General features: G+C 62.4%; 75 protein-coding genes and 1 pseudogene. 44 read left to right on the forward strand and 32 right to left on the reverse strand.

Annotated features, from left to right (window positions below; translation table 11 throughout):
• The first annotated feature begins 58 nt into the window (after positions 1–58).
• A complete protein-coding gene (locus ACWTU7_RS17045; protein ID WP_455839228.1) occupies positions 59–1147 on the forward strand; it encodes a PLP-dependent cysteine synthase family protein in 1089 nt (362 codons plus the stop codon).
• Positions 1148–1177: 30 nt separating this feature from the next.
• On the forward strand, positions 1178–2665 hold the full coding sequence (locus ACWTU7_RS17050) for a pyridoxal phosphate-dependent decarboxylase family protein (protein ID WP_455839313.1): 1488 nt from the start codon (positions 1178–1180) through the stop codon (positions 2663–2665).
• Positions 2666–2951: 286 nt separating this feature from the next.
• On the opposite strand, the gene ACWTU7_RS17055 is transcribed toward ACWTU7_RS17050, so the two are convergent.
• From ACWTU7_RS17055 to ACWTU7_RS17100, 10 genes are all read right to left on the reverse strand, one after another.
• Positions 2952–4595 carry an ABC transporter substrate-binding protein gene (locus ACWTU7_RS17055; RefSeq protein ID WP_455839227.1) on the reverse strand — a complete coding sequence of 548 codons (1644 nt, stop codon included), beginning with the start codon at positions 4593–4595 and terminating at the stop codon, positions 2952–2954.
• A 415-nt stretch (positions 4596–5010) separates the two neighbouring features.
• Entirely contained in the window at positions 5011–6003 is a 993-nt protein-coding gene (locus ACWTU7_RS17060; RefSeq protein ID WP_455839226.1) for an alpha/beta hydrolase, read from the reverse strand.
• A gap of 27 nt (positions 6004–6030) precedes the next feature.
• Entirely contained in the window at positions 6031–6711 is a 681-nt protein-coding gene (locus tag ACWTU7_RS17065) for an isochorismatase family protein (protein ID WP_287331090.1), read from the reverse strand.
• A 337-nt stretch (positions 6712–7048) separates the two neighbouring features.
• The gene (locus ACWTU7_RS17070) at positions 7049–8353 is read right to left on the reverse strand and encodes a M24 family metallopeptidase (RefSeq protein WP_455839225.1); all 1305 of its coding nucleotides are present in this window, start codon (positions 8351–8353) and stop codon (positions 7049–7051) included.
• 143 nt (positions 8354–8496) lie between these two features.
• A complete protein-coding gene (locus ACWTU7_RS17075; RefSeq protein ID WP_455839224.1) occupies positions 8497–9471 on the reverse strand; it encodes a GlxA family transcriptional regulator in 975 nt (324 codons plus the stop codon).
• Positions 9472–9788: 317 nt separating this feature from the next.
• The gene (locus ACWTU7_RS17080; protein ID WP_455839223.1) at positions 9789–10970 is read right to left on the reverse strand and encodes a cystathionine gamma-synthase; all 1182 of its coding nucleotides are present in this window, start codon (positions 10968–10970) and stop codon (positions 9789–9791) included.
• Positions 10967–12424: a pyridoxal-phosphate dependent enzyme gene (locus ACWTU7_RS17085; protein WP_455839222.1), complete on the reverse strand. Its 1458-nt coding sequence runs from the start codon at positions 12422–12424 to the stop codon at positions 10967–10969. Before ACWTU7_RS17085 ends, ACWTU7_RS17080 begins: the two co-directional genes overlap by 4 nt.
• A gap of 208 nt (positions 12425–12632) precedes the next feature.
• Complete coding sequence (locus ACWTU7_RS17090) at positions 12633–13982, reverse strand: FAD/NAD(P)-binding protein (protein WP_455839221.1); 1350 nt, start codon at positions 13980–13982, stop codon at positions 12633–12635.
• Positions 13983–14019: 37 nt separating this feature from the next.
• On the reverse strand, positions 14020–14472 hold the full coding sequence (locus ACWTU7_RS17095; protein WP_029348052.1) for an RrF2 family transcriptional regulator: 453 nt from the start codon (positions 14470–14472) through the stop codon (positions 14020–14022).
• Between the two features lie 482 nt (positions 14473–14954).
• Positions 14955–15140, reverse strand: coding sequence for a hypothetical protein (locus ACWTU7_RS17100; RefSeq protein ID WP_029348051.1), 186 nt, complete (start codon positions 15138–15140; stop codon positions 14955–14957).
• A 283-nt stretch (positions 15141–15423) separates the two neighbouring features.
• On the opposite strand from ACWTU7_RS17100, the gene ACWTU7_RS17105 reads away from it, so the two are divergent.
• The 3 genes from ACWTU7_RS17105 (at position 15424) to ACWTU7_RS17115 (ending at position 18079) form a co-directional block, all read left to right on the forward strand.
• On the forward strand, positions 15424–15783 hold the full coding sequence (locus tag ACWTU7_RS17105; RefSeq protein WP_455839220.1) for a septal ring lytic transglycosylase RlpA family protein: 360 nt from the start codon (positions 15424–15426) through the stop codon (positions 15781–15783).
• Positions 15784–16014: 231 nt separating this feature from the next.
• Positions 16015–17292, forward strand: coding sequence for a polyhydroxyalkanoate depolymerase (locus tag ACWTU7_RS17110; RefSeq protein WP_455839219.1), 1278 nt, complete (start codon positions 16015–16017; stop codon positions 17290–17292).
• Between the two features lie 172 nt (positions 17293–17464).
• On the forward strand, positions 17465–18079 hold the full coding sequence (locus ACWTU7_RS17115; RefSeq protein ID WP_455839218.1) for a transglutaminase-like cysteine peptidase: 615 nt from the start codon (positions 17465–17467) through the stop codon (positions 18077–18079).
• Positions 18080–18086: 7 nt separating this feature from the next.
• Here ACWTU7_RS17115 and ACWTU7_RS17120 read toward each other — a convergent pair whose 3' ends face one another.
• The 4 genes from ACWTU7_RS17120 to ACWTU7_RS17135 are packed head-to-tail and all read right to left on the reverse strand — an operon-like array spanning position 18087 to position 20857.
• Positions 18087–18455, reverse strand: a complete 369-nt coding sequence (locus ACWTU7_RS17120; protein WP_095520159.1) for a helix-turn-helix domain-containing protein — start codon at positions 18453–18455, stop codon at positions 18087–18089.
• Positions 18456–18483: 28 nt separating this feature from the next.
• A complete protein-coding gene (locus ACWTU7_RS17125; protein ID WP_455839217.1) occupies positions 18484–19014 on the reverse strand; it encodes a Smr/MutS family protein in 531 nt (176 codons plus the stop codon).
• Complete coding sequence (gene mltA / locus ACWTU7_RS17130; protein ID WP_455839216.1) at positions 19011–20132, reverse strand: murein transglycosylase A; 1122 nt, start codon at positions 20130–20132, stop codon at positions 19011–19013. Before mltA ends, ACWTU7_RS17125 begins: the two co-directional genes overlap by 4 nt.
• A 23-nt stretch (positions 20133–20155) precedes the next feature.
• Positions 20156–20857 carry a Tim44/TimA family putative adaptor protein gene (locus ACWTU7_RS17135; RefSeq protein ID WP_065006492.1) on the reverse strand — a complete coding sequence of 234 codons (702 nt, stop codon included), beginning with the start codon at positions 20855–20857 and terminating at the stop codon, positions 20156–20158.
• Positions 20858–21056: 199 nt separating this feature from the next.
• Between ACWTU7_RS17135 and ACWTU7_RS17140 the strand changes: the two genes are divergently transcribed.
• Positions 21057–21557 (forward strand): FxsA family protein, encoded by a 501-nt coding sequence (locus ACWTU7_RS17140; RefSeq protein WP_127208970.1) that lies wholly within the window; start codon positions 21057–21059, stop codon positions 21555–21557.
• A 250-nt stretch (positions 21558–21807) separates the two neighbouring features.
• The gene (gene secB, locus ACWTU7_RS17145) at positions 21808–22308 is read left to right on the forward strand and encodes a protein-export chaperone SecB (protein ID WP_029348040.1); all 501 of its coding nucleotides are present in this window, start codon (positions 21808–21810) and stop codon (positions 22306–22308) included.
• Positions 22309–22507: 199 nt separating this feature from the next.
• Here the strand turns inward: secB and dnaQ are convergent, their stop codons facing one another.
• From dnaQ to ACWTU7_RS17170, 5 genes are all read right to left on the reverse strand, one after another.
• Positions 22508–23227, reverse strand: a complete 720-nt coding sequence (dnaQ, locus tag ACWTU7_RS17150; protein WP_455839215.1) for a DNA polymerase III subunit epsilon — start codon at positions 23225–23227, stop codon at positions 22508–22510.
• 85 nt (positions 23228–23312) lie between these two features.
• Positions 23313–23915 (reverse strand): dephospho-CoA kinase, encoded by a 603-nt coding sequence (gene coaE, locus ACWTU7_RS17155; protein ID WP_455839214.1) that lies wholly within the window; start codon positions 23913–23915, stop codon positions 23313–23315.
• Between the two features lie 11 nt (positions 23916–23926).
• Positions 23927–24775, reverse strand: a complete 849-nt coding sequence (locus ACWTU7_RS17160) for a shikimate dehydrogenase (RefSeq protein WP_455839213.1) — start codon at positions 24773–24775, stop codon at positions 23927–23929.
• A complete protein-coding gene (locus ACWTU7_RS17165) occupies positions 24768–25367 on the reverse strand; it encodes a Maf-like protein (protein ID WP_065006496.1) in 600 nt (199 codons plus the stop codon). The genes ACWTU7_RS17160 and ACWTU7_RS17165 overlap by 8 nt, the downstream gene beginning before the upstream one ends.
• A gap of 170 nt (positions 25368–25537) precedes the next feature.
• Positions 25538–26359, reverse strand: a complete 822-nt coding sequence (locus ACWTU7_RS17170) for a pyruvate, water dikinase regulatory protein (protein ID WP_029348035.1) — start codon at positions 26357–26359, stop codon at positions 25538–25540.
• A gap of 402 nt (positions 26360–26761) precedes the next feature.
• Between ACWTU7_RS17170 and hemE the strand changes: the two genes are divergently transcribed.
• The 3 genes from hemE (at position 26762) to rho (ending at position 29845) form a co-directional block, all read left to right on the forward strand.
• A complete protein-coding gene (gene hemE / locus ACWTU7_RS17175) occupies positions 26762–27790 on the forward strand; it encodes a uroporphyrinogen decarboxylase (RefSeq protein ID WP_455839212.1) in 1029 nt (342 codons plus the stop codon).
• The gene (gene hemJ, locus ACWTU7_RS17180; protein ID WP_455839211.1) at positions 27787–28329 is read left to right on the forward strand and encodes a protoporphyrinogen oxidase HemJ; all 543 of its coding nucleotides are present in this window, start codon (positions 27787–27789) and stop codon (positions 28327–28329) included. The genes hemE and hemJ overlap by 4 nt, the downstream gene beginning before the upstream one ends.
• A gap of 250 nt (positions 28330–28579) precedes the next feature.
• Complete coding sequence (gene rho / locus ACWTU7_RS17185; protein WP_027153631.1) at positions 28580–29845, forward strand: transcription termination factor Rho; 1266 nt, start codon at positions 28580–28582, stop codon at positions 29843–29845.
• A gap of 25 nt (positions 29846–29870) precedes the next feature.
• On the opposite strand, the gene ACWTU7_RS17190 is transcribed toward rho, so the two are convergent.
• Positions 29871–31889 (reverse strand): thioredoxin domain-containing protein, encoded by a 2019-nt coding sequence (locus ACWTU7_RS17190; protein WP_455839210.1) that lies wholly within the window; start codon positions 31887–31889, stop codon positions 29871–29873.
• 63 nt (positions 31890–31952) lie between these two features.
• Between ACWTU7_RS17190 and mnmE the strand changes: the two genes are divergently transcribed.
• The 5 genes from mnmE (at position 31953) to ACWTU7_RS17215 (ending at position 38075) form a co-directional block, all read left to right on the forward strand.
• Positions 31953–33287: a tRNA uridine-5-carboxymethylaminomethyl(34) synthesis GTPase MnmE gene (mnmE, locus tag ACWTU7_RS17195; protein WP_455839209.1), complete on the forward strand. Its 1335-nt coding sequence runs from the start codon at positions 31953–31955 to the stop codon at positions 33285–33287.
• A gap of 524 nt (positions 33288–33811) precedes the next feature.
• Positions 33812–35686 (forward strand): tRNA uridine-5-carboxymethylaminomethyl(34) synthesis enzyme MnmG, encoded by a 1875-nt coding sequence (mnmG, locus tag ACWTU7_RS17200; protein ID WP_455839208.1) that lies wholly within the window; start codon positions 33812–33814, stop codon positions 35684–35686.
• Entirely contained in the window at positions 35683–36318 is a 636-nt protein-coding gene (rsmG, locus tag ACWTU7_RS17205; protein WP_455839207.1) for a 16S rRNA (guanine(527)-N(7))-methyltransferase RsmG, read from the forward strand. The genes mnmG and rsmG overlap by 4 nt, the downstream gene beginning before the upstream one ends.
• Positions 36319–36354: 36 nt before the next feature.
• Positions 36355–37155 carry a ParA family protein gene (locus ACWTU7_RS17210; RefSeq protein WP_084646769.1) on the forward strand — a complete coding sequence of 267 codons (801 nt, stop codon included), beginning with the start codon at positions 36355–36357 and terminating at the stop codon, positions 37153–37155.
• A 35-nt stretch (positions 37156–37190) separates the two neighbouring features.
• Positions 37191–38075 carry a ParB/RepB/Spo0J family partition protein gene (locus tag ACWTU7_RS17215; protein ID WP_455839206.1) on the forward strand — a complete coding sequence of 295 codons (885 nt, stop codon included), beginning with the start codon at positions 37191–37193 and terminating at the stop codon, positions 38073–38075.
• A 292-nt stretch (positions 38076–38367) separates the two neighbouring features.
• Here ACWTU7_RS17215 and holA read toward each other — a convergent pair whose 3' ends face one another.
• Positions 38368–39414 carry a DNA polymerase III subunit delta gene (gene holA / locus ACWTU7_RS17220; protein WP_455839205.1) on the reverse strand — a complete coding sequence of 349 codons (1047 nt, stop codon included), beginning with the start codon at positions 39412–39414 and terminating at the stop codon, positions 38368–38370.
• Between the two features lie 525 nt (positions 39415–39939).
• On the opposite strand from holA, the gene ACWTU7_RS17225 reads away from it, so the two are divergent.
• The 4 genes from ACWTU7_RS17225 to lpdA all read left to right on the forward strand — a co-directional run bounded on the left by ACWTU7_RS17225 (position 39940) and on the right by lpdA (position 45124).
• Positions 39940–41172: a 3-methyl-2-oxobutanoate dehydrogenase (2-methylpropanoyl-transferring) subunit alpha gene (locus tag ACWTU7_RS17225; protein ID WP_127314033.1), complete on the forward strand. Its 1233-nt coding sequence runs from the start codon at positions 39940–39942 to the stop codon at positions 41170–41172.
• Positions 41173–41174: 2 nt separating this feature from the next.
• Positions 41175–42188 carry an alpha-ketoacid dehydrogenase subunit beta gene (locus ACWTU7_RS17230; protein ID WP_455839204.1) on the forward strand — a complete coding sequence of 338 codons (1014 nt, stop codon included), beginning with the start codon at positions 41175–41177 and terminating at the stop codon, positions 42186–42188.
• A gap of 20 nt (positions 42189–42208) precedes the next feature.
• Positions 42209–43597, forward strand: a complete 1389-nt coding sequence (locus ACWTU7_RS17235) for a dihydrolipoamide acetyltransferase family protein (protein WP_455839203.1) — start codon at positions 42209–42211, stop codon at positions 43595–43597.
• Between the two features lie 129 nt (positions 43598–43726).
• Positions 43727–45124: a dihydrolipoyl dehydrogenase gene (lpdA, locus tag ACWTU7_RS17240; RefSeq protein ID WP_455839202.1), complete on the forward strand. Its 1398-nt coding sequence runs from the start codon at positions 43727–43729 to the stop codon at positions 45122–45124.
• Positions 45125–45354: 230 nt separating this feature from the next.
• Here the strand turns inward: lpdA and ACWTU7_RS17245 are convergent, their stop codons facing one another.
• Complete coding sequence (locus tag ACWTU7_RS17245) at positions 45355–46458, reverse strand: saccharopine dehydrogenase C-terminal domain-containing protein (protein WP_455839201.1); 1104 nt, start codon at positions 46456–46458, stop codon at positions 45355–45357.
• Between the two features lie 124 nt (positions 46459–46582).
• On the opposite strand from ACWTU7_RS17245, the gene ACWTU7_RS17250 reads away from it, so the two are divergent.
• Entirely contained in the window at positions 46583–47011 is a 429-nt protein-coding gene (locus ACWTU7_RS17250) for an Lrp/AsnC family transcriptional regulator (protein WP_455839200.1), read from the forward strand.
• A gap of 304 nt (positions 47012–47315) precedes the next feature.
• On the opposite strand, the gene ACWTU7_RS17255 is transcribed toward ACWTU7_RS17250, so the two are convergent.
• Together ACWTU7_RS17255 and ACWTU7_RS17260 are read right to left on the reverse strand one after the other, a co-directional pair.
• On the reverse strand, positions 47316–47801 hold the full coding sequence (locus ACWTU7_RS17255; RefSeq protein WP_455839199.1) for a hypothetical protein: 486 nt from the start codon (positions 47799–47801) through the stop codon (positions 47316–47318).
• 55 nt (positions 47802–47856) lie between these two features.
• Positions 47857–48615 (reverse strand): SDR family NAD(P)-dependent oxidoreductase, encoded by a 759-nt coding sequence (locus ACWTU7_RS17260; protein ID WP_455839198.1) that lies wholly within the window; start codon positions 48613–48615, stop codon positions 47857–47859.
• A gap of 276 nt (positions 48616–48891) precedes the next feature.
• Between ACWTU7_RS17260 and ACWTU7_RS17265 the strand changes: the two genes are divergently transcribed.
• Both ACWTU7_RS17265 and ACWTU7_RS17270 read left to right on the forward strand, forming a co-directional pair.
• Positions 48892–49257 carry a RidA family protein gene (locus ACWTU7_RS17265; RefSeq protein ID WP_455839197.1) on the forward strand — a complete coding sequence of 122 codons (366 nt, stop codon included), beginning with the start codon at positions 48892–48894 and terminating at the stop codon, positions 49255–49257.
• 28 nt (positions 49258–49285) lie between these two features.
• Positions 49286–50515 carry an amidohydrolase/deacetylase family metallohydrolase gene (locus ACWTU7_RS17270; protein WP_455839196.1) on the forward strand — a complete coding sequence of 410 codons (1230 nt, stop codon included), beginning with the start codon at positions 49286–49288 and terminating at the stop codon, positions 50513–50515.
• A gap of 157 nt (positions 50516–50672) precedes the next feature.
• Here the strand turns inward: ACWTU7_RS17270 and ACWTU7_RS17275 are convergent, their stop codons facing one another.
• Together ACWTU7_RS17275 and ACWTU7_RS17280 are read right to left on the reverse strand one after the other, a co-directional pair.
• Entirely contained in the window at positions 50673–52463 is a 1791-nt protein-coding gene (locus ACWTU7_RS17275) for an NAD(P)-binding domain-containing protein (RefSeq protein WP_455839195.1), read from the reverse strand.
• A 177-nt stretch (positions 52464–52640) separates the two neighbouring features.
• Entirely contained in the window at positions 52641–53600 is a 960-nt protein-coding gene (locus ACWTU7_RS17280; protein ID WP_127314044.1) for a MurR/RpiR family transcriptional regulator, read from the reverse strand.
• 273 nt (positions 53601–53873) lie between these two features.
• Here ACWTU7_RS17280 and ACWTU7_RS17285 point away from each other — a divergent pair, with 273 nt between their 5' ends.
• From ACWTU7_RS17285 to ACWTU7_RS17300, 4 genes are all read left to right on the forward strand, one after another.
• On the forward strand, positions 53874–54701 hold the full coding sequence (locus ACWTU7_RS17285) for an ABC transporter ATP-binding protein (protein WP_455839312.1): 828 nt from the start codon (positions 53874–53876) through the stop codon (positions 54699–54701).
• Positions 54698–55558 carry an ABC transporter permease gene (locus ACWTU7_RS17290; RefSeq protein ID WP_065006517.1) on the forward strand — a complete coding sequence of 287 codons (861 nt, stop codon included), beginning with the start codon at positions 54698–54700 and terminating at the stop codon, positions 55556–55558. The genes ACWTU7_RS17285 and ACWTU7_RS17290 overlap by 4 nt, the downstream gene beginning before the upstream one ends.
• A gap of 133 nt (positions 55559–55691) precedes the next feature.
• Positions 55692–56858: an ABC transporter substrate-binding protein gene (locus ACWTU7_RS17295; protein WP_287336201.1), complete on the forward strand. Its 1167-nt coding sequence runs from the start codon at positions 55692–55694 to the stop codon at positions 56856–56858.
• 68 nt (positions 56859–56926) lie between these two features.
• The gene (locus ACWTU7_RS17300) at positions 56927–58018 is read left to right on the forward strand and encodes a Gfo/Idh/MocA family protein (RefSeq protein ID WP_455839194.1); all 1092 of its coding nucleotides are present in this window, start codon (positions 56927–56929) and stop codon (positions 58016–58018) included.
• 440 nt (positions 58019–58458) lie between these two features.
• On the opposite strand, the gene ACWTU7_RS17305 is transcribed toward ACWTU7_RS17300, so the two are convergent.
• Positions 58459–58602, reverse strand: coding sequence for a hypothetical protein (locus ACWTU7_RS17305; protein ID WP_455839193.1), 144 nt, complete (start codon positions 58600–58602; stop codon positions 58459–58461).
• 1367 nt (positions 58603–59969) lie between these two features.
• Between ACWTU7_RS17305 and ACWTU7_RS17310 the strand changes: the two genes are divergently transcribed.
• Genes ACWTU7_RS17310 through ACWTU7_RS17320 form a run of 3 tightly spaced genes read left to right on the forward strand, consistent with a single transcriptional unit; the run spans position 59970 to position 63623 of the window.
• Entirely contained in the window at positions 59970–61184 is a 1215-nt protein-coding gene (locus ACWTU7_RS17310) for a glycosyltransferase family protein (RefSeq protein WP_065006521.1), read from the forward strand.
• Between the two features lies 1 nt (position 61185).
• The gene (locus ACWTU7_RS17315) at positions 61186–62430 is read left to right on the forward strand and encodes a glycosyltransferase (RefSeq protein WP_455839192.1); all 1245 of its coding nucleotides are present in this window, start codon (positions 61186–61188) and stop codon (positions 62428–62430) included.
• The gene (locus ACWTU7_RS17320) at positions 62427–63623 is read left to right on the forward strand and encodes a glycosyltransferase family protein (RefSeq protein ID WP_455839191.1); all 1197 of its coding nucleotides are present in this window, start codon (positions 62427–62429) and stop codon (positions 63621–63623) included. Before ACWTU7_RS17315 ends, ACWTU7_RS17320 begins: the two co-directional genes overlap by 4 nt.
• Positions 63624–63723: 100 nt before the next feature.
• Here the strand turns inward: ACWTU7_RS17320 and ACWTU7_RS17325 are convergent, their stop codons facing one another.
• Positions 63724–64398: a class I SAM-dependent methyltransferase gene (locus tag ACWTU7_RS17325; RefSeq protein WP_455839190.1), complete on the reverse strand. Its 675-nt coding sequence runs from the start codon at positions 64396–64398 to the stop codon at positions 63724–63726.
• A gap of 79 nt (positions 64399–64477) precedes the next feature.
• Between ACWTU7_RS17325 and ACWTU7_RS17330 the strand changes: the two genes are divergently transcribed.
• From ACWTU7_RS17330 to ACWTU7_RS17345, 4 genes are all read left to right on the forward strand, one after another.
• Positions 64478–64843, forward strand: a complete 366-nt coding sequence (locus ACWTU7_RS17330; RefSeq protein WP_455839189.1) for a hypothetical protein — start codon at positions 64478–64480, stop codon at positions 64841–64843.
• Positions 64844–64860: 17 nt separating this feature from the next.
• Positions 64861–67575: an ABC transporter transmembrane domain-containing protein gene (locus tag ACWTU7_RS17335; protein ID WP_455839188.1), complete on the forward strand. Its 2715-nt coding sequence runs from the start codon at positions 64861–64863 to the stop codon at positions 67573–67575.
• 302 nt (positions 67576–67877) lie between these two features.
• Positions 67878–68327 (forward strand): cyclic nucleotide-binding domain-containing protein, encoded by a 450-nt coding sequence (locus tag ACWTU7_RS17340; protein ID WP_029349567.1) that lies wholly within the window; start codon positions 67878–67880, stop codon positions 68325–68327.
• 133 nt (positions 68328–68460) lie between these two features.
• The gene (locus tag ACWTU7_RS17345) at positions 68461–69315 is read left to right on the forward strand and encodes an MBL fold metallo-hydrolase (protein WP_455839187.1); all 855 of its coding nucleotides are present in this window, start codon (positions 68461–68463) and stop codon (positions 69313–69315) included.
• A gap of 1 nt (position 69316) precedes the next feature.
• Here the strand turns inward: ACWTU7_RS17345 and ACWTU7_RS17350 are convergent, their stop codons facing one another.
• Positions 69317–70081 carry a polysaccharide deacetylase family protein gene (locus ACWTU7_RS17350; protein WP_455839186.1) on the reverse strand — a complete coding sequence of 255 codons (765 nt, stop codon included), beginning with the start codon at positions 70079–70081 and terminating at the stop codon, positions 69317–69319.
• A complete protein-coding gene (locus tag ACWTU7_RS17355; protein WP_455839185.1) occupies positions 70078–71166 on the reverse strand; it encodes a glycosyltransferase family 4 protein in 1089 nt (362 codons plus the stop codon). The genes ACWTU7_RS17350 and ACWTU7_RS17355 overlap by 4 nt, the downstream gene beginning before the upstream one ends.
• 92 nt (positions 71167–71258) lie before the next feature.
• Between ACWTU7_RS17355 and ACWTU7_RS17360 the strand changes: the two genes are divergently transcribed.
• The 8 genes from ACWTU7_RS17360 (at position 71259) to ACWTU7_RS17395 (ending at position 82206) form a co-directional block, all read left to right on the forward strand.
• Entirely contained in the window at positions 71259–72419 is a 1161-nt protein-coding gene (locus tag ACWTU7_RS17360) for a DUF3095 domain-containing protein (protein WP_095520167.1), read from the forward strand.
• A 113-nt stretch (positions 72420–72532) separates the two neighbouring features.
• On the forward strand, positions 72533–73876 hold the full coding sequence (locus ACWTU7_RS17365) for a nucleotide sugar dehydrogenase (protein ID WP_455839184.1): 1344 nt from the start codon (positions 72533–72535) through the stop codon (positions 73874–73876).
• Positions 73877–74059: 183 nt separating this feature from the next.
• Positions 74060–75400: an adenylate/guanylate cyclase domain-containing protein gene (locus ACWTU7_RS17370; RefSeq protein ID WP_029349558.1), complete on the forward strand. Its 1341-nt coding sequence runs from the start codon at positions 74060–74062 to the stop codon at positions 75398–75400.
• Positions 75401–75548: 148 nt separating this feature from the next.
• A complete protein-coding gene (locus ACWTU7_RS17375) occupies positions 75549–77444 on the forward strand; it encodes an ABC transporter ATP-binding protein (protein WP_455839311.1) in 1896 nt (631 codons plus the stop codon).
• A 26-nt stretch (positions 77445–77470) separates the two neighbouring features.
• Positions 77471–79339, forward strand: coding sequence for an ABC transporter substrate-binding protein (locus tag ACWTU7_RS17380; protein ID WP_455839183.1), 1869 nt, complete (start codon positions 77471–77473; stop codon positions 79337–79339).
• Between the two features lie 2 nt (positions 79340–79341).
• Positions 79342–80340 (forward strand): ABC transporter permease, encoded by a 999-nt coding sequence (locus ACWTU7_RS17385; protein WP_065006533.1) that lies wholly within the window; start codon positions 79342–79344, stop codon positions 80338–80340.
• A complete protein-coding gene (locus tag ACWTU7_RS17390) occupies positions 80337–81518 on the forward strand; it encodes an ABC transporter permease (RefSeq protein WP_455839182.1) in 1182 nt (393 codons plus the stop codon). Before ACWTU7_RS17385 ends, ACWTU7_RS17390 begins: the two co-directional genes overlap by 4 nt.
• Positions 81519–81726: 208 nt before the next feature.
• Complete coding sequence (locus ACWTU7_RS17395) at positions 81727–82206, forward strand: class I SAM-dependent methyltransferase (RefSeq protein WP_095520012.1); 480 nt, start codon at positions 81727–81729, stop codon at positions 82204–82206.
• A gap of 36 nt (positions 82207–82242) precedes the next feature.
• Here ACWTU7_RS17395 and ACWTU7_RS17400 read toward each other — a convergent pair.
• A pseudogene (locus ACWTU7_RS17400) lies at positions 82243–83643 on the reverse strand (DUF5939 domain-containing protein).
• A 205-nt stretch (positions 83644–83848) separates the two neighbouring features.
• Between ACWTU7_RS17400 and ACWTU7_RS17405 the strand changes: the two are divergent.
• The 3 genes from ACWTU7_RS17405 (at position 83849) to ACWTU7_RS17415 (ending at position 86859) form a co-directional block, all read left to right on the forward strand.
• Positions 83849–84673 (forward strand): hypothetical protein, encoded by an 825-nt coding sequence (locus tag ACWTU7_RS17405; RefSeq protein WP_455839181.1) that lies wholly within the window; start codon positions 83849–83851, stop codon positions 84671–84673.
• 75 nt (positions 84674–84748) lie between these two features.
• The gene (locus ACWTU7_RS17410) at positions 84749–85273 is read left to right on the forward strand and encodes a GNAT family N-acetyltransferase (protein WP_455839180.1); all 525 of its coding nucleotides are present in this window, start codon (positions 84749–84751) and stop codon (positions 85271–85273) included.
• Between the two features lie 200 nt (positions 85274–85473).
• Positions 85474–86859 (forward strand): hypothetical protein, encoded by a 1386-nt coding sequence (locus ACWTU7_RS17415; protein WP_455839179.1) that lies wholly within the window; start codon positions 85474–85476, stop codon positions 86857–86859.
• Between the two features lie 205 nt (positions 86860–87064).
• On the opposite strand, the gene ACWTU7_RS17420 is transcribed toward ACWTU7_RS17415, so the two are convergent.
• Positions 87065–88484: tetratricopeptide repeat protein (locus tag ACWTU7_RS17420; protein WP_455846528.1), on the reverse strand; the 1420-nt coding region annotated here is incomplete at its 5' end.

An 88484-nucleotide genomic window follows, 5' to 3' on the forward strand; every position in this document is an offset into this window, starting at 1 on the left:
CGCCCAAGCCGCCGGTTTGTAACCGGCTCGTGACGACAACAAAAAGAGGAGAGCAGACATGTTGCAGCAACGGAAAATCAGAACCACGGCGGGGCGCGGCCGCCTGTTCGATAGCATTATCGACACGGTCGGCGATACGCCGGTGATCAGGGTCAACAATCTCGGCCCCGATCATGTGACGATCTATGTGAAGGCCGAGTTCTTCAATCCGGCGGCGTCGGTGAAGGACCGGCTGGCGCTCAACATCATCGAGGAGGGCGAGCGCAGCGGCGCCCTGAAGCCGGGCCAGACGGTCGTCGAGGCGACCAGTGGCAACACCGGCATCGGGCTGGCGATGGTCTGTGCGCAAAAAGGCTATCCGCTGGTGGTGACGATGGCCGACAGTTTCTCCATCGAGCGCCGCAAGCTGATGCGCATGCTGGGAGCCAAGGTGGTGCTGACGCCGCGCGCCCAGAAGGGTTTTGGCATGTACAACAAGGCGGTGGAACTCGCCGAGGCCAATGGCTGGTTCCTGGCCCGCCAGTTCGAGACCAAGGCCAATGCCGCCATTCACGAGGCGACGACGGCGCGAGAGATCATCAACGACTTCGCCGGATCGCGGCTCGACTGCTTCGTCACCGGCTACGGAACCGGCGGCACCGTCGTCGGTGTCGGGCGCGTGCTGCGCCGTGAGCGTCCCGAAACCCGGATCGTGCTGGCCGAACCCGCCAACGCCCAGCTCGTCGGCAGCGGCAAGGCGCAGGAGCGCGGCGCCGACGGCGCGCCGGCCGCCAGCCATCCGGCGTTCGAGCCGCACCCGATCCAGGGCTGGACGCCGGACTTCATTCCCAACGTGTTGCAGGAGGCGGTCAATGCCAGCCTCTATGACGAGGTGATGCCTGTTCCCGGGCCCGAGGGCATCAAATGGGCCAAGGCGCTGGCGCAAAAGGAAGGGATTTTCACCGGCATCTCCGGCGGGGCGACTTTTGCAGTGGCGCGCCAGATCGCGGAAAAAGCTGCACCCGGCTCGGTGATCCTGTGCATGCTTCCCGACACCGGCGAACGCTATATGACGACGCCGCTGTTCGACGGCATCGAAGCCGAGATGGACACGGAGGAAACAGCCCTTTCGCGCTCGACGCCGGGATGCCAGTTCCCGGCCGAATGATTGCAATCGGGAGCGACGCGGATGGACGCCATGCTGATGGCCGCCGGCACTGCCGGTATGGTTGCCGAAGAAACGCTCGACCCGGTCGACTGGGCCGATGTGCAGGCGCTATCGCACCGGATCGTCGACGATGCCGTCGACTATCTGCGCGATGTCCGGGAACGCCCGGTGTGGCAGGACATGCCGGCGGAGGTAAGGGAATTCTTCGCGGCACCGCTGCCGCGGTCGCCTCAGCCGCTCGCCCAAGTCTATGGCGAGGTCACCGACAAGGTGATGGTCTATCCGATGGGCAACATCCATCCGCGCTTCTGGTCCTGGTATATGGGATCGAGCAATTTCACCGGGGCGCTCGGTGATTTCCTGGCGGCGATCCAGGGCTCCAACCTTGGCGGCGGCAACCATGCCGCCGCCCTGATGGACAGCCAGGTCGTCGACTGGTGCAAGCAGATGATGGGCTTTCCCCAATCGGCCAGCGGCACGCTGGTCAGCGGCGGCTCGATGGCCAACATCATCGGCCTGACGGTGGCACGTAACACCAGGGCGGGCATCGACGTGCGCGAGCATGGCGTTGCCGCCATCGAGAAGCCGCTGCGTTTCTATGGCTCGGATCAGCTTCACTCCTGCCACCGCAAGGCGGTGGAAGCACTTGGCCTTGGCAACAATGCGCTGCGCCGTATCCCGACCGACGCCGGAATGCGGATCGACATCGAGGCCCTGCGGGCGGCGATCACCGAAGATCGTGCGGCCGGGTTCAAGCCGGCGTGCATCATCGGCAATGCCGGCACGGTGAACACCGGAGCGATCGACAATCTGCAGGCGCTTGCCAAGCTGGCGCATGAGGAAGACGTCTGGTTCCATGTCGACGGCTGCATCGGCGCGTTGATCGCCATCGCGCCAGAGAATGCTCATCGCGTCGCCGGTATCGAATGGGCCGATTCGGTCGCGCTCGATCCGCACAAATGGCTGCATGCGCCGTTCGAGGTGGGCTGCGCGCTGGTGAGGGATGCTTCAGCGCATCGCAAAACCTTCGCGGTCACGCCGGAATATCTGGAATCGACGCCGCGCGGCCTCGCCTCCGGACACTGGCTGCATGATTACGGCCTGCAGACGTCACGTGGCTTTCGCGCGCTGAAAGTGTGGATGGCGCTGAAGGAGCACGGCATCGAGAAGTTCGGCCGCCTGATCGACCAGAACATCGCACAGGGCCACACGCTCGGAACGCTAATCGAGGCCGAGCCGCTGCTGGAACTGGTCGCGCCACCGAACATCAACATCGTCTGTTTTCGCTATCGTGGCGACGGGATTACGGGAGAGCGGCAAAAGGCGATCAACACCGAAATCATGCTGAGGCTGCAGGAAGAAGGCATCGCAGCCCTTTCGGATACGACGGTGCACGGCCAGCATTGCCTGCGGGTGGCGATCAACAACCACCGCACCCGGCGCGACGATTTGGACCTGCTGGTGCGGGAAACAGTGCGGCTTGGGAACGAGATACTGAGGCTTGGGATCGCCGGCTAAGGAACGTCAAACAAAGGCAATCGCTTCAGACAAATCACAGCGCCCAATTCGTGTGGGATGATCGACTGTTGATGTCGGCGCTGCCCCTCACCTGCCTGCCGGCATCCTCTCCCCGTAGAACGGGGAGAGGAGCGCTGTCATTGATCGCTCGCCCATCACGAACGTTGCAGAAAGAGCGCTGAGGTACGGCCAGCGGGCTTCTCCCCGTAAACGGGGAGAAGGTGCAGTCAGGCGGATGAGGGGGAGCGCAAACCTGAAACGACTACCCTGTGCCCCGCAACGAGGCTCACGCGTCGAGCCAGACGTTCTCGAAATGCTGCTCGAGCGACTGGTGCTGCTCGCAGCCATGCACGCCCTTGCGATAGGTCCGGTAGACCGAGCGCCAGTAGGGCTGGATGATGACGCCGGAGTCGCGCAAATTCTGTTCAATCTTGGCCATGATCTCCTTGCGGGCGCCGGCGTCGGGTGTGGCCAGCGCCTTGTCGAGCAGCATGTCGAACTCCGGATTGGCGTAGGCGGTCTCGTTCCACGCGGCGCCGGATCTGTAGGCCAGCGCCAGCACCTGGACGCCCAGCGGCCGGCCGAGCCACTCGGTGCAGGAGAAGGGATATTTGCTCCAGTCGTTCCAGAACGTCGCCGCCGGCAGCACGGTGCGTTTGACCTTCAGCCCAGCGTCGCGCATCTGCGCGGCGATGGCGTCGCCGGTGTTCTTCTGCCAGTCGACATCGACGGAGATGAGCTCGAATTCGTGGTCTGACTTGCCGGCCTCGGCAAGCAACTCCTTGGCTTGATCGACATCGCGGACGGCCGGGCCGATATCGGCGTATTCGGCATGCATCGGCCCGACATGGTGGTTCTCGGCCGGCTTGCCGCGGTCGTCCATGCCGATCTTCAGGATTGCGCTATTGTCGACCGCGAGTTGGGCGGCGCGCCGCACCCTGATGTCGTCATAGGGCGGATTGCCGACGTTGAAACGCGCGACGATGGTCGAGCCGGTGGCAAGTTCCGAATTGCTCAGATCCATGGCGTCCGTTTGCGACACAGTGTCGGCGGCGGTTTCGTGGTTGGTGTCGATCTCGCCCGATTCAAAGGCCGAGAACATGGCATTGGGATCGGAGCCGTAGTCGATCCATTGGATGCCGTCGAGATAGAAGTCGCCTTTCCACCATGACTTGTCCTTGCGGCGAACCTCGGCGCCGACCTCGGCGTCCCATTGCACCAGTTCGCAAGGTCCAGTGGTGATCGCCAGCGCCTTCAGCGGATCGCCTTCGCCATCGTAGCTGCGATGCATGATCAGCGCCGGATAGTCGGTCATGCCGGCAATCAGCGAAATGTCGGGCTTCGGCAGATTGAGCCGGACGGTAAAGTCGTCGACACGTTCGATGCCGCCGTCGACCGGCTTCTTGGTGGCGGCGTCGACCAGCGCCCCCATGCGCTCGGCGACCGAATTGCCGGCAACGCCGGCATCGCACCAGCGCGTGAGATTGTGGACGACATCGTCGGCGTTGAAGGTGTCGCCGTTCGACCAGGAGATGCCCTTGCGGATGTGCAGCGTGAGCACACGCGCGTCGTCGCTGGTCTCCCAGCTCTCGAGCAGCCACGGCTCGAAGGTGAAATCGCGATTCCAGCGCACCAGATGTTCGTTGCACTGGCGGGCGACATTGGACATTTCGACACCGTCGAAGGTGCGCGGATCCTTCCAGCCCTTGACGTTCATGGCGACGCGCAGGACGCCACCGCGCCTCGGCTCTTCGGCCGCCCTGGCAGGCGAGGGCGCAAGCCCGCCGAGCGCCAGCGCGCCGGCGGCGCTGACGCCAAGTGCGGCCATGGTGGCGAGATACTCGCGCCGGTTCATGCTGCCTTTCCTGAAGCCGTCGGCGACGGGCTCAGCCTGCGGATGCAACGCTCTGTCGGTCAACATGAATTTCATCGTCGATCCTCCCTGTCGGCGCCCGGCCGGCCGCTTCGCGGGGGCGGATGCGGTCGGCCGGCGCGCCTTTGGCCATGGGCAATGATAGTGCGGGCTTGAGAGGGGAAGTGTTCGGGTTTCCGCAGTTGTTGTGCGCTGTTCCGCAGGGGCAATGAAACAGAGAGGGTCAATATGAGGCAGTTGAGTCAGATAAAATGGGCATCCGACTCAAATTGGAAATGATCAACTGTCGATCTCGGCGCTGCCCCTCAACCCCCTGCCGGGGCCTTTCCCCGTAAAGGACGGGGAGAAGGGGCTTGGCCGCAACGATGGCGATCCCCTCTCCCCGTTGTTCACGGGGAGAGGTGTAAGGGGGTGAGGGGCAGCGCCAACGCTCTGGTGAGGGCGAAGGGGGCAAATCACACCAGCCTTGTCACTACAACCACTCGCCCTTGCCAAGCGTGGCGATGGCGGCGACGATGCGGGTGAACGCCTCGCTGGCCCGCGGCACGGTTTTGCGGGCGCGCAGGAAACTGTGCACGAGGCGCGGCTCTTCGTACCACCAGGCGCGACCGCCGGCGGCAAGGATGCGGTCGCGATAGGCTTCGCCGTCCGACGACAGCGGGTCGCATTGCGCGGTGACGACGACCGTCGGCGGCAGGCCAGAGAAATCATTGTCGCGCAGCGGCAGGAAGGTCGGGTCGGCTGGCGACTGTTTCTTGCCGGAGCGGACCTGCCTGTAAAATTCGATGTCGCTGAGTGTCAGCAGCGGCGCCTCGGCGTGCTCGACATAGGAGCCGGCGCTCTCTTTGCCGCCTGGCTCAGGACCGCCCAGATCGGGATAGATCAGCACCTGGCCGATTGCGGGGCGAGGATGATGGCGCGTCGCATGCGCCACCCCAGCGGCAAGATTGCCGCCGGCGCTCTCGCCGCACAGCACGATCGGCAGGCCGGCTGTCGCCGCCGCCCATTCGAACACCGCCAGCGCATCGTCGAATGCGGCCGGATGCAGATGTTCGGGTGCCAGCCGGTAGTCGGCGGACAGCACGGCAAAGCCGGTGTCGGCGCAGATCTCGGCGCAGATGTCGTCATGGCTGTCGAGCCCGCCAAGCACGAAGCCGCCGCCGTGATAATAGACGACCATCGCTTGCGGCGCCTTGCCCGCGAGCTGGTAGCGCCGGATCGGGATCGCATGGCTGCCGGCGGCAACCGTGCCGTCGCTGGCTTCGACACCTGCGGGAATGCCTGCGTGGAACGCCCGGCACATCGCGTCATAGACCGACCGCTGCTTGTCGACCGGCAGGTCCATGCCGGGCGGATACCATGCATTGACCCGGTCGATATAGGTCCACAGCGCCGGGTCGAGCAGCGTCGCGTATTTTCCGCGCTTTGCTGTCTCGGGCTTTGCGGCATCGCTGACCATCGCCATCCGGTCCCACCAAATCCGCTGGAAGCGTCAGAGCTCTTCGTAGAGCTGGGCCGCGTTTTCATAGGTAAAGCGCAAAGGCACCGAGCCCACGACCTGCCATGCATCGACCGTCTCGCCTGCCATCAATCGGCAAGCGCCTTCGGTCGTGGTCACGGCGCCGCCATAGAGCCGGTTGGCAAGGTTGAGGATCGCGGTCTGGTGCATCGCCGTGCTGCCGCTGCCGCAGGCATCCTTGACCAAAAGCACGCGAAAGCCTGACGATACCGCATCCCTGACGGTGGCGTCGATGCAGGCCTCGGTCCACACGCCGGCAACGACCAGCCACTCGATCCCTTTAGCCTTGAGCCGGCCGCCGGCAGGGCCCGCACCGAAGGCGCTGGCCTCAGTCTTGACCAGCATCATCTCGCCGGCGACCGGCGCCACTTCCGGACAGATCGCCGTCAGCGGATCGTCCTTGTCGGAGAAAGCCGACCTGCCATTCGCATCGACTGGATGGAACCGCCGGGCCTCCCTGGTGAGATCGACGATATAGGCCGAATGATAAAGCAGCACATCATTGGCCCGCGCGGTCGCCTGCAGGCGCTGGACGTTAGCGAGAATGTCGCCAAAACCCTCGACCAGATAGCGCTTGTCCTGCCGATGCTCCTCCTGGAGATCGACGAAAACCGCGGCCGCCGTGCCGCGTTCGATGGAAATGGGCGTTTTCATGCGACCGCGCCTGGCTTCCCGGCCAACGCTGTTCCTTTCGGTGGGCTACCGCAAGCCGTGGAGATTGGCTGACGCCTAGGGCGAAGCAGGAGCGAAGCTCCGTCGCGGAGACTCTGGGATCCATGCCGTGACGGCTGTCGAGGAGTGCGGCGGAGCAGAATTCCGCACCGCAGCAGCGCTCTGAAGTCACGACATGGATCCTGGGGTCTGCGCCGCGCCGCTGCGCTCCTTGCTCCGCCCCAGGACGACGAAGCGAAGGGTGTTTGGGACAGTCGCCAAGGCCTGCGACCGGTCAAACGCGTCCGGCTATCAAAACTTCTGCGCGAGGGAACGAGCGTCAAACCTGTTTCTCCAGGAAATCGTCTTCATAGGGAAAGCGCGACAGTAGCTCGCTGCCGGTTTCGGTGACCAGGATCTCGTCCTCAAGCTTGACGCCCTCGCGTCCGCCTTTCTCGCCGATATAGCTCTCGACGCTCACCACCATGCCAGGCACGACAAAACCGTCGCGGCCATAGGTCTCGTAGTCCATGGCATGCGCGATGAACGGCGTCTCGCCATGCATGCCGACGCCGTGCATGACAGACGTATAGCGCTGGTCGACGAAGCGGTCCGGGATCTTCCAGGCCTTCTCGGCGATCTCACGAAACGCCATGCCCGGCTTGACGATCGAGATGTTGTGCTGAACCTGGTCGTGGGCCATGCGGTAGAGCGATTTCTGATAATCCGTCGGCTTGCCCGGCCCGCAGCGGAAGGTGCGCGAGAAGTCCGAATAGTAGCCGTAACAGCCGATCGTATCGGTATCCAGCGCCAAAAGCTCGCCCGGCCTGATCTTGCGGCCGCTGGCTTCGTTGAACCACGGGTTGGTGCGCTGGCCGGAGGTCAAGAGGCGGGTTTCGATGAACTCGCCGCCTTGCCGGATCACTTCGTGATACATGATGGCGAACAGATCGTTTTCGGAAACGCCGGGTTTGATCGCCTCACGCACTGCATAGACGGCGGCCTCGGCGCCGGCCATCGACACCTGCAGGCATTTTACTTCCTCCGGCGTCTTCACTGCCCGCACGGCGAGAATTTCACCTTGGCAATCCCTGACCTCGCAGCCGCGCTTTTCCAGCGCCAGCGCCTGCAGATGGCCGCAGCGGTCGAGGCCGAGCTTCATCGAGCCGCCGCCATGCGCCTTGAGCAGTTCGGCGATCTCGTCGGCGAATGGACCTGCGGTTTCGTCGTCGCGGCCCGACACCGAAGACCACACCAGCTTGGACGGCCGCGCCTCGTCGATCGTGTCGAGCACCATCGAGACATGGTAGCTCTGCGGGTACTCGAACAGCACAATCGGCCCCGATGCAGGGATGAAGAAGTAGCGCGTCGAGTTACGCAGGAAATAGCCGAACATGTTGCGCGAGCCGGTGGCGTAGCGCTGGTTGTAGGGATCGAACAGCACGACGGCGCCATAGCCGGCCTCGCGCATCCAGGCGCGCAGCCTGGCCAGCCGCCCCTTGCGCAGCGCGTCCGCATCGATGAAGGACGGCTCGGTGTCGGACAGCCACATGCCGCCGGCCGGGTCGGCGGCCGGCGGGTGGCGCATGCGGTCCTTGAAGTCGACGTCCTCGGTGCTGTCGGGGTCGAAAACGACGATGCTCATCGGGTGCCTCCTGGAGGTGGAGAAGATGAGCCATGCGCCGCGCAGAGGCTGTGCGGGATGCCGCAGATGTTATGCCGGATGCCGCTTGAAGTCGTTCCGTAGCGCTCTACGAAGGCCCCTGTCGCGCCAACGTCTCGCAAGACCTAATGCCTCCGCGCCACCTTCGGCGCGTGCCCATGCTCCTCCCGAAATGCCCGCGCAAAACTCGACATCGAGGCGAAGCCGCAGGCCAGCGCCACGTCACGCACCATCAGCGTCGAATGCGCCAGGAGATCGGCGGCGCGCTTCAGCCGCAGGCGGCGGTAATAGCCGTTGGGCGAGATGCTGAGCTCTGAGCGGAAGTTTCGTTCGAGCTTGTCGGAGGAGACGCCCAGCTTCACAGCCAGCTCCGCCATCCCGAGCCGCTCCTCCACCGCATCCTCCATGATGGCGATGGCCGACAGCACCAGTTCGTTCTGGACGCCGGTGCGTAAGCGCAGCGGCATCAGCTTGCGGTCGACGCTGGAGCGCAGCGGGCTGTGCACGAACCATTCGGCGACGCCGGCGGCAAGTTCGGCGCCATAGTCTGATGTGATGATCTCCAGCATCATGTCGAGGCTGCCGACGCCGCCGGCCGAGGTGAAGCGCTTGCGGTCGATGACGTAGAGATCGCGCCTGAGCTCGATGTCCGGAAAGGCCTCGGTGAAGGCGGCCTGGCTGGTCCAGTGCAAGGTGCAGGCATGGCCGTCGAGCAGGCCCGCGCGGGCAAGGAAGAACGCGGCATCCGCCACCGCGCCGATATGGGCGCCGCCGCGCAGGCTCCTGCGGATCCAGCTCACGACATTGTCGGCGACGAGATGATCGGCATTGCCGCCCGAGCAGACGACGACGCGGTCGACCTTCGGCGCATTTTCGGCGAAGAAGCCGGGCTGGATGACGACGCCGTTCGAGGCCTCGACCGGCCCCTCGGCGGCGCCGACGATGATCCAGCGGTAGCATTCTCGCTTCGCCAGCACATTCGCCGCGCGCAGCGGCTCGATGACCGAACTGAACGCCATCATCGGAAAGCCGGGGAAGACCAGCACGGCGAAGGTCAGGGGGTCGGCAGCCGTCGGTTGGTGGTGCTGTCGGTTGTTCATTGCTTCGGAGTCAGGCGAACTGAGGCATCGTGGCGCTACAATTCCGCCCAGATGCGGCTCAGGTCAATTACCTATTCCGGAGCGTTGGCGCCGCCCCTCATTGCCCTGCCGGGCATTTCTCCCCGTATAGTGACGGGGAGAAAGGGGCAGCTGCGGCCTCGGCGCTTGTTCTGTGGCGTAGATTAGCGAAATCATAAACGAAGTCGTCCCTCTCCCCGTCGCTATACGGGGAGAGGATGCCGGCAGGCAGGTGAGGGGCAGCGCCGCATCGACAATTGTCCGTCTCAGCACAAGTCCTCCGACACGACTGCTTCCGCTCAACTCGCCAGCGCCTGATCCAAATCCGCAATCAGATCATCGCCATCCTCGATCCCCGCCGACAACCGCACCAGCGAATCAGAAATCCCAATCTCGGTGCGTTTTTGCGCCGGGATCGAGCCGTGCGTCATCAGCGCCGGGTGCTCGATCAGGCTTTCGACGCCGCCGAGGCTCTCGGCCAGGGTGAACAGCTGCGTGTGTTCGAGGAAGCGTTTTGTCCCGGCAAGGTCGCGGTCGAGCTCGACTGTGATCATGCCGCCGAAGGCATGCATCTGGCGCCTGGCGATGGCATGCTGCGGGTGGCTGGTGAGACCGGGATAGATGACCCGGCGGATGTCGGGGCGGCTTTCCAGCCAGTGCGCGATCTTCTGGCCGTTTGACGAATGGCGCTCCATCCTCAGCGCCAGCGTCTTGAGGCCGCGCAGCGCCAGAAAACTGTCGAACGGCCCGGAAATGGCGCCGATGGCGTTCTGCAGGAATTTCAGCCGGTCGGCGAGATCCTTGTTGTCGCCGACCACGGCGACGCCGCCGACCATGTCGGAATGGCCATTGAGGTATTTCGTCGTCGAGTGGACTGATATGTCGATGCCGAGCTCCAGCGGCCGCTGCAGATAGGGGCTGCAGAAGGTGTTGTCGGCGACCGAGAGCACACCTTTGCGCCTGGCCAGTGCCGCGACAGCTTCGAGATCGACGACGCGCAGCAGTGGATTGGTCGGCGTCTCGACCCACAGCAGTTTGGTTTCCGGGCGGATCGCCGCTTCGACCGCGTCAAGATCGGTGAAGTCGACGAAGTCGACCTGGAGGTTGGCCGAGCGTTTGCGCACCCGCTCCAGCAGCCGGAAGGTGCCGCCATAGATGTCGTCGGTGGCGACGACATGGGCGCCGGAATCGAGCAGTTCGAAAATGGTGGCGATCGCCGCCAGACCCGAGGCGAAAGCGAAGGCGGCTGCGCCGCTTTCGAGATCGGCCACCGCGCGCTCGAAGGCGAAGCGGGTCGGGTTCTGGCTGCGGGCATATTCAAAACCCTTGTGCACGCCCGGGCTCTGCTGGCCATAGGTCGAGGTCGCATAGATCGGCACCATCACCGCGCCCGTCGTCGGGTCGTGGCTCTGGCCGCCATGGATCGTGCGCGTCGAGAAGGCCAAACGGTTCCTGCCCGATACGGTGGCTTTGATGGTCATCGTGCGCGGCGCCTCAGATGGTTGATCAGGTCGATGCGGGTTATCAGGCCGATGAATTCGTCGCCGTCGAAGACGATCGCGACCTCGTTGCGGTCGAACACCGGCAGCAGCGCGTCCAGCGTCTGGCTGGCCTGCAGCGTGTGCAAATTGGCGGTCATGGCCGTGCGCACCGGGGCCTTGAAGCGGTCCCAGCGGCTGTCATAGGGGCCTTCGACGTGGGCGAGGATATCGCTTTCGTCGACGATGCCGACCAGCTTGCCGTCGTCCAGCACCGGCAATTGCGAGACATCCGAGCGGCGCATGCGGCCATAGGCGTTGAGCAGGCTTTCGTCCGGGCCGACAGACACGATGTCGCCGGTGCGGTGTGTGCGCATCACCAGATCGCGCAGGTCGCCATGCTGCTCGTGCTCGGCGAGGCCCTGCTCGATCAGCCAGAAGTCGTCGAACACTTTCGACAGATATTTGTTGCCGCTGTCGCAGACGAAGGTGACGACCCGCTTCGGCACGGTTTGCTCGCGGCAATAGCGAAGCGCCGTCGAAAGCAGGGTGCCGGACGACGAGCCGGCGAGGATGCCCTCCTTGGACAGCAGGTCGCGCACCGCCAGCATGCTCTGCTTGTCGGTGATCGAGTAGGCCTTTTTGACCAGCGACAGATCGGCATTGGGCGGCACAAAATCCTCGCCGATGCCTTCCACGGTCCAGCTTCCGGCCTCTTGCATCTTGCCGGTCTTGATCAACGGCGCCAGCACCGAGCCGACCGGATCGGCGAGAATCATCTCGGTCTTCGGCGAGACCTTTGCGAAGTAGCGGCCAAGCCCGGTCAGCGTGCCGCCCGAACCGACGCCGACGACCACCGCGTCGACGTCGCCGTCGAGCTGCGAATAAATCTCGGGACCGGTCGTGGTTTCATGGGCGTCCGGATTGGCCGGATTGGCGAACTGGTTGGCATAGAAGGCGCCGGGCAGCTCGGCGGCGATCTTTTCGGCGATGTCCTGATAGTATTCGGCGTGACCCTTGCCGACATCGGAACGGGTCATGCGCACTTCCGCGCCGAGCGCCCGCAAATGCTGGATTTTTTCGCGCGACATCTTGTCGGGCACGACCAGGATGATGCGGTAGCCCTTGGGGATGCCGACCTGGGCGAGGCCGAGACCGGTGTTGCCGGCGGTCGCCTCGACGATGGTGCCGCCGCGCTTCAGCTTGCCCTGTTTTTCGGCGGCGGCAATCATCGACAGCGCGATGCGGTCCTTGATCGAGCCACCGGGATTCTGGCTTTCGAGCTTGATGAACAGTCGGCACTTGCCGACGTCGAATTTGGTTAGCTCGATGACCGGCGTCTGCCCGATCAGGTCGAGAACCGATGCATAGGGCGGACGCAGACGAGACGATGGACTGTCCGAATGGGCACTGCCCGAGGGGGAACTGTCGGGTGCGGCGATCTTATGCTTGCTCATATCAGATGCTCCATGGTCAAGCGACCGCCTTGGGCAGGCTGTCAGCCTATCGTCTTTTCCAGCCGTTTGCAGTCTGAAAGAAGATAGATCGTGCCAATCCGTTGGCCAGACGGGGAATGGGATTCCAGTCTTCAGCTGCTGGTGGTCTCAACCCAAACACCTTCTGCAGCAATCCTTCCCACCCCCTCTGCCATCAACAGATTCTGCCTCACCCCAGCAACCGCTTGCTCAGACGCGCGCACTGGACGCGAATATCGGGAATGGCGTCGATCTCGAAGAAGGTGCCGCGCGTCAGCGGCCCGACCGCGAGGATCTTGGCCGATACGGTGCCGTCGCTGGCGATGACCTCGCAATTGTCTGATACGTCGAGGCCAAGGCGCAGCGGATCCGGCCGGGCCAGCCCGCGGTCGACCAGCGACCGCACCACGCTGTTAGAGGTGGTCGAGATGTCCCTGGCGATGCCGGTGCAATCGTAGATGCGGGCGACGTCGCATGTTTCGAGACGCTGCGTGTGGCGCGACTGGAATTGCACGGTGAATTCGTCGCCCGCCGCGATGCCGACGACACGCCCGGCGACAAGCCGGATGCGGCCCGATTGAACCGCCTCGGTGACGCGGGCGTAGACCTGTGGCGCCATGCGATGGCGGTGGATGTCCCACCATGCCTTGGTGTGCTCGACAAAGCGGCGCTTGGCCGAAGACGGCCAGTTCTGCCAGATCTTCTGGTTGAATGGCCTGAGACCGTCGACGACGTCGCGCCAGTCGATGCCGGCCTTCTGGTTTTCCCGGATCAGGTCGCGAAACCAGCCGACAAAATAAGAAAGCTGGGTGCCGAGCGGAATGTCGGCGACGTCGAGCTTGATCGGATTGCCCTTGCGGTGCGGCGAAGGCAGCAGGCCGCGCCGTGACACCGCAATAATCTCACCGCGATGGCCGCGCTGTTCGAGCGACAGGAACGCATCGACCATGCTCAAGCCGGTGCCCAGCACCAGGACTCGGGCTTCCGGGTCGAGCGTGGTGTCGGCTTCCGATCCCATCCTGATCGCATGGCCCTGGCCGGCGCCCGGCTCCTCGTCGTGCCCGGTCGCCAGCACGGCAAGGTGGGCGACGACGCTGGTGCCGTTGGCCAGCGTCACCTCGGCCCCGGACCCGGTCGGCGAGATCGTCAGGCTTTCTTCGCGGATCAGGCGAAGACGCCCCGTCTCGCGAGCCTCGAGCTCGTCCAGCAGCTCCTTCAGGTAGCGGGCATAGACGCTGCGCGGCGCGTAGACCGGCGCCTGCTCTGGGGTTGCCAGGCCGCATTCAAGCAGCCAGCGCCAGAAATTGCCGGGATCGTCGGCATAGGCGCTCATGCCGGCCGCGCTGACATTCAGCACATGCGCCGACAGCAGCGTGGAATAGGCGATGCCCTGGCCGAAATGCGGGCGCTTTTCGATCAGGGTGACACGAAGATCCGGATTGGGCGATTTCAACAGATGCGCGGCAAGGACGACGCCGCTGGCGCCGCCGCCAACGATAACGATAGAATTCGGGACGGTCGAATTTGCGCGCCCGGTCATGAGCGCACCAATTGTCTCGGGAGCCGTCGGTCCCGGCTCAGGCCTGGATTTTCAACGCAGCCGAAAGGTCTTCGTCGCCGGCGATATCGCGCATCTCGGCGAGGCTGCGCTGATCCAGCACCTCGGCGATTGCTTGCCGGACCTCGAGCATCAGATGTCGGACTTGGCATGTCGCCTCGTTGCAGTCTTCACAGCGCTGATACCGGGTGCGGCTGGCGCAGGGAATGGGGGCAAGCGGCCCGTCGAGCACGCGCACGACGTGGCCGATCTTGATTTCATCCGCCGGCCGCGCCAGGCGATAGCCGCCCTCCTTGCCCTTGCGGCTCTGGACGAAACCGGCGTTGCGCAGCTCAACCAGGATGGCATCGAGAAATTTCTTCGGGATGTTGTTTCCGGTGGCGATATCGCCAACAAAGGCGAGCTGTCCAACCGGCAGCCGCGCAAGATGGACGAGCGCCTTGAGGCCGTACTTGCCCTTTTTCGTGAGCATAGACCGAGCGTTTTCCTGTCGTGCGATGGCGCAGAGGCACCGGTTGCGAAGCGAATAGTGCGCCCCCCGCGTCCAAGCCTGTATGACACATAAATTCTAGTAACATGATATACAAGCGGGCACCGTTGATTTTGCTTCGTTTTCAGCCGTTGAGGCTATTTGCCGGAGGTTCTTCCTCCTGCGAGACACGCCAATTGGACAGCCAGCGCTCGACATGATGCTGCAGGCGATCGCCGCGAAATGGACATCGCTAATCATTCTCTCAATTCCTGCAATGTTGATAAGACTACTATACTAATCCCGAATACAGGGACCGGTTTTCAAATCCTCGACTAATCCCGAATACAGGGACCGGTTTTCAAATCCTCGGCTATTCGCAGCATTGATTTGCCTAAGGTGGGTCCAAAACAGGAAATGCTTTGTGGCGGGCGCACATTCGGCGGTCGACCGAAACGCCGCCAAACCCTGAGGTGGTTCGAGTGTCAGGGGCGCGAACGGTTCGCCCACACCAGGCCGCCCAGGCCGACCAGCGCAGTGATGATACCGATATAGAGCCATTGCGATTGGCCGGTCATGAAGCTGCCGCCGACGAGGCCGCTGCCCTGCAGCGACCACAGCGCGCCGAGGGCGAGCACGACCAACGCCAGCAGATTCTTGATCAATCTCATCGCCGGAATTTCCTTTCCAAGTCGATCGTCAATTCAGCCATGACCGCGATGGCAAAGCGAAAGGAGGCGACCCGATCGTATTCGCTTCTGCTTGTATATCGACGTCGGATATCGAGACGAAGACCATCGGGGATACGCGGCGACGCCGAATAACCTCTGACAAAGTGTTTCCCACCGTCTCCAAACGTGTACTTTAGTCATGGAACCGCCAGATGACTGCCGCATTTCGTACCACATTCGATCCTTAACGGCCGGGTCTGTCAAACGGAGCCACTTGCCACAGATGACGAAACCAAACCGGACCGCGCTTGTCGCGGCGACGATTGCGGCTGGCCTGATGGTCGGCGCATCCACCTCCCCTGCCGCCGCGCAATGCGGCCGCGCCTCCTGGTACGCGCTGTACTCGAAGACCGCTTCCGGCGAGCGGATGAACCCGTCGGCGCTGACCGCCGCGCACCGTACCTTGCCTTTTGGCACAAAGCTGAAGGTGACCAACCGCAAGAACGGCCGCAGCGTCGTCGTGCGCATCAACGACCGCGGCCCGTTCATCAAGGGGCGTGTGATCGATCTGTCGAAGGGCGCCGCCAGCCGGCTCGGCTTCATAAGTTCGGGCCATACTTCCGTGTGCACCGACCGCGTGTGATGCTTGTAGTGTCCGGCCTGAGCCGGACACGCCTTGCCTCGTTTACGCCTTCGCAACCGCACAATAAGCCGGCTGCCGCCGTTCAAGCCGGTTTTCAACACCTTAGACGAAAGTATCAGCATAAATCACGGCACCTGACGTATTGCATCGCAGCAGTTTGTTGTTAACCTCCCGCGAGATTCAAGGCTCGGCACTGCTGTCGTCCCTTCGGTCGCAGCAGCGGGGTTCTCGATGTTCTACCAGTTCTACGAATTGAACCACGCCGCCGTACAACCGGCCCGCCTCTATGCCGATGCGGTGCGTATGTTCTACACCAATCCGCTCAATCCATTCACGCACACGTCCTGGGGCCGCTCGATCGCGGCAACGGCCGAATTGTTCGAGCGCACGACGCGCCGCTACAGCAAGCCGCAATTCGGCCTGACCAAGACGGTGGTCGACTGGAAAAGCGTCGATGTCACCGAAAAGACGGTGTGGTCGCGGCCGTTTTGCAATCTCCTCCGTTTCGAGCGGGCGACCCCCGCCGGCCGCCGCCCTGATCCGAAGCTGCTGATCGTGGCGCCGATGTCCGGCCACTATGCGACGCTGCTGCGCGGCACGGTCGAGGCGATGCTGCCCCATGCCGATGTGCACATCACCGACTGGGTCGATGCCCGCATGGTGCCGCTGGCGGATGGCAGCTTCGACCTCGACGACTACATCGATTACATCATCGACATGCTGCATGCGCTGGGACCCGATACCCATGTCATGGCGGTATGCCAGCCTTCGGTGCCGGTGCTGGCGGCGGTGGCGCTGATGGAAACGCGCGGCGACCCGTTCGTCCCCTCGACGATGACGCTGATGGGCGGGCCGATCGATACCCGCCGCAATCCGACAGCGGTCAACCTTCTGGCCGAGGAAAAGGGCATCGACTGGTTCCGCGACAACGTCATCATGCAGGCGCCGTGGCCGGTGCCCGGCTTCGGCCGTGAGGTCTATCCCGGCTTCCTGCAGCTTTCGGGATTCATGAGCATGAATCTCGACCGCCACATCATCGCCCACAAGGACTTCTTCATGCATCTGGTGAAGCATGATGGCGACAATGCTGAAAAGCACCGCGACTTCTATGACGAATATATGGCGGTGATGGATCTGACGGCGGAGTTCTACCTGCAGACGGTCGACACGGTGTTTGTCCGCCATGCTCTGCCCAAGGGAGAAATGATGCATCGCGGCGTCGCCATCGACCCCTCCGATATCCGCAATGTCGCCCTGTTCACGGTCGAGGGCGAGAACGACGACATTTCCGGTCTCGGCCAGACCCAGGCCGCGCACGACCTCTGCATCAACATCCCCGCGGACAGGCACGCTCACTACATGCAGCCGGCGGTCGGCCATTACGGCGTCTTCAACGGCTCGCGCTTCCGCTCCGAAATCGTGCCGCGCATCGTCGACTTCATCACCAGCTATGGCCGCCAGACCCGCGTTGCGGTGAGGCCGAAGCTGGTTCGCACCGCCAAAAAGTAAAGATGTAGCCTTGTGAGTCCCGGATGGCAGCCCAGTTCAAGTCGACCTGTTGCACAATAGCCGCTGTTTCGGCCGCGCGGGTAACCATGTCGCAAATCTGGCCGTTGGTATAATTGACAGGGACTGTAGATCGCCCTTAACCTTTCATTAACAACAAGGGACGAGGGGGACAATGATTTCCTCACCAATGGCGAGAAGGCTGCGCGCGTGCGCCCTGTTAGGGCTGGCACTTGCGGCAGGCTGGTCTACGGCGGCTTCGGCGGGACCAATGGCAACCGGCGGGCCGACATCGCAGCCGATCGGCCATTACGATTTCTGCAAGACCAGTCCGGCCGAATGCTCGATCCATCCGGGCAATCTCGCCCCGGCCACCATGAGCGGTGCGCTCTGGCGCAAGATGCTCAGCGTCAACGCCAAGGTCAACGCCGCCGTCAAGCCGATAAGCGACATCGACATTTATGGCAAGGACGAGGTCTGGGCCTATCCCGTCAAGGGCGTTGGCGACTGTGAGGACTATGTCCTGGAAAAGCGCCGCGAATTGAACCGCTTGGGCGTTTCCTACGCCAATCTTCTGATGACCGTCGTGCGCAAGCCGGACGGTGAGGGCCACGCCGTGCTGACCGTGCGCACAAGCAAGGGCGACTACGTCCTCGACAATCTGGACGGAAAGGTCCGCTCGTGGGACCGGACCGGCTATCGCTTCCTCAAGCGGCAGGCGATCGACAATACCGGCCGCTGGGTCTCGATCCGTGATGGCCAGCCGGTTCTGGTTGGCGCGGTTCAGTAGCAGGCCGTCACTTTGGCTGCTTCAGCGCGGCGCGGATCGATGCAGTGATGCGGCGAAGCTCCGCTTCGTCGAGTTTTTCGATGTTTTCGGCCAGAACATTGGCAAGCTCGGTGGCAGCGGGGCTGAGGCCCGACGTGTCGAGCTTCACCCGTGGGTGCGAGGTGTCCGCCAGCCGCTCGAGTTCTTCGGCATCGTCCCATATGACATTGAAATAGCCGATGATCTTCTGGATCAGCGTCCAGGTCGGCGCGCCACGGCGGCCATGCTCCAGCGCCGACAAATAGGCGGCGCTGACGCCGATCGCCTCGGCCATGGCCTTCTGACTGACACCGCGTTGGCTTCGCAGGGCGCGAAGCTTTTCGCCGAACGGGGTCACAAGTGCATCCTCATGGGGTGCATCCTCATTAGCGCCGACGCCGCAGGCGGACGTAGAGCGCGCCCGAGCCGCCATGGTTGCGGGCAGCATGGTCGTGACTGGAGACAAGCGGCCTGAAAGGGGGTGTCGACAGCCAGGCGGGCACGGCGCGCCGCAAGATGCCGTCGCCGCCCGACGACGAACCCTTGCCGGTGATGACCAGCACATAACGGATGCCCCCGGCATGCGCCCGGTGCAGGAAGGAAAACAGCAGCGAATAGGCTTCGTCCTGGCTCAGGCCATGTAGGTCGACGCGGCCTTCGATCGGCAATCGGCCCTTCGACAGTTTTTCCAGCGTCGGTTCGTCGATCACATGCGAGACATGCTGCGCCTTTGCTTTCGTGGCCGCAGCAGGAGCCATCGCCTGGACACGCGGCGGTGGCTTCGTGTCATCACCGACGTCCGGGCCGATAGCCGGGATGTCGCTGGCGGACTTGCCCTTCAGCGGCTTGGCCGTGCGCGCCACCAGGTTCCACAGGACCCGATCGTCCTCGCTCAGCCTGTCGATGCGCCGGGTCATCGCCCCGCTCCCGGTACAAGCGGGCGCGGTATCAGCGCGTAGAAATCGGCAGGGTTGCGGACAACGCCGGCGATCTCGCCGGCCGCATGTCCCGTTCCGGCGAACAGGTCGCCGCGGGCCGGCCCGGTAATGGCCGAGCCGGTATCCTGCGCGATCATCAGTCGCCGGAACGGCTTGTCGTCGAAAGCGGTCAGCGACGGCCCATCGATGTAGAACGGCGTGCCGAATGTATGCAGCAGACGGTCGACAGCGACGGAGCGGCCCGGCGTCAGCGGCACTTTTGCGCCAGCGATCGGCCCGAGTTCCGGGTCGTCGACAGCCGCCTCGCGGAAGAAAATATAGGAGCGGTTGCGCCACAGGATCTCGTCGATGCGATCCGGATGCGCCTTGAACCAGGCGCGGACCGACTGCATGGTCACCGCTTCGAGCGGGATTTCGCCTAATTCACTCAGGATCTTGCCGGGTCCGGTAAAGCGCTGGCCGGATTTGGCGGCATAGGTGACGCGGCAAAACCGGCCGTCGGTCATGGTGAGCCTGGCTGCACCTTGCACGTGAATGAAGAAGGCGTCGATCTTGTCGGCTAGCCAGGCGATTTCCAGACCCTTGCCAGCCAAGCGCTTGCCGACGAGCGCGCCGCGCTCGATCTCGCCGCGGTCGAAATACTCGACCGGCCCGTTCGGCGTGGCGCGGCCGAAGGCGAGATAGGGATCCATGCCGGGCGGCCGGTTGACGTCGTCGATGTCGACGAGATCGGCCGGGCGCGACAGCAGCGGCACCGCAAATCGTTCGGTTCGCACCGATGAAGCGTCGACCACCGGTTCATAGAAGCCGGTGACGAGGCCGGTGCCGCCGCTTTCGCCCCCTATGTGCGCCGGGATGAAATGATGCTCGAAGAAGGCGCGGGCTTGCGCCCGGTCGGTTGGCGAAACGGTGCGGGCTGCAGCGTAGGCCTCGGTGAAGGCATTGAAATCGACGCCGAGCCCGCCGGAGCGATAGGGTTTTGTCAGGACATGAAAAGCCGAGCGCCGGAAAGCCGCGAACGCGGCCAGATGGTCGTCCTCGTCCCAACCGGGCAGATCGTCAAAGGATTTTTCGCGGAACGCCTGAGATAGCGACACCGGAGCCTCGCCGTGGTCCGGGCTCAGTCTTCTTCTTCGGTGGCGACGAGCTTCCAGTTCGGGTCGCGCGAGCGCGTATCGCGGGCGAAGGTCCAGACATCCTTGACCTCGGCGACGGTTTCGGGATCGCCGTCGATGACGGCGCCGGCCTTGTCGCGCGTCGCCGAAATTAGCTCGCTGACGATGCGCAGCGTGATATGCGCCTCGCTGCCCTTCATCTCGGCGGAAACGATGTCGGCCTTGTCGATGCCGACGAAGGAGGACTGGATCTTTTCCGATTTCGCCTCGCGGTCGCCGATGGCCGCGACAAAGCCGTCATAGACCTCGCGCGACAACAGGTTCTTCAGCGTCTTGCGGTCGCCATCGGCATAGGCCATCACGATCATTTCATAGGCCATCTTGGCGCCATCGACGAAGGTCTTCGGGTCGAATGCCGGATCATTGTCCTTGATCGCGCGCAGTCCCTTGTTGAGATCGGTGTCAGGCTTGGCGAAGGCGTCGATCGCCGCATAGGCGTCGATTGCCGGCTCTCCCGGCGCTCGCTTGCGCGGCAGCGAGACCACATTCTCCGGCTTCTGGGTGTCGTCGCGCGTCCGGCCCGCCGTATAGGGATCGAAGGGCGGGCGCTCACTGCCGGTGCGGCGGCCGAGCACATTGCGCAGCTGGAAAAAAATCACAACCGCCGCAACCAGAAAGAAAATCGTGCCGAAGTCGAAGAATCCCATATCTTCCGCCAATCAATCCCTACTCCGGCCGGACCGCCCGGCCAGGCAATGGCTGCGGTCGCATAGCGTTCAACATCCAAAGCATATAGAACGCAAGGTGCAATCATTCAAATTAAAGGCAGGCATACCTATCTAAAAGAGCCAGTGCCAGCGGCGATTGCCCGCAGGCCGGCAAAACATGGAAACGATCGGTCAAGATTTGCGCATTTCGCTGCTTCCCCTGTTCATCCTCGCGCTTCCGCTGCTGGAGATCGCTGGTTTCGTCGTTGTCGGCCGCCAGGTCGGCGCCCTGGCGACGGTCGGCCTGGTGCTGGCTTCGAGTATCGCCGGCGCGCTGTTGTTGCGATACCAGGGTTTCGGCGTCATGACCCGGGTCCGGGCCGAGATGGACGCCGGCCGTGATCCAAGCCGCCAGCTCGCGCATGGCGCCATGATCGTGCTGGCCGCGATCCTGCTCATCATTCCCGGCTTCATTACTGACATTTTCGGCATTCTGCTGTTCCTGCCGCCGGTTCGCGACCTTGCCTGGCGCCTGTTGAAAGGCCGCATCGTGCTGGCGACCAATTTCAGCACCGGCGGGTTCAGGGCCCGGCAACGCGACAAGACCATCGACCTTGACGACAGCGACTATTCGCGCGGCGACGACTACAAGCGCGGCCCGGATCACAATTCTCCCTGGCGCCGCCTAAAGGACGAGTAGCTCGCCTTGAGGACGAGTAGGGTCGGCAAACGCCTCTGGGACGAGTAGGTCGGCAAACGCCTCTGGGACGAGTAGGTCGGCAAACGCCTCCGGGACGAGTAGGTCGGCAAACGCCTCTGGGACGAGTAGGTCGGCAAACGCCTCCGGGACGAGTAGGTCGGCAAACCTTGTCTTGTCATGCCGGCCATGGTAGCGAACGCCCGATTTCAATCCGGTCAGCAACGCTGCCCAGGCAAAAGGATAAAGGCTTATGGCCAGCAAAGACGACGCGCCGACCGGCGCGGCCAGTGGCAACGGCGACGCGACGCAGCCCTCACTCAATGTGCTTGCCCAATATGTGAAGGACCTTTCCTTCGAAAGCCCCGGCGCGCCGAACTCGCTGCGCGGCCGCGACAAGGCCCCTGGCATCGCCATCAACGTCAATGTCAACGCCAACCCGCTTTCGGACAAGCAGTTCGACGTCAATCTGACGCTGAACGCCAAGGCGTCCTTCGACAAGGAAGTGCTGTTCAACGTCGAGCTGGTCTATGGCGGCGTTTTCGCCATCAGCGGCTTCCCGCAGGAGCACATGCTGCCGCTGCTGTTCATCGAATGCCCGCGGCTGCTGTTTCCGTTCGCCAGGCAGATCATCGCCGAGGCGACGCGCAATGGCGGCTTCCCGCCCTTGATGCTCGATCCGATCGATTTCGCGCAGATGTTCCAGCAGAAGCTGGCTGAGGACCAGGCCGCCGGCAAGGTCAAGGTGAGCTGAGGCTGGTGTTGCGCAGCCTTTGAAGAACCCGGCCTCGCGCCGGGTTTTTTTGCTTTGAGACGAACTCCTCGATCCTGACAGGTCGGAAGCCGATCGTTCCAGCGGCCAATTTCAGTGGCGGGTCGCAGACCTTGGAGATTACCACGGAACGAAACAATCGACGTTCGCTGCCGATCGCCTTTCCTACCCGTCAAAATCGCTATGCCGCGGAACTTGCTTCCGCGGCGACGCGCAGCCAGAGCGCGTTTTCGCCTAATGTGCCGACCATGCTCGCGTGCGCGCTACGCTCTGCGGCGGTCAGGCGAGACGGCAGTGCAATCGGCCGCGCGCCGATGCTGATATCGATATCGTCGACGTTTCTCCTGCCGCCGGCCGGCGCCGTGGCGCTGTCGAGGATGAGCGCCGCCTGCTTGCCGCCGATGAGCTCGATATAGACTTCGGCCAGCAATTCCGAATCGAGCAAGGCGCCGTGCTTGGTGCGACGGGCATTGTCGATGCCGTAGCGCCGGCAGAGCGCGTCCAGCGAATTGGGTCCCATCGGATGCTTGCGGCGCGCCAGCGCCAGGGTGTCGACGACAAGTCCGGGGTCAACGAGCGGATGGCCAAGCCGGCCGAATTCGACATTGAGAAAAGCGATATCGAAAGTCGCATTGTGGGCGACCAGCTTGGCGCCGTCGATGAAGGCAAGAAAATCATCGGCGATGTCGCTGAAGGTCGGCTTTCCCATGAGATCGGCGGCGCTGATGCCATGAACGGCCTGCGCCTCCGCATGGATCGGTCGTCCTTGCGGATTGATGTAATGGTGGAAGGTGCGGCCGGTCGGGAACCGATTGACCAGCTCGATGCAGCCAAGCTCGATGACGCGGTCATCGCGGAAATCGAGACCGGTGGTTTCCGTGTCGAAGATGATCTCGCGCATCGAATCATTCCGTTGGGTCCGGCGTTATTCCAGCCGAATCATTATGGGAACAAATTGGCAACATATTCCGCCCGATGCAAGCGCGTTAAGCAGGCTTGCCGGCCTTATCCCCCACCAGTTCGGCGACGATCGCATTGACCGCCGCGCGCGCCGCATCGAAGCCCTGTCCAGTGTCGATGATGAAATCGGCGCGCTTGCGCTTTTCGGCGTCGGGAACCTGCCTGGCCAGGATCGACGCCAGCTTCTTTTCGCTCATGCCCGGCCGCGCCAGCACGCGGGCGCGCTGGATTTCGGCCGAGGCGGTGACGACCACGACCTTGTCGACGCGGTCGCGGCCACCGGATTCGAACAGCAGCGGGACGTCGAGAACGACAAGCGGCGCGCTGGCGGCACGGTTCCGGGCCAGGAAGGCGTCGGCGTCGGCGCGGACCAGCGGGTGGATGATCGCTTCCAGCCGTTTCAAGGCTGCGGCATCGCCGAGCACCCGCTCGGCCAGCTTCGTGCGATCGACCGACCCGGATTTTGTGGTTCCGGGAAAAGCCGCCTCCACCAGCGGAGCCGCCTTGCCGGCGTAGAGGCGATGCACAGCCTCGTCCGAATCGTGGACGGGCACGCCGGCTTCGGCAAACATCCTGGCCGTAGTCGACTTGCCCATGCCGATCGATCCGGTGAGGCCGAGCACGATCATGCCTTTCACTCCTAAGTCATTCCTTGGGCACCGAGATCGGCGACGATCATCTGCCGCAATTCGGCAGTGACCTCCGGCCTGATGCCGAACCAGCGCTCGAAGCCGGGCACCGCCTGGTGCAGCAGCATGCCGAGGCCGTCTACGGTCTTCAGGCCCCGCGCTTTGGCTGCGGCCAGCAACGGCGTTTCCAGCGGCACATAGACAATGTCGGTGACGATGGCATGGTCCGGCAGCCTGCGGGGATCGGCGGACAGGCCTCCATGGCCATGCATGCCGAGCGCTGACGTGTTGACCAGCAGGCCGGCATCGGCAAGCAGCTCGCCGGTCGCGTGCGTGCCATGGGCCGAGACGCCGGCGCCGAAGCGGTGGCGCAATTCCTCGGCTCGGGCGAGCGTTCGGTTGACGATGCGGATGTCACTGATGCCGCGTTCCATCAACGCATGGATGACCGCGCGGGCGGCGCCGCCGGCACCGAGCACCACGGCCGGGCTATTTGCGGCCCAGCCCGGCGCATGCTCGTCGAGATTGGCGGCAAAGCCATGGGCGTCGGTGTTGCCGCCGCACAGACTTCCGCCCTCGAACCACAGCGTGTTGACGGCACCGATCTGTTCGGCCGCATCGTCGCGGTGCGTCGCCAGCGCGAAGGCGGCCTCCTTGTGCGGGATGGTGACGTTGCCGCCACGGTAGCCAGTCGCCTCGAGCGTTCTCACGAATTCGGCAAAAGCCTCCGGCGCGACGTCGATGGCCCGGTAGCTGCCGTCGATACCGTATTTCGCCAGCCAATAGGAGTGGATCTTCGGCGACCGGGAATGCGCGACCGGGTGGCCGGTGACGAATGCCTTTTTCGCAGCCTCAGCCATCGATGGCGCCGAGGTCACGCAGCTTGGCCAGAGCGGGCAGAAGCGGCAGGCCGACGATGGTGAAGTAGTCGCCTTCTATTCTTTCGAACAGCTGGATGCCTTCGCCTTCGATCTGGTAGGCGCCGACGCTGGACAGCGCCTTGGCGCCGACCCGCGCCAGATGGCGGCCGATGAACGCCGGATCGAGCTTTCGCATGGTCAGGCTGGCAATGCCGACATGCCGCCACAGAACCGCACTGTTGCGGGCCAGCACCACGGCGCTGTTGAGCTGATGGGTCTTTCCCGACAGCGCCAAGAGATGGCGGCGCGCGCCTTCCATGTCGACCGGCTTGTGGAACAGTTCGTCGCCGAGCGACAGCGTCTGGTCGCAGCCAAGCACCAGGGCGCCGGGCTTTCGCTCGCTGACCTCGGTGGCCTTGGCCTCGGCAAGCACCAAGGCGACGTCTTCAGGCGAGATACCGCTGTCTTTTAGTGGCGCCTCAAGCGCGCGCTCGTCGACTTCCGCCGGAACCGCCTCGACCGGCACGCCGGCATGGACAAGCAGCGCTTTGCGGAACGGACTGCCCGAGGCAAGGATGATTTTTTCGGCCATTTTTACCGCCCGATTCCTGACGCTCACTACGGGTGTGTCGAGATTCAGGTCAGGCCGAGCCGAAAATGGTGGCTTCCGAGATCCGGAGCGGAGCGTACTTTTCGTACGTAAGCACCGGAAGCGCAGGAAGCCGCCGTTTGCAGGCCGGCATCACCTGAATATCACACGCCCTAGCGCGTCTTGCCGCGCAGGGCAACGATCGCCGCCGCCGTCTCCTCGATCGAGCGGCGGCTGACGTCGATCATCGGCCAGCCATGCCGGGTGCAGATCTGGCGGGCATAGGCGAGCTCTTCGGCGATCGCGGCGCGGTCGACATAGTCGGTCGGCTCGTAGGCGCTGGTGTTGCCGAGGATGCGGTTCTGGCGGACCTGAGAGATGCGCTCGGCGGTGGCGATCAGCCCGACGATCAGCGGTTTCGTGGCGTTGACCAAGCTTTCCGGTACCGGCACGCCGAGCACGATCGGGATGTTGGCGGTCTTGATGCCGCGATTGGCGAGATAGATGCTGGTCGGTGTTTTCGAGGTGCGCGAAATGCCAACGAGCACGATGTCGGCGTCGTCCATATTGGCGGGCAGCTGGCCGTCATCATGCTCCATGGTGAAATTGAGCGCGTCGATGCGGCGAAAATATTCGGCGTCGAGAACATGCTGGGCGCCGACGCGGCGGCCGGCCGGCGTGCCGAGATAGGACTGGAACACAGTCAGAACCGGTTCCAGCACGGAGACGCAAGGCAGGCCCATGGCGGCGCAGCGTTCGTCGATACCGCGGGCGAGCTTTTGGTCGACGACCGTATAGAGGATGATGCCCGGCTCCTCCTCGATGTCCTCGAACACTTTCGTCACCTGCTTTTCGGTGCGGATGAGCGGGTAGATATGCTCGATGGCGCGCGCATCCTTATATTGCGCGGAGGCCGCGCGGCCGGCCGCCAGCAGCGTTTCACCGGTGGCATCGGAGATCAGGTGAAGGTGAAAGAAGCTCTGGGGTTTGTTCACAGGGTTCGTTCCAAGCTGTGGGCCGATGTGGATAAGGTCGGTCGGAAAGATCGGCCGGTCGGAGGCGACTGTATCAGATGCCAGTTTGTCCACAATTCGATGCGCTGTCGGCTTCATCGGGCGGCTGGGGACAAGTTAGGGGACGGGCTTTTTTGACTCTGCCTCATCCACAGGCCCGTTTTCTTTGCGCGACCCATAAGGCATTGACTCAAACCCTAAATTTCCAACTGTCCCCAATCCCCTCCTGTCCGGCAGAAGAAGCACGCGACAATATGCTGGCTGGCATTTTCCGGGGCAAAGCGGGACAGGAGACAACCACCGATACCAACAGACTCTTAGAATCATAAGATTCCTAGAAATAGAATATTTAATTATAGAGAAGCCTGGAGAGGCGAGCGCTGAATGCCCGAAAACCGGATCATGCTGGACGTGTTGAAGGGCAAGGCTGCGTTTCCGCCGCCGCTCTGGATGATGCGCCAGGCCGGCCGCTATCTGCCGGAATATCGAGAGACACGCAGGCGGGCCGGATCGTTCCTCGATCTTTGCTACGATCCCGATCTTGCTGTGGAGGTAACGCTGCAGCCGATAGAACGCTTTGGCTTCGATGCATCGATCCTGTTTTCCGACATTCTGGTCGTGCCGCATGCGCTGGGCCGCGACGTGCGTTTCGAGGAGGGACGCGGGCCGCTGTTGACGCCGATCTCGGCGGCGGAGATTGCGGTTCTCGACGGCGAAACGTTTCACGTGAATCTCGAACCGGTCTACGAGACGGTTAGACGGCTGCGGACAAAACTGCCTGATGAGACGACGCTGATCGGCTTCTGCGGCGCGCCGTGGACGGTGGCGACCTATATGATCGCCGGCCACGGCACCTCAGACCAGGCGCCGGCGCGGCTGTTCGCCTATCGCGAGCCGGCGGCTTTCCTGCAGCTGCTGAACGTACTTGTCAATCACTCGGCCGCCTATCTCATCCACCAGATCGAAGCAGGCGCCGATGTGGTGCAGGTTTTTGACTCGTGGTCCGGCGTGCTCGACGAAGTGTCTTTCGAGGCCTTTTGTGTCGGGCCGATGGCGGAGATCGTCAGGCAGGTACGGGCCGTGTATCCCAACGTTCCGATCATCGGGTTTCCCAAGGGCGCCGGCGCCCACTACCGGAGCTATCGCCAGAAGACCGGCGTGACGGGGCTGGGGCTCGACTGGACCGTGCCGTTGACGACGGCAAAGGAACTGCAGCGCGACGGCGCCGTACAGGGCAATCTCGATCCGTTACGGCTGGTGGCCGGCGGCAAGGCTCTAGCCGACGGCGTCGACGCTATCCTGAAAGCACTGGGCGATGGACCGCTGATCTTCAATCTCGGGCACGGCATCACGCCGGAAACGCCGATCGCGCATGTGGAGGCGATGGTGAAACTGGTGCGGAGCGCATCATGACGATGATGGGGAATGGCACCGCGGAAGGTGGTGCTGGCGCAATGCGCCGCGCGGCGATTTCCATCGTTATCTTCCTCGTTCTGGCCGGGCTTTTGTTCCTGTTCGGGCCGGATGATTTCTATCCCTGGGCGAAGGCGATCCATGTCATTGCCGTCATCTCCTGGATGGCGGGCATGCTCTATCTGCCGCGGCTGCTGGTCTATCATGCCGATGCTGAAAAAGGCTCCGTCCAGTCGGAAACCTTCAAGGTGATGGAGCGCCGGCTGCTGCGCGGCATCATCAATCCGGCCATGATCATCACCTGGGTATTCGGGCTCTGGCTGGCCTGGAAAGGCTTTGGTTTTCAGGGCGGATGGCTGCATGCCAAGATCGCCGCGGTGCTCGGGCTCTCGGCCGTTCATGGCTATCTGGCCGGTGCGGTGCGCAAATTCGCCGAGGACCGCAATGAAAAACCGGCGAGGCACTGGCGGATCGTCAACGAGTTCCCCACATTACTGATGATCGTCATCGTCGTGCTGGTCATCGTGAAGCCGTTTTGACGCCACCGTATCGACCCGAAAATCGGGATCGATTTTCGGAAAGGACGATGCGGAACTCACAGCGTCTTTGCGCGTCGAGAGATAGCGCGGCGCTAACAAAAGGCGGCTTGCTCTTTTAGTCGACCGACGATAAAAGACGGGTCTTCCTTCCCGTCATGCGCCGCCCCATTCATTGCTTCGGCCGCGCCCGGCATTTGTCGCATCCCGCCGATATTTTCCCCATGCTTAGTCACTCAGAGTCCGTCTAATGATGCAAGAAATGAAACTCACCGAGTTCAAGAACAAGAAACCGCCAGAGCTGATCGCTTATGCCGAATCGCTCGAGGTCGAGAACGCCAGTGTTATGCGCAAGCAGGAGCTGATGTTCGCAATCCTGAAGCGGCTGGCGACCCAGGATATCGAGATCATCGGCGACGGTGTGGTCGAAGTGCTTCAGGACGGTTTTGGCTTCCTGCGCTCGGCCAATGCCAATTACCTGCCGGGCCCCGACGATATTTATATTTCGCCGTCGCAGATCCGCCGGTTCTCGCTAAAGACCGGCGATACCGTCGAAGGCCCGATCCGCAGCCCGAAGGAAGGCGAGCGCTATTTCGCGCTGCTCAAGGTCAACACGATCAATTTCGACGACCCGGAAAAGATCCGCCACAAGATCCATTTCGACAATCTGACGCCGCTTTATCCGACCTCGCGGCTGAAGATGGAAATGGACGTTCCGACCTCGAAGGACATCTCGGCGCGCGTCATCGACCTGGTGGCGCCGCTCGGCAAAGGCCAGCGTGCCCTGATCGTGGCGCAGCCGCGAACCGGCAAGACGGTGCTGTTGCAGAACATCGCCCATTCGATCACCACCAATCATCCGGAATGCTATTTGATCGTGCTGCTGATCGACGAGCGGCCGGAGGAAGTCACCGATATGCAGCGCTCGGTGAAGGGCGAGGTCGTCTCCTCGACCTTCGACGAGCCGGCGGTGCGCCACGTCCAGGTCGCCGAAATGGTGATCGAGAAGGCGAAGCGCCTGGTCGAGCACGGGCGCGACGTCGTCATCCTGCTGGATTCGATCACCCGCCTCGGCCGTGCCTACAACACCGTGGTGCCGTCATCCGGCAAGGTGCTGACCGGCGGCGTCGACGCCAATGCCTTGCAGCGGCCGAAGCGCTTCTTCGGCGCAGCCCGCAACATCGAGGAAGGCGGCTCGCTGACCATCATCGCCACCGCTCTGATCGACACCGGCAGCCGCATGGACGAGGTCATCTTCGAAGAGTTCAAGGGCACCGGCAATTCGGAAATCGTGCTCGACCGCAAGGTGGCGGACAAGCGCATCTACCCGGCCATGGACATCCTCAAGTCCGGCACCCGCAAGGAAGACCTTCTGGTCGCGCGCCAGGACCTGCAGAAGATCTTCGTGCTGCGCCGCATCCTGGCGCCGATGGGCACAACCGACGCCATCGAGTTCCTGATCGACAAGCTCAAGCAGACCAAGACGAATGCGGATTTCTTCGACTCGATGAACACGTAAGGGGTCAGGCGAGGCAGCCCCTCACCTATCCGCGCCGCAACTGCCGCTCGAGCTCCTCAGCGTCCGTTATCACCGGTAGGCAGACCTGCCCGGTGCACAGCCAGGCGCCGGGCTCGATCGTTGGCGGCAAAACGCCGCCTGGCAGAGTCGCCAGGTTTGTCGCCGAGCCGACCGACACGATAGTGTCGACCCGGCGGGGGTCCGGATTTCGATTCGCAACCGGAACAAGCCCGGGATTCTCTTGGTCGTCCACCAGCACCAGTTTTAACGGCTCGATCGCCAAGGCGCAGGCGTTGACGATACCTGCCTGGCCATAGGCCTGATGCGCCGCACGGCCGGCCGCGTGTTCGGCGACCTTCCAGGTCTTTTCCTGTAATTCAAGATCGCCGGAAAGCGAGGACAATCGGACCATGGCCTCGATGATCTGGCCGGTGGCTGACGGGATAGCCTCGTCGACATCGCCCCTGATACGGATCGGCACGTCGGCACTGTCCGACGCGGTGAGGTAGTAGCCGGTGTTGTTCTCATCGCTATGCCATTGATCGAGCTGCGCGATGAATTGGCCGGCCAGCTCGGTGTAACTCGATGTGCCGGTAGCTTCAAACAAGGAGATCGCGGCGTTGACCATGGCGGCGTAGTCGCTCGACAGCGCCGGGAAAAGCCTCTTTGCGCCAAGCATCGAATGCGGCAAGCGACTGTCTCGACCCGCGCTGGCAATGGCAGCGAAGGCCTGCTCAGCCGCCTCGATCCAGTCGATCCGTTTCAGGGAACGACCGGCTTCGGCGAGAGCCGCGATGACCAGGCCGTTCCAATCGGTCAGGATTTTTCCGTCACGCCCGGGTCTGACGCGCTGCTCCCGGGCTGCTAGCATTTTTTCTTTTAAGGGAATGAGCCCGTCGCGATCGGCCACGCTTTGCGTTTGCTGGGCTTCGGTCTGGTGGATGATCGGCTTGCCCTCCCAGCCATGCGGGGCGACAATTGTAAAGTGTGTGAAAAATAAAGCCGATTCGTCGCCAAGAGCGGTTTCTATCTCATCCTTGCTCCAGGTGTAGAACAGTCCCTCCTCGCCCTCGCTGTCCGCGTCGAGGCTGGCAGCGAATGCACTGCCGTCGACGCGCATCTCGCGCAAGAGCCAGTCAATCGTCTCTTCGATTCGAACCCGGAACAATTCGTTGCCGGTCGCGGCATAGGCCCAATTGCACAGGCGGATGAGCTGGGCGTTGTCGTAAAGCATTTTTTCGAAATGCGGCACCAGCCACTCGGCGTCGGTCGAGTAGCGGCTCAAACCGCCGCCGATATGATCGTAGATGCCGCCCGCCAACATCTTTTCGAGGCTGAGCAGGACGGCGTCGCGATGGGCTGTGTGGCGATCGCGCAGCCAGGACAGCCAGAGCGTCTGCATGAACGGCGCATTGGGGAATTTGGGCGCGCCGCGCAGGCCGCCCAAATCCCTGTCGATCATGCCTTCGATGCCGTTGGCGAGTGTCGCCAGCGTGTCGCGGTCGAGCACGGCCTTGGCATGCGAGCCGGCCAGCCGCGCCTCGACATGCGTGGTCAGCCCGTCAGCGCTTTGGTTAACGCTTTCTTTCTTCTCCCGCCACGCCTTGTCGACCGCCTCCAGCACCTGGACGAATCCCGGGCGGCCGTAGCGTGCCTCGCGCGGAAAATAGGTGCCGCCCCAGAAAGGCTTTCCGTCCGGCGTCAGGAACATGGTCAGCGGCCATCCGCCCTGTTCGCCCATCGAGGACAGCGCCGCCATATAGATCTGGTCGATGTCCGGCCGCTCCTCGCGATCCACCTTGATATTGACGAAGAGACGGTTCATGACTGCGGCAACGTCGTCATTCTCGAAGCTTTCGTGCGCCATGACATGGCACCAGTGGCAGGCGGCGTAACCGACCGAGAGCAGGATCGGCCGATCCAGCGCCCTTGCTTCGGCGAGCGACGCCGGCGACCATGCCCGCCAATGCACAGGGTTGCCGCTATGCTGCTGCAGATAGGGGCTGGCCTCTTCGGCAAGCAGATTTTGCGCGGGCAATGTCACGGTCGATAACTCGGCAATTGTCGATGAATAAGCGAAGCTAGGGCGGTTGTGCTGGGTCGGCAAATGATTTCAGGTGATTCCATTGTTGCCCTGTCGAGCGGTCGCCTGCCCGCCGGCGTTGCTGTGATCCGCATTTCCGGTTCACAAAGTCGATTCGTTATCGAAACAATTGCCGGTTCCATGGTTAAGAACCGTGTTGCGACCTATCGGAAGTTCAGGACGCCCGACGGATCGGTGCTCGACAGCGGCTTGGTCGTTCTCTTTGCCGGCCCCAACAGCTTCACTGGCGAAGATATCGCCGAATTCCATGTCCATGGCGGGCGCGCCGTTGTGGCAAAGATGCTGGAGACGATCGCCGGCTTTGACAGCGTCAGGCATGCCGAGCCGGGTGAATTCACCCGCCGCGCCTTTCTCAACGGCAAGGTCGATCTGGTCGAGACCGAGGCGCTGGCCGATCTCGTCAACGCCGAGACGGAGGCACAGCGGCGCTTTGCCGTTCAGAATGCCGAGGGTGTGCAGAGCGAGCTCTATTTGGGCTGGCGCCGTCGGCTCATCCATGCGCGGGCGATGATCGAAGCCGAGATCGATTTTGCCGATGAAGACGATGTGCCGGGTTCCGTTGCAGAGACGGTCTGGTCGGACGTGTGGGCGATGATCGACGAGATCGAACGTCATGTCCGGGGGTTCCGGGCCGCTGAAATCATCCGCGATGGGTTCGAGGTTGTCATCCTCGGCGCGCCGAATGCCGGCAAGTCGAGCCTGTTCAACGCACTGGCCCGGCGCGAGGCGGCGATCGTCACGGAAGAGCCCGGTACGACCCGCGATCTGCTCGAAGTGGTGCTGGACCTGGAGGGGATGCGCATAAGAGTGACGGATACTGCCGGTCTGCGGGAGAAGCCTGGCAGGATCGAGGCGATTGGCATCGAAAGGGCAAGGAGCAAGGCCGGAACCGCCGATCTGCTGCTCGTGCTGGAGGATATGGCGGAGCCGATTGCAGCGGGCGCACTGCCGGCCGGTGTTCCATCATTGAGGGTCGGGACGAAGGTCGATCTGTTGCAAGGCAAGCCGCGGGCGTCCTTGCTTGGGACACCTTATGATGCGGTTATCTCGACCAGGGACGGGACGGGGCTGGCGGAGTTGCTGGCGGAGATCGGCCATCGCGCCGCGGCGCAAATTGGCCAGGTAGGCGATATCCTGCCGTCGCGGCTGCGGCACGTCGAGCTTCTCAACGAGACGAAACGCTTCCTGCTTGCGGCAGTGACAGGCAATGAGCGCGGGCAGGAGCTGCGGGCCGAGGAACTGCGGCTTGCGGCGGATAGGCTCGGCCGGATTGTCGGCGCCGTCGACGTCGAGGACATGTTCGACGTCATCTTTGCGCAGTTCTGTATCGGCAAATGACTCACGTGAAACATTGCAGACCGGCCGGCTTCGGGTGATTCACGTGAAACGCTGAGCGTTGCGGCAGGAGGAGACCGGTCTCGGCCCCTTACGTCTGTGATCGGCGTAGGCCCTCCATGGCTTCATCATCCTCGGCGGAGCGAACGCGAGGCGGGAGCATAGGCCCTAGGAACATGCCGTAACGCCAGCTGAAGAATGCGGCGGCTTGGAATGTCGGTTGCATTCGCAACGCCGCTGCCGGGCAGTCCGTTCGGGTCCCGGTGCACGGCCGTCAGGTAACGGCATGGATCCCAGGATCTCCGCGACGTCGCTTCGCTCCTGCTCCGCCCTAGGATGACGAAGGGGGGATACCTTGGCCAATCTCCGAAGTTCGCGATACTCCGCGATGGACTGGTCGCCGCCCGCCAAGATCGCAGTGCCAGCGCATCAGTTGCATTGTTTCACGTGAAACGATTCGTCCGGCGTCCTTGACAGCGCAGGCTGTCGGCGACATGTGTCGGTCGACTTGAATTCGGGATTCTGAAATGACCGATCGCTATGATGTGGTTGTGGTGGGCGGCGGCCATGCTGGTTGCGAGGCGGCCAGCGCTGCGGCGCGCGCCGGCGCGAAAACGGCTTTGGTGACGCTGCGCTTCGAGACGATCGGCGTCATGTCCTGCAATCCGGCGATCGGTGGGCTCGGCAAGGGGCATCTGGTTCGCGAGATCGACGCCATGGACGGATTGATGGGGCGCGTCGCCGATGCGGCCGGCATCCAGTTCCGTTTGCTCAACCGCCGCAAGGGACCTGCCGTGCGCGGGCCGCGCACGCAAGCGGACCGGAAGCTGTACCGGCTCGCCATGCAGGCGGCGATTCGCGAGCAGGCCGGTCTCGACGTCGTCGAGGGCGAGGTCCTGGATTTCGAAATCGTCAATGGACGCATTGCGGCCGTGCTGCTGGCCGACGGCCGCCGGCTTACCTGTGGCGGCGTGGTGCTGACGACCGGAACGTTTCTGCGCGGGCTGATCCATATTGGCGAGAAGAAGATCGTTGCCGGCCGGATGAACGAACAAGCCAGCCTTGGTCTGTCGGCGACGATGAGCCGCGCGGGCTTCAAGCTCGGGCGGCTGAAGACCGGCACGCCGCCGCGGCTGGATGGTAGAACCATCGATTGGGCGTCACTGGAGAGCCAGGCGGCGGATGAGCATCCGGTGCCATTCTCGCTGATGACGGACCGCATCGAGAACCCGCAGATCCATTGCGGCATTACGCGCACGACCGCGGCGGCGCATGAGTTGATCCGCGCCAATCTGGGCCGTTCCGCCATGTATTCCGGCTCGATCGAAGGAGTGGGGCCGCGCTACTGCCCGTCCATCGAGGACAAGATCGTCAAGTTCGGCGACCGCGAAGGCCACCAGATTTTTCTGGAGCCGGAAGGGCTGGACGACGATACGGTCTATCCGAATGGCATTTCGACGTCGCTGCCCGAGGATGTGCAGCTTGCCATTTTGAAGACCATTCCAGGCCTTGAACGTGCAACCATGCTGCAGCCCGGCTATGCCATCGAGTATGATCATGTCGATCCGCGCGAGCTCAAGCCGACGCTGGAAACCAAGCGGGTTGGCGGTCTTTTCCTCGCCGGGCAGATCAACGGCACGACCGGCTACGAGGAGGCCGGGGCGCAGGGCCTGCTCGCCGGCCTCAACGCCGCGCGGCAGGCATCGGCAAGCGATCAGATCGTGCTCAGCCGCACCGAGGCCTATATCGGAGTGATGGTCGACGACCTGACCAGCCGCGGCATCGCCGAACCCTACCGGATGTTCACCTCGCGAGCCGAGTTCCGGCTGTCGCTGCGGGCCGACAACGCCGATGTGCGGCTGACGCCGCTGGCCACGGAGCTCGGGATCACCTCGCGGGAACGGATGCAACGGTTTAGCGATGCCGTGCAGGACCTTGAAAAGGCGCGCAAGGTTGCGCTTGGCACGACCATGACCCCCAACGAGGCGGCGCGTCATGGGCTCGAGATCAACAGGGACGGTGTGCGCCGCTCCGCTTATGAGTTGCTGGCCTACCCGGGCGTCGACGTCGCCTGGCTGGCCCGAATTGCTCCGGAGTTTGCGGAAATCAACGCCAAGACGGCCGAACGCCTCGAAACGGAGGCGAAATATTCGGTCTATCTCGACCGGCAGCAGGCCGATGTCACACAGATCAGACATGAGGAGAGCCGATTGATCCCCGCGTCGCTGGACTTTGCCTCTGTTCCGGGCCTGTCCAACGAGCTGAAGCAAAAAATGCTGGCGCGCCAGCCGCGCTCGATCGCCGATGCGCAGCGTATGGAAGGCATGACGCCGGCTGCACTGGCCATCATTGTAGCGCATGTCCGCAACGCCGAGGTTGCTGCGCGAAGGAATGTTGCGTGAGCGCTGCCTCATGGGCGAGCCTTCAAGAGGCTGCCGGTCCGGTTTCACGTGAAACATTCAAACGCCTGGTAGAGTTCGAGACGGTCTTTCAGAAATGGAACCGCCGGATAAACCTGGCGGCGCAGTCGACGTTGGACGATGTCTGGCGCCGCCACATCCTCGACAGCGCGCAGCTGGCGCGAATCAAACCAGACGCGAAGCGCTGGGTCGATCTCGGCTCGGGTGGCGGTTTCCCCGGCCTGGTGCTTGCCTTCCTGCTTGCCGAGCGCGACGGCGCCAGCATCGATCTGGTTGAAAGCAATCGGAAAAAAGCATCGTTCCTGCAAGCGGTCGTCGGCCAATTCAACCTGCCCGCCCGCATTATCGCGCGGCGTATTGACGACGCCTATGCGCTTGTTTCGACACCTCAAATCGTCACGGCCAGGGCGCTGGCGTCGCTTCCGGTCCTGCTCGAGCTGTCGGCGCCGTGGCTGACGGCGGGCGCGTGCGGCCTGTTCCACAAAGGCCGGGATTACCGCACTGAGGTGGCAGAAAGCGCTCAACGATGGTCATTCGATCTGGTAGAACATGCCAGCGCGACCGATGCTCATGGCGTTATCCTCGAACTGTCTGATTTGCGCCAACTGACTTAGATCGGCGACCTCGGAATGAATTTCTGGCATAGACCCATGATGAAGAATGGCCCCCGAATCATCACCGTAGCCAACCAGAAGGGCGGCGTCGGCAAGACGACGACGGCCATCAATCTGGCCACGGCGCTGGCGGCGATCGGCGAGCGGGTGCTGATCGTCGATCTCGATCCGCAAGGCAATGCCAGCACGGGCCTCGGCATTGACCGGCGCGACCGCACCGTTTCCTCCTATGACGTGCTGACCGGCGAGCTCGATCTGGAGGCGGCGGCGATCCCGACGGCGGTGCCGGGCCTGTCGATCGTGCCGTCGACGCTCGACCTGCTCGGCATCGAAATGGAGATCGCGTCGGCGCCGGACCGGGTGCTGCGGCTGCGCAACGCCTTACGCGCCTCGGCCGAGCGCTCGGCCAATTTTGGTTATGTGCTGATCGATTGCCCGCCGTCGCTCAATCTTCTGACGCTGAACTCGATGGCGGCAGCCGATTCCGTGCTGGTGCCGCTGCAATGCGAGTTCTTCGCGCTCGAAGGCTTGAGCCAGCTGCTGGAGACGGTCGAGCAGGTTCGCCGCTCTATCAATCCCGAGCTGACGATCCAGGGCATCGTGCTAACCATGTTCGACGGGCGCAACAACCTCGCCAACCAGGTGGTGCAGGACGTGCGGGCGCATATGGGCGACAAGGTCTATGAAACCGTGATCCCGCGCAATGTGCGTGTCTCCGAGGCGCCGTCCTACGGCAAGCCGGCGATCCTCTACGACCTCAAATGCTCCGGCAGCCAGGCCTATCTGCAGCTTGCCTCTGAGGTGATCCGCCGCGAGCGCAAACTGCGCGCCGCCTAGAAGCTGATTCGATAGCGAAACGATCTGGACAGACGATGAGTGAAGACCTTTCGAGAAAAAGACTGGGGCGGGGACTGGCCGCGCTGATCGGCGAAATCGATCGTCCGGCAGCAGTGGAAAAGCAGAGCATGAATGCCGACGGCAAGGTGCCGATCGAGTTCTTGAGCCCGAATCCTAAAAATCCGCGCCGGCATTTCGGCGACGCCGACCTGACCGATCTTGCCCAGTCGATCCGCGAACATGGCGTGGTGCAGCCGGTGGTGGCGCGGCCGTCGCCGACGCAAGCTGGCCGCTACGAGATCATCGCCGGCGAGCGGCGCTGGCGCGCGGCGCAGCGCGCCGGGCTGGTCGAGATCCCGATCATCGTGCGCGATGTCAACGATCGCACCGCGCTCGAACTGGCGATCATCGAAAACGTCCAGCGCACCGACCTCAACCCGGTCGAGGAGGCGATGGGCTACCAGCAGCTGATCGACGATCACGGCTACACCCAGGCCGATCTCGGCCAGGTGATCGGCAAGAGCCGCAGCCACGTCGCCAACACGCTCAGGCTGCTGAAGCTGCCGGACGTGATTCGCGATATGCTGGTCGATGGCGCGCTGTCGGCCGGCCACGCCCGCACATTGGTGACGGCGCAGGATCCGGCGGGCCTGGCCAAACGGATCGTCGAGGACGGGCTTTCGGTGCGCCAGGCCGAAGCGCTGGCGCAGATGCCGACCGGCGCTCCAACGGTAAAGCGACAGCCTGCAGCACCGGCACAGAAGGATGCCGATACGCTGGCGCTGGAAAAGCTGATGACCGGCACGATCGGCATGATCGTCACGATCGAGCACAAGGAACGCGGCGGCGTGATCAGCGTCGCTTACCGGACGCTGGAGCAACTCGACGAGCTTTGCCGGCGGTTGAAGCAGGAGCGGTAGGTGCTTGAGGTACTCATGTTTTTAGCCGGCAAATAATCTTCTGGCTTAGGATTAAGCACGGCCTAGGCGGACATCCTCGTCCTGGAAACACAACGAAGCCTGGCGATTGCCAGCCCTTCCATTTTCAGCGCTGGTGATTGGCGAAATCGCCGAGGCTGCTGATCTCCCCCTTGAGCGGGGCCGGCAGGGCGCCGGCCTTTCAGCAGCCAAGAAGATGTCGGCGTTCCAAGCGCTGCGACCCCCTCTGTCGCCTTCGGCGACGTCTCCCCTCGAATGACCCTCAAGGGGGAGATCAGCTACGCTGCGCCAGCCGGGCGCTTTCTACGGCAATGCCGAGCAGCGCCTGCCGTGCCAGCGCGACCGAGAGATCCGGCCGCCGGCGGGTCTGCAGGACCGCCGTCTGTAATCGGGTCAAAGCGCGGCCAAGCGCCTCGCTGCTCCAACGTTCGAGGGCCTTCTCCACCAGCTTGCGCCGCGAGAAAAAAACCGGCGGGCGCGCCGCTGCAACGACTGAAGTGGCGTTGCGGCCGCCGGTGTCCATCAGGCCGCGCATCGCCTGGATCGCCTGCAGCTGCCGCATCGCCGAGGAAAGCACCAGAAAAGCTTGGCCGCCGGACTGGCAGTGGCGGGTGAAGGCCATGTCGAAATCGCTGACCTTGCCTTCGAGCAAGGCATCGACGGCGTCGTCGAAGGACAGACCGGAGACGTCGCCCGACGTCGCCTTGACGTCGTCGAAGCCGATTTCGGTCTGGCCGTGGGCGTAGAGCACCAGCTTCTCGATCTCGCCGCGCGAGGCCAGCCGGTCGCCGCCGAGGTTGCGGTGCAGCGTCTGGCGGGCCTCCAGCGTCATCGACATGCCGGCCTTGCGCAATTCGTCGTCGATGACCGTGTCGATGTCCCGGGCCTCGTCGGCATAGCACGGCAGCGCCATGGCAATGTCCGCCGCCTCAACGATGGCGCGCAGCCCGACGCCCTTCTTCAGGTCGCCGGCCTCGATCAGTATGATCGCGTCCCGCGCGGGCTCGGCAGTCAGCGCCTTGACGTCGTCGGCCAGCGCCTTTTGGCCGGAGGCATTGCGCACCCAGAGCAGGCGCCGGTCCGAAAACATCGGCACGGTGCGAGCCTCGTCGAGCAGGCGGCCTTCGTCGCGATCGACTTCCGAACCGTCCAGCCTGACCACCGAGAACGGATCGTCGAGCGGCAGGCCGGTTTTGCCGGCAAAGGCCCGTGCCCGCTCGGCGACGAGCCCACGATCGGGACCATAGAGCAGGACGACCGAGATGCGCGGATCCGGCCGCGCCAACCACGAATCGACCTCATATCCTTTCTTCTGTGCCATGGGTGCTGGTTAGCACGATGTGGGCGCGGGGTGAACGGCGGTCGGCGGTATTGTATCGAGGCTCCGGACGGGGCGAAAAGAAGGCCGGCCCCTCAAGACTTGGGTTCCGCGCCCACCGCGAAGCGGGGGAGACGTGGCCGCGAAGCGGCCGGAGAGGGGGCTTTCGTAAGGCGCGGTTCCTCCTCTCCGTCTCGGCTTCGCCGAGCCACCTCTCTCCCCCACTCCCGTGGGGCGAGGAACCCAAGCCGGAATGATGCCGCGATCCTCCGGCAGGACGGAGGCGGCGCGACGGAACTCGAGGAGCGATCTTTCCAACAGGAGTTCCCGGCTTCTGCGCCAGGTTGGGTCAGACCATTCGACAAATTGCGCATGGCGGCGGAAGATCGACAAGAAATTTCGCTGACATATCTTCATCTTGACGTGTGCTCGCTGGCGCGGTTGTTGGTCCGAAGCCTTGCCCGGCGAATTGGCACTGGTCTGCCGGTGTGCAAGTATCGCGCCGGGCAACATTGGAGGACGAAGGTCATGGCCGATGCAGGACTATTGCGGTTCCATGTGCCGGAACCCGAGGTGCGGCCGGGCGGGACGCCGGATTTCTCTGATGTGACCATTCCTAAGGCCGGCTCGGTGCCGCGTCCCGAGATCGACGTCGATCCGCGCACCATCCGCGACATGGCCTTCTCGATCATCCGCGTGCTCAACCGCGCCGGCGAGGCGGTCGGACCCTGGGCTGGCCTGCTTTCCGACGACGAATTGCTGGAAGGACTGCGCCACATGATGACGCTGCGCAGCTTCGATGCGCGCATGCAGATGGCGCAGCGGCAGGGCAAGACCTCCTTCTACATGCAGCATCTGGGCGAGGAGGCGGTGAGCTGCGCCTTCCGCAAGGCGCTGGCGCCGGGCGACATGAATTTTCCGACCTATCGGCAGGCAGGCCTGCTCATCGCCGACGGCTATCCGATGGTCACGATGATGAACCAGATCTATTCCAACGAGGCCGACCCGCTGAAGGGGCGGCAACTGCCGATCATGTATTCGTCGAAGGAGCACGGCTTCTTCTCGATCTCCGGCAATCTGGCGACGCAATATATCCAGGCGGTCGGCTGGGCGATGGCTTCGGCGATCAGCAATGATTCGAAGATCGCCGCCGCCTGGATCGGCGACGGTTCGACGGCCGAGTCCGACTTCCATTCGGCGCTGGTGTTCGCCTCGACCTACAAGGCGCCGGTCGTGCTCAACGTCGTCAACAACCAGTGGGCGATCTCGACCTTCCAAGGCATCGCCCGGGGCGGCTCCGGCACTTTCGCCGCCCGCGGTCTCGGCTTCGGCATTCCGTCGCTGCGGGTCGATGGCAACGACTATCTCGCCGTCCATGCGGTGGCGAAATGGGCGGCCGAGCGCGCGCGGAAAAATCTCGGCCCGACGCTGGTCGAATATGTCACCTACCGTGTCGGCGCGCATTCGAGCTCCGACGATCCGTCGGCTTATCGGCCGAAGGCCGAGTCCGACGCGTGGCCGCTCGGCGATCCGATCGTCAGGCTGAAGAACCATCTCATCCAGCGCGGCGTCTGGTCGGACGAGCGCCACACCCAGGCCGAAGCAGAAATCCTCGAAACAGTGATCGCGGCGCAAAGGGAGGCCGAGCGCCATGGCACGCTGCATGCCGGCGGCAAGCCTTCGGCGCGCGACATGTTCGAGGGCGTCTATGCCGAGATGCCGCCGCATCTCAGGCGCCAGCGCCAGCAGGCCGGGGTCTGATCATGCCAAGACGGACAATGATCGAGGCGATCCGCGACGCCATGGACGTGTCGATGGCCCGCGACGAACGCGTCATCGTGTTCGGCGAGGATGTCGGCTTTTTCGGCGGCGTCTTCCGCTGCACGCAAGGGCTGCAGGCCAAATACGGCAAGAGCCGCTGCTTCGATGCGCCGATCAGCGAATCCGGCATCGTTGGCTCGGCCATCGGCATGGCCGCTTACGGCCTGAAACCTTGCGTCGAAGTGCAGTTTGCCGACTATGTCTATCCGGCCTATGACCAGATTGTCTCGGAAGCGGCGCGGCTGCGCTACCGGTCGAATGGCGACTTTACCTGTCCGATCGTGGTCAGGATGCCGACAGGCGGCGGCATTTTTGGCGGCCAGACCCACAGCCAGAGTCCGGAGGCGCTGTTCACCCATGTCTCTGGCCTGAAGGTCGTGGTGCCGTCCAATCCGCATGACGCCAAGGGTCTCTTGATTGCGGCGATCGAGGATCCCGACCCGGTGATCTTCCTGGAGCCGAAGCGGCTCTACAACGGTCCCTTCGACGGCCACCACGAGCGCCCGGTGACACCGTGGTCGAAGCATGAACTCGGCGAGGTCGCCGACGGCTACTACACGGTCCCGCTCGGCAAGGCGGTGATCCGCCAGCCGGGTGCCGCTGTCACCGTGCTCGCCTATGGCACCATGGTTTATGTCGCCGAGGCGGCGGCCGAGGAGACCGGCATCGACGCCGAGATCATCGATCTGAGGACGCTGCTGCCGCTCGATCTCGAGACGATCGTCGGCTCGGTGAAAAAGACGGGCCGCTGCGTGATCGTGCACGAGGCGACGCTGACATCCGGGTTCGGCGCCGAGCTGTCGGCCCTGGTGCAGGAGAACTGCTTCTACCATCTGGAAGCGCCGGTGGCGCGGGTCGCCGGCTGGGACACGCCCTATCCGCACGCGCAGGAGTGGGACTATTTTCCCGGTCCCGCTAGGCTCGGCCGCGCGCTCGTTGAAACGATGGAAGCCTAAAGGGGGGAGGCCTGACGACGATGGGCGAATATGTGATCAAGCTGCCCGATGTCGGCGAAGGCGTCGCCGAGGCCGAGCTGGTCGAATGGCAGGTCAAGGTCGGCGATCTCGTGCGCGAGGACGCGGTGTTGGCCGCCGTCATGACCGACAAGGCGACGGTCGAGATTCCCTCCCCCGTTGACGGCGAGATCGTCTGGCTCGGTGCGGAGATCGGCGACACGGTGGCGATCGGCTCTCCCATCGTCAGATTGAAGGTGGCCGGCGAAGGCAATGTGAAGGCCGCTGCAGAATCGTCGGGAGGTGAGGCGAAAGCCACCGAGGCTACCCCCACCCCGGGTCCCTTCCCACAAGGGGGAGGGGGACGAGCCTCGGCCGCCAAAGCCGATGCCAAATCGGTCGCGCGCCCGTCCGCAAAAATTTCCGCGCGTGAGGATGAACCGGCGACGGAATCCGCCTCCCCCTTGTGGGGAGGGGTTGGGGATACTGCGGTCGGTGGGGGTCTCGCGGCCGTCTCCGGCGCGCCACGCCTCGAAGGCGAAAAGCCGCTGGCGTCGCCGGCCATTCGGCTCAGGGCGAAAGAGGCCGGCATCGATCTGCGTCAGGTCACAGGAAGCGGCCCGGCCGGCCGTATCCAGCATGAGGACATCGAGGCGTTTCTGACGCGCGGGCCGCGGCTCGCGAAAATCTCCGGCCTCGCCCGTAACGAGACGATCGAGGACATAAAAATCATCGGGCTCAGGCGAAAAATCGCCGAGAAGATGACGCTGGCCAAGTCGCGCATTCCGCACATCACCTATGTCGAGGAGATCGATGTTACCGCACTCGAGGATTTGCGCGCCGCGCTCAACAAGGAGAAGCGCACCGGCGCGGAAAGGCCGAAGCTGACGCTGCTGCCGTTCCTGATGCGGGCGATGGTCAGGGCGATTGCCGACCAGCCCAACCTCAACGCGCTGTTCGACGACGAAGCCGGCATCATCCACCAGCATGGCGGCATACATATCGGCATTGCCGCGCAGACGCCTTCGGGGCTGGTGGTGCCGGTGGTCAAACACGCCGAGGCGCGCGACATCTGGGACTGCGCCGCCGAGCTCAACAGACTCGCCGAGGCGGCCAAATCAGGCACGGCGACGCGCGACGAGCTCTCGGGTTCGACCGTCACCATAACCTCGCTCGGCGCGATGGGCGGTGTCGCGACGACGCCGGTGATCAATCATCCGGAAGTGGCGATCCTCGGGGTCAACAAAATGATGGTGCGGCCGGTGTGGGACGGCACCCAGTTCATCCCACGCAAGATGATGAACCTATCCTCCAGCTTCGACCACCGGGTGATCGACGGCTGGGACGCCGCGGTGTTTATTCAACGGATCAAGGCGCTACTGGAGACCCCGGCGCTGATTTTTGTGGATTGAGGCTGTGGTGCAAGAAAAGAGAGCGGCAGCGATCCTTCTGTCCTACCGGACTGTCCGACAGGACAGAGGGGGTGCTGTCCCTCCGGCAGGAAAAATTTTGCACCGCTGCGACGCCTTGAGAGGAACCGCATGAAGGAAATCTCCTGCAAGCTGCTCGTTATCGGTGCTGGCCCCGGTGGCTATGTCTGTGCCATCCGCGCCGGCCAGCTTGGCATCGACACGGTTATCGTCGAGTTCGGCAAGCCGGGCGGCACTTGTCTCAATATCGGCTGCATTCCGTCCAAGGCGCTGATCCATGCGGCCGAGGAGTTCGAGAAAATCTCGCACATGGCCGGCGGCAAGAGCCCGCTCGGCATTTCAATCCCAACAGCATCCATTGATCTCGAAACGACCATCGCCTGGAAGGATAGTATTGTTAGCCGGCTTAATAGCGGCGTCGCCGGCCTGCTCAAGAAGGCCGGGGTCAAGACCGTGTACGGCTGGGCGAAATTCCGTGACGGCAAGACCGTCGAAGTCCAGACCGAGACCGGAATGCAGGTGGTCCGCGCCGAGACGGTGGTCATCGCGACCGGCTCGGCGTCGGTCGAGCTGCCGTCGCTGCCGTTCGGTGGACCGGTGATCTCGTCGACCGAAGCGCTGGGGCTGAGCGAAGTGCCGGAAAGGCTTGCCGTCGTCGGCGGCGGCTACATCGGGCTGGAGCTCGGCATCGCCTTCGCCAAGATGGGCGCCAAGGTGACCGTGGTCGAGGCTTTGCCGCGCGTACTGGCGCAATATGATGCCGAACTGACCCGGCCGGTGGTGAAGCGGCTCGCCGAGCGCGGTATCGAGGTGCTTGTGGGCGCCAAGGCCAAGGGGATGTCGACCAAGGGGGATGCGTTGCTGGTCGAGACGAAGGACGGCAAGAATGGCAAGATCGTTGCCGACAGGATTCTGGTCACCGTCGGGCGCAAGCCGGTGGTCGAAGACTGGGGGCTGGAGCAGATCGACCTCGACATGGCGGGGAAATTCATCCGCATCGACGACCAGTGCCGCACCTCGATGCGCGGCATCTTTGCCGTTGGCGACGTCACCGGCGAGCCGATGCTGGCGCACCGGGCGATGGCGCAAGGCGAAATGGTCGCCGAGATCGTCGCCGGCCACAAGCGCGGCTGGGACAAACGCTGCATTCCCGCTATCTGCTTCACCGATCCGGAGCTGGTCACCGCAGGCCTGTCGCCGGAGGAGGCAAAGGGGCTCGGCGGCGAAATCAAGGTCGGATTATTCCCCTTCGCCGCCAATGGCCGGGCGATGACGAAGATGGGTGAGGAGGGCTTTGTCCGGATCGTTGCCCGCGCGGACAACCATCTGGTGATCGGCATCCAGGCGGTTGGCCAGGGCGTGTCGGAACTGTCGACGGCGTTCGGCCTGGCGCTCGAAATGGGCGCGCGGCTGGAGGATATAGCCGGCACCATCCATGCCCACCCGACGCAAGGTGAGGGTCTTCAGGAAGCGGCGCTGAAGGCGCTCGGGCATGCGCTGCATATCTAGATGCAGGTGGCAGGGACGTTGATAAGGGCGGCCCCTATGCTTCGTCATCCCACGGAGTAGCGAACGCAAAGCGGAGCGAAGACCCTGGGATCCATGTCGTGAAGCGGCCGAAGAATGCGACGGAGCAGAATTCTGCACCGTGGATGCGCCCTTACATCATGGCATGGGGTCTGCGCCGCGTCGCTTCGCTCCTTGCTCAGCCCCAGGATGACGAAGGCGTCGCCGGGAACCTAACCCGCGAGCCGGCTAACCATCTCGTGTTGCGCATAGGCGTGGCCGAAGCGGTTGGCTAGGAAGGCGTCGAGCGCGATGTCTTCCTGCTTGATGAAGCCCTTCGCCGGCAAGGTGCCGTTGGCCAGCATGTCAAGTACCGCGCAAATGGCTGACGCGGTGGTGATCTGGATGGCGCTGCGGACCATGTCGCCGACGCGCTTGGCGTAGATCTTGTTGGCGTAGGTTTCCTGCAGCAGGCGGCCGTTCTTGCGGCCGCTGACGGTGACGAAGACGATGACCACGTCCTGCAGCGTCGCCGGCAGGGCGCTCTCGAAAATGTCCTTCAGCACGTCGCGGCGGTGGCGCAGGCCGAGATCGTTGAGCAGCGCCTTCATGATCGCGGCATGGCCGGGGTAGCGGATGGTGCGATAGTTCAGCGTGCGCACCTTGCCCTTCAGCGTTTCGGCCAGCGTGCCGAGCCCGCCCGAGGTGTTGAACGCCTCGTAGGTGACACCGTCGAGCGAGAATTCCTCGCGCTCCTCCAGCGGCGGCACCTCGATCAGTTCGCCTTCGACGATCGCCTCGCAAGGCTCGCAATATTCATTGATGACGCCGTCTGTGCTCCAGGTCAGATTGTAGTTCAGCGCATTCGACGGGTATTGCGGCAGCGCCCCGACCCGCATGCGCACGCTTTCCAGCGTGTCGAAGCGGCTGGCGAGATCGTTGGCGACGATCGAGATGAACCCCGGCGCCAGCCCGCACTGCGGAATGAAGGCGCTGTTGGCCGAGCGCGCCAGTTGCTTGACGCGCCTGGTGCTGACGACGTCCTCGGTCAGGTCGAGATAGTGAACGCTGGCGCTGGCTGCCGCTTCGGCGATGCGCGTGGTCAGGTGGAAGGGGGCGGCGCTGAGCACGGCGAATTTGCCGGCCAAAGCGGCTTCGAGCGTGCCTGATGCTTCGATGTCGAGTTCCAGCGTCTTGACCGTTTCGGGCGTTTCGGCCGCGCCGAGCTGTGCCGCCGAGCGGTCGACGAGGGTGACGTGATAGTCGCCGGTGGACGCCAGCATCTCGGCGATGGTCGAGCCGATTTTGCCGGCGCCGACAACGATGATTTTCTTCATAACAGTTCCCTCGCCTTACCTTTGATAAAGAAGATAGAATCGCAGCTTGCCCGTCGAAAGGAAGCGTGGAATTGTTCGAAACGAAGTGGCTTGCTGATCAATATGCCGATGAGGTTCGTCGAAAGTGCTTAGCAACGCCGAACAGGCCCTGCTCTCCCTGCTGCGGGTGAATGCGCGCGCCTCGACGGCCGAGCTGGCGCGGCGGCTCGGCGTGTCGCGGACAACCGTGCAAAGCCGGATCGAGCGACTGGAACAGCGCGGCATCATCACCGGCTATGGCGTCAGGCTTTCGCCCGACTACGAACAAGGACTGGTGCGGGCGCATGTTCTGCTCACCGTCACGCCCAAGCTTGCCGACAAGGTTGTGCGCAGCCTGCAGGCGCTACCGCCGGTGCGGACGCTTCATTCCGTAAGCGGCAATTTCGACATGATCGTCATCGTCGACGCGCCGTCAATCAGGGATCTCGACACGCTTCTCGACCAGATCGGAGCGATGGACGGGGTCGAGCGGACGTCATCCTCGATCATCCTGTCGACGCGGATCGACCGCTGAGCGGCTTGGCAGAGCATTGCCTCGCCCCGCCAAGGCGGAACAGAACCCTTGATTCCTGTTTCATTCCAAATGCTGCTGCTTGTGCAGAATCCTTCGAGACGTTGGCGGGACAGCGCCCCCCTCTGCCCTGCCGGGCATCTCCCGCTCAAGGGGGGAGATCAGATGTCACGCCGGCCTTCGCTAACTGTCAACGCTGTAAAGGTGAGCGATACGGCGAAACTGCCAATCTCCCCCCACGAGGGGGAGATGTCCGGCAGGACAGAGGGGGGCGCGAAGGATCGCCGGCTTTCGAGTTGGCCGGCCTCTAGCCTCCGAGCGGGTGCGGCATGTAGCCGACGAAGCCCGATATCTTCCAGCTTCCTTCCACTTTGGTGCAGAAATAGAGGGTTTGCCATTTCAGCTTCTCGGCGCTGCCGTCGGGTTTGGCGATCGAGCCGTTGAACTTCTTGTGCAGCACGGCGCGGTCGCCGTCGACGTCGATATCGCGCATGTTGGTGACGCGGAACAGCGCCTCGCGCAACGGCTCGGCGAATTTCGTCGCGGCGGTTTCCCTGGCCTGGCGCAGCCACTCGTCACGATAGCTGCGAAGCGTCGGGAACTGCAGCCGCCATGCATCCGCATCGCTGAGGAAATGGGCGTGCATGCCGAAGAAGCTCGAGGCCACGAAATCATCCTCGACCATCGCCCAGTCCTGGCCGAGGAAGGCGTCGATGTCGCGCCGCACCAGCATCTCCCAAAGCGCATGGCGGTTGGCGTCGCCGGGCGGAAACGGGTTCTTGTCGAAGATCACTTTTGCTCCCCTGTGTCATGATGTTTCGGTCGATTGACGACTCGGCTTGATCCGCTCAACCGCCGATCTGGTCCAGAAACGGCAGATTGCTGGCCATCAGGCCGGCGTCGACATTCAAGGTGGTGCCGGTAATGCCGCTGGCAAAGGGCGACGCCAGGAACGCCGCGGCGCGGGCGACCTCGACGGGCTCGACCAGCCTGCCGAGCGGATAGAGCTTGCCGACGGCTGCGAGGATCTCCGGCTTGTGCGCAAGGCGATGCTCCCAGGCTCCGGTGCGGATCGAGCCGGGAATGACGGCGTTGGCGCGGATGCCGTTGCGGCCTTCCTCGGTGGCGATGGCGCGCATCCAGGCATTGAGTGCTGCCTTGGCGGCGGCGTAGGCGGGATTGCCGAAATGGGCTTGTGCGTTGACCGACGAGATGAACACGAAGGCCGCGCCCTGCGGCTGGTTGCGCATGACGGGGAGCAATGCCTGCGACAGCAGGGCGGCGCTGCGAAAATTCAGATCCATCTCGTAATCGAGGGCGGCCGTCGAGACATCGGCGAGCGTTTCCGCCCGTGTCCAGCCGGCGTTGGAGATGACCGCCATTGGAGGCGCCCCTTCACCGATGCGCCTGGCAAATGCCGCCACGGCGTCGTCATCGAGCAGGTCGAAATGATGCGCCTCTTCTATGCCGGCGCCGGTCAGTTCGGTTCCTTCGCGATCGCAAGCGATCACCCTGGCCCCGCAGGCGGAGAGGACGGCGACCAGCGCGCTACCGACGCCGCCGGCCGCACCTGTCACGATCACGCTGCGACCACCGAAATCGATCATGCGGCTCCTCGCTTGTCCCCCATCCAATCCTCGCCTGCCGAATGTCTTGAGGCAACCACCTCCACGCAGGATGCTGATGCTCTTGTAATAAAGCAACATGAATTCCCAAAAATGTTGCTTTCCAACACGGCCTATATGAGAATCGCTTGGACAGGCGTAGACCTTCCGGCAGGAAACGGGCAAACCGGCGCGGCGAAAGAGCCGGAACCGCGCGGACCTGCGACGATTGCCGGAAGTACAGCTAAGCGCCGACGTTTTTGAACAGGAGACTTTTCCTTGCCCAAGCAGTGTTTTGGAACATCCCATGTGCCGCTGTCACCGGCGGTCCGGGCCGGCGATATGGTCTATGTCTCCGGCCAGGTTCCGGTCGGCAGCGACGGCGTGGTGGTCAAGGGCGGCATCGCCGAGCAGACCGAGCAGGTGCTTTCGAATGTCAAGGCGGCGCTGGCGCTGGCCGGCTGCACCATGGACGACGTGGTCAAGACGACGGTCTGGCTCGAGGACGCGCGCGATTTCGGCGCCTTCAACGCCGTCTATGCCAGGCATTTTCCAACAGATCCGCCGGCGCGCACCACCGTCGAGTCGCGCCTGATGATCGACATCAAGATCGAGGTCGAGGCCGTTGCCTACAGACCGGTTTGACGGGAATACGGAACGGAGCCGGACGCCAATGCAATTTGATCTCCTCCTGAAAGGCGGCCGCCTCATCGATCCGGCGTCCGGCCTCGACGCGCAGCGCGACGTGGCCATCGCCGACGGCCGCATCGCCGCGATCGATGCCGACATCCCCTTCGAGCGTGCCGCGCGCGTCGTCGATGCCACGGGCTCCATCATCGCGCCCGGCCTCATCGATTTGCACAGCCATGTCTATTGGGGCGGCACCTCGCTCGGCGTCGATGCCGACCGCCTCGCCGCAAAAAGCGGCACCACCACGTTCATCGACGCGGGAAGTGCCGGTGCCGGCAACTTCCTCGGCTTTCGCCGCCACGTCATCGAGCGGTCGAAGGTGCGCATCTTGGCCTATGTCAACATTTCCTTTGCCGGCATCTTCGGCTTCTCGCAGACCGTTTCGGTTGGCGAGTGCAGCGACCTCAGGCTCTGCGAACCGCGCGAGACGGTGGCGGCGGTGCGCGAGCATGCAGACGTGGTCGTCGGCGTGAAAGTCCGCTCGGGTCGCCATGCCGGCGGCACCAGCGGCATCGCCCCGGTCGATCTGGCGCTCGAGGCCGCCGACCAGGCCGGCCTGCCGCTGATGGCGCATATCGACGAGCCGCCGCCTGGCCGCTCGGAAGTGCTGCCGCGGCTACGCAAGGGCGACATCCTCACCCACTGCTTCCGGCCGTTTCCCAACGCGCCGGTCTTCGCATCGGGCGCGGTGCGGCCCGACATGCGGCTGGCGCGCGAGCGCGGCGTCATCTTCGATATCGGCCACGGCATGGGATCGTTCGACTTCGCGGTCGCCAAGGCGATGCTCGGCGAAGGGCTGGCACCTGATGTGATCAGCAGCGACGTGCATCTCTATTGCGTCGACGGTCCGGCCTTCGACATTCTGGTCTGCATGTCGAAATTGCTGGCGCTCGGCATGCCGCTGGTCGAGGTGCTGCGCGCCGCGACGCAGCGGCCGGCCGAGGCGATCGCAAGACCCGAGCTCGGCACGCTGGCGGTCGGTGCCATTGGCGACGTCGCAGTGCTGCGGCTGCGTCCGGGGCGCTTCACCTTTGTCGACGCCGTCGGCGCGTCGCTGGTCGCCGAGCAGAGGCTGGTCTCGGACGGCATCGTGATTGGCGGCACCTGGTGGCCGAACGAGGCCGTGGACGATCTGAGCGATATCGAGCGCTTCGAAGCACATGCCGACGACACGCATGTCGATGTCGTGGCCAGGCATTTCGGGCATGGGTGATCTCCCCCCTTGAGGGGGAGATGTCGCCGAAGGCGACAGAGGGGGTCGGTCCGACCGGGCTCGCCTTCCTGCAACGGATAGAGGTTGGCGCTCGACGCGCGGCGACCCCCTCTAGCCTGCCGGCCATCTCCCCCCTCGAGGGGGGAGATTTCCCACTTCACCGCCTAGCGTTACTCGGCGCCCCGTAAACCGGCGTCGCAATGCCTTCCATGCGCGCCTTGATCTGCAGCGCCACATATTTCGAATAGAAACGCGACAGCGCCAAATTGCCGCCGTGGAACCATAGCGCTTCCTGCGCCGTCGGCTTCCACAAGTTGCGCAATTCGCCTTGCCATGGTCCGGGGTCGCCTTTCACGCCCGAGCCAATTCCCCAGCACGGGCCGACCTTGTCGGCGACCTGGCGCGAGACGATCGCCGCCACGGTTTCGTTCATCGACTGATAGCCGGTGCAGGAGATGATGATTTCGGTCGCCAGCTCGGTGCCGTCGTCGAAGAGGATCCCGGTCGGCGTCAGCGACTTGATCTCGACGCCGCTGCGGATGCCGATCTTACCGTCGATGATCAGATCCGAGGCGCCAACGTCAATATAATAGCCCGAGCCGGTGCGGTAGGCCTTCATCAGCAGCCCGGTCTCGTCGTCGCCGAAATCGATGGCGAAGCCGGCGCCGCGCAAGCGGTCGTAAAACGCCGCATCGCGTGCCTTGATGATGTCGTAGAGCGCCCGCTGGCTTTGCGGCAGCAGCGCGAACGGCGTCGAGGCGACGATCATGTCGGCCTTCTCGGTGGTGATGCCGCGGGCCAGCGCCTTCTCCGAAAAGATCTCGAAGCCGACCTCCATCAGCGTATCTGATTTGACCACCGTCGTCGGCGAGCGCTGGATCATGGTCACCTCAGCGCCGCTCTCCCAGAGGTCGACACTGACATCGTGTCCCGAACTCGCCGCGCCGATGACCGCGACGCGTCTGCCGCGGAATTTCTCGCCGCTGGAATACTGGCTGGAGTGCAGGACCTCGCCCTGGAAAACATCGGCACCGGGCAGGTCGATCCGCCTGGGCGGGCCATAGGCGCCCGTTGCAAAGACAATGTGCCTCGGCTTCAGCGTGACGCGCTGGCCGGCGCGATCGACCTCGACCGTCCAGACCTTTTCGGCTTCGTCATAGGACGCGCTGATGCACCTTGTGGAGGTCCAGTAATTGAGCTCCATGACGCGCGTATACATTTCCAGCCAGTCGCCCATCTTGTCCTTGGGCGTGAACACCGGCCAGTTTTCCGGAAACGGGATGTAGGGCAAATGGTCGTACCAGACCGGGTCGTGCAGCACGAGCGAGCGATAGCGGTTGCGCCAGGAATCGCCGGCCCGCGCATTCTTCTCGATGATGATGGCCGGCACGCCGAGCTGCCTGAGCCGTGCCCCCAGCATGATGCCGCCCTGGCCGCCGCCGATGACCAGACAGTAGGGCTGCTCAATGGCGCCGAGATCACGCGCCTCGCGCGCTCTCGCCTCCGACCAAGTCTCGCGGTCCGGGTCGGCCTTGTGGCGTACACCCAAAGGCCGCGCCGGCCCTTTGCGCTCCTCAAAGCCCTTGAGATCGCTCATCGCCGTGAACAGCGTTCGGCATCGGCCGTCCTGCACGCGCATGATGCCTTGGCCCCACGCCGATGATGTCTCGAAGGTGAACCAGGCCTCGACGATGCCTTCGTCCGAGCTCGCCTCGCCATTGAGCTGCCAGGCGGTCGGCCTTGCCGTCGCCAGTGTGGCTTCCAGCATGTCGCGGATCGCCGCGCGACCTTCCATCGTCTTAATGTTCCAGGTGAAGGTCAGCAGATCGCGCCAGTAGCAGTCTTCGACGAACAGATTGACCGCGGCCGCTGCGTCGCCCGTTTCGAGCACTCGGGAGAGGGAGGAAAGCCAGGTGGCCGCCTGTTTCGATGGTGCCATGTCGAGCATTTGTTTTTTCTCTCCTTCAATCGTCCCAATTGTCAAAGTCGGCGCCGCCCCTCATCCGCCTGCCGGCACCTTCTCCCCGTATAGGGACGGGGAGAAGGGGATGGCCGCAACGCTGGCGATCCCCTTTCCCCGTTCTGTGCGGGGAGGGGGTAAGCGCAAACGTCCATACACCAGGCCTCAATCCCCCAGCGGTTCCATCTCCTTGCCCGTCCTATGGATCTGGGCGTTGTATTTGATGCGGCGGACCGTTTCGCGGGCCGAGCCGTCGAGCTTGTAGGCGGCCGCCACGGCCATCAGGTCGATCGCGGCGAGGAAAGCAAAACGCGAGGCGGTCGGCTTCAGCGTGTCGGGATATTCGGGAACCGCAACCGTCAGCCTGACGTCGCAGGCGCGGGCAAGGTCGGTGTCGGGCGCGGTCACGCCGATCGCGTTGGCGCGGTAATGCTTGGCGAGCTCGACGGCCTCGATCACCTCGCGCGTGCGTCCGGTCGCCGAGATGGCGATCACCAGATCGCTGGGCTTCAAGGTCGAGGCGGTCATCCGCATCAGGTACGGATCGCATTGGGCGCTGACGGTGATGCCGTAGCGGAACAGCCGGTACTGGGTTTCCTGCGCCAGAGCCGACGAGCTGCCGCCAAGGCCGAAGACCGTGACCTGGCGCGCCTTAGCGATGAGCTCGGCGGCCTTCACCAGCTGCGCCGGATCAAGCTGCCGTTCGGCCTCCTGCAACGCCCGGCGGGCCTCGCCGAACACCGCATTCCAGAACGGCATGCCATTGTCGCTGCTGGTGGGCGGCGGCTTGCTCAGATAGAGCGCGCCGACGACGAGGCTTTGCGCCAGCTTCAGCTTGAAGTCGCGCACGCCCTCGCAGCCGATGGCGCGGCAGAACCGGGTCACCGTGGGTTCGCTGACCTGGGCGCGCTGGGCGAGCACGGCATTGGAGGCGTCGACCGCGAACCTGACGTCGTCGAGCACGACATCGGCGACGCGCCGCTCAGCCGGGCGCAATTCACCGTAAGAGTCCTTGACCAGCGAAATGATGTCGGGGATGCGCCTGACATGATCGCGCCCATCTGGATCGCGCCCATCCGGGTCGCCGTCCGAGGTCGGCCGCCCCTGGCCGTCAGCTTCGGTCATGAGTCATCCCTGCCGTTCGTGGAAGTCGACCTGTACCATGTTTGCGCACCGCTTGCCTGCTTCGCCTCACGCGGTCGGTGTCCCGAAGTATGTAGGAAAGCAACAAGCTTTTCAAGAAATAGAAAAGGCAATCCAAACAATGATGTAACCGTGGTACAAACGATCTCTCTGACTAGAGCAGCGGTCGCCGCTTGACAGTAAAGTAGGATAGTTACAGACTGATTTTTGCGAACGGATGACCCAATGGATCATCGCGCAACCTGCGAGGGGCGCATGAACGCGGGCAGTGCAAAAACCCCGAAGCTTGGCGTGCAGGCCGCGACCAAGATCTATCATATGGCTTCCGGCGACCTTCTGGCGCTGGATCGCTGCAGCCTCGACGTTCACGCCAATGAGATCGTCTCGATCGTCGGCCCCTCCGGCTGCGGCAAGACCACGCTTTTGTGGTCGATGTCCGGCCTGCATCGCCTGTCCAGCGGGACAATCCGGCTCGACGGCAGAGAGATCACCGGGCCGCATCCGGATATCGGCATCGTCTTCCAGGAGGCAAATCTGCTGCCCTGGCGCAGTCTTGACGCCAACATCCATTTTCCCTTCGAGATCAAGGGCGAGAAGCCGGATCGCGCCTGGATCGCCCATCTCGTCAATCGTGTTGGGCTCGACGGCTTCGGCGGCAAGTTTCCGCGCGAGCTCTCGGGCGGCATGCAGCAGCGAGCGGCGATCGTGCGGGCGCTGGCGCTGAAGCCCTCGGTGCTTTTGATGGACGAGCCGTTCGGTGCACTCGACAGTTTCACCCGCGAGGAGATGAACCGTCTCGTCGAGGAGATCTGGCTCGACACCAAAACCACCATCGTCTTCATCACCCACAGCATCGAGGAGGCGATCTTCCTGTCCGACAGGGTGGTGGTGCTGAGCGCGCGGCCGGGGCGCGTCGCCCAGGAATATCGCGTGCCGTTTGCACGCCCGCGCTCGCTGGAGATCATGGCGACAAAAGAAGTCTTCGACCTCACCAACACGATCAAGATGGACATCGTCGGCGAACGCGTACGACCGAAGGCGCGGGAGCGCGGCACCGCAGAAATTGTGAGGATCAGGCCGTGAGCGGAGGCGACGCCATACCGGAATTCTCCAAAACCAAGGCAGGCGCCAAGGCCGGCGAAGGTCACGACGTCAGCCTGACCAATCTTTCGGCGTTTGCCAGCGGCCCCGGCATCAGGTCGGGCGCCGAGGTCGCTGCCATCATCGCTGTCGCGGTGGTCATCATCGGCGGCATCGAGCTGGCGCTGCGGCTGTTCAATGTGCCGCACTACATCATGCCGGGGCCAAGCGCGATCGCCTACGCGCTGTACGACGAGTTCCCGCTGATCGCGCCGCATCTCGGCTACACGCTGGTCGAGCTGGTCTCCGGCTTCTCGATCGGCGCCATTATCGGCCTGGTGATGGCCGCGGTGATCACTCAATTCCCGTTCGCCGAAAAGATCGTTGCGCCCTACATCCTGATCCTGGTCACCACGCCGATGCTGGCGCTGGTGCCGCTTCTTATCCTGCGCTTCGGCTTCGGTTACACGCCGCGCATCATCGCGGTCGCGCTTGCCGCCGGGCCGATGGTGATGATCAATGCGGCGACGGGCTTTCGCCGCGTCGACAGCGCCAAGATCGCGCTGGCGCGTTCCTATGGCGCCAGCACCTTGCAGATATTCTGGAAGATCCGCGCGCCGATGGCGCTGCCGATGATCCTTGTTGGCCTGATGATCGGCGCGATCTTCGGGCTGCTGACCGCGGTCGGCGCCGAGATGGTCGGCGGCGGCTTCGGCCTCGGCAACCGGCTGACCACCTATTCGTCGATGATCCAGATGCCGCAATTCTTCGCGGTGGTTCTGATCCTCTCGACCCTCGGCATCCTGATCTACGTGCTGTTCTTTCTGATCGGCAAGAAGTGGGCGAGCTGGGAGGCGTAGTGCATGTCGCCCAAAAGTGCGCAGCAATTTTGGAATAAGGACATGCATAAAACGAGGACTTAGCGCGCGGGGCAATGATGGCGCCTGGGAGGCGGGCGAGAGAAACTACCGGCCAACAAAAAGGGGAAATGCCATGACCAAGGAAAGTCACATCGGTTTCAAGGCGGGGATCAGCCGCCGCTATTTTCTGCAAGTCACCGGAGCAGGCGTGGTGACCGCCACCGCGCTCGGCGCCTCGGCGTTCAGGGCACAAGCCGAGCCATACGGCAAGTTCACCTGGATTTCGCCGCGCGGCACGCTCGAAGTGCTCGACGACTATCCCTATTGGGCGGCCAAGAAGGCAGGCTATTTCGGCGACCTCGACACCGACATGCAGCCGGGCCCGTCGGACGGCACCGCGACGGTGAAGTTCGTCGATGTCGGCCAGGCTGACATGGGCTTTCCCTCGCCCGGCGTCTTCTCCTTCGCCATCCAGAACGGCATGAAGCTCAAATCCGTGTTTCACATGGGGGCGCGCGACACGTTCAGCTTCGCCTTCCGCAAGGGCGAGGGAACGAACGACCTGAAGACGCTCGAGGGCAAGACTATCCTGCTCGGCTCCGCCGCATGGCAGTCGATCACCGATCCGCTGCTGGCCTCGCAAGGCGTCGACATCAAGAAAGTTCGATATGTCGAGGCCGGCTGGCCGACCTGGGGCACCGCACTGGCCGGCGGCCAAGGCGATGCGGCGCTGTCGTGGGAAGGTCTGCGGGCCGAATGGATCGCCAAGAACCTCGACTTCGAATACTGGCTCGGCGTGCAGAACTCGAAGCTGCCGGCGAACACTTTCGTCGTGCGGTCGGCCGATCTCGATGATCCCGACCGCAAGGCGTTCCTGGAGAAATACCTGCGCGGCTGGGCGATGGGCCTGGAATTCGGCTACCAGAATCCGCGCGCGGCCGTCGAAGCGGTGTTCGAGCAGTTCCCGACGCTGGCCAAGAATCTCGGGCCTGAGCTGGGCACCACCTCGATCCTGCAGCAGATCAACGTCTTCCGTGGCGACATGGATAAGCGCGAAGGCTGGGGTTCGCACGACATGGCGAGCTGGCAGGGCTTCTTCGACCAGATCCACAAGATCGGCCAGATCACCAACCCGGTGAAGGCCGAGGACGTCTGCACCAACGAACTGATCGGCCCGGCCAATGATTTCGACAAGGCCAAGGTCAAGGCCGATGCCGACGGCACCAAGCTGTCGGAGGGCTTTGCTGCGCTCGACGTCGAGAAGATCAAGGCGCATCTGTTCGACTCAGCGGTCAAGTAGGGCACTTCGTGACGATATGGGCGGCGACTGGGTCGCCGCCCAAACTAAATCAAAAAAGGGAGGTGGCTTTGACCGAGAAGGTGAAAGTGCTGGTGATTGGTCTCGGCAATATGGGCGCGTCGCATGCCAGCGCCTATCACAGGCTCGACGGTTTTGAGATCGTCGGCATCATGAGCCGCACGATCAAGAGCAACACAAAGATCCCGGCGGAATTAGCCGGCTATCCGCTCTACGAGGATTTCGACCATGCGCTGAACGAGACCAGGCCGGATGCCGTTTCCATCAACAGCTGGCCCAACACGCATGCCGAATATGCGCTGAAGGCGATTGCCGCGGGCTGCCACGTGTTCATGGAAAAGCCGCTCGCCACCGATATCGAAGACGCCGAAAAGGTCGTCGCTGCGGCCCGCGCCAAGAACCGCAAACTGGTGCTCGGTTATATCCTGCGCGTCCACCCGTCATGGATCAAGTTCATTGAGGTCGGCAAGACGCTCGGCAAGCCGCTGGTCATGCGCCTCAACCTCAACCAGCAGAGCAGCGGCAGCGCCTGGCACTGGCACAAGAACCTGATCGATTCGCTGATCCCGATTGTCGATTGCGGCGTGCACTATGTCGATGTGATGTGCCAGCTGACCGGCGCCAAACCGGTCCGCGTTCACGGTATCGGCGCGAAATTGTGGGCCGATGCCGCCAAGCAGAATTATGGCCATCTGCACGTCACCTTCGATGACGGTTCGGTCGGCTGGTATGAGGCGGGCTGGGGGCCGATGATGAGCGAGACGGCCTATTTTGTGAAGGACGTGATCGGCCCGAAGGGCGCGGTCTCGATCGTCGCCGGCCAGACGGCAAGCAGTGCAGCTGAACTCTCCGAGGTGTCGAACTCAGCCGATATCGACCGACACACCAAGACCGACGCGCTCAAGATCCACTATGCCGAGGTCGACGGCGACAAGAATTTCAAGAAGCCCGACGAGATCGTCAGCATGGAGGACGAGCCCGGTCACCAGGAGCTTTGCGACCGCGAGCAGGCATTCTTCCTGCGCGCCATCCGCGAGGATCTTGATCTGACCGAGCAAATGGATGCCGCGGTCAACAGCTTGCGCATCGTGCTTGCCGCCGAGCAGAGCATCGCGGAACGGCGGACCGTCGAGTTGGGGTAAGGTGATCCGGCTGCGGGCTCGAAGAAGAGATGCCAGCAAGGGCAGTCGCCTCAGACGAATGAGCGACCCCGTGTTGAGCGTTTAAGGGCCGATCCTGGCGCCGCCCCTCATCGCCCTGCCGGGCACTTCTCCCCGTATAGTGACGGGGAGAAGAACGCCTTCGATAAGGATTTCGCCAATCTCTGGCGTTGCAGAGAGGAAACGGCCACGGTTAGTGGCCAATTGAGCGCCCACGCAAAAAACGCACCACCGGCCCGAAGCCGGTGGTGCTCTCTGGACAGTCTGTAGGGGCAGGACCGTTCCAGGGATCCCTTAGGATCGGACTCAAATGTCGGCTTTTCCTTGACCTATGGCATCGGCCGAACAGATGAAGGAGCCTGCCAACTGGCTAAGAATCTCGACAGTGCGATGCGCCGCCGAGCAGCGCATGATTTGCAATATTATTCGGCCGCGTCAGGAATTTCGCCGGAGGTGTCGTCGGAAGTCTCTGCCGGATCGGCCTTTCTTGCCAGGAACTTGTCCAAGGCTGCCTGCAAGGACAGGGTGGCCTGCGGTGAGGCCGGCGTCGTAGAAACGACAGCCATCGCATGGGCAATTCCCCGAGTGGACTTGTCCTTGGCCGCCGCAGACGTTGCGGCTCCGTGTCCCTGCGATCCAGCTCCAGCCGAATTTCCGCCATTGCCGTTGCTTGCGCCGTTACCCTTCCCGCCGCCATTACCGCCGGGTCCGGCGAGGACTGGAGACGCGACAAGGGCGAGAGCGGCGACCGTTGCGAACAGACTGGTTCGAGTTTTCATAATTCCTCCTTCGAGCCGCCCTCCCGCCGGGAAAGAATATGAGGTCTCTCTAATATGAAAGGTCCACTATCGGCCAGTTTGATTTAAATCCACCTGTCCGCAAGGGACCTTGGTCCGAAATTGAAAGGCAAAGGTCCTAGACTCCACTTGGGACGTATTTGGCGCGGCGAACAAAGCGCCTGCTGGCCACGGGCAGCTGGCGAAGCGACAAGCTCGCTCCGTCTGCTGGGTGATGCCGTGCTGCCGCCAAAAACGAAAAAGCCGCGGCAAACCGCGGCTTTTCGATGCTTGATTCCCTGGAAGGAAACTGGAGCGGGTGAAGCGATTCGAATGCTCGACCCCAACCTTTGATGGAGTATGCTGGAGCTGATCGGCTCGCCGAGCATTCAGATCTTCCGGTCGCTCCAACCTTAAAGTCAAACGCTCCGCTCCCTGGTTGGTGCCGGGCATACTACCCCTTCCGAGCTCCGGCGGCTGGTCGAGAAACTCGTAGACAAGCCAAAAGAGGCTCAGTAGTAGCGACCGCCGCTGCTATCGGCAGCACAAAGCGAGCAGCTGTGCTCTTTTAGGAAAAAGGGCTGCCGGTCCGCATGCTTGTTAGGAAAGAATCGACATTGCACAATTGGATGCGCTGGCTTTAGCTCGCTGGCGCTTCCTTGTGACCCGATTCCAAGGTAGGAGCGAAGCCATTCCTCTCGAGCCGCCCTCCCGCCAGCATGGAATGTGAGGACTCTCCAATATGAAAGGTCCACTATCAGCCAGTTTGGTGCTGCCGCAAAAACCAAAAAGCCGCGCCGAACCGCGGCTATTCGATGTTTGATTCCCCGGAAGGAAACTGGAGCGGGTGAAGTGATTCGAACGCTCGACCCAACCTTGAAAACGTCAATTTCTGCCAACGCCGCCCTATCCGAATTTCCGCTACCAGAATCCGACATGATCAATACCAATGAAATGATGCAGGTTCTTCTGGACCACGTGGCAAGCGGGCAGCTGAGCAGACGCAGCTTCCTGGCTTCAGCATATGGACCCTCTTGGGTAATACGAATTGAAAATTGCGCCCTCATGTTTCAAAACAGGTCGGTAGACCCGCGAGGATGGTTTCGTCCGGGGTCGTCCACGGTCCTCAAGCCGAGAATTCTAAAAGACGTTCAACAATGACCCAGCACGTACAAAACGCTCGAATTCTCATGTACAGCCACGACACGTTCGGGCTCGGCCACTTGCAGCGCTGCCGGACGATCGCGCATTCGCTGGTCGAGGATTTCCGCGGTCTTCAGGTGCTTATCATTTCGGGTGCGACTATCGCTGGCGCCTTCGACTACCGCGCCCGTGTCGACTTCGTGAAGATCCCCAGCGTCATCAAGTTGCGCAACGGCGAATACACTTCGCTGGAAAAGGATATCGATCTGCATGAGACGCTAAGGATGCGCCAGTCGATCATCCGCCATACAGCCGAGACCTTCCGGCCGGATATCTTCATCGTCGACAAGGAACCGCTCGGCCTGCGCGGTGAGATCGAGGACACGCTGTCCTACCTCAAGACGCGGGGCACCACGCTCGTGCTTGGCCTGCGCGAGGTGATGGACGCGCCGCATCTGCTCGAAGCAGAGTGGGCACGCAGGGATGTGATGCGCAAGATAGGCCTGTTCTACGACAAGATCTGGGCCTATGGTCCGCCGGATTTCTACGATCCGTTGACCGGCCTGGAGGTGCCGCCGGCTATCAGGGCAAAGATGAAGTTCGTCGGTTTCCTGCAACGGAGCCTGCAGAAGAACGAGTTGCCCGGCCACCGGCCCGAGGGCGACTATATCCTCGTTACCACCGGTGGCGGCGGTGACGGCGCCGATCTGATCCACAGCGTCATCGATGCCTATCAGCAGGATCCGCAATTGCAGCATAGGGCGTTGATCGTGCTTGGGCCTTACATGCCGGCGCGCAAGCGCAACAAGCTGCTCAAGAAGGGGTCCAAGATCCCCTATATCAGGATCATCGAGTTCGACAACCGCATGGAAGAGCTGATTGCCGGCGCCAAGGCGGTCGTGGCGATGGGCGGTTACAACACCTATTGCGAGATACTGTCGTTCGACAAGCCGGCGCTGATCGTGCCGCGCGTCAAGCCCCGCGAGGAACAACTGATCCGAGCACGGCGCGCAGCCGAACTCGGCCTCATCGAAATGCTTTTGCCGGAAGAAGCCGAGGATTCCCAGCGGTTTGCCAATGCACTGGAGGTGCTGCCGGACCGGCCCGGCCCATCGCAGAGCCATCCGCATCTGACGCTGGAAGGCCTGCCTCACATTTCCGAAATCGTCGCGGAACTGCTCGACCGGCGGGGCGGCCATCACCTTTCGGTCATTGAAGGCATGAACTGAGTTGCAACATCGCAAGATCGTCGTGGTTCTGAAGGGTTATCCGCGGCTGTCGGAAACGTTCATCGCGCAGGAACTGCTCGGTCTGGAGCGTGCGGGGTTCGACCTGATACTGGTCTCGCTCAGGCGGCCGACCGACGCAAAACGCCACCCCGTGCATGACGAGATCAAAGCGCCCGTCCATTATCTGCCGGAATATCTGCATGAAGAGCCGCTACGCGTGGTTCGCTCGCTGTTTGCTTATCTGCTGCGGCCGGGCTTCTGGCGCGCGCTCCGATCGCTGGCTACCGATATCCGCCGCGACTTTACGCGCAATCGCGCGCGCCGCTTCGGGCAAGCGCTCGTGCTGGCGGCCGAATGGCCGGAAGGCGCGGGCTGGCTGCATGCACATTTCGCGCACACACCGGCATCGGTGACGCGCTATGCCAGCCAGCTTCGTGGCCTGCCCTGGAGCTGCTCGGCCCACGCCAAGGACATCTGGACTTCGGCGGACTGGGATCTGGCTGGCAAGCTTTCCTCGGCGCGCTGGACGGTCACTTGCACGAAAACCGGCTTCGACCGTCTGAAAAAACTCGCTAACGGCAGCTCGCCTGTGCATCTGAGCTATCATGGGCTCGACCTTGACCGCTTCGGCAGTTTCGGCGAGGCGCGAAAACAGCATGACGGCTCGGCGCCGGACGAGCCGGTTGTCGTTCTGAGTGTCGGGCGCGCCGTTGAAAAGAAAGGCTACGATACGTTGCTGGAGGCCCTTGCCCTCCTGCCTGGTGATTTGGCGTGGCGTTTCGAGCATATCGGCGGCGGCGAGGAACTGGAACGGTTCAAGGCGCTGGCGCAAAAGCTCGGCCTGGATGGTCGCGTCTCTTGGAAAGGCGCGCTTGCGCAGGAGGAGGTGCTTGAGCACTACCGCTGCGCCGACATCTTCGCCCTGGCCTGCAGGATCACCGCAAATGGCGACCGGGACGGTCTGCCGAATGTTCTGGTGGAGGCGGCTAGCCAGCGGCTTGCCTGCGTTTCGACCGATATTTCCGGCGTGCCGGAGCTTTTATCGCCGGATGAAACCGGGCTGCTGGTTCCGACGGAAAGCCCAATTGCCCTGGCACAGGCGCTGGAGCGCCTGATCCGTGATCCCGTGCTGCGCGCCCGCCTCGGCGACGCCGCAGAGCGGCGCGTGCGCGGTAATTTCGATCATATGGCCAGCATTGGACAGCTCAAGGAACTGTTCGAGCGGGAGTGGCGGGCGGCCGAATGAAGCGGCTGCGCGCTTTCTTCTATGTCCAGCACCTGCTCGGTATCGGCCATCTCGCGCGCGCCAGCCGCATTGCGGCGGCTCTGGTCGATGACGGGTTTGACGTAACCGTCGTGACCGGCGGAGCGCCGATCGCGGGGTTTCCGGGACTGGGTGTAAAATCTGTAACCCTGCCACCTGTCACCTCCGGTGATGAAGGATTTTCCGGACTTGTCGACCTGCAGGGCAAACCCATCGGCGATGATTTCAAGAAATGGCGTTCAGAGATGCTGCTGCAGGCATTTCGGGATTGCCGGCCTGACATCGTCATTGTCGAGGCGTTTCCATTTGGACGCCGGCAGATGCGTTTCGAACTCCTGCCGCTGATCGAGGCCATCGACGCGACGTCGCCAAGACCGCTGCTGGCGACGTCCGTCCGTGATATCCTTCAGGAGCGCGTCAAGCCGGGCCGAAACGAGGAAACAGTCGATCTCATCAACAGGCATTTCGACCTTGTCATGGTCCACGGCGATCCGGCTTTCGCAACCATCGACAAGACTTTTCCACTGGCTGGGGCGATCAAAGCCGAGGTGACCTACACAGGGCTCGTAGCCGCGCCGCCGTCGCGCGGGACCTGCGAGCGCTTCGACGTTCTGGTGTCGGTTGGCGGCGGGGCTGCCGGAAAGAGCCTTGTCAGATCCACCATCGCAGCGGCGCGGCATGCCAGCAACGCTTGGAAATGGTGTTTGATAACCGGCCCAAACCTGCCGAAGGACGAGTTCGACGCGATCGCACGGGATGCCTCGCCGGGCCTGTCCATCTTCCGGTTCCGCGAGGATTTCGCCAGCCTGCTGACCGGCGCCCGCCTGTCGGTCTCGCAGGCGGGCTACAACACGGTCTGCGATGTCCTGGGCGCAGGTTGTCGGTCCCTGCTCGTTCCATTTGCAGCCGGCGGGGAAACCGAGCAGACGGTTCGCGCTCTGATGCTCGAAGAACTCGGTCTTGCAACGGTGCTGATGGAAAAGGACCTAACGCCTGAAGGTTTGGCGGAAGCGATCGAACAGGCGCTTGTGGGACCGACGCCATCCGCGCATCGTCTCGATCTGGAAGGCGCCCGTCGCTCGGCGCAAATCCTGCGCGAGCGGTATAGAACAATGGTCCCTAAAAATGGGTCTGGTTTCGGAAAAGTTCATGATCAAACAAACGATAGATGCTAACGCGCGTCGCGTCTGGTGAGATTCGTGCGACGCGCTTCAAGTCCTTGTTTTTATGCATGTCGTTGTCCCAAAACCGCAACGCACTTTTGGGCGAAATGCATTAAACAGTTCCAATCAGCATGAAGCGCGTATAATTTTTTGTCGGCAGTTCGCCGGAGAACCGCACCTCCCGTAGCGCCGCCATTGCTTCAAAGGCTGCAAGTGAAGCCACGCAGTTGATGTGCGTCGGCTCGCTGAAATAATCGTTCGATTGCAACAGTACATTCGTGCCCCGCGGAAGCAGAGCAAGCCAGGCGGGCAGGTCGGCTATGTGTTCGCAGCTCGTATTGACCACCAGGTCGGGCCGCCCGGCCGCATAGTCGAGTACGTACATGTCTGCCGTGAGCGCCCGGAACCGGTCGCCGGCTTCCCGGTTGAGGGTCCGCGCGACCGGCGCGACTTCGGGATCGATGTCGATGCTGTCGACCGCCGCGATGTCGAAGCGGGCGTCGTTGAAAAGCATTGCAGGCAATACGCCGTACCATCCGCCCAGAACCCATACGCGCCCGAACCGGCCGCCGCAGCTTTCGAACAGCCTGTCGAGCGCCCACATCTTGCAGGCGACCTGCTTGTGGTTGAAGGCGTTTGCGATATCGGCCTTCGGATGCTTGGCGATGACGCGCGCCAGCCCTGCCACGAGAGGGCAGTTGACATAGGCAGCAATTCCCCGCGTGAGGTCCAAGGCTTGCTCGTGCCAGTCCATGCCGGCATTGCGTGGCTGCGTGACATCCATCATATTTGTCTTGTATGTTGGGATTTCGGGCGACACAACGCAATCTTGCCTCCCGCAAGGCTGTTGATTCGCGGACGTGATTATGCAGCAAGCCGCTTCGCCATTGCCCGGTGCCGGAGAGAGCCTGTTGCATCTGTCCGGACCATCGGCGTCCATCCGCCAGCACCAGCGGCGCAGCTGCGGCCTCGTGCTGCTCGGCTATTCGCCAAAACCCTACGGAAGCCGCGAACCATTTGGCCAGCTGCTTTCTTCGCTGATCAACAATGCCCATGGCGTTGTCATCGACCATGCGCCGGAACTGGATCGCGCCGCCTCGCAGGTTCCTTCCTTCGTTGAGCGCAGGACAATCTCCGTGCGCTGCAGCTTCGAGCTTGTCGTTGGCGACGAAGAAATTGCCGATACGCCATTCGCCAGCAGGTGCTTTTACATCCTGCATGCATTCAACTGAAGGGTCCACTGCCGCATATGGAACCCAGCCTAGCCCGCTATATCTGGACGCACACCAAGAAGCAGCAGCTCTGGATATTGATGATCGTCATGCTTTCGATGATCCCGTATTTCATGTCCTTCGACCTGCCGAAGCTGATCGTCAACGGCCCGATCCAAGGTAGCGGCTTCGAGCAACCGGGCGCGACCCAGCCGTTCATGAGGCTGCACTACAACCTGCCGTTCATCGGAGAGGTCCAGTTCTTCTCCGGTTTTCAGCTCGACCGCAAGGAGACGCTGTTTGCCCTGAGCATTGTCTTCCTCTTGCTAGTCGTTATCAACGGCCTGTTCAAACTCTACATCAACACCTACAAGGGCCGCCTCGGCGAACGCATGCTGCGGCGTATCCGCTTCGATCTTCTCGATCGTGTGCTGCGCTTTCCCCCGGGTTACTTCAAGCGGGTGAAATCCGCCGAAGTGGCGACCATGGTGAAGGACGAGGTGGAGCCGCTGGGCGGCTTCATCGGCGATGCCTTCGTGCAGCCGGTGCTGCTCGGCGGCCAGGCGCTGACGGCCATGCTGTTCATCATGATCCAGAATTTCTGGCTCGGAATGATAGCCGCCGTGATCGTGGCGTTCCAGATCGTGCTCATCCCGCGAATGCGGCGGCGGCTGATCGTGCTCGGGCGCCAACGGCAGTTGACGGCGCGCGCGCTTTCGGGCCGGATTGGCGAAATCGTCGACGGCATCGGCGCGGTTCACGTCCACGATACATCAAACTACGAGCGCGCCGACATAGCTGCCCGGCTCGGGCTCATCTTCAAGATCCGCTTCGATCTTTACCAATGGAAATTCATGGTAAAGTTCCTCAACAATTTTCTCGCGCAGATCACGCCTTTTCTGTTCTACATGATAGGCGGGTACCTGGTTATCCAGGGGCGGCTGGATGTCGGCCAGCTAGTGGCCGTGATCAGCGCCTACAAGGAACTTCCCGGACCGATGAAGGAACTGATCGACTGGGATCAGGCGCGGCAGGATGTCCAGGTCAAATACCAGCAGGTCGTTGAACAGTTCACCGTCGATGGTCTCATCGCGCCGAGAATCGGGGCATTGACGATCGACGCTCCCGAGCCGATGACCAAACCCCTGTCGGCGATCAGTCTGTGCATTGCAGACGATGGCGGTGCAATGCTCCTCGACCGTATCTCCCTCCAGGTCAAGCCGGGTGAGACGGTGGCGCTGGTCAGTACCGCAACAGGTGGAGCCGAGGCGCTTGCAGAAGCCTTCGCGCGGTTGAACTGGCCGGACAGCGGAAGGGTCGTTTCGGGCGCCGACGATCTGCTTGAACTCCCCGAAGCAGTGACCGGCCGGCGGATGTCCTATGCCTCGTCGGATGTTTTCCTGTTCCAGGCAAGCCTCCGCGATAACCTGCTCTATGGGTTGAAGCATGCGCCGCTGACATCGGTGACTTATGACGATGCTGCGGCAGACCAGCACCGCTGGAACGTCCACGAGGCGCGCCGGTCGGGCAATCCGGAACTTGATATCCACAGCGACTGGATCGACTATGCTGCCGCCGGCGCTACCGGCCCGCACGACCTGTTTGAAGCCGTGCGCCGGGTGCTCGACGCGGTTGTTCTGTCGCGCGACATTCTGGATCTTGGCTTGCGCTCTTCGGCCGACCTCACGCGTCATACGGAGCTTGCCAGGCGGATCGTCGAACTGCGTGCGGCGCTGCGAAGCCGGCTGGAACGCGAAGGGCTGAGCGGACTGGTGGTTCCTTTCGAACCGGGCGCCTACAACAAGGAAGCAACGATCGGCCAAAACCTGCTCTTCGGCGCTGCCGCCGGCCCCGAACTGGCCGACAGGGCTCTAGCGGCCAATCCCTATTTTGCTTCTGTGCTGAGGCAAGCCGGCCTCGACCGCACGCTCTACGAAATGGGCATGGAGATCGCCGAACAGGCGATCGAGCTGTTTGCCGACCTGCCGCCCGATCACCAGTTCTTCCAGCAGCTCGCCTTCATGAGCGCCGAGGAGATCCCCACCTACGAAACCTTGCTGCAACGGCTCAAGAACCGTCCCTACGAGGCGGTTTCGGAGAGCGACCGCGCCATGATCGTCTCCTTGAGCTTTGCCTATATCGAGCCCCGGCACCGCTTCGGACTGCTGAGCGACGAGCTGATGAGCAAGATCGTCGCTGCACGCAACCGGTTCCATGAAAACCTGCCGCCCGAGCTGAAAAATGCAATCGAACGGTATGATCCTGCCAAATACATTGCGGCGGCCACCGTCATGGATAATGTCCTGTTCGGGCGTGTGGGCAACAACCATCCCGACGCGCCGGACCGCATACGGACCATCGTCTATGACATTCTTGACGAACTGGGGCTTTACGCCGAACTTCTGGATGTCGGCCTGGACTTCAATGTCGGCTCCGGCGGCAGGCGGCTGACCGGTGGACAGCGACAGAAGCTCGATGTTGCCCGGGCCCTGCTCAAGCGTCCCGATTTTCTCATTCTCAACCGCCCGCTGTCGGCGCTCGACCAGCGCATGCAGGATAAGGTGCTGCGAAACGTGCTCGAGGAAGCCAGGCGCGACGGCCATTCGCCGGCAATTGTGTGGGTCCTGACGAACCCGGCAATGGCGATGATGTTCGATCGCGTTATCGTCTTCGACGGGGGTCAATTGGTGGAAGACGGAACACACGAGACACTTTTGGCAGGGAACGGTATCTTCAAGGAACTGCTGTCATAGAGCAACGGACATTCAGATGGGATCATTCTGCCGGTGGGAATTTGCTGCAGGCCGAGGGATTCAGCGAAGGGCGTAGCGGGAATACATCCGCGCCGAAACCCGAAGCATTTGCCGCAAATTCACCGGCTCTTCTGGTTTCGGCTGGCGGGCGCCCATTTGTCAGGCGGCATCGCCCGATCGCTCGACATCGGGCTCGCCGCCTTTCGCGTGGTCGTCTCGCCATTCCGGGAAACAGAACTAATTCCATCTGGGCGGCCGTTGCTCTAGTCTGGCAAACGCGAATTTTGGGAAGGTTTGCGACAATGCTGCTCAAGGACGAAGTTGGAATGCTGCAACGCGTTCCCTTGTTCTCTGCTATCGAGCCGACAAAGCTCAAGCTGCTTGCGTTCACATCCGATCGTGTGAGCTACAGTGCCGGCCAGATCCTTTTCCGGCAGGGCGACGAGGGAGACGCCGCCTATGTCATCCTTTCAGGCAGGGCGGATATCCTGGTCGATTCCGACAGCGGACCGATAAAAGTTGCCGAACTGGAGCCAAATTCGATTGTTGGCGAGATCGCCATATTGTGCAACAGCTCCCGCACGGCCACCGTCAGAGCGGCAAGTCCGCTGGAAGCGTTGAGAATCAGCAAGGATCATTTCCTGAGGCTTATGAAGGAGTTCCCGGAAATGACCATCGAGATATTGCGGGTTCTTGCCGATCGCCTAAGCCATACGACCGCGGATCTGATCGATGCACGAAGCGCCAAATAACGGATGACGTCCGCTCGATCCTCGCAGTCGTGATGGCACCGGCCTCTTGCTGAGAAGGTCACCCGGGAAAACCTGTCTCGCCTAGCAGCAGTTGTTTGGCTACGATGGGCGACGGGGACTGCGAAGGGGTAGCATGGACGACGACGTTTTCCTGGTCAGGTTTTGGGGCGTGCGCGGCAGCATTTCGGTATCGGGGCCAGAATTCTCTCGCTATGGCGGCAACACAATCTGCATTGAGATGCGATGCGGTAAGCATACGCTTCTATTCGACGCAGGCTCTGGCCTACGACCTGCCGGCGGGGCGCTTCAGGCTCTGGGCGTGACCGATTTCGACCTGCTTTTCACCCATTGCCATTACGATCACATCATCGGGTTGCCGTCTTTTGCGCCGATCTATGACCGGAGCGTTAAGGTTACGCTTTGGTCCGGGCATCTTGCAGGACACATGACGACCCGGCAGATGGTCGATAAGTTCATGCGGCCGCCGTGGTTTCCGATGAAACTGGAGTTCTGCAAGGCAAGGCTCGACTATCGCGATTTCGTATCCGGAGACGTGCTTCGGCCGCGCGAAGGGGTGGTGGTCCGAACCGGCAGTCTTACCCATCCGGGCGGCTGCATAGGCTACCGGGTCGAATGGGGCGGCCGCGTCGTGGCGGTGATAACAGACACTGAGCACGAGCCGGACAAACTCGATCAGGCGGTGCTCGGCCTGATCGAAGATGCCGACCTCGTCATTTACGATTGCACCTACACCGAGGAGGAAATGGAACGCCGCCGCGGTTACGGGCACTCGACATGGCAACAGGGCGCCAAGCTCTGTGAGGCGGCCGGTGCGCGCGGGCTTGCGCTGTTTCACCACGATCCGACACGCACCGACGAGGAACTGGACGAGATCGAGAAACTGGCCAAAGACAGGTTTGCCGGCGCTTTTGCCGCGCGGGATGGCCAGACGCTCACATTTCCAGTCTCATTGCACAAAAAGCGCTGAGCTATTTTCCTCTACCGGCGCTGCGCCCGATCAGTGTCCTGATCGGAAGCCATGCGCAGGCTTCAGTCTGTGCTGTGACTGTGAACAGCCGTTCGAGGAAAAGCCAGGCCGATTCATCATGTACGAGATGGTGGGTGAGCAGGCCGACCGGTTCGCCGCCGTCGAATGCACGCTGCAATTGCGCGATGATAGCCTGAACCAATGAGCCATGATCGCGGCAGCCGCGCGTGCCATGCCAATCCATGATGTCGACATTGCTGTTGATGACCGCCAGTGAAGCCGGCTTCGGCGGCCCATAGACCGACAATGCCGCAAATCCTATCGATCCAAGGTCGGATACCAAGCCGGCGTCGATCCTGTTCCAGGGTGGCACCAGCATCGGAACGGCACGTGCGCCGTGCAGGCCGGTTACGTGCGACAGCCCGCGAGCCAGATCATCGAGCACCACCTCGCGTGGCCGATGCGCGCCGAGCTCCTGCTTTTTCTGGTCCTCGGGCGCATGATTTCGGTGCGTCCAACCATGGATGGCGACCGTGGCATGTGGCGCCTCGTTAAGCCGGGCGACAAGCTTCTCACCAGTCAGGGCCGGAATGACGGCCAGAGTGACCGGAACCGCGAATTCACCGGTGAGGTCGAGCAGCCGATCAAGCGCCGGCGTCGGCTCCACGGCGTCATCGTCACGCAGCCAGAACTCTGCCTTATGGTCCGCCCGTTGCCGGCACGCCAGTTCTTCCACCAAGGGCTGCCAGATCTGATCGGATGTCATGAAACCGGGATCCTCGCAAGAAGTTCGGCCAGACGCGCCGCTGCAACACCGAGGGAGCGTTCTTCGAGGATGAAACGTCTGGCTTCCGCGGCCATGATGGTTCTTTCGTCGTTACGGGCCAGAAGCCTTTCGATGGCAGAAGCGAACGCCGCCACATCGCCCGCCGGGGTGAGAAACCCGGTCTGGCCATCCCGCACGACCTCCGGCACGCCGGCGATGTCCTGAGCCACCACCGGAAGGCCGGCGGCCTGTGCTTCAAGATAGGCAACGCCATAGGCCTCGCCGTAACCCGGCCAGACGTAAATTCCCCCACCGTAGAGGACATCCGGCACGGCGGCTGGCTCAATCGCGCCAAGCCATTCGATACGGTCGGCGGGCAAGCCTGCGAATTGCGCTTTGATCTCGTCACGGGCAGGCCCATCCCCGACCACCGACATGGTCCAGGGCAGGTGGCCGATCGGACCGAGCGCCTGCGCCAGCATGCGATAGCTTTCGACTTTGTCGCCCGGGCGCATCATGGCGACGGTAACGAGGCGCGTCGGACAACCCCGTGCCGGCATTTCCCGGAATACCGATGTGTCGATGAAGGGCGAAAGCATACCGAGAGCGGCGTCGGGAATCGCATCCATCAGTCCCTGACGATCCCTTTGCGTGAAGCAGATGTTCAGCGCTGCCTGTTCGACGGCTCGCGCCACCAACGCTTGGGTATCGGCCCACAAACCGACGTTGCGCCGCCTCGAATAGGAGGCTTCCGCTGTCACATAGGGGATAGCAAAGGCCGACGCCAGTTCGGGTCCGATCAGGTCGGGCGCCTTGAAATAGGGATGATAGGAGAACCAGAGATCGGGCTTGCCGTCACGATCCCAAAGCCTTGTCAGCCGCGCGGCTTCCTCTCGGGCCTCGATCTTGAGCGCAGCGAAACTTTTCGACTCCGGTTCGCGTAGATAGAAGCGCAATTCGGATACTAGTTCGACGCTATGCCCTCCATGCTCCAGCGCCTTGACCAGCATCCGTGCCATCTGCCGGTCGCCGGAGGCAACGGGATGATTGGGCGACTTCAGCGGCGCGTAGAAGGCAATTCGCATCGCCGGACCCTATCATCGGAATGCCTGTGCAAGTCAATTTCGAAGCATGATCGACTTCACCCTCAAGCAGTGGAATGTGCTATCTGATGCTCATGGAAACAGCTGCCGCGTCCGACCCGTTTGTCGCTTCCTTGCCGGTCTTCGCAAAGTTCGAAAGCGTTGCCGATATCGATAACTATCGGCCTCTCCCGGATGGCTGGGCGCTGGCCACCGCCGACATCGTCGGCTCGACCAAGGCGATCGGGGCTGGGCGCTATAAAACCGTCAATATGGCCGGCGCCAGCGTCATTTCGGCGCTGCTCAATGCGCTGGGTCGGCAAGATCTTCCCTTTGTCTTCGGCGGCGACGGCGCGCTCGTGGCGTTTCCCGGCTCGGCGCTGGAGATCACCCGCAACGCGCTGGCGGTTGTCCAGAGATGGGTGGCGGACGAACTGGACCTGACCTTGCGAGCCGCAATCGTGCCGATAAAGGATATAAGAGCGCAAGGCCTCGACGTTCGCGTGGCGAGGTTCCGGGCCTCCGAAGCGGTCTTCTATGCCATGTTCGCCGGCGGTGGCGGCAGTTGGGCGGAAGCCGAGATGAAAGCGGGGCGCTACCGCATCGATCCTGCGCCAGCCGGCGCGCGGCCGGATCTGACCGGCCTCTCCTGCCGCTGGGACCCGATCGAAGCCCGGCATGGCGAAATCGTCTCGATCATAGCCATACCGGGGGCGTCGCGCGACTTGCGCGGTTTTCAGTTTCTGGCTTCCGACATCATCGCTCTTGCCGGCAGGCAGGAACGCGATGGCCACCCGGTGCCGGTGAACGGGCCGGGCTTCAGTTTTCCGCCCGCCGGCCTCGATATCGAGGCGCGGGCCATGGCGCCGGCAGGATGGCGATGGCTGTCGAAGCTGTGGATATTGTTTCTGATGACGCTTACGGCTGTCACCGACAGATATGGCTGGACGATCGGCAGTTTCGATCCGAAGGTCTACAAACGCGACGTGGCCAGCAATTCGGATTTCCGGAAGTTCGACGACGGCTTGAAGATGACCATCGACGTTGACGCGGATGTGTTGCAACGGATCGAGAACCGGCTGAAACAGGCGGAAGAGGCGGGCATCTGCAACTATGGCCTGCACCGCCAGAAATCGGCCTTGATGACATGCCTGGTCGCCTCGCCGCTGCAGCGCGATCACGTTCATTTCATCGATGGCGCCGCCGGCGGCTATGCGATGGCCGCCGCAAGCCTGAAGGCGAAGGTGCCGGTCTGACGACGGCTTGCGGAAATCGATTTTCCGCAATATGCCTCGGGGTTCTTGGGGAACCAGGTGAGCCTCGCCATGGGAGCGGACGGGTCTGTCCGAATTGAACGGAAAGCAGATTTTTGGACGCCTCACGATCGACATATGACCGTCTTCTGAATCGGATTTCGACGCGCGCCGCGCAAGTCGGCGTGATTGGACTGGGCTATGTCGGGTTGCCGCTGGCGGTTGCGATCGCACGCGCCGGCTTCCCGGTTTCCGGCTTCGACATCGAAGCCCAGAAGGTCGAGAAGCTGAACAACGGCCAATCCTACATTGAGGCGGTGACATCGACGGCCCTTGCCGGCCAGGTGGCGAGCGGACGGTTCCGCGCCACTGCGGATTTTGCCGAACTGGCCGTCTGCGATGTCATCATCATCTGCGTTCCGACACCGCTGACGAAAAACCGTGAGCCGGACCTCTCCTTTGTCAGGAACACGGCAGGCATCATCGCGAAGCATCTGCGTCTCGGCCAACTGATCGTGCTGGAATCGACCACCTATCCCGGCACCACCGACGACGTGATCAAGCCCATACTGGAAGAAACCGGCTTGCAGTCGAAGATAGACTTCTTCCTCGGCTTCTCGCCCGAACGCGAGGATCCCGGCAACCGTAGCTTTGAAGTCGCGACGATCCCCAAGGTCGTGGCAGGCGACGGCATTGAAGCGGCGACGCTCGTGCAGGCTTTCTACCAGGGCGTGGTCAAGACCGTCGTTCCGGTTTCCACCACGGCGACCGCCGAGGCGGTCAAGCTGACGGAAAACATCTTCCGCTCGGTCAACATAGCCCTGGTCAACGAGTTGAAGGTCGTGCTCGGTGCGATGGGCATCGACATCTGGGAGGTGATCGAGGCGGCAAAGAGCAAGCCCTTCGGCTACATGCCTTTCTATCCTGGCCCCGGACTTGGCGGGCACTGCGTTCCGATCGATCCCTTTTACTTGACGTGGAAGGCGCGCGAATACGAACTGCCGACCCGCTTCATCGAACTGGCGGCAGAGATCAACACGGCCATGCCGCGTCATGTGGTCGATGAACTGGCGAAGGCGCTGGACCGGCGCTGCGGCAAGGCGCTCAGTCGCTCGCGCATTCTCATCATCGGGCTCGCCTACAAGAAGAATGTGCCCGACATCCGCGAAAGCCCCTCATTGCGGCTCATTGAACTCATCGAGGAATGGGGCGGCAAGGCGGAATTCCACGATCCGCATGTTACCGAGATCCCGACCACACGGGAGCATATGGCGATCAAGGGGCGGCGCTCGGTCGAATTGACCGAGGCGGCCTTGAAGGATTTCGACGCTGTCGTCGTTGCAACCGACCACGACGCGATCGACTATCACGCGATCGCTGATCACGCTCTTCTGATCGTCGACACACGCAATGTTTTTGGCCGCCTCGGGCTAGCCCGAGAGACGGTGGTGAAGGCCTGACGGCGTCTGAGCCGGCGCATTTTTTACCTGATGGCAGGATCATGATTGCACTCCGCCGGCAGCCTCGCCACATAATGCCCCGTCGCCGGCTTTTGCCGCCAAAGGACACCATTGACTTCGAGGGTCTTATCTTTGTGTCGTTAGAAAGGAGAATGGCTCGTCTTCGACGGGTCTCGAGATAGCATGAGCACAGCGCAAGCAGAAATTTCCACCATTCTCATGGATAAGGTTGCCGATTGGCTGACCCAATCGGCGCTGGCGGGCGACGACCTGGAAACATTGGTAAAGGGCTTTTGTGAACGGCTGGCTGCTGCCGGCCTGCCGTTGAAGCGGGTGCATTTGAGCTTTTCGATGCTTCATCCGCTTTATGACGCGCTTGGCTTCACCTGGCTTCGCGGCCAGGGCATGGAAGTGGAAGGCTTCCGCAAAAAGGACGGCGTTCATTCTGACAGATTCCTGACCAGCCCATACTACCATCTGCTCAGCAACAAGCTCGACCATCTGAGGCGCCGGCTCGACCCGTCGGTGCCGTCGGAATTTCCTGTTTTCGATGAACTCAGGCTTATGGGCGTGACCGATTACATGGCTTTCGTCCATCCCTTCAACGGCAATACCAGTCAGGGCATGATCGGGTCCTGGTCCACCGACAGCGCTTCAGGCTTCAGCGACAGCATGATTTCAGCGCTGCTGCGCATCCAGAACCATCTCGCTATCGCAACCAAGATGGCGGTGCTCACCAAGCTGGCCGACAACATGATGACCACTTATCTCGGCGGCGACGCCGGCAGGCGCGTGCTGGACGGCCAGATCAAGCGCGGCGAGGGCGATACAATCCGGGCCGCACTGGTCATGGCCGATATGCGCGGGTCGACAAGGCTTGCCGAAACTTCCGGCCGCGAAATCTACATCGATACGCTGAACCAGTTTTTCGATGCCATTGCTGCACCTTTCAATCGCAAAGGCGGACAGATCATGAGTTTCATAGGTGATGGTTTTATTGCCGTCTTCCCTTGCGAAAGGCACCGTGCGCAGTCCGAGATCGCCTGCCAGGCTGCTCTTGCGGCAACGCACAAGGCCACCGCGCGCATGATGGATCTCAATCTGCGCAGAAAGGAGCAGGGATTGGGCGACATAAAATTTGGCATCGGCCTGCATGTCGGCAATGTGATGTTCGGCAATGTCGGACTTACCGACCGGCTAACATTCTCTGTCTTCGGCTCGGCTGTAAATGAGGTCCAGCGCCTCCAGACCCTGACCAAGAAATATCCGCACAGCATCCTCGCCAGTAAAGACTTCGCCGGCTATTGCGGCGCCAACAGCTGGCTGACGCTCGGCAAGGAGGGACTGGCGGGTATCAAACAGAAGCTGACGGTGCTTTCACCCGATCTGTCGGGTGCTCTCGCACTCGATGAGGACGGCACGCTGGAGCCGATTTACGACCGAATATCCGACGCCGAGCAGGTCATGCTGCTTCATCGCGATGCAGCGCGGCTGTCGGCGGGCGCCCCGAGGAAGCTCCAGTAACCGCCCCGATCTGATCCGAACGCCTTTGGTATGCAGTCCGGTCGCCGTTCCGCCAGGGAACTGGCGATTGTTTCGAATCCAAGTTGCTCTAGGCTGGCAATGCGCTAGTCTCGCCTTTTGGACCTGCCAGAGTGGGGCTGGTATGAGAATGAATTCGGGCGTTGATCTGCTGCGGATCGAGGATGTTGGCATCTCTTTTGCCATTATCGGGGGACCGTTGCATGCCGTCAGGCGTGCAAATCTTCGCGTCCTCCCCGGCAAGGTTACCGCGCTTGTGGGCGAGTCGGGTTCCGGAAAATCGGTTATCAGCCAGGCAGTGATGGGCATTTTGCCGAACACAGCCCAAGTTCGCGGCCGTATCCTGTTTTCCGATCCTGAAAAGCCCGGCACGACGCAGGATATCCTGCAGATGCCGCGTGACGGACCCGATATCCGGGCGTTGAGAGGCAGCCGCATCGGCAAGATCTTTCAGGAGCCGATGACATCGCTGTCGCCGCTGCACACGATCGGCAACCAGGTCAGCGAATCCCTGCAGATTCATACGCCCATGGCTCGAGCGGAGCGCAAGGCGCGGACCGAGGAAATGCTCGGCCTTGTCGGGTTTCCCAATCCCAAGCGCGCCTATGACATGTATCCCTTTGAACTTTCGGGAGGAATGCGTCAACGCGCCATGATCGCGATGGCGCTTATCTGCCGGCCCGCCTTGTTGATCGCCGACGAGCCGACGACGGCGTTGGACGTCACCATCCAGGCGCAAATCCTGCAATTGCTGCGCGGGCTTCAGACCAAGCTGAACATGGCGATGCTACTGATCACGCACGACCTCGGCGTGGTCGCCAATGTCGCCGACGAGGTGGTGGTCATCTACCATGGCGAGATCATGGAAGCGGGACCTGTCGAGGCGATATTCCGCCGGCCAGGTCACCCTTACCTGAAGGGCCTGATGGCAGCCGTTCCGCATTTCGATCTGAAGCCTGGCGAAAGGCTAAAAGCGCTCCGCGAGGTGCCGGTGAATGTCGGGAACCTGCTCGGCAAGCAGACGGCGCCGGCGTCGAAGGGGCCGGACGACGTCCTGCTGTCGGTCAGGGATCTGAAAAAGACCTTCACCACCCGCAAGTCCGGATGGTTCGGAGCGGGTCATCAAACCTCTGTTCGCGCCGTGGACAGCGTGAGCTTCGATATCAGGCGGGGTGAGTGCCTGGGTCTGGTCGGCGAAAGCGGCTCCGGCAAAACCACCGTCAGCAAGATCCTCATGCGGGCTGTCACCCCTAGCGGCGGCTCTGTGATCTTCAACGGACGCGATGGACCGATCGACGTCTTGGAAGCCGAGGGAGACGCCCTGCGCATGCTGCGCGCGAAAATCCAGATGGTCTTCCAGGATCCGGTTTCGTCGCTTTCACCTCGCATGACGGTGGAGAACATCTTGAGCGAGCCGCTGGAAATCCATCAACGTGGCCATGCCGCGTCCCGACTCGCCACGGTAAAGAGCCTGATGCAGGCAATCGGGCTCGATCCGCGCTTCATCAAGCGTTATCCGCACAGTTTCTCCGGCGGGCAGCGTCAGCGTATCGGCATCGCGCGCGCGTTGGCGCTGGGGCCTGAACTCCTGATCTGCGACGAGCCGGTTTCGGCACTCGATGTCTCTGTCCAGGCGCAGATCCTGAACCTTTTGAAGGACCTGCAGAAGGAACTGGGCCTGACCTACCTGTTCATATCCCACAATCTGGCGGTGGTGGACTACATGGCAGACCGCATCGCGGTGATGTGCGGCGGGCGTATCGTCGAGCTTGCGCCGCGCGAAATCCTGCTTAGGAAACCGGTCCACCCCTACACCCGCTCGCTGGTTGCCGCAGTACCTTTCCCCGATCTCGACAGGCCGATGGATTTCAAGACGCTGAAGCTCAGCGGCGCTTCCGACACCAGCGCATGGGGACCGCAATTCCGCGACGAGGGCGACGAGGATATGCTGTCGCCGCTCGATCTTGGCGGCGGCCACCTCGTGCTCGCCCGACGTTCGGCCGATGTCAGCGAGTTACGCCATTGATCAGCCGGCGCACCGTCCTTGGACTCATGGCTTCGGCATTTCTGCCGGGCACGTCGCGCGCCGGCGATCTGGAGCCGGAATTTCTTCAGCCACAGCTGAAGGCCAAGGCGTTGCCGGCACTCGCCGAACGCCTGCCCAAGAGCCCGCGCGCGCTGAACCTCGCCGCGATGGGCCGGCAGCCCGGCCAGTATGGCGGCACGCTGCGCACGATCATCGGCAGCCAGAAAGATATCCGGATGATGACGATCTACGGGTATGCTCGCCTGGTCGGCTATGACGAAAAGCTTAACTTGCAACCCGATATCCTCGAAAGTTTCGACGTAGCGGATGATCGCGTCTTCACTTTCAAGATTCGGGAAGGGCATAAATGGTCTGACGGTAGCCTGCTGACGCCGGAGGATTTTCGCTATTGCTGGGAAGATGTCTGGCTGAACGATGAGCTTTCGCAAGGCGGGCTTGCCCCGGCCCTGCTGGCGGACGGCAAGCCGCCACGCTTCGAGATCGTCGATCCGTCGACGGTCCGCTATAGTTGGGATGCGCCCAATCCCGACTTCCTGCCCAAGCTTGCTGCTGCTTCGCCGCTATCGCTTGCTCTGCCGGCCGCCTATCTCAAGCAGTTCCACAAGAAATACCAGGATCCATTCCGGCTCGCCGGCCTAATGAAGGAGAACCGGGCCAAGAAATGGACGCTCCTGCATATCCGCATGTCGCGGCAGTATCGCCCGGAGAACCCGGAACTGCCGACGCTCGATCCCTGGCAGAACCGGACCAAGCCGCCGGCCGAGCAATTCGTCTTCGAGCGCAACCCTTTCTTTCATCGAATAGACGAGAATGGCCGGCAACTGCCCTATGTTGACCGGATCGTCATGAATGTCAGCTCGTCGGCGATCATCTCCGCCAAGACCGGTGCGGGGGAGAGCGACCTGCAAAGCATGGGAATTGACTTCAGCGATTACTCCTTCCTGAAGGACGCGGAGAAGCGCTACCCGGTGAAGATGCATCTCTGGAAACGCACACAGGGTTCGCGGCTGGCGCTGCTGCCCAATCTGAATTGTGCCGACCGGACGTGGCGTGGCCTTTTGCGTGACGTGCGCGTGCGCCGCGCACTTTCGCTCGCTGTGGACAGGCGCGAGATCAATATGGCCGTGTTCTACGGACTGGCGCAGGAAAGTGCCGATACGGTCCTGCCGGAGAGCCCGCTCTACCGGCCGGAATTCGCGAAAGCCTGGGTCGCCCATGATCCCGACCAGGCCAATGCCTTGCTCGACGAGGTCGGGCTTCAGACGCGTGACGATGACGGCCTGCGGATACTTCCCGATGGGCGCCCTGCGCAGATCATAGTGGAAACGGCCGGCGAAAGCACGCTGGAAACCGACGCGCTCGAACTCATCACCGATCACTGGCGCAAGATCGGGATCGCCCTGTTCATCCGGACTTCGCAGCGCGATATCTTCCGCAGCCGCGCGCTTGGCGGCCAGATCATGATGTCGATGTGGTCGGGCATCGACAATGGCGTGCCGACCGCCGACATGAACCCGTACCAGCTGGCCCCCACCATCGACGACCAGCTGCAATGGCCGCTCTGGGGTGCTCACTACTTGTCTCACGGCAAGGTCGGTGAGGCGCCCGATCTTCCGCCTGTGGTCGAGTTGATGGTTTTGCTCAAGCGCTGGAACGCATCGACCGAAGCCACGGAGCGCGCCGAAATCTGGAATTCGATGCTGTCGATCTACACCGATCAGGTGTTTTCGATCGGCACCGTGAACGGAACTCTTCAGCCGGTCCTGGTGTCCTCGCGGCTGCGCAACCTGCCTGACAAGGCGCTCTACGGCTATGACCCGACCGCCTATTTCGGTGTCTACATGCCGGATACATTCTGGCTTGGAGAGTCCTGAGCGTGCTTCGATATCTTGTCTGGCGCATCGCCGTAATGGTTCCAACGCTGCTGGTCATATCGGCACTGGTGTTCACGATCATCGAACTTCCACCAGGCGACTATTTCGACAGCCATGTTGCCGAGCTTCGGGCTCTGGGCGAAGCGGTGGATTCCGATCGCATCGAGATGATGCGCAAGGACTATGGTTTCGACCAGCCACCGGTCATTCGCTACTTCTACTGGGTCGGCGGGATGCTACGCGGCGATTTCGGCTATTCCTTCGAATATGAGATGCCGGTTCGCGACGTCGTCGGGGACCGAATGTGGCTGACCGTGCTGGTTTCCTTCGTCACGATCATCTTCACCTGGCTCATCGCCTTTCCGATCGGCATGTACTCCGCCACGCATCAATACAGCTGGGGCGACTACGGCCTGACTTTCTTCGGCCTTCTCGGCATTGCCATTCCGAACTTCATGCTGGCGCTGATCCTGATGTATTTCGCCAACATCTGGTTCGGCACATCCATCGGCCATCTCATGGACCAGCAATATCTCGGCGAGCCGATGAGCTGGGCCAAGGCGAAGTCGATCCTCGCCCATCTCTGGATTCCGGTCTTGATCATCGGCACCGGGGGCACGGCAAGCATGATCAGGCGGCTGCGCGCCAATCTACTCGACGAACTACACAAGCAATATGTCGTGACCGCGCGCGCCAAAGGACTTCATCCGTTCAAGGCGCTGGTCAAATATCCGCTGCGCATGGCGCTCAATTTCTTCATTTCCGACATAGGCTCTATCCTGCCGGCTATCATTTCCGGCGCCGAAATCACGGCGATCGTGCTGTCTTTGGAAACGACCGGGCCGATGCTGATCAAGGCGCTGCAAAGCCAGGACATGTATCTGGCAGGGTCCTTCCTGATGTTTCTCGCCTTCCTGACGGTCATCGGTGTCCTGATTTCCGACCTGGCGCTGGCGCTGCTTGATCCACGAATTCGTTTGCAGGGCGGCAGCACCAAATGAACACGCTTTCGCCGCTGCCCGCTCCAGGTGCTCCACTGCAACACTACGTTTCCATCGCGCCCATTGACCTGCAGTCGGTCGAGGCGATGACGCCGGAGCAGTCGAAGGTCTTTCAGGCGTCGCAGTTGCGGCTGATGTGGTGGAAATTCCGAAAGCACCGGCTTGCCGTTATATCCGGCATATTCCTGGCAGTGCTTTATTTCGGGATACTGATCTGCGAGTTCCTGGCGCCCTACGATCTGCACACACGCAACATGGACTACATCTACTCGCCGCCGCAGCGGGTGCACCTGTTCCACAACGGCCAGTTCGTTGGGCCGTTCGTCTATGGCCGCCAGATGACGCTGGATATGGACACGCTCAAGCGGAACTACATCGAGAAACAGGATGATGTTCAGCGGATCCGTTTCTTCTGCAAGGGCGACAGTTACCGGTTCTGGGGCCTGATCGAAGGTGACAGGCATTTTGTCTGCCCTGCCGAAAACGGCCAGCTCTTTCTGGCCGGCACTGACAGGCTGGGGCGCGATGTGCTCTCGCGCATCATCTATGGCGCACGCATTTCACTGACAATCGGCCTCGTCGGCATCAGTTTCAGCTTCCTGCTCGGCATTGTGATCGGCGGACTGGCCGGCTATCACGGCGGTATCTTCGACCTGATCGTTCAACGGGTAATCGAAGTTCTGCAATCGATCCCCAGCATTCCGCTATGGCTGGCTCTTGCTGCGATCATGCCGATAACCTGGAGTCCGATCCTGATCTATTTCGGCATCACCGTCATTCTCGGGCTGCTCGACTGGACTGGACTGGCGCGGGCCGTGCGTTCAAAGCTTCTAGCCTTGCGCGAGGAGGATTACGTTCTGGCCGCGCAATTGATGGGCGCCAAAAGCAGCCGCATTATCGGGCGGCATCTCATTCCCGGCTTCATGTCGCATCTGATCGCGACGGCGACGATCTCCATACCCGGCATGATCCTGGGCGAGACGGCGCTGAGCTTCCTCGGGCTCGGCCTGAGGGCGCCGATAACCAGCTGGGGCATCCTGCTCACCGAGGCGCGCAGCGTCAGCGTCATCGCGTTCTATCCATGGCTGCTTTTGCCGATGCTCCCCGTCATTCTCGTCATCTTGGCGTTCAACTTCCTCGGCGACGGGCTGCGGGACGCCGCAGACCCCTACAAGTGAGATCGCTTTTCCGCCGCCGGGCCACCGACTCCACCCGGTATGATCCTTGTCGGCAGCCTGTTCGGTTATTGCAGTGTTCATCGTTCGCTTCTATATGTGGCGAGACGCGATCGGGGTTTAACACGTCGCCCTCGGGTTTCACCCGTGAACCGTTCTGGTCGGGGGCATTGCCGATCTCTTGAGCTGGTTTCAGGACACACAAACGCATATGACTCGCCTCGAGAATTTCATCAGCAGGATGACCGCACAGCGCGACATTCTCGATCAAGTTTGCCCCGAGGTGGCGAAAATGGAAGGGCTGGTGCTCGAGCTCGGTCTCGGCAATGGCCGGACGTTCCACCATCTGCGCGAGCGCCTGCCCGGACGCCGGATCGTGGTGTTCGACCGCGAACTTGGCGCACACGCCAGCTCAATTCCCGAAGCTGAAGACCTCGTGCTCGGCGAAATACGCGAGACGGCGAGCAGGTTCATTGGCATCGACGCGGCTCTTGTTCATGCCGACATCGGCACCGGCTATGATGATCGCGATGCAGTGACCTCTACCTGGCTTCCCGATCTGATTGCGCGCCTGCTTCGCGTGGGTGGCATAGCGGTCAGCGGCACGCCGCTCGATCACCCGCTGTTGCAACGCCTCCCGCCACCGCCTTCGGTGCCCGCCGATCGTTATTTTGTCTGCAGGCGCGTGTGAGGGGCTAGACGACCCAAATCTTCAGCGGCCAAATCTTTAGGGGATCGTATACACTGCGATCTCCCGCTCAATGCCGCGCAGCGAGACCTCGTGGGGCACGGGCGTCAGCGCGTTCCTGTGCAACAGATCGGCGGTGAGATTGTCGTCGACCACCGCACGAGTGGCGAAGATCGCCTGTGCGTTGGCAAGGTTCTGGACCCGCGAAGCAATGTTGACCGTCTGGCCGAAATAGTCCTGCCGCTCGTTCATAGACACCGCGATGGAGGGGCCGGCATGGACTCCGGTCTTGAGCAGCAGATCCTCGCGCCCGCTCTTGTCGTTGAGCGCACGCATGGCATCGCGCATCCTGAGGGCCGCAGCAATCGCACGATCAGGCGTCGCGAAGGTCGCCATCACTGCATCACCGATCGTCTTCACCACCGCGCCTGCCTCCGCCGCGACGATCTCGTGCAGAACCTGGAAATGGACGCGCACGAGATCGAAGGCTGAAAGGTCGCCCACCCGCTCGTAAAGCTCGGTCGATCCGCGCAGGTCGGTGAACAGGAAGGTCAGGCTGGTGATCTTCAGGCGCTGGTCGATGTCGAGTGTATCCGTGCGATAGAGGTCGCGGAACGTCTGGTTGGTGAGCAGGCGCTTGGCCGTCAGGAACGGCCGGCGTTTGCCCAGGAAATCATGCAATACCTGGCCGGCGATGAAGACCGTCGGCGGCACGCGGGTGTCGGTCCTGTTTTCCAGCGAAATGCGCAACGGGCCGGGTTGCATCTCCAGCGTCTGGTTCTGGACATGGTCGCGGTCGAAGACCAAAGAGAGGCTTCGGCGCTCTTTTGTTGGTTCGCCCTTCCCGTCGATGAACTGCGCTGAATGGGTGACCGGCTCGAAGACGATGATGAATTCGGACGGAAGCTCTATGGGCAGAACCGCCTTTTCACCGGGGGCAAGCTCGATATCCTCCAGCGAGAACGCTTCCATCTTTTTCGCGAAATCCTCTTCCGGCAGATCGACGCCGGACCCCCAGTAGATCTGGCGGAAATATTCAGTTCGTGTGGATTGTGGGGCGGCCATCCTGCGCACGCGGGGACTGACGGTGAATGTCACCTCGACCATGTCGTCGAGGGTCGGCAAATAGCCCTCGGAGCACAGCGCGCAGGTGTATTCGTCCTTCTGCAGGGTTTTCAGCGTGGCGTTGATGTCGAGGCCACAGCCGGGGCACAGAACATTCCAGGAAATGTCGAAGATGCCCAGCCGCGCTGCATGGAGAAAGGCGCTTATGGCGCGTTCCTCGTCGAGGCCATGCTTGCTGGCGAAGGCTGGCCCATTGATGCGGCAAAGTTCGCGGTCCTTGCCCTCCGCGATGGTTCACTTGATCGCGTCGATTGCCTGTGGATCGACATCGGTCGATTGCCGCAGAAGCGAGAACAGATCCTGCGATTCGTTCATCGTGCAGGCTCCGGAAAATGCGCCCCCGAGGCGTCTTGGCCGGACCGGTCTTTGGTCCGAGTGCTCCATCTCAATTCGAAACGGACCGTACGGCCATTCGAATGGCCAAGCCTGGTGACAGTTCAACTTCCATTCGGCGGATTTTCACCGACCGCAAGCGGCACTATGATGGTCCATGGGGCATTCATCGTTGGGGCTTTCTCCCATGCCGACATCCAACAACCCGCTATTTCCCGCGGCCCTGCGCCTTTTCTCTGGGGCGGTCATCATCGTCCTGATCGTAGGCGCCGGCCTGTTTTTCGCGCCTGTGCTGGTCAAGCCGCGCTGGCCTTGGGCCGTCACGCCGTTCAATGCCCGCTTCCTCGGCGGCTTCTACACCGCCGAAATGGTCGTGATGGCGGCGCTGCTGGTCTGGAATCGCTGGTCGCCCGGCAGACTCGTGCTCGTCATGGCCTTCATCTTCACCGTCATCGTGTCGGTGGCCTCGTTCATCAATCTCGGCTATTTCAACTTCGAGCGCAAAGCGCCCTGGCTCTGGTTTTTGGTCTATCTTGCTTCGGTCGCGGTATCCTGGCTGTTCCTGTGGCGGGCCAGGGCCCGTCCTTCTGCAAAAGGCGTGACCTTGAATCCCGCATGGCGAGGCTACATGCCGGTGGAATCGGCGATCCTTGGGCTCTATGGCGTCGGCCTGTTGCTGTTTCCCCTGACATTCGGCAGCATCTGGCCATGGCGGATCGATGCCTTCCACGCTCAGGTCTACAGCGCCATCTTCCTCGCCGGTGCGGGCGGCATATATCTCGTCTGGAGAAGCGCGCCGCGCGAGGAACTGCTGGTGCTCGGCTTGGCGCAGTTCCTGATTGGCCTGCTTGCCATCCTTGGCATCGTCATCACCGACGCTGCGGTGCACCGGATCGACTGGACGGCGACCGGGACATTGTGCTGGCTCACCCTTTTCGGCTGGATCGGCGTCAGCGGCGTCTTCAAACTCTACGCCGCCTCCCGGTATTTTAGCTCGCAATCGGCATCATAGGTTGCAGAGGTGGCTGGATTTTCAGGTGACGTCCGGTGCATCGTGCCGGGTCGATTGCCATCGCCGGAAAACGCCATGACCAGCACGACCTCGCCATCCTCCGAGAAAATCCAGCCGCAGCTCCGGTCCGTCCGGCCAAGCGATGCGGAGGCGCTTTGCGCTATCTTCAACATGCCGGGCTTCCGCTGGGGCACGCTAAGGATGCCCTTCGAGATGGTGGAGCAGGTGGAGCGGCGCATCGCCAAGTCCGGCCAGGAAACCACTTGGATCGTTGCCGAGTTGGACGGCAAGGTCGTCGGCCATGGCAGCCTGGTCGTGCAGAGTTCGCCGCGCCGTTCGCATATCGGCGAGATCAATATCGGCCTTGACGATGCGTTTGTCGGCAAGGGTATCGGCTCTGCCATACTTGGCGCGCTGCTTGACGTGGCCGACAACTGGCGCGCCCTGAAGCGGGTCGAATTGACCGTCTTTGCCGACAACGAACCGGCCGTCCGTCTCTACACAAGCCACGGCTTCGAGGTCGAAGGCCGGCATGTGAAGGCCGGTTTTACCGATGGGCAGTACCACGACCTCCTGACCATGGCCCGGCTGCGGTTCTGAGAGCCGCTGTTTGGCCTTAACTGTTTAACAATTCGTGCCGAGTCGGCGACAGCGATTGCTCATGGAGAACTCCGTTGAATACGGTCAATTTCGTCTCACACCATCTTGATCGAGTTGACAATCTATGTGTGGCTATGTGTGGGCCGGCCGCAAGTCTGGTCTCCCTTGGCGTTTGCACCGCAAGCGGCTAGACGGGACCAATGACCGCCGTCTTTGACCCAACCACTACGCCTCCGGTGGAAATTCTGGCCGTGCTGTCGCTGCTCTGCCCGGAAGTCGCGCGTGACATCGAGCAGAACTGGAATGCACCAGTTTCCGATTACGCCCGCCATCTGTGGCGGCCGGTGGCAAGGCCTGCATCGGCCCCGGCGATCGCTGCCCGCTCGATCCTGCGCGAAGTCCTGCATCAGCGCCTTGGTGCGATCATGCAGCCTGAAGAGATCGGCAAGGCCCTCGACGAGTTCGAGTACAGACCGGTGATTCAGTCCGGCCTGCACTGCCTGCTTCTGATGGACCGGACCACCTTCGATGCCCTCCTGCTTGCCTGGCTCGGCGCGGTCGAAAACGGGCTGTCGGCCTTCTTCGGCTTCATGGGAACGACGATGACCATGGAGACAATTGGCCGGGAGGGGCCGGGATGGCTCGATGTCGGAGACGACAAGATCAACCTGTTTGGCATGGGGCGCCACAAACTGTGCCGCAAAAGCGCCTGCGTGGCCGGTCCCGTCACCCTCAACAAGCGCGCGCTCGAAGCGGTGGGCAACGAAACGGATGCCAGCCGCTGGCTGGGCACACTGCTTGCCAGCCAGGACAAGGTTTTTGGAACCGCCGCCGATGCGCTGACAGCCCTCAACGAGGATCTGGTCGCCGATTGGGATCGTTCCGGCATGGCCCTGCCGGTTTTCATCGACGATCGGCTCGCCGCGGCTGCCATGGCGCGGCATCTTGAATATGACGGCAGCCTTCTTTCCAGGCTGCTCATTGAGCCCGCAAGGCGCCAGCGTCTCGAACGTGCCTTGCAAGAGGCCGCATCGAGCCCATTTGGCACATTCCTGCCCAATGCCACGGCCTATTTCTGGGGCATCCGCGAGGAGCGCGTGCGAAAGCTCGTCCTCGAGAACGGGCACCTGATCGAGCCTGACAGGCCGCATGGTCTTTCCATCCCGTTCGAGCGGCAGCATCTCAAGCAGGCGCTGCTGGACGGCGTGCTGCTGCCGAACTTGTTCCTGATGTTCCTCGTCCTTGCCATATTGCCGCGCGTGCGGGTTGTGGGCGGCCTGAGACAGATTGGCTATGTAGCGCTTTTCCACTCGATCCTGCTGGCTGTGCTGGACGAAAGCGCGCCGGAAGAGCGCGATCTGGCTGCGGAGCTGCAGGTTCGGGAAAATGCCTGGGGCATGCGGGTCATCGATGAAAAGATCTCGGTCCGCGAGCAGCTTGCCGGCCTGCCGGAAGGGGCGCTCTTCCCGGACCTGCTCCGGCAATACCGTCTGCGGACATTTGCCGAGACGACCGACGACCTGAAGCTGGTTCGCGAAAACGCCCGATGGCGCAAGATCGGCCAGGCAGAGATCAAGGCGACCTGAGCCTCACTTCAGGCCTAATTTCAGGTTGATTTTCTAGAGCGGTTCACGTTTCACGGAAACGCAGAACCGCTCTATCTCTTTGACGCAATTCCTGACGGAAAATAGGTGCGCACTTTTCCTGGAATTGCTCTAGTGCGCAACCGCAAGCGACGGCGATCTATCGGTGAGCCTCTGGCGTCTGATCCGGCCGCATAGGCCACACCTGTCATTGCACGACACCGGCCTTGCGGAGCCCATCCACCACGTGTTCGAAATCGGCAGGGTTCTTGTAGGGCAAGACTTTGCGACGGTATTCCAGCGAATAGTCGGGATTGACGCGAAGCACCTCCTGCCATGCCGCGCGGGCCTCGGCGAAACGGCCCAGATGGCCGTAGCTGGCGGCCAGAAGCGCGCGCGAGACGTCGGTGACAGCGTTGCGAGCCAGCCGTTGCATCAAGAGGTCAACGGCCTCTTCGTACCTTCCTAGCTGAAACGAGGCCAAAGCTTGGAAGTGCAGAAGCACATCCGGAAAGTATGGATTCAAAGCCTTCCCCCGGCCGAAACTCTCGAGGGCTTCCTCGGATCTGCCCGAATAGTACAGCGCCTCGCCGAGGGCGACGTGCCCTTCAGCGAAGTTCGGATTGAGGACTATCGCGCGCTCGGCCTCATTGATGGCCCCATCGTGCCGTCGTGAGTACAGCTTGACGATAGCCAGCGCCCAGTGCGCCCAGGGATCGCTGCCATCCAGCGTTACCGCTCGCGTTGCGACCTCTTCCGCTTGCGCCATCGATTCTGGCGGCGACGCACTCCACCTGTTCAGGTAATCGAGTCCGTGCGTGAGGGCGAGGAACGCGTGGGCAGAGGCAAACATCGGGTCCAGTTCGATGGCACGTTGCAAGAGGTTGCGGGCTGCGATGTTCGTCTCCTTCGTCAGCCGGTGCCACAGCTCCCGGCCCCGCAGGAAACAGTCATATGCCTCCGTGTTGCGCGGGTGCTCGGGCGCCAGCCGCTGACGATCACCCTCAGTCAGATTGAGCGCCAGCGCATCGACGATCTGCTGCGTCACGTCGTCCTGCACGGCGAATATGTCGGTCAGGTCGCGATCGAACCGCTCCGCCCAAAGATGGCCGCCCGAGGTTGCATCGATGAGCTGCGCGGTGATGCGTACCCGGTTCCCCGACTTGCGTACGCTGCCCTCAAGTACATGCCGCACGCCGAGCTTCGTGCCCACCTCCTGCACATGGACGTTCTGGCCCTTGAAAGTGAACGACGAATTGCGTGCTATGACGAAGAGCTGCGACAGTTTGGACAGCGCCGTGATGATATCTTCAGAGATGCCGTCGGCGAAGTAGTCTTGTTCGGCGTCACCGCTCATGTTGGCGAACGGCAAGACGGCGATCGACAGCTTTGGCGGCGCTGCCGCCGGCCGGCTCGGCGCGGTTTCCCTTGTCGCGGCCGCCTTGGTCCCGGCGCTGCCGACTTGCAGGGAATAGACCCGGATCGGCTCGGCGATGTTCTTGAGCTGTGTAATGCCGAGATCGCTGACCGAGAGGTCGAGCCTCGCCTTGACCTGGCGATAGGCATCCTCGGACAGGCAGATGGCGCCGGGCGCCGCGACGCCCTCCAGACGCGAGGCGATGTTGACG

Source organism: Mesorhizobium sp. BHscii, from assembly GCF_053848065.1.

Coding starts and splice junctions, on each gene's coding strand:
- ACWTU7_RS17045 (WP_455839228.1), top strand. CDS start 59: ATGTTGCAGCAACGGAAAATCAGAACCACGGCGGGGCGCGGCCGCCTG.
- ACWTU7_RS17050 (WP_455839313.1), top strand. CDS start 1,178: ATGCTGATGGCCGCCGGCACTGCCGGTATGGTTGCCGAAGAAACGCTC.
- ACWTU7_RS17055 (WP_455839227.1), bottom strand. CDS start 4,595: ATGAAATTCATGTTGACCGACAGAGCGTTGCATCCGCAGGCTGAGCCC.
- ACWTU7_RS17060 (WP_455839226.1), bottom strand. CDS start 6,003: ATGGCGATGGTCAGCGATGCCGCAAAGCCCGAGACAGCAAAGCGCGGA.
- ACWTU7_RS17065 (WP_287331090.1), bottom strand. CDS start 6,711: ATGAAAACGCCCATTTCCATCGAACGCGGCACGGCGGCCGCGGTTTTC.
- ACWTU7_RS17070 (WP_455839225.1), bottom strand. CDS start 8,353: ATGAGCATCGTCGTTTTCGACCCCGACAGCACCGAGGACGTCGACTTC.
- ACWTU7_RS17075 (WP_455839224.1), bottom strand. CDS start 9,471: ATGAACAACCGACAGCACCACCAACCGACGGCTGCCGACCCCCTGACC.
- ACWTU7_RS17080 (WP_455839223.1), bottom strand. CDS start 10,970: ATGACCATCAAAGCCACCGTATCGGGCAGGAACCGTTTGGCCTTCTCG.
- ACWTU7_RS17085 (WP_455839222.1), bottom strand. CDS start 12,424: ATGAGCAAGCATAAGATCGCCGCACCCGACAGTTCCCCCTCGGGCAGT.
- ACWTU7_RS17090 (WP_455839221.1), bottom strand. CDS start 13,982: ATGACCGGGCGCGCAAATTCGACCGTCCCGAATTCTATCGTTATCGTT.
- ACWTU7_RS17095 (WP_029348052.1), bottom strand. CDS start 14,472: ATGCTCACGAAAAAGGGCAAGTACGGCCTCAAGGCGCTCGTCCATCTT.
- ACWTU7_RS17100 (WP_029348051.1), bottom strand. CDS start 15,140: ATGAGATTGATCAAGAATCTGCTGGCGTTGGTCGTGCTCGCCCTCGGC.
- ACWTU7_RS17105 (WP_455839220.1), top strand. CDS start 15,424: ATGACGAAACCAAACCGGACCGCGCTTGTCGCGGCGACGATTGCGGCT.
- ACWTU7_RS17110 (WP_455839219.1), top strand. CDS start 16,015: ATGTTCTACCAGTTCTACGAATTGAACCACGCCGCCGTACAACCGGCC.
- ACWTU7_RS17115 (WP_455839218.1), top strand. CDS start 17,465: ATGATTTCCTCACCAATGGCGAGAAGGCTGCGCGCGTGCGCCCTGTTA.
- ACWTU7_RS17125 (WP_455839217.1), bottom strand. CDS start 19,014: ATGACCCGGCGCATCGACAGGCTGAGCGAGGACGATCGGGTCCTGTGG.
- ACWTU7_RS17135 (WP_065006492.1), bottom strand. CDS start 20,857: ATGGGATTCTTCGACTTCGGCACGATTTTCTTTCTGGTTGCGGCGGTT.
- secB (WP_029348040.1), top strand. CDS start 21,808: ATGGCCAGCAAAGACGACGCGCCGACCGGCGCGGCCAGTGGCAACGGC.
- dnaQ (WP_455839215.1), bottom strand. CDS start 23,227: ATGCGCGAGATCATCTTCGACACGGAAACCACCGGTCTCGATTTCCGC.
- coaE (WP_455839214.1), bottom strand. CDS start 23,915: ATGATCGTGCTCGGCCTCACCGGATCGATCGGCATGGGCAAGTCGACT.
- ACWTU7_RS17160 (WP_455839213.1), bottom strand. CDS start 24,775: ATGGCTGAGGCTGCGAAAAAGGCATTCGTCACCGGCCACCCGGTCGCG.
- ACWTU7_RS17165 (WP_065006496.1), bottom strand. CDS start 25,367: ATGGCCGAAAAAATCATCCTTGCCTCGGGCAGTCCGTTCCGCAAAGCG.
- hemE (WP_455839212.1), top strand. CDS start 26,762: ATGCCCGAAAACCGGATCATGCTGGACGTGTTGAAGGGCAAGGCTGCG.
- hemJ (WP_455839211.1), top strand. CDS start 27,787: ATGACGATGATGGGGAATGGCACCGCGGAAGGTGGTGCTGGCGCAATG.
- rho (WP_027153631.1), top strand. CDS start 28,580: ATGCAAGAAATGAAACTCACCGAGTTCAAGAACAAGAAACCGCCAGAG.
- mnmE (WP_455839209.1), top strand. CDS start 31,953: ATGATTTCAGGTGATTCCATTGTTGCCCTGTCGAGCGGTCGCCTGCCC.
- mnmG (WP_455839208.1), top strand. CDS start 33,812: ATGACCGATCGCTATGATGTGGTTGTGGTGGGCGGCGGCCATGCTGGT.
- ACWTU7_RS17210 (WP_084646769.1), top strand. CDS start 36,355: ATGATGAAGAATGGCCCCCGAATCATCACCGTAGCCAACCAGAAGGGC.
- ACWTU7_RS17215 (WP_455839206.1), top strand. CDS start 37,191: ATGAGTGAAGACCTTTCGAGAAAAAGACTGGGGCGGGGACTGGCCGCG.
- holA (WP_455839205.1), bottom strand. CDS start 39,414: ATGGCACAGAAGAAAGGATATGAGGTCGATTCGTGGTTGGCGCGGCCG.
- ACWTU7_RS17225 (WP_127314033.1), top strand. CDS start 39,940: ATGGCCGATGCAGGACTATTGCGGTTCCATGTGCCGGAACCCGAGGTG.
- ACWTU7_RS17230 (WP_455839204.1), top strand. CDS start 41,175: ATGCCAAGACGGACAATGATCGAGGCGATCCGCGACGCCATGGACGTG.
- ACWTU7_RS17235 (WP_455839203.1), top strand. CDS start 42,209: ATGGGCGAATATGTGATCAAGCTGCCCGATGTCGGCGAAGGCGTCGCC.
- lpdA (WP_455839202.1), top strand. CDS start 43,727: ATGAAGGAAATCTCCTGCAAGCTGCTCGTTATCGGTGCTGGCCCCGGT.
- ACWTU7_RS17245 (WP_455839201.1), bottom strand. CDS start 46,458: ATGAAGAAAATCATCGTTGTCGGCGCCGGCAAAATCGGCTCGACCATC.
- ACWTU7_RS17260 (WP_455839198.1), bottom strand. CDS start 48,615: ATGATCGATTTCGGTGGTCGCAGCGTGATCGTGACAGGTGCGGCCGGC.
- ACWTU7_RS17270 (WP_455839196.1), top strand. CDS start 49,286: ATGCAATTTGATCTCCTCCTGAAAGGCGGCCGCCTCATCGATCCGGCG.
- ACWTU7_RS17275 (WP_455839195.1), bottom strand. CDS start 52,463: ATGCTCGACATGGCACCATCGAAACAGGCGGCCACCTGGCTTTCCTCC.
- ACWTU7_RS17280 (WP_127314044.1), bottom strand. CDS start 53,600: ATGACCGAAGCTGACGGCCAGGGGCGGCCGACCTCGGACGGCGACCCG.
- ACWTU7_RS17285 (WP_455839312.1), top strand. CDS start 53,874: ATGAACGCGGGCAGTGCAAAAACCCCGAAGCTTGGCGTGCAGGCCGCG.
- ACWTU7_RS17295 (WP_287336201.1), top strand. CDS start 55,692: ATGACCAAGGAAAGTCACATCGGTTTCAAGGCGGGGATCAGCCGCCGC.
- ACWTU7_RS17305 (WP_455839193.1), bottom strand. CDS start 58,602: ATGGCTGTCGTTTCTACGACGCCGGCCTCACCGCAGGCCACCCTGTCC.
- ACWTU7_RS17310 (WP_065006521.1), top strand. CDS start 59,970: ATGACCCAGCACGTACAAAACGCTCGAATTCTCATGTACAGCCACGAC.
- ACWTU7_RS17320 (WP_455839191.1), top strand. CDS start 62,427: ATGAAGCGGCTGCGCGCTTTCTTCTATGTCCAGCACCTGCTCGGTATC.
- ACWTU7_RS17325 (WP_455839190.1), bottom strand. CDS start 64,398: ATGATGGATGTCACGCAGCCACGCAATGCCGGCATGGACTGGCACGAG.
- ACWTU7_RS17330 (WP_455839189.1), top strand. CDS start 64,478: ATGCAGCAAGCCGCTTCGCCATTGCCCGGTGCCGGAGAGAGCCTGTTG.
- ACWTU7_RS17335 (WP_455839188.1), top strand. CDS start 64,861: ATGGAACCCAGCCTAGCCCGCTATATCTGGACGCACACCAAGAAGCAG.
- ACWTU7_RS17340 (WP_029349567.1), top strand. CDS start 67,878: ATGCTGCTCAAGGACGAAGTTGGAATGCTGCAACGCGTTCCCTTGTTC.
- ACWTU7_RS17345 (WP_455839187.1), top strand. CDS start 68,461: ATGGACGACGACGTTTTCCTGGTCAGGTTTTGGGGCGTGCGCGGCAGC.
- ACWTU7_RS17350 (WP_455839186.1), bottom strand. CDS start 70,081: ATGACATCCGATCAGATCTGGCAGCCCTTGGTGGAAGAACTGGCGTGC.
- ACWTU7_RS17355 (WP_455839185.1), bottom strand. CDS start 71,166: ATGCGAATTGCCTTCTACGCGCCGCTGAAGTCGCCCAATCATCCCGTT.
- ACWTU7_RS17360 (WP_095520167.1), top strand. CDS start 71,259: ATGGAAACAGCTGCCGCGTCCGACCCGTTTGTCGCTTCCTTGCCGGTC.
- ACWTU7_RS17370 (WP_029349558.1), top strand. CDS start 74,060: ATGAGCACAGCGCAAGCAGAAATTTCCACCATTCTCATGGATAAGGTT.
- ACWTU7_RS17375 (WP_455839311.1), top strand. CDS start 75,549: ATGAATTCGGGCGTTGATCTGCTGCGGATCGAGGATGTTGGCATCTCT.
- ACWTU7_RS17380 (WP_455839183.1), top strand. CDS start 77,471: ATGGCTTCGGCATTTCTGCCGGGCACGTCGCGCGCCGGCGATCTGGAG.
- ACWTU7_RS17390 (WP_455839182.1), top strand. CDS start 80,337: ATGAACACGCTTTCGCCGCTGCCCGCTCCAGGTGCTCCACTGCAACAC.
- ACWTU7_RS17395 (WP_095520012.1), top strand. CDS start 81,727: ATGACTCGCCTCGAGAATTTCATCAGCAGGATGACCGCACAGCGCGAC.
- ACWTU7_RS17405 (WP_455839181.1), top strand. CDS start 83,849: ATGCCGACATCCAACAACCCGCTATTTCCCGCGGCCCTGCGCCTTTTC.
- ACWTU7_RS17410 (WP_455839180.1), top strand. CDS start 84,749: ATGACCAGCACGACCTCGCCATCCTCCGAGAAAATCCAGCCGCAGCTC.
- ACWTU7_RS17415 (WP_455839179.1), top strand. CDS start 85,474: ATGACCGCCGTCTTTGACCCAACCACTACGCCTCCGGTGGAAATTCTG.